Below are 115,343 nucleotides of genomic sequence, written 5' to 3'. Positions count from 1 at the left end.
GGGGGATAAGGGAACGTTATTGTTATTTTTGCGGTAAGTTATTGATAATAAATTATTTTTAAGTTTTAGTTTTGTTCTAAAGTGCGGTCAATTTTTTAATTTTTTCCTAAAATATAGATATTTCCGATCTTTCCCCCTTAAAAATTCCCTGTGTAAAACTTAGAACCATAGGCATATTTCTGCTGGTCAGATAACAGAGGACTGATGACAGAAGACAGTATTCACTTTAAATATCAATAAATTAGCGTTTTTATTATTCTGTCTTCTGATAAGCAAAGAAAGTAAGTCGTCCAACGGGAAAAAACTGTTAACCAAGGCGGAGAATTAACAGCAAAAAAATCTTAAAATAAACCGCACTTTTCTTATTTTATTTTCTCTAACTTAGCAAGTAACACCTGTTCAGGCATACTTTGTAATTTTCGCATACGATAAAATAATAAAATTGCTGCTAAAGTTAAGCTGACAATAAAACCAAACCAAAATCCTGCCGCCCCTAAATGGGGAACAAATATATCGGTCATCGCTAGCAAGTATCCTAAAGGCATACCAATTATCCAGTAACAAAATAATGTAATATAAAGAATGGCTTTAGTATCTTTATAGCCTCTTAATGCGCCGCTTACTACCACTTGAATCGTATCTGAAAATTGATATAACGCCGCTAATAACAATAAATAAGCAGAAATAGCGATAACCTCTATTTCTTTGATAAAAATTGCGGCAATTTGATAACGAAATAAGACGGTACAGCTGGCGGTAATGACGGCGATAAATAGACCGACACCTATGGCGGTATAGGTAATTTGTTTGGCACGAGCAGGTGAGCCTTCGCCAAGGCGTTGTCCGACTAAAATGGTGGTTGCCATACCTAATGACATAGGTAACATAAAAATAAAGGAGCTGGTATTTAATGCTACTTGGTGAGCGGCGACGGTTGTTGCCCCCAATGGCGATAAGAATAGTGAAGCTAACGCAAATAATGCCACTTCACCACATAGAGCGAGTGCAATGGGGAAACCTAAATTGAGTAATTTTTTTATGGTAGGTAAATGCGGTTTTTCAATAATTTTCACAAATAATTGTAAATCTCGTTGATGACTGGCGTGCTTACAATAAAGAATCATCATAATACACATTAACCAATTCACAATCGCCGTAGCAATGCCACAACCTACTGCACCAAAGGCAGGCAAGCCCAATTTGCCATAAATAAAAATATAATTAAGCGGAATATTGATTAACAAACCTAGCAAAGTAATGACCATTGCGGGTTTGGTTTTGGCTAAGCCGTCATTTAAACCACGAAAATTAATCAGTAACAAATAAGCAGGCAATCCCCATAGCATTGCTTTTAAATAACCAATGGTAATATCGGCTAAATGTGTTTCCATTTGCATAAAGTGGATTAAAATATCACTATGATAAATTAATAATCCTAAAGGAAGGCAACTGATGAGGACAATCCAAATGCCTTGCCGAATTTGATGAGCAATGCGTTGCCGTTGCCCTGAACCATTAAGATAGGATATGGTGGGCGGTAAAGCCAGTAATAAGCCTTGACCAAACAGAACCAGCGGTAACCAAATTGATGCTCCTACGGAAATTGCTGCCATATCCGCTGCACTTACTCGCCCTGCCATAATGGTATCCACTAATCCCATGGAGTTTTGGGCAATTTGTGCTAATAAAATGGGAAAGGCAATATAAATTAATTGTCTTATTTGCTGATAAGAGGAAGAAGAAAAGGTTTTTTTCATAAAATAACATTAAAAAATTTACTAAATCAGTCTATAATTGCAATATATTTTTGGTTAAATTGAGAGAACAATATGTTTACAGGAATTGTTCAAGGTGTCGCCCAAATCGTGGCGATCAGCGAAAAACAGGATTTTAAAACACACTGCATTAAAATGCCACAGGAAATGTGTGAGAATTTAACAATAGGCGCTTCTGTGGCACATAATGGGGTGTGTTTAACCGTAACCCACATTGACGGCGATCAAATTAGTTTTGATTTGATGCAAGAAACCCTAAGAATAACAAATTTAGGGGAAGTAAATGTGGGGGATTTTGTGAATATTGAACGAGCCATGAAAATGGGCGATGAAATTGGTGGGCATCTTTTATCGGGGCATATATTTTGTACGGCTGAAGTGAGCCAAATTATTCGTAGTGAACATAATTATCAACTTTGGCTCAAGTTACCACAACAAGCCATAATGAAATATATTTTAGCAAAAGGCTTTATTGCCGTTGATGGCATTAGTTTAACTATTGGTGAGGTAACTCAGCAATCATTTTGTGTTAATTTGATCCCTGAAACCTTAAATCGTACCTTAATTGGTAAAAGAAAACTTGGCGATAAAGTGAATATTGAAATTGATACACAAACCCAAGCGATTGTTGATACGGTAGAACGCTATTTGCAACAAAAGCATCAATAAAGTGCGGTCTATTTTTGCAAAATTTTTAACTCAAATTTGATTAGGTGTAGCATGAAATTAAATATTCCCACCTTTTTAACCTTATTTCGTGTGGTATTAATTCCCATTTTTATTCTTGTATTTTATTTACCTTTTACTTGGGCGCCCTTTGCCACAGCACTTATTTTTATGCTAGCTTCAATAACAGATTGGCTAGATGGTTATTTGGCTCGCAAATGGAAACAAACCACCCGTTTTGGGGCTTTTCTCGATCCCGTAGCGGATAAAGTTATGGTGGCGGCAGCCTTAGTATTAGTTGTGGAATATCATCATTCTTTTTGGATTACCATTCCAGCGATTATTATGATTTCACGGGAAATTATTATTTCTGCCTTGAGAGAATGGATGGCTGAAATAGGAAGTCGTAGCAAAGTAGCTGTATCTTGGTTAGGCAAAGTAAAAACGACGGCACAAATGCTATCTTTAATTGCCTTATTATGGCGACAAAGTCCCTTAATGGAAATTATCGGTGTAATCTTTTTATATATTGCTGCGATATTAACGGTTTGGTCAATGTTACAATATCTAAAAGCCGCTAAAGGTAGCTTATTAGATGATATTGAAACGTAAATTAAGCAGATTGAATTTTTTTTAAGCGTTTAGCAAAAGATTTCACAAAATTTATTTGACTGAACGGAATAAATCAGTAAAATGCACCTCGTTGTTTAGCACAATGGGTTAAACAAAATTAGCGGGAATAGCTCAGTTGGTAGAGCACGACCTTGCCAAGGTCGGGGTCGCGAGTTCGAGCCTCGTTTCCCGCTCCATTGCCCGAGTGGTGAAATCGGTAGACACAAGGGATTTAAAATCCCTCGGCTTTCGGGCTGTGGCGGTTCAAGTCCGCCCTCGGGCACCATTCAAAAATATCCCTTTTAATCAGGCGTGTTAGCAAAGCGGTTATGCACTGGATTGCAAATCCATGTAGCTCGGTTCGACTCCGGGACACGCCTCCATGCTCAATAAAATCAATTACTTATCTTAACTCATATTTTTACTTCCTTTGATTTAAAGTTCGTTAATTTTACTTATTAGCAAGGATTTTTTGCTTTTCAATCCCTCTTTTTTCTCTGTTTAAATTTTATTTTTTGACTGCCTAAAATTTGCATTAAATTTCACTGGTGGCTGTTCAGTGGCTGTTGTGTATTTTTGAGAGGCTTTTTATAAAAAAATCTAGTGGCTGTAACAGCCACCAAAACGAATAAAAAACAATCAAAAAGCAATCAAAGATGACGTAAAATATAAAATATTATTATTTATCAGTATGTTATGAATTTATGTTAATTTTTCAGATCATTTTTAACTGAAAACTACTGAAACTTTTTCAGTTTAGATCGCTATTCTCAAAGATCTGTATTAGGATAGAAATTAAGAGAGAATATTATTAATAGGGGAGCTTGGCTTCCTCTTTTTATTATATGTCGATGAAAAATGGTTAATGATTGTTGATGAAAATGGTAAAGTGGTTGAAATTTATCAATTAGGTAAGGATGCTAAAGTTATTGGGACTGTCCCTATAAAGTAAAAAAGAGGAGTAAAAATGAACCAATTTGAAAAAATAAAACGCGATATTTTTCTAAAAGAGAAACAAATGGAAGAATATAAAAGTTTTTTATTAGAGAGTAAAAATACAGATCTTTCCAAAATTAAAGCTCCAGACTATATTCAAAATGATGATAAAGATCCAGATCGTTTGGCTCGTTATTACCGTTTATTAAATTGGGATCAAGCTAGTGAACAATTAGAACTTTGTTTATTACTCTATTCAGCTGGAGAAAATAAAGAAGTCGTTATTAGCGAAACCCGTCAAATGTTACAACGTTTTCATCGTCATTTTGATCTAGAATTCCCAGATGATAAACTCTATTTATATGAAGCAGATAGTTATGCTTATATTTTATGGTTACTAGGGTTAGCAGTATTAGTCAATGATCAAGAAACCTTAATACGTATTCCACAATGGCTTGGCGGTAGTGATGAAAATGATCCCCTACCTTATGTCGATCCGCCAATGAAAGCCTTACTTGATTTTTTAGGTTATCAAGGGGCTTTATCAGTGGCAGATAAGCCTTTTTTTCCAAAAGCCTGCTATCGTTATTTTCCTGAATTAGTACAAAGCAAAATTGATTCTGAACGTGAAAAGCTATTAATCCAATATTTAAAAGATTGGTATAAATGTAATAAAGACACTTATTGGTATGATAGACATAAGCGAAATGACGGAAAATTCTTTTTCGGTTATTGGGCATTTGAGGCGGGGGCATTGGCGTTGCTATTAAATATTGATATAGAACGTTCAGGTATCGCAGAAAAACCTTTCTTTCCAGCAGATTATGTTCGTTGGGCGAGAGAGATTAGGGGGTAATATTATTAGAGGGAGCTTGGCTTCCTCTTTTTGTTATATGGCGATGAAAAATGGCTAATGATTGTTGATGAAAATGGTAAAGTTGTTGAGATTTATAAATTAGTCGATAAAGGTAAAGATGTTAAAATCGTAGGTACAATTCCAATTAAGGAGTAAATTAATGAGTGAATTTGAAATAAAAAAGTGGGCTATATTTTTAAAAGAGAATCATATGCAAGATTACAAAACTTATTTAATTAAAAATAAGAAAAAAGATGTATTTTCAATAATTGCCCCTGATTATATAAAAGAGGATCCTGATGATCCGAATAGATTAAATTCTTATTACCGTTCATTAAGTTGGCGTCAAATAAATAGTCAAATGGAGCTTTGTCAGTTACTCTATTCTGCGGGTGAAAATAAAGATATTGTTATTAGTGAAACTCGCCAAATGTTAAAACGTTTTCATCGTCATTTTGATCTGGAATTCCCAGATGATAAACTCTATTTATATGAAGCAGATAGTTATGCTTATATTTTATGGTTACTAGGGTTAGCGGGATTAGTCAATGATCAAGAAACCTTAATGCATATTCCACAATAGCTTGGCGGTAGTGATGAAAATGATCCCCTACCTTATGTCGATCCGCCAATGAAAGCCTTACTTGATTTTTTAGGTTATCAAGGGGCTTTAGCCGTGGCTGATAAGCCTTTTTTTCCAAAAGCCTGTTATCGTTATTTTCCTGAATTAGTACAAAGCAAAATTGATTCTGAACGTGAAAGGTTATTAATCCAATACTTAAAAGATTGGTATAAAAGTAATAAAGACACTTATTGGTATAATTACCATAAAGATTGTGAAGAATTCTTTTTTGGTTATTGGTCATTTGAAGCAGGGGTATTGGCGTTGCTATTAAATATTGATATAGAGCGTTCAGGCATAGCAGATAAACCTTTCTTTCCAGCAGATTATGTTCGTTGGGCGGAGAGAGAGTCGTTAGGAAAAATATATAGTAAACCCCATTAAAAATCACCACATAACCACATAAAATAAAAGAATAGACTGTCAATACAATTTAACTGCCACTCTTTGCGTTTTTGCTTTATCCAAGCCCAAGTACGCTCAATTGGATTAAGGTCAGGACTGTAAGGTGGGAGCCAGAGAATGGTGTGCCCCGCGGCTTCTATCAATGCTTTTGTGTCTGAACCTTTATGAAAAGCGGCATTATCCATCACAATAACACTGTTATCAGGAAGTTGCGGAAGTAATAACTGCTCGACCCAACCATGGAAAACATCGCTATTAATACTGCAATCATACAGCCCCACAGCAAACAGCTGTTGATTAAGCACAGCACCGATGGCATTGCTCTGGTTTTTAAGTTGCCAGTTGGATTGGCTAAGACAAGGCTTACCTCTTTGAGCATACCCATGCGGTCTGTTGTCATGCATTTTAAAACCGCTTTCATCTAAATAAATGATTTTTCTCCCCGCTTTTTTAAATGCTTTTAGCGCATTAAGAAAATACTTTCGTTTTTCAGTATCTGCTTGAGAATGTGCTAACGTCTTTTTTTACGTGTTATTCCGAGCCTTTTTAAAGCCGTACAAATGGCGTTTTGGCTACAACCTAAACGCTGTGCTCGCTGCCATTGATAATCATCGGGATAAGCTTCAACATCGGCTTTGAGGAGGTCATTATCAATCTTATAAGGTTTAACAATACGTTTCTTTCGCTCAGGGTTTTTCTTCCATCTCTGGATGGTGTTAGTACTGAGCTGAAACTCTTGTGCCAATTCTCGAAAGCTTGCGCCTCCTTTGAGTTTGGCTAATATCATTTGTCGGTAGTCTTTTGAGTATGCCATGTGAATATTGTAGCGTATTTAATTAGATTTTACTATAGTGATGAAGTCAAATTAATTGCTGGTCAAGATGATATTGAACAAATCATTGCTGAGCGTGTTGAAGCTGAAAAACAACGAGAGCTTGAAATCAAAACGAAAGCCGAACAAGAGGCAAGAGAAAAAGCGGAGCGTGAGGCACAACTCAAAGCAGAGATTGAGGCGAAAACTAACGCACAAGCTAACACTAACGCACAAGCTCACGCCGTTACTCCAGAACCGCAGGCAAACCAAACAGCAGTACAATCAGAGAATCAAAGCTCAGAACATCATCAGCCCGTTTTTAATTTTATGCTACAAATTCCATTTACAGGTACAGTAGAACAAGCCAGAGCTTATTTTGCCCCTGTTAAAGCATTAAATTATCAGGGGATAAGATTGACGAAGTTGAATTGATAAAAAATATAGCATTATCACTTCACGTCAAACCTTAAATTCATTCTGAAAAACTTTCCAAAAACCAACCGCACTTACACTTGATTTTAGGCAAGTGCGGTTTTTTATACCCTAAATTTAACTTAGCAGAGGAAATATTATGTCAACAACACTTCAATCCCTAACTCAAAAACTTGCCAATCGGTTTGAAATTGCTGATGGTTCAGATTTAATGCTAACCCTAAAAAATACCGCATTTAAAGGCAATGTGAATGATAGCCAAATGACAGCACTCTTAATCGTGGCTAATCAATATGGGCTTAATCCTTGGACAAAAGAAATTTACGCTTTCCCTGATAAAAATAACGGCATTGTCCCGATTGTTGGGGTGGATGGTTGGGCAAGAATTCTAAACGAAAATCCGCAGTTTGACGGCATTGAATTTGATCTTGATGATGAAAAATGCACTTGTCGCATTTACCGTAAAGACCGTTCCAAACCCATTTCAGTTACGGAATATATGAGCGAGTGCTATCGTAATATGGGACCTTGGCAAACCCACCCTAAACGAATGTTACGTCATAAAGCGATGATTCAATGTGCAAGATTAGCCTTTGGGTTTACAGGGATTTATGATCAAGATGAAGCTGATCGCATTGCAGAAAATAACAAAGAGCCGATCAATGTTACCCCTAAAGCAAATATCCTTGAAGGACAAGCGATTGAGCTTATTTCCGCCGAACAAATCGAGGAAATTAAGCAATTAGTTGAGGTAACTTCATCAAATATGGACGGCTTGCTGGCGGCTTGTGGCGTGAAAAATATTGAAAGTATTCCAAAGGCGATGACGGAGAAAGTGTTGAAAAAACTCAAAGATAAACTTAATCAACAGCAAATTCGTGATGACGGTATTGACGGTGAGGACGTGCCATTATGATTGACGGATTAATTACTTTAGATTGCGAACAAGGAACTGAGGAATGGCTTGCCGCAAGGTTAGGCATACCCACTGCTACAGGCATAAAGCATATTGTGACAGCGAGTGGTAATAAATCATCAGGTTGGACAGGCTATCTTGCGGAACTTGTAGCAGAAAGCATAGAACATACTGCCGACACGATAAAAACGCCCGCTATGGAGCGAGGTAATCAGCTTGAGCCTTTAGCTAGAAGTGCTTACGAATTTCTAACCGGCAATACCGTTGTTCAAGTAGGCGGTGTGTATTTAAACCAGGCAAGGGAATTAATGATAAGCCCTGATGGTTTAATGCCTGAGTTAAAAAAAGGGCTTGAAATTAAATGCCCTAAAATGAAAACCCACATTGTTTATTTGCTTGAGGGCGGTGTCCCTAATGAATACATCATTCAAGTGCAATCCGCATTATGGGTAACTGGTTATGAAACTTGGGATTTTGTAAGCTACTGCCCAGAATATCAACCACAACCGCTTTATTTATACACCGTTAAACGTGATGAAAAATTAATGAACGCTTTTGATACTTATATTCCTGAGTTTATTAAGGCGTTGAGGGTGTTGAAAGAAAATTAAACATATTTGAGGAGATATAATAATGTTAGCTACTGTAATTTTTAATGAAAATGATCTAAGTTCAGTAGAATTAGCTGACTTAGTAAAGTATGAGGCTAATTATATGAAAGCCTTGCATGATGTTATAAATAATGATTTTTATATAGCTGAGGATATGAAAGGGGAGTTTAATACACTACTAAATTATGTGGAAGTAATAAAACTATTTTTTCACAATTCAAGCATAGAGGATGAGAAAAAATAGAAGTTTTTATCGGAGAATTATTATCTTCTTCTAAGGATTTAATTTCTTATAAGAGCCTGTCTAATTTCTTAGATGGGAAAATAACGGGTGCGGATAGATACCGTAAGGGCATTTATTTTGTTTTAGTCAATTATTTTAATGCTCCTTATATGGGGCTTGATATGGATTGGGATTTTAAGATCGATATAGCGGAGGTTAAAAATTTGATCGCTATATGTGAGGAACAACAAAGTAATAACAATGATGCCGAAGTAAGAAAGGTATTTCTATATATGATTTATTTGTTGAAATGTGTATTAATTGATAAGTCTTAATCCCTTTGGATACAGGGAATGTATTTCTACGGATAAGGATTAAAATATTACAAATCACATAGCCACAATCGTGGCTTTTTTTATTTATTCATAAAGAGAGAGCAAATGAAATTCACTTATGGCTCAATCTGTTCAGGAATTGAGGCAGTAACCTGTGCTTGGCATGATTTCGCACAGCCTTTGTGGTTTGCTGAAATTGAGCCTTTTCCAATGGCTGTTCCTGTAATGCGGTGGATTGGATTGAGAATTCAGCAATATTTAGAAAGTGAGTATAACCTATGATTAACCTAGAAGCCTATAACACCAAAACTAATGAAGTAGAAATCACTTGTTGCCGACAGCGAAAATGTTGGAATTTCAGGCAAACCAAGAAAGCCTATAAAAAGTGTATTCAACGTAATCGATTTATATCTGATTGGAAGAATACAAAACATATCAGGCTTAAATGGCTAAACTTTAATGCGAAATATGTCAGAGCGTTTAAAAACGTTTTGCATAGGTTGATTAAGGATAAGTATTTGTAGGGGGGGGAAATTATGGAACAACAAACAATTTTATTAAGTAAGTCAAAAGTAATAGAAATAACAAGTTTGAGTTACTCAACTATTTGGCGTATGATAAAGAAAGATGAATTTCCTAAAAGCGTTAAAGTCTCAATGGGGCGAGTAGCTTGGCGTAAATCAGACATTGATAAATGGATAGCTGAGCGAACTTAAAGTACTTTTATTTTTTGACGGTAAAAATGACGGTAAAATTAAGATATTGTTGTTTTATTTCCATTTATAATCAATATCTTATGCTTCAAATAGATAATTGAGTGGGAATAAGCAAAAAAAATACTTACAAAAAACGGCTTAGGAAAACCTAAGCCGTTTTTATACTGATTAAATATTATTTCTGATAACGTCTAAACACTAACGTAGCGTTTGTCCCGCCAAAACCAAAGCTATTTGACATTACCGTATGTAAGCCTGCATTTTCTTTAGTTTCTGTGATGATATTACAACCTTGTGCTTGTTCATCTAGGGTTTCAATATTAATGCTTGGTGCAATAAAATCATTTTCTAGCATTAATAAGGTATAAATCGCCTCGTGAGCACCGGCAGCCCCTAAAGAATGACCTGTCATTGATTTTGTAGAAGAAATGGCAGGGATATTTTCGCCAAAGACCGCTTTAATTGCACCTAATTCTTTTACATCGCCCACTGGGGTTGACGTGCCATGTACATTAATATAATCAATCGGTGTATCCACCGTTTCCATGGCTTGTTGCATACAACGCTCTGCCCCTTCGCCACTTGGTGCAACCATATCATAACCATCTGAAGTTGCGCCATAGCCCACAATCTCGGCATAAATTTTCGCACCACGAGCCAGAGCGTGTTCCAATTCTTCCACAACCACCACAGCACCGCCACCAGCGATCACAAAACCATCACGATTGGCATCATAAGCTCTCGAGGCTTTTTCTGGGGTATCATTATATTTGGTGGATACTGCTCCCATGGCATCAAATTCTGTGGCACATTCCCAAGAAAGCTCTTCCGCCCCTCCTGCAAAGACAATGTCTTGCTTGCCTAATTGAATAAGCTCTAAAGCGTGTCCAATACAATGGGCTGAAGTGGCACAAGCCGAACTAATACTATAATTCACCCCACGAATTTTATAAGGCGTGGCTAAACAAGCTGAAACACTTGATGCCATGGTTTTGGTTACCGCATAAGGCCCAACCGCTTTTACCCCTCTCGGACCACGCACTGCATCGCAAGCCACTAATTGATTATGGGCTGAACCTGTTCCTGCACCAATCACTAAGCCTGTACGATCATTGGATACCTGTTCTTCCGTCAAGCCTGCATCTTCAATCGCCTCTTTCATAGAAAGGTAAGCATAGGCTGCGGCATCGCCCATAAAGCGATAAATTTTGCGATCAATATGTTCACTTGGGGTAATTTTCAATGTTCCCGCCACATGGCTACGCATTCCCATTTCCACAAACTCAGGGACAACCTCAATCCCCGATTTACCTGCTTTTAATGATGCCAATACTTCTTGTTTATTATTACCAATACTTGAAATGACACCAAAACCTGTAATCACTGCTCTTTTCATTGCTTCTCCTCAAATATAGAACGCGAAATTTGCACTAACTTACTATGAAAAAATAATTATGCAAGCATAAATTAGAATGTAAGACCAGTGCATAAAATAAAAACTCAGGGTATTATAGCGTTAAATAGTAAAAAGAGATATTTTTATGCGTAAAATTCAATTCGCCAACATTTATTTTAATCAACAAAATACTCCAGTGGCTCATCAATTTGATGACGTTTATTTTTCTAATCAAGACGGTCTTGCCGAAAGTCGCTATGTTTTTCAACAAGGTAATCAACTTTGGCAACGTTGGCTAACTAGCACACAAGCCCATTTTACTATTGCAGAAACAGGATTTGGCACAGGTTTAAACTTTCTCGCCACAATCCAATTATTTCGTCAATTTCGCCAACAATACCCTCAATCCCCATTACGCCGTTTATGCTTTATTTCCTTTGAAAAATATCCCTTATCCTTGGCTGATTTACGCCAAGCACAACAACAATACCAAGAATTTGCCCTGTTATGTGATGAATTGCAACAAAAATGGCTCTCCCCTATTGAAGGTTGCTACCGTTTTCAGTTTGACGAAACCTCGCTAGATTTATGGTTTGGCGATATTGCTGATAACCTACCGCAATTAGGCGATTATATGAATAATAAGATTGATGCTTGGTTTTTAGATGGTTTTTCGCCTGCCAAAAATCCAGAAATGTGGAATGATCAACTTTATCAACACATGTACCGTTTAACCAAACCCAACGGCACTTTTGCCACCTTTACCGCAGCCAGTCATGTGCGTAAAGGCTTATTACAAGCAGGTTTTGAAGTTGCTAAAGCCAAAGGTTTTGGCAAAAAACGGGAAATGTTGGTGGGAAAAAAATCACAAAATCACACCGCACTTCCCCTAACAACCCCTTGGCAACTTCCTCAAAGTGCGGTTAATTCTGACAAAGTTTTTGATATTGCCATTGTGGGCGGGGGCGTAGCTGCTGCTTTTACCGCATTGTCTCTTTGGCAACGTGGAGCAAAAATCACCCTTTATTGTCAAGATCCCCAACCCGCTCTCAATGCCTCAGGCAATAAACAAGGCGCATATTATCCTCAATTAAGCGATGATGATGAACGCAATATCCGCTTTTACTTACACGCCTTTGCTTATTGCCAACAACAATTAGCTTGGTTACAACAACACATTGATTTTGCTCAACAAAATTGTGGCGTAATCCTCTGTGCTTACCAGGAAAATGTGGCAAAAAAATTAGCCAAAATTGCTCAACTTGACTTACCTAAAGATATTTACCAAGCCCTCTCCGCCTCACAACTTAGCGAAATCGCAGGCTTACCCCTTCCTTGCCATGGCGGTTTTATCCCACAAGGTGGTTGGCTTGCTCCACGTCAACTAGTCCAAAATTTATGGCACTATCTACAACAACAAGGGGTTAGCATAAAAACACAACAAAATATTACCGCACTTCATCATCATGCCCATGATTGGCATTTACAAAATGAGCAAGGAGAATGCTTTCAACATCGCATTGTCATTCTCGCCAATGGACATAACATTAACCAATTTAGCCAAACTCAAGCCTTACCTACCTATCCCGTACGTGGGCAAGTGAGCCATATCGCCAGCTCGCCAAACTTGGCAAAACTAAAAAGCGTTATTTGCTATGACGGCTACCTCACACCACAAGATCCCCAAGATCAACAACATTGCCTTGGTGCAAGCCATATTAGGGATTGTGCTGATAGACAATTTAGCTTGCAAGAACAACAACAAAATCAACAAAAAATTCAACAAAATCTGGCTGATGCATCTTGGGTCAAAGATATTGATACCAGCAGCAACCAAGCGAGAATTGGGGTACGTTGTGCGGTACGAGATCGACTTCCTATGATGGGTAATGTCCCAAATTTTGCGCAACAAACAACCGATTACGCCAATCTATATAACCTACGCCGCCGCCAACAGCCCATAAAAAGTGCGGTTAATTTTGACAATCTTTTTTTACTCGGTGCATTAGGCTCACGAGGCTTAACCTCCGCCCCATTACTCGCCGAAACCCTCGCCTCGCTCATCTATGCTGAACCTCTTCCACTTAGCAATGACATTATCAATGCCTTAAACCCAAATCGTAGTTGGATAAGAAAATTGTTGAAGGGGAGTAAGGTAGAGAAATAGAAAAGTAACTATTTTTTATGAGTTTCTGATAAAGCGACAATGAAGCATTTAAACATTATCAATACAATAATAGAAATGGCAAACGTTATACATTTTCAACTGAAAAAGTTGTTGTCATTTCCTTTTTGTTGTATAAATATGCGTAAATTATCAAAAATAATATACTTATTTATAAAGAGGTTATCCGATTATAGAGGAAATTTTTTTATAAAATTTTATTATTTCATTCATTAAGTTTTAGACGTTCATAGATTGAACAATATAACTAATTTTTGGGGGACAATATGTCTTTTTCTCTAACGTGCCTAAAGTTTAAACAAGGTGGTGGTGTTGAACGTTATATTTTAGACTTGGTCGATGGATTTCATCAGCTTGGAGTAAAAACAAAATTCTATTCAACATCATTTGATAAAACATTAAAAGAGTATCAATGGATTGATCCTCAAAAAATTAATTTATCTTGGTGTCCAAAGAAACTTCGCCTACCTCTTTTTGCTCGAGCAATACAAAAACAAAAAGCAGAAAATGAAATTGTTATTTCCATTCAACAGGTAAGGAAATCTGATATTCTTATTTGTGGCGGGCAACACAAAGGTTATTTACGCGCCCTTAATAAAACACCAACATTACTAGAAAAACTAAAAATCTCTAATGAGCAAAAAGCCTATGAAGAATGCCAATTAATTATTGCCCATTCTCAATTAATGAAAAATGAATTAGTTGAGCTTTATAATATTCCTGAACAGAAAATTAAGGTCATTTATCCCCCAGCTAATACAAAAAAGTTTCATACTATTAGTAAAGAAGTGCGGTCAAATTTAAGAAAAAAATTTGGTTTTTCTCCTCAAGAAATCATTTATGTATTTCCCTCTACGGGACATTCTCGCAAAGGATTTGATTTACTCAAAAGCTATTTTGAGCAAACAAATTTACCTATTAAATTAATTGTTGCGGGCACACAAGTTACAGAAAGCAAAAACATTCGTTCCCTCGGATTTTGTAGTAATATGCCAGAGTTATATCAGGCAGCCGATTATACTATTATGGCTTCTAAATACGAGCCTTTTGGCTTAGTAGGTGTTGAATCTATTCTCTGTGGAACACCAATTATTTTTTCTGAAAATATGGCTTGTACAGAAGTCTTTCAAAATAACTTTGGTTATACTTTTAACCGAAAAAATAGATCTACTCTTGATTTGGCAATAAAATCATCAATAAAACATATTGCTCGAATAGAACAACCTCTAAAAGCATTAAATTACGATCCAAGCTTAATGACACATATTCAAGCACTACAAAATATTATTGAGAAGTTATCATAATGAAAAAGAAAATTATTCTTGCCTTGCCATATTTATACGGTCTAGAAAAATGTATTCAAAGAAACCTTGAATACTGAGGATTTGATGTCATTACATTCTGCTATAATATTAAAAAAACACATTTTATTACCCCATTTAGCCCGATAAAATTACTCTACGATAAATATATTAATAAAAGTAGTGAATATAAAAAATATTTACAGCTTTCACCATTTTTTCAGGATATTTCTGACAAAATAGCCTTACTTCAGCAACAAAAAGCAGATTATGCTTTATTTATTCGAACCAATATCTTTAATCATTTGTTCAACAAATCTCATTACTTTCACAACATTGCGTCAATTATCAATGGGATGGTATTGATGTATTCCCTGATATTCTAGAATATACAGAATTTTTCAATGACTTTTATGTTTTTGATCAATCAGATGTGAAAAAATATGCGTCTTATCATGTCAAGCCAACCACAAATTTTTTCTTTGATTTTCCTTTAGTATTCACAGAAGAAAAACAGCATTCATCAGGTATTTATTTTCTTGGTGGATATAATGCCGATAGAAACAGTGAAATCAAATATTTTGTCGATACAGCTAACCGTTGTCATTTACCCCTTGATTTCTATATAGTGTCAAAACAAGAAAACGCAAAAAAAGTGTTAGGTACTCAAGGAATAACCCACCTTTTGCCTCAAGAGTCTTTTACGTTTGAAAAAAATTTACAGAAAGTCAAACATTGCAGTGTGGTAGTGGATTTTGTTAATCCAAAACATTCAGGTTTATCTTTTAGAATATTTGATGCTATGTGTTTTGATAAAAAATTAATTACAACGAATAAATCTGTAAAAAATTATGATTTCTATCATCCAAATAATATTCTTATTTGGGAAAATAATAATGCTGAATCTTTATGCGACTTTTTAGCTAAGCCTTATCAGCCTATTGATGAAAATATCAAAAATTACTATTCATTTAGTGCTTGGATAGAACGGATTTTAAATGATTTAAATTAGTTCTATTTGCTCTTAGGCGATTTATTTTTCTTTTCATAAAGAAATTAGATCGCCAGACGGTGAAATCAGGTTGTATTTCGGAGAAAATAATCCTATAAACAATCTAAATTTCACCACACCGACAAATTTCCGCCACATTAAAAACTTGTTGGTTTTTAAACCGCACTTTTTGTGGTGTGAAAGGTATGGGGTAGGTTCGTTTTTGTGCCACGATGACGCTTAATGGCGAGAAACAGCTGGGAAGTGGTGGGGTGGTTAAACGTTGATAATCTAAAATATCAAAATGTAATAAAGCAAGCCAGTCTAAAATACGCCAATCGATAAATTGACGAAAAGGGAGGGCTTGGTGTTGTTTTGTGTTGAGATGTTGCTTAAATAAAAGGGGACTACATAGATTAAACAATGAGAGAAATAAATAGCCGTCATCGGTTAATACCCGATTGACTTCACGTAGTAATTGATGGGGATCTTGACAAAAGTTCAGACTATTGATTAATAGACAAGCATCAACCTGTTTTTCTATTAAGGGTAACTCTGTTATTTTGGCATTAATCAGTGTATGATCGGGTCTATTGGCGTAAAGTGCGGTGAGATTTGGGGGAATTTCTGGGCAAATGACCATTTGGTTACGCAGAGGTAATTCATAATGGATTTCGGCACTTAATCCACCGATATAGAGAATATGGTAGCCTAAAATTTTAGGAAACCAGTCTGCAAAGTATTGTTCAAGCAATTTACGATATTGTTCGCCTTGTTGGATTTCTTGCCAACAGGTAGGTAAGCGAAAGGTTGTGTTAGATTTAGCTTGCCATTTCATTTACTGCTCTCAATAGGAAGAATTTATGTTAGTTGCACTACCAGTTCTTAATGATAACTATATTTGGTTGTATGGGCGAGAAAATTTACCTGTTATTGTGATCGATCCCGCAGAATCTCGTCCTGTTATTGATTATTTGCAGCAACATCACCTTGCTCTGGAGGCGATTTTGCTAACCCATAATCATGATGATCATGTGGCAGGAGTAAAAGATTTGCGTCAGCAATATCCACAAGTGGAGGTGTATGGGCCGAGTGAAACGGCAGAATATGTTTCAACGGTAATTAATGAAGGTATTTTTCATACGGTACATTATCAGATTGAGGTCATTCCCAGTGGTGGGCATACGGCGAACCATGTGAGCTTTTTGCTTGATGGGCATTTATTTTGTGGCGATACGCTGTTTTCCGCTGGTTGTGGGCGAGTGTTTACTGGCGATTATGCACAAATGTTTGCCTCGTTACAACGCTTAAACCAATTACCTGTAGAAACTGTTGTTTGCCCTGCTCATGAATATACTTTGTCCAATCTTAAGTTTGCTTATCATGTGGCTCAGGATCAAATGCATAAAAGTGCGGTGCAAAATCAGAAAATTTTGGTGGAGAAATGGCGAGCTGAGGGAAAACCAAGTTTGCCTACCAGTTTAAAATTAGAGCGAGAGATTAATCCCTTTCTACAAGCTAAAAATTTGACCGAATTTATTCAATTACGCCAAGCAAAAGATAATTTTTAATTTATTGATCTTTATTTAGGAAATTAACATGAATCAGCATACTTCTGCACAACAGCAGGCAAGTTTTATGTTTATTTTGGTATTGGGAATTTTGGCAATGTTGCCCCCTTTAGCCATTGATATGTATTTGCCCTCTTTTTTAGATATAGCACAAGATTTACAGGTCAGCCCTGAGCGTGTACAAAATACGTTAGCATTATTTACCCTCGGTTTTGCCCTTGGGCAGCTTTTATGGGGACCGATTGCGGATAGTTTTGGACGTAAGCCCGCCATTTTAATTGGGACTTTTGTTTCTGCCAGTATTGCCTTAATCTTAACGCAAGTTGCCAGTATTGAGCATTTTCTCGGTTTACGCTTTGTGCAAGGTTTATTTGCCTCAGCCCCTGCAGTGATATTAGGGGCATTATTGCGGGATTTATTTAGCAAAAACTATTTTTCTAAAATGATGTCGTTAATTATGCTCATTTCAATGTTAGCCCCCTTATTAGCCCCTTTTATTGGCGGTTATATTGCTAAATTTTTTCATTGGCATACGGTATTTTATGTTTTAGCTTTTATGGGCTTTTTGTCTTGTTTATTGGTGCTGATTCGTATTCCTGAAACGTTGCCACCCGAGAAACGAGTTGTATTTAATCTTGGGGGTATTGTGCGTAACTTTCGTTCATTAGTTCAAGTCAAAGCTGTGGTAGGTTATGTGCTTTGTGGGGCGTTTTCTTTTGCGGGAATGTTTTGTTTTCTTACTTCTGGCTCAATTGTTTATATTGATATTTATGGTATTGCCTCTGAACATTTTGGTTATTTTTTCATTATGAATATGTCAATGATGATTATATTTACCTCAATTAATAGCCGTATGGTAATGAAGGTCGGGGCAGAAAAAATGTTACGCTTTGGTTTATCAGTACAATTTATCGCAGGTACTTGGTTATTTCTTGTAGCAATATTTGATCTTGGGTTTTGGGCAATGGCATTAGGGATTGCTTGCTATATTGGTATGTTATCTACCATTGGCTCCAATGCCATGGCATCAATTTTAGAGCAATTTCCGCAATATGCAGGCACAGCCAATTCCTTGGTTGGCACTATCCGTTTTGGCACAGGGGCATTGGTCGGCTTTTTACTATCTTTATTGCCAATTTATAGCGCAATGCCGATGTTATTGTTTATGTTCTTTTGTGTGTTAATTGGTGTAACGAGTTATTACTTTCTAACCTATCGCAGTATTAACAAGGCAAATAACCGAGATTTATGATTAAAGGTAGCGGTTTATTCAGGTTTGATTTGCTCAATTTAATGGGATTGATTAAAATAACGCAATTATTTGGGGGATTTTATTTGGCGTGATAGATTGCAAGAGCAAAATAATGATTAAATTGACTTGTAAGAGCAACGCAATTATCAGTGATTTATGACAATTCTAGTGCTTGGTGTGAACCATAAGACTGCCACAGTTTCGCTACGAGAAAAAGTTGCGTTTTCTGAGCAAAAACGAATTTTAGCATTGCAACAATTACAGCGTAATGGCTTAGCTGAACACGCCGTGATTTTGTCTACTTGTAATAGGACGGAAATCTATTTACATAATAAAAAAATTCCCCCAGAAGAAAGCGAAATTTGGCAACAACATTGTCTATATTGGTTTGCTTTAATCCATCAAATTGATTTTAACGCCTTAGAAAAACACAGTTATTATTACCAAAATATGCAAGCTGTACAGCATATTATGCGAGTTGCTTGTGGATTAGATTCCTTAATTTTAGGTGAACCTCAAATTTTGGGGCAGGTTAAACAAGCCTATCAATATAGTGAGGATTTTTATCAAACTCAACAGCAAAATATCTCTAGTGAACTTTCTCGCTTATTTCAAAAAACCTTTGCTACGGCGAAACGTGTGCGTACTGAAACGGAAATCGGCAGTTCAGTGGTTTCTGTTGCTTATTCAGCTTGTAATTTAGCAAGGCAAATTTTTGATTCTTTTCATCATCTTAATATTTTGTTAGTCGGGGCAGGGGAGACTATTGAGTTAGTGGCTCGTCATTTATTACAACATGGTGCAAAAAATTTAACCATAGCCAACCGCACTTTAGCGAGAGCAGAAACCCTTGTGGCAAAATTAGCTCAACCTAACATAAATCTTCTTACTCTAACAGAGTTGCAACAAGGACTTGATATTGCTGATATTGTTATTAGTTCAACGGGCAGTGAACAAATCTTGATTACACAAAATATGGTAAAACAAGCTCAACAAAGACGGAAAAATAAACCTATGTTAATTGTTGATATTGCTGTTCCTCGAGATGTTGATGAAAGGGTAAGCGATATACATACCGTTTATTATTATAGCGTTGATGATTTACAAAGTATTATTCAACGCAATTTAGATACAAGAAAAAAGGCTTCATATCAAGCAGAACAAATTATTAGCCAAGAATGTCAGGATTTTTTTGATTGGTTAAAAGTGCATCAGTTTTCAGGCTTAATTCAACATTACCGTCAAGATGCAGAACAAAGCCGACAACAATTATTAGAAAAAGCATTACAAGGATTACAGCAAGGGCAAAATCCAGAGGTGTTGCTGCAAGAATTAAGTTATAAATTAACTAATCGGTTATTGCATATTCCTACACAAGCGATGCAAAGCATGGTACGAAAAGGCAATGCTACAGGATTACAAGCCTTTTCTGGTGCTTTAGGTATAGAACAACTTGAACATTATACGAAAGCAGATTAATTTAAACACAGATTAGCTGGGAATGTTTAAATTTTTATCAATCATTTCGTCTTAATAATAAAAAAACTTGTGTTCAAGAGGAAAAACTTATATGATTAGCCCACTTTTCAAATGCGACTATAGCTCAGTTGGTTAGAGCACCACCTTGACATGGTGGGGGTCACTGGTTCGAGTCCAGCTAGTCGCACCATCAACCACTTCATATCACTTCATTAAACACCGATAAACCCTTGAAAATACTGGCTTGAGAGCATTTTATTGTGTTTTTAACTACATTATACTACACTTCAATACACCAATTTTAACTATACGAATGACTATACGGGGCAGTATAGTTAAAAAGCCGTATAGTTATTCTTAACGATATAGGCAAAAGAAAGGGACATAATGGCAAGGCGAGCAATACCACTAACTAACACTCAAGTCGCACAAGCAAAACCCAAAGAGAAAGATTATCGCCTTTTTGATGGTGGTGGGTTATCCCTTTTAGTTAAGGCTAATGGATCTAAGTTGTGGCGATTTGAATATAAAAAGCCTGTTGTGAATAAAAATGCGTTGATTGGATTAGGGGCATTCCCTGAGGTTACTCTCGCCCAAGCTCGTAGAATGCGGGAAGATTTTAGGGCTTTGATTGCTCAAGGGATAGATCCACAAGTCAAACGGCAAGAAGATAAAATCAAAAAACAACTTGAGCTAGTCAATACATTTCAAGCCGTAGCTGAAAAATGGCGAGAGAAGAAACGGCAGGAAGTCGCACAATTGACCATAGAAAAGAATTATAGACGGCTTGAAAAGCATTTATTTCCCTTTATAGGGCATTGCCCACTTACAGAAATAACCCCGCCTTTAGTGGTTAGCACGTTGCAACCTATCGCCCAGCAAGGCAAATTAGAAACCTTACACCGCCTAATAATGATGATTAACGAAATCTTAGATTTTGCGGTAAATGGTGGCTTGATTGTGGGTAATCCTTGCTCAAATATTAGAAAGATGTTTGCTAAGCACAGTAAAACCAATAACCCAGCCATTAATCATAACGAACTGCCCGAATTTCTTAACGCCCTACAAAACGCCAATATTGAGCCTAAAACTCGCTATTTAATTATGTGGCAATTATTAACAATGGTTAGACCTAATGAGGCAGTTAGTGCGGAATGGGCGGAAATTGATTTCATTCATAAGATTTGGACAATTCCAGCGGAAAAGATGAAGAAAACACGCCATAGCCTTAAACATTCGCATATTGTTCCCCTTTCACCGCAAGCAATCCGAATTTTAGAGAAGATGAAAAGCATTACGGGGCATATGCGATATGTCTTTGTGAGTAGTTTAGTGAATGATAAGCCAATGAATAAAGAAACCGCTAACCGAGTAATTAGCCGTATGGGCTATAAAGGACGGCAAACCGCCCACGGTTTACGAAGATTAGCCAGCACTTACCTAAATGAAATGGGCGAGCCTAGGGATTATGTAGACGCTTGTTTAGCTCACCATATTCAAGGCGTGAGCGGAGTTTATAACAAAGCCACTTATTTTAATCAGAGAGTGGGCATTATGAATAGATGGGGCGAGTTTATTGAGCAATGTCAAAAACGAGCCGTAGAATATTAAGAGGTTAATAATGAAAAAGTTTTGTCAACATTTACTAGATAAAATAGAAGATTTACAACCTGACTATTTTAGGTTTGATGAAGTGGTTTATTCCGCAATGGAATTATTAAAAGAAAAAGAGCATATAGATGTAATGGAAACGGTTAAATATTTAACAGTTTTTTTTATTGAATATGTTGAAAATGATTGCTTTAATGAAATTTGTAATAAATTTAGAGAAAAAATAAAAAACAATCCGAGTAAAGAAAAATATTTTTTTAATAAAGCGTATTTATCGGGAGAGCTAAAAGATGGTGATTATCCCTATGATCTTGGAAAGGTATGTAATTATTTGAATATGTTGAATCCTGATGACTGGATAGATAATTACGAATGGTTAGAAAAATTTATTACAGAAAATAATTTAATTGATAAACCAGTAACAAATATTGAATTAGGTAATGTAGTTAATATTAAGTCTTATGAATTAATGGCATTGTTAGCATTATATTATGTAAGTGAAGTTATAGAAACTAATAATATAGATATTCAATTTAGTGAGTATAATAATCGGTCTAGTTGTGGTTATGGTAGTGCTTTTGGAAGTTTTAAAGAATTTTATTTATATCGTCTATCGCTAGCTACTCGAGATGTTATTAGTGCATTCAGAGCGATACATATTGCCCAAAATTGGAAAGATTATATAGATAATTCAAAGATTAATGAGGATATTGCAAAAAAAGTCTTAACTGCCAATGCGAGAAAAGGCGGACAAAAACGACACGAGAAAAGCAATAGAATTAAAGAGAAAATCATAGCCCAGTGGCGAGAATATGAAACAAGAGAGCGAGAAAGAGGGAGAATACCAAGTAAAAATCAATTTGCTAAAAAAATGACTGAAATATTTAAAGTTTCAGAAGCCACGATCCGCAAAAATTGGCTACAAAAATTATCCCCTTGAGCGCTACTAGCAGAGATTAACCCACAGCAAGCAATGCCCTAACTTTAGCAAGTTGAGGGCATTTTTTTATCCTTAAAACATTCATACCATTCTTCACGTTGCAACGCTATAAACCGTAACAGCTTTTTAGCTTGTATTTATCAACGTAACGAGAGGAAAGATATGAAAGTTATCACGTCTAAAGAATTTCAACAACGATTAGGTATTAAACAAACCGCCTTTTACAGTTGGCAGAATCCAAATCACCCACAGTATAAACCGACATTCCCTAAGCCATTTCCCCTAGGCGGAAGACTTAACGGCTATCGGGAAGATGAAGTTAATCAGTTTATTAATGAATTATCTAGTAGCCGAAAACGCTAAATAGAAAGGAGCAACCCAATGACAACCCAAACAAAACCCCTTACCCGTAAAGGGAAAGTCATCATTGCCCTACTTAGCCACCCTAACGGGATTAGCGGGCGTGAAATTGATATGAACTATTTTATTAATAGCGGACGTAATGAAGTGGCGGAATTGGAAAGCAAGCATAACATTTCCCTGATTAAAACTCAGTCCACCACCCAAAGCGAACTAGGGCAATACACGATTTACCGCCTAGCCAACCGAAAAGAAGCCATTAAGGCGATAGCCCTATTAAACAGGGAGCGAGTAAAGCGAGATTTAGGCTTGATGACCGAGCAAGAGCAACAAGCCTATTTAGCGAATTTTAAGGCGTGATTTTAGTCGCTCAAATTGAGCCACTAAACCAAAACAAGAGGAAACAGAACAATGATGAAAGAGTGTTTTAATGGGGCGGTTTTTCCTAAATTATTTAACAAAGAAATGACCGCACTAACCGACAGCTTAAAAGTGGCGAGTTACTTTGACAAGCAACATAAAAATATTTTAAGAGCTATTAAAGAATTGAATTGCTCGCCTGAATTTTGGCGGCTCAATTTTAAGCCGTCAAATTACAAAGATGACAGAGGAAAAAGGCAACCAATATACCTAATGACCCAAGACGGTTTTACTTTGCTTGTGATGGGTTTTACTGGCAAGAAAGCAATGCAGTTTAAAGAAGCCTACATTAACGAGTTTAATCATATGAGAAAGTGGATTAGCTCAAGGGCGAATTTAAAACAAGACCAACAACGGCTAAATGATGCCATTAAGGCAAGTTTAGAACGACAAGGCAAAGACGACCCCCACGCCTATAGCCGTGAAAATAATCTTGTTTATCGTGTTACTTTGGGCGTGGGTAAAAAGAAATGGCTAACCGCAAGGGGCTATCCAAAAGACGCAGAAATACGCCAATTCTTAACCGAACCAGAACTAAAACGAGTAGATGAATTGTTATCCGAAAACGCCGTTATGATAAAGCTCGGGCTAAATTATTCCTTGCGGAAAGCATTGTTACAGAAAACGGCGTTACAGGGCTTTTCTCAACATTGAGGAGACCGGGCAAAAGGTAATAAAACCTTAATAGCTAACTCGATAGCTAACTTAATAGCTACCTGAAAAAACCTGAAGAATGGAGATGAAAAGAAATGAAATGCCGTATAGCTAAACAGCGACTACTTAGCCAAGCGATTGAGCATTATCTCAATAAACGCACGCTATTTCACTTTATGAGCCTTTATAACGATAACGAGCCTTACCCCTTAGGTGAAGTGGTTTTATTGCTTAGCGAGCGACTAGAGAGCTTTAAGCGTGATTATAAGCAATATCCTAATAATGAAAGTTATCGAACGGCAACATTACAAGCTGAAAAGCAATTAAAGCAACTGATTAAATTTCATCAGTTAGCCACTAAATAACCCTAAGGGCAGAAAAGCGGCAAATGTTGAAACTGATTGAAATTTGTTGAAACGATAACGGCAAAATAATGAATTTTGTTACCAGTACGCGCGCGCGAGGAAAAACAGAGATTAAAGCGAGGAAAGACAATGCAACATCAAATTATTGCACTACTAAAACAACAACCCTATACCAACCAACAACAAGAGAGCATTCACGGCATAGACGCAAGAAATTTACATCAAGCCTTAGGCGTGGGGCGTGATTTTTCTAACTGGATAAAAGCCCGTATTAAGCAGGCTGATTTTATTAATGGTTTAGATTTTATTGTTGTTGAAAATTTGAGCTCACCAAAACGGGCGAGCGCAAATAATGAGCAATACACTAAAGCCAGACCACAAAAGCAAATTGATTACATCATTAGCTTAGATATGGCGAAACATTTATGCTTAATGGAAAAAAGCCCCGTAGGTAAAGCAATCCGCCAGCACTTTATCGAGTCAGAAAAACAATTAGCCACCATAGCCCCTAAAGTTTACCGTAAGCAGATAGCCCAAACACAAATCAGACTCGCCACCATTGACAATAATCAGCGATTAACTGATGAGCTAAAAGCCTATTTAATCCGCCAAGGTAAGCCCATTAAAGCCCATTACTTTATGAATGAAAACAGTATGCTAGATAGCCTTGTATTAGGGCAAAGCCTTAACCAATGGCGAAAAGAGCAAGGTATTCAAGGAAATATAAGGGAATGTTTTACGCCACAGCAATTAGCCACGCTTAGCCAACTACAAGAAACGGATATCGCCTTAATTCGCCTTGATATGAATTATCAGAAACGGAAAGGCTGGCTATTGACATTAGCAAAGCGAGAAACGCCCCACCATTAAGCCAATAAACAAAGGGCATTGAACTTGTCAAAACTTGTCATCTAAATGTTGATATTTATTGACAAGATAATAGAAAAATAGCGGATTTTGTTAGCAAAATATCAAGATTTTGCAGATTTTGCAGTCCTTAAAAAAGGGAGTAAAAATTTTTCACGACTGGATTTTCTCCACGTATGAACTTTTTTCATAAGTGAATGTTTAACGACGGCTAAAAATAACCGTCCATTTGCTCAATTTGAGCAGACGGCAAGCCAAAAAAAAAGAGTATCTCAAAACGAGATACCCGCTTATCTAACATATAGGAATGAATTATGAAACCTAGCAATAATACCACAATTTACACAAAAAAGGCTTTACAACAAAACGGTTTTAAGGCTATATTACTCACGCAATCGCAAAAAACGATTGCCGAGCCTGAGAACTCGAACGATAAACTTGTGGCGAACAGCACGCCAAAAGAAAAACGTGCTTTTTTTGTTCGTGATTTTCGCACACCTAAAGAAAACAACCGATCCAATTTTGGATTGGTAGCATATCATTCTATGATGGCGTATAGTGGGCAATCCTTAGCGATTGGCTGTTTTCCTGTAAAGGCAGTTTCTCACCCTGCTATACGCTATCGCCAAACCGTGAGAAGTTTAGCGATAGCCTTTGATAATTTATTTACAGGACTATTAGCAATGAAAACTTTCACAAAACTAACCGCACTTTTTACCCCTATTGCCTTAACTCAAACCGTAAAAGGGGGGATTTATGCGTAATTTAAACCAAAACACACAAACCACCACATTAACCGCTGAAGAAGTCAAAACCTTAAAAGACGCACGCCAAGCCCTATGGCAAGCCTATGCCATTATTAACATAATGAGCCAATCTAATTATGATGAGCCAATGGATTACGCCATAGCCCTTGAGGGCGTAAGCAAACTTATGCGTGATAATCTATGCCATTTAAGCGATATGAATATTTAAGGGGGCAATAATGGATAAAGATAGATTACTTGCCCTACTAGACCGCATTGCCTTTGAAGAACAATGCTTACGCAATCAAATTATCGTCATTGCGGGCAAACCTGAAACTATTCAAGATGACATATTAAAGCATCAAATTACGGTAGCTTTATGGCATAGTGGCGAAGTAAAAGGCTTGATTAATTTGGCTAAAAAGGTGGTGGAATATGGCGAATAAATTAACCAATGCCCCTAATTTGAGCGAAGTGGCGAAACGTAATGAACCCCTAACCGAGCTTTATATTTTGGTGGGAGCGAATGCGTGGGCGTTTTACCGCCAAAATGCCAAAGACAAAGCCACCAACGGGCAAGGCTTAGACTGGCAAATCTTTTTAGATAGCGTGGACGGACAAAACCCAAACCGCTATGACAGCTTGCCGATTGTGTTAGGGCAACACCAAATCAATCAATTAGAGGGCGTGAAAATCGCCCCTAAAGGCTATCAAATCGCCACGCTAGTTTACACCGAGCCTAACCCCTTAACCCAAAGCCAAATCGCCACATTATGCGTAAATTTAGCCCAAAATAGCGATATTCAACGGCTGGCCATCGTGAATAATATCGGTGAACGGTTAGAAGATTTAACGGATTATTTGGCAAGGATTAGACAAGGCGACAGCGTGGCGGAAGTGGTGGCTAAAAACGCCATAGAGCCGACAAAAACACAAAACAGGGATAATCTATTACCTTACATAGAAAAACGCACAGAGGGCGGGAAAAGTGGCTTATATCGCATTATTCCAAAACACGACAGGGAAACAGGGGAAATCACTGAACAAATAAAATGGCTTTCCGATGTGGTGGAAGTTATAGGCATAGGACGCAGTGAAAGCGAAAGCTATATTGTAATGCAATGGCAATTAGAGGGAAGTCAAGACAAAGTGATCGAGGCGTTACCGTTAGGCGATATTGGCGAGCGTGAGGGCTGGCGAACTTTAAAAAACAGAGGGTTAAAGGTTACCACAAATACCGCCTTAAAAAACGAGCTAGCGGATTATTTACAGAATGCGGGCGATCGTAGTTTATGGACAATTACCAACGCTACAGGCTGGCAAAATGGGGCTTATTTATTGCCTAATGGTGAAGTTGTGGGCGAACCGTCCACCCCCGTATTATTTCGCTCACAATCCGCAGGCTTTCAAGGCTATCACATTAAAGGCACAGTAGAGAGCTGGCAACAAGAAATAGCCCAATATATTAAGGGGAATTCTTCAATGATGTTAGGTGTAGCGGTGGCATTATCTGCCCCTTTAATTCATTTTTTAGATGCCGAAAGTTTTGGCGTCCATTTATTTGGCGGATCGACTTCTGGGAAAACCACCACCGCTAATATAGCGAGTAGCCTTTATGGACACCCTGAAATGACCCGAGTAAGCTGGAACGCCACAGCGTTAGGACTAACAAATGAAGCTGCCGCACGTAATGACGGCTTTTTAGTGATGGACGAAATAGGGCAAGGCATTAATAAAAAATACATTGAACAAACGGCTTACGCTTTATTTAATGGTATAGGCAAAGTACAAGGGGCAAAAGAGGGCGGAAACCGAGAGCTACAACGCTGGCGAATTATGGCATTTTCTACTGGTGAAATTGATTTAGAGGGCTATTTATCACAAGCAGGCATAAAAACTAACGCAGGGCAGTTAGTGCGGTTATTGAATGTGCCTATTACCCCAGCAACACAATTTTATCAATTTAACGAGGGGAAAGCCCATGCGGATCATCTCAACCAAGCCAGCAAGTCCCATTATGGTGCAGTTGGCAGGGCGTGGATTAAATGGATAATTGAGCATAAAGACGATATTGCAACCGCTTATCAAGGGATAAAAGAAAAATGGTTAGCAAGATTACCACAAGGGGCAAGCTCGCAAGTAATGCGAGTGGCTGGACGTTTTGCCGTATTAGAAACCGCATTACAATTAGCCCAACACCTTACACAGTGGACAGAAACCGAAAACGCAGAAGCCTTATTACATTGCTTTAATGAATGGATCAACGTATTTGGCTTACATAGCAGGGAAGAAAAGCAAGTTATTGACCAAGTCAATGGCTGGCTATTAGCCAATGCGGAAAGCCGTTTTATTTCATACCCTTTTCAAGATGAAAGGGCTATCCATAACATAGCAGGCTATAGAATGTTAATTACAGGCGATAACAAGAAAGAGCATTATTATGTTTACCCACTCGCCTTTGAAGAGGTGATTAAGGGCAACCCAAAAGAACAAGCCTGCCGAATATTATCAGATAAAGGAATGCTAATGAAAGGAAAGGAAAACGGCTATAAATACATGGTAAAACTACCGCACAGAATAGATAGTAAGCGGACAAGGTGCTATATGCTATTCCCAATTATTGAAGATGAAGAAGAATAGTTTTTGATAGGTTACAGCGATTAATAAAAATAGCCAACGGAGTAAAATCGGTTGGCTTTTTTGTTGGTATTAACTAACTAAAAATCTTTCCGTGTAGAGAGTATTTTTTTATAGGACAATTAGGACAATAAAAAATACGATTATAATAATATCAATAATTTATATAAAAAATAGGTTAATAGATAACCAAAAATTGTCCTATTTTAGGGTCATTTTGTCCTATTTTAAGCCCTTTTTGTCCTATTTTTAGGGGTTTTTGTCCTACTCAAAAAATAACCAATTTGGATTTTGTCCTAAAAAATTGTCCTATTGTCCTATTTTGTCCTAAGCGAATAGGACAATTTTAGGGGGCTTGAACCCTTGATATTACTGAAATTGTCCTATTGTCCTAATTGTCCTATGATTTTTTGCTAATTTATATAAAAAAGTTTTTTTGTATTTTTTCGTGGTGGATTTTGTAATAGGTAAAACCTTTTTAAAAAGATTGTTTTTCCTTATTTCTAGTTAAACACTAAAAGCACCATAATGATTTTTGTTTTTAGCCAATACGCAAAAAGGTACTCCCAAGGGGGTACCCTTATTCCACGGGGTTGGGGCTCGCGGTTTTTGGCAGTTTTTTGCTTTTCTAGCCATCATCATCATTGGCTTGTTTAAGCGTATTTTGGGGCTGAATATGCTTATTTTATTGGCTTTTGCTTGTTTGAAGTGGTGGAAAAAGATGATGGTAGATGTTGATGAAATAGAAAACCAGACGCAACGCCGTGAATAAGTTTTTAATCCTTGAATATTTCTTAAAGCAGAATTTTTAGAACAAGAAATCACATTAGTGGATAACAATGGCGTAGCTTAAAAAGACGGGGAAGATATACCGCAACCGACATCCATTGAGAACCATATTCATAATGAAGATTATGCGGGGCTAACTTGGGGGATTGTTGATGTTGATTTAAGCCATTTAATGGGAAAAGCTGAAAAAATTAATATCACTTTGCCGTCATTATTATTGCAACATATTGATAAGTTTGTGGCGACTCACCCTGAATATAAAAACCGCAGTAATTTTCTTGCGAAATTAGCGACAGATAAGGTGTTTCAGCAAACCGCACAATAAAATATTAATGCCTTGAGTTTTCAAGGCTTTTTTATGGTAACTACCGCAGAATAAGGTATTCAAGAACTTAGTAAAACTTAAGGTTTATATTGAGAGAAAGCCAATAAAGATAGATAAAGAGCTGAAAAGGGTCCGATTAGGGTCCGTATTGATGAGTTAGCTTATAATTTATAGCAATACCTATTCAACTTCTGCCAATGGTGGAAGTTAGAAAAATATAGGCAGTTTAACCCTGATCCAATAAAGCTATTTTTAAGCCTAAAGCCTGATATATCAATGGTTAAGGCGTTGATCCAATATAGCAACTTTCCCCAAGTGGACAATCCCTATTTGGGGAAATAAATTCAGTTGTGGTGATATGACCACGAAAGCCAAGAATACACCAATGACATACCCCTATTCTATTAGCTAGGGTTGGCAACTGTGTACTTATGTACACGGTTAGCAGTTATGTACATATGTACACAACTAAATCAACTATTTCCATTTTGGAAATAACCACTTTTCAACATTAAGCCTTAAAAGCTAACTGTTTTGATACCGAAACGGTTAAATCCATTGTTGAATAAATCCATTTATGGTTTATTATTCTAGGAAATATTACTAGCCATACCATTCAAAAAAGCCACCATTAACAAGATGACTTTTAATTTTAACTATACGAATGACTATACGAATGACTATACGAATGACTATACGGTGCTAAGTTGGTAAATATAAAATTGTTATAAATCAATATGTTAAATCTAAAGATCGAGTCCAGCTAGTCCCTTGAAAATACTAGATTGAACGCTTTTTAACTACGTTATTATTACATTTTAATACACCATTAACTATAAATTTTCTTATAGGTGCCATGTGTTGCAATATTTATTTAAGGAAATTTGAGAGAATATTTTTGACAAAATATTCATTGTCTGTTACAACCAAGGGTATGTATGGCTAACAGGAGGATAAAATGGAAATATTATTTATTCTTGGTATATTATTTGCCTTACCTATTATATTGGTTGTTGCATTTTCATTTATTCTTATTCATTGGTTTAGCAGTCTATTACCAACGCTTATTTTAGCGGGCGTATTGACGTTTATTACCTTAGCTTTATTAGGAGGCTTATTGGTTTTACCCTTTAAACCTGTTATCGCTAAATATAAACGCCCTATTGAACTCTTTTTTAATGGCATAACACTTTTATTATTTGGTCCATTAATTTTGTTTTTAGTGATTAGCTTAGTTGCTTTTCCCTTTGTGATGTTATTTAGTTTATCTGATACGCCGATACTCTGGCTTGTCGTCATATTGGCATATATTTTGATTAATGTGATTTATCATAATCGTCATAAATTATGGCAATAGTGATTTAGCCAAACAGTGAAAAAAGGTAAAAATGTGATGCTTGGTTTTTTGTTAGTACTCATTGCGTTACCATTTCTATTGGTTATTATTTTTGCAATGTTTTATGTGGCGTCTGTTTTAGTTTTGTTGGTATTGGCATTAGCATTTCGTTTTTGGTATATCACACTAGCCATTATGGGCATACTTTTAGCACCTTTGGTTTATTTGAATAATTGGTTAGGCTATTTGATAATTATTCTTTGCATTATTTTGGTGATTTTTTGGTTTATTCCATTAACTGAGGAGCAAAAGGCAGAGATAGAAAAAGCCAAATTAATTCATAACCAATATTTTTCAAAGCTCAAGAAGTGAAGTGCAGTGGTTTATTTTGAGTTGTGAATAAAAAAGGGAAAATTATAGATTTTCCCTTTATTTTGTGAATGATCTTGGTTAATGTGTTTGCCAATGCCCGTTGACCGCTGTTCCTATAATATCAAATTTATGATTGAATACCGTCAAGTTTGCGATCTTACCTGCTTCTATGGAACCTAAGCGATCGTCAACACCAATGGCTTTCGCGGGGTAAAGGTTGCACATTCTTAAGGTTTCATCTAATGGAACGCCAACCTGTTCTACCATATTTTTAACTGATTCAATCATTGTTACAGAAGAGCCACCTAATGTGCCGTTATCATCATAGCATTTGCCATTACGTACATGGACAGTTTTCCCTTCAAAAATAAAAGAATCAATATTTGCTCCAGCGGCAGCAGTGGCGTCAGTTACTAAGCACAATTTATCGCCTTTTATTTTCTTGGCAATACGCACATTGCCATAGTCAACATGTAATCCATCAACAATAATGCCAGTGTAAATATCAGAGTCAAGCACTGCACCGACCACGCCCATTGCTCGTCCTGAACTGATTGGCGACATTGCATTATGTAAATGTGTGGCAAAGCTCGCTCCTTTGGCAATAGCTTGTTGAGCAACTTCATAGCTTGCATTAGAATGCCCTAATGAAACAATAATGCCAGCATTGATAAAATCTTCAATATAATTGGCTGTTGGATTTTCCGCAGCAAGGGTAATTTTGCTAATCACATCGCCATTTTGACAAAGGAAATCTTTCATCTCTGGGGAGATGGCACGAATATATTCTTCTCGATGCACCCCTTTTTTCTCGACACTTAAATAAGGTCCTTCTAAATGTAAGCCTAATGCCTGATTTTCGTACTTCGCTAAATATTCTCGCATAATTTGCACCGCACTTTTTATGCCTTCATCTGGTGCGGTAATAAAGGTTGGTAAATAACTGGTTGTACCTGAACGCAAATTGGTTTGTTGCATAATCTCTAAGGTTTTTACTGAAATATCATCATTAAACATTACGCCTCCGCAACCATTTAACTGTAAATCAATAAATCCAGCTGTGATATTATTTCCTTGTAAATCTATGCGTTCAATATCATTGGACAGCTCAGCTTCAGGGATAACCGCTTGAATAATTTTATTATTGACGACCACAGCATAACCATAAAGCACCGCTTTTCCACTATAAACGACACCATTAACAAATGCGTACATTATTTTTCTCCTTCTAAAACACTATGAATAGCACGAGCTTCTAATTCAGTGAAATATTTCACTGTTTTCACTTTTAGCTCTTGCATTGCGGGTTCATCAGCCACAAAAATAGCATGACGATGTAATTGTAAGGCACTAATTGTCCATAAATGATTAATACAACCCTCAACGCCCGCTTGTAACGCTAAAGCCTTGTTATGCCCTGTTACTAATAACATCACTTCTTGCGCATCTAATAATGTCCCCACACCCACCGTTAATGCATACTTAGGCACTTTGTTCACATCATTATCAAAAAAGCGAGAGTTTGCAATTAATGTATCTTGAGTTAAGGTTTTAATTCTTGTGCGTGAACTTAATGAAGAACCGGGTTCATTAAAGGCAATATGCCCATCAATGCCCACACCGCCCATAAATAAATGGATTTTGCCGTAGGATTTAATTTTTTCTTCATAACGGCGACATTCTTCATCATGATCAGGTGTATTGCCATCAAGTATATTGACATTTTCTGCTTGAATATCAATATGGTTAAAAAAGTTATTCCACATGAAGGAATGATAGCTTTCAGGGTGTTCTTTAGGCAACCCTACATATTCGTCCATATTAAAGGTAACCACATGCTTAAAACTTACCTCACCTTTCTGATACAGCGCAATGAGTTCTTTGTAAGTTTGTAATGGTGTTCCGCCTGTAGGTAAGCCTAAGACAAAAGGCTTTTCTGCACTGGGGGCAAATTGATTAATGCGATCGGCAATATAACGAGCAGCCCATTTACTCACCTGTTCTGCATTTTGTAATGGAATAAGACGCATAATTTTTTTTCCTCCATAAATTAAATATCATTTTTTAAAATTATACTTCAATATTATTATTATAAATAAAATTTCACTCCATTAACAATAAAATATTGTTATTCACTTAAGAAAAGTGATGTACATCACAAAACAAACAGAAGATATTTGCCAAGAAAGAAGTTAAATGATTATAATCAAGCTGAAATTGGAGTTTAATTTCATAATTTATAAAAAATATCACAAGGAGCAATTTATGCGTATTCTCACTTATTTACAACGCATAGGTACCGCACTTATGGTACCTGTTGCAGCATTACCAGCTGCGGCGATACTTATGGGTATAGGTTATTGGATCGATCCTGATGGTTGGGGAGCGAATAGCCAAGTTGCCGCGTTATTAATTCAATCCGGTGCGGCAATCATTGATAATATGGCATTACTCTTTGCTGTGGGTGTTGCCTTTGGTATGTCAAAAGATAAACATGGCTCGGCAGCACTTTCAGGCTTAGTTGGCTGGCTCGTAGTTACCACATTATTATCGCCGAATGTTATCGCACAACTTGAGGCGATCCCCGTAGATCAAGTTCCTGCCGCCTTTGGTAAAGTAAAGAACCAATTTGTTGGTATCTTAATTGGGGTAATTTCGGCAGAAATCTATAATCGTTTCTATCAAGTTGAATTACCAAAAGCCTTATCTTTCTTTAATGGTAAACGCCTTGTCCCTATTGTTGTGTCAGTAGTGATGATTTTTGTTTCCTTTGTATTAATTTACATTTGGCCTGTGATTTTCAACGCATTAGTGAGTTTCGGTGAGTCTATTACAGGTTTAGGTGCAGTGGGAGCAGGGATTTATGGTTTCCTTAACCGTTTATTGATTCCAGTTGGATTGCATCATGCCCTCAATTCCGTATTCTGGTTTGATGTAGCAGGTATCAATGATATTCCAAATTTCCTTGGTGGTGCAAAATCCTTAGCGGAAGGTACGGCAGTATTAGGTAAAACGGGTATGTATCAAGCAGGTTTCTTCCCAATTATGATGTTTGGTTTACCTGCCGCTGCGTTAGCCATTTACCACAGTGCCAAACCGGCGAAAAAAGCCGCCATTGGCTCAATTATGTTAGCTGCCGCTGTGTCTTCTTTCTTTACTGGCGTTACTGAACCTCTTGAGTTTGCCTTTATGTTTGTTGCCCCTGTTCTTTATGTAATTCACGCTTTACTCACAGGGATTTCATTATTTATCGCGGCAACGATGCATTGGATTGCTGGCTTTGGCTTTAGTGCGGGTCTCGTTGACTTAGTGCTTTCCGCTCAAAATCCATTGGCAACAAAATGGTATATGCTATTAGTGCAAGGTCTTGTATTTGCGGTAATTTACTACTTTATCTTCCGTTTCTGTATTAAAGCCTTTAATCTAAAAACCCCGGGTAGAGAAGATGAAGAAGATAATACTCAAGCGGTTTCTCATTCAGCACAACCTACTTCTCGTGAACAACGTGTTAATGAAATTATTGCGGCATTAGGTGGTAAACAAAATTTAAAAACTGTGGACGCTTGTATCACACGTTTACGTTTAACTTTGGTAGATCGCAGTAAAATTGATGAAAATTATCTTCGTCAATTAGGCTCAAAAGGCAATGTGAAAATTGGTGAAGATGGATTACAGGTTATTTTAGGGGCAGAGGCTGAATTAATTTCAGATCGTATTAAACAATTATTATAGGTCATCTCTCCCTTGATAACGCTATAAAATAGTGCGGTGGATTAGAAAATAATTTTAAAATTCACCGCACTTTGTTTTTGTCTTAAACTTTATCTCGCCTATAAATACTCCATTACATTGCTGTTTTTATCGCTCAATACCCATAGTATCCATTTATAACTAGACAACCTAGATTAATATTTCATCATATTCAGCCAAATAGTATTAACTGGATCACAAATATTCATTTTCCTTTTTGAATATTAAGGGTGTAAAGATTAGTATACACGCCGAAATAATAAAAACCTTATAAAAAATAGGAGTATGTATGTCTGTGTCAAAATCTTCCACTGGTTGGAATAAATTCGATGTTATTTGGATGTTAAACTTATTTGGTACTGCCGTTGGAGCAGGGGTGTTATTTTTGCCGATTAACGCAGGTATGGGCGGTTTTTGGCCATTGGTTATTATGGTTATTTTAGTAGGACCAATGACATATCTTGCTCATCGTGGGTTAGCTCGTTTTGTATTATCTTCAAGTAAACCGGGTAGCGATATAACAGAAGTCGTTGAAGAGCATTTTGGTAAAACAGCTGGTAAAGTGATTACTTTGCTTTATTTTTTTGCTATTTTTCCTATTTTACTTATTTATGGTAATGGTATTACTAATACGGTAGATTCTTTTATTACGCATCAATTAGCCTTACCCTCACCAAATCGAGCAATATTATCATTTATTTTAATTGCAGGGCTTATTTCAGTAATGTTGATGAATGAAAACGTTATGCTCAAGATTACTGAATTTTTAGTTTATCCGTTAGTGCTTATTTTGTTAGGGTTATCTCTTTATTTAATTCCGCATTGGAATAGCACAATGTTGAGTGAACTTCCTACGGCAGAAGCTTTTATAACTACATTATGGCTGACGATTCCCGTATTAGTTTTTTCGTTTAATCATTCGCCTGCTATTTCAGCGTTTTCACAATCTCAGTTACGGCAATATCAAGATCCTAAATTAACAGAACAATATGCTAGCCGAACCTTAAAAGGCACAGCGAGTATATTGCTGGCTTTTGTTATGTTTTTTGTTTTTAGTTGTGTATTAACTTTAACACCACAAGAATTGGCGTTAGCGAGAGAACAAAATATCAGCATATTATCTTTTTTAGCCAATAAATTTGATAATCCCTATATTTCTTATTTTGGACCATTAGTGGCATTTCTTGCGATTACAAGTTCATTTTTTGGACATTATCTTGGAGCAAAGGAAGGATTAGAAGGTTTGTTGTTAAAAATGCGACAATCTCAACAGCCGATAAATCGTAAAAAATTGCAATATATTACCGCACTTTTCTTTTTATTCTCACTATGGGGCGTTGCGATTATTAATCCAAGTATTTTAGGTTTGATTGAATCTCTCGGTGGACCGATTATTGCGATGATTTTATTTATTATGCCTATGTATGCTATTCGCAAAATTCCTGCTATGCAAGCTTATCAAGGAAAGCTAAGTAATGTTTTTGTTAGCATTATGGGAGTTATAGCGATTTCAGCAGTTGTTTATAACTTATTTTAATTTAATAAAAAATCGGTAAAATAGCCGCTCCAATAATCTGTGTAGCTTAATTGGCGTGGCAGATTTTATATAACAATAATGTGAGTATGTATGATTAGTGTGTTTGATATGTTTAAAGTGGGGATCGGTCCTTCCAGTTCACATACGGTTGGACCAATGAAAGCCGGAAAACAATTTATTGATGATTTAATTCATCAGCAACAGCTTGAACAAATTACTGAAATACAGGTTGATGTCTATGGTTCTTTGTCTATGACTGGACGAGGGCATAACACAGATATTGCCATTATTATGGGGTTAGCAGGCTATTTACCGCATAATGTGGATATTGAATTTATTCCGCATTTTATTGCCCAACTTAAACAAACTCGCCAATTACCTATTGCTGAAGGTAAAGCAACGGTAAAATTTGATTATGAACATAATCTGCAATTTCATCATCATTTTTTGCCATTGCATGAAAATGGTATGCGTATTAAGGCATTAATCCATAATGAAGTGATATATCAACAAACCTATTATTCTATCGGCGGAGGGTTTATTGTTGATGAAGCACATTTTGGTGAGCAACAAACGACACAAATTGACGTGCCTTATCCTTATCACAATGCACAAGAGGTCTTGAATTATTGTAATGATACAGCATTGTCTATTTCAAGTTTAATGCGACAAAATGAAATAGCTTTACATGGTAAATCAGCGTTGCAACAACATTTAAATTTAGTCTGGCAAACAATGAATGCTTGTATTGAGCATGGTCTAAATACTGAAGGCTTATTACCCGGTCCTTTAAAAGTTCCTCGTCGTGCAGCAGCGTTATATAGAATGCTTGAGGCTAATAATAATTTATCTAATGATCCTATGAAAGTAATTGATTGGGTGAATATGTATGCGTTAGCGGTCAATGAAGAAAATGCGGCGGGTGGACGGGTGGTAACAGCCCCTACTAATGGTGCTTGTGGTATTGTGCCAGCGGTTTTGGCTTATTATGGCAAGTTTATTGCCCCAATTACAGAAAATGTGATTGAACGCTATTTACTGACTTGTAGCTTTATTGGCTCTTTATACAAAATGAATGCCTCAATTTCAGGGGCGGAAGTGGGGTGCCAAGGTGAAGTAGGGGTTGCTTGTTCAATGGCAGCCGCTGGACTTACTGAAATTTTAGGCGGAAAACCCGAACAAGTTTGCATAGCGGCAGAAATTGCGATGGAACATAATCTTGGTTTAACCTGTGATCCTGTGGGTGGGCAAGTACAAGTGCCTTGTATAGAACGTAATGCTATTGCGGCGGTAAAAGCCATTAATGCTAGTCGTATGGCATTACGCCGTACAACCAGTCCAAGAGTAAGTTTAGACAAAGTGATTGAAACCATGTATGAAACCGGCAAAGATATGAACGCAAAATATCGTGAAACTTCACAAGGAGGATTAGCGATTAAAGTGATTTGCAATTAGTATAGTTGCGTCAATACCGCATTATTTTAAAGTGGAACGACTATATAATAGAAAAACAGACAGGCGAATAAAATTCGCCTATTGTCTTATTGTTTTGAATATAAGTTATTCTATGATTGGGATAATTTTAGTTGCTTGTGAGCCTTTATCGCCATGGGCAACTTCAAAATTAACTTTTTGTCCTGCTTTCAATGAGCGATAACCTTCCATTTCAATAACTGAATAGTGAGCAAAAATATCGGTATCCTTTCCCTCAGCAGAAATAAAACCAAATCCTTTGGCATTATTAAACCATTTTACTGTACCAACTTCCATAATGACCTCAATAATATTATTAAATCCGTTTGTAAAAAACACGATATAACAACATAACCGCTTTATAAAATATATTGTTTTATTATGTTAAATTTACAAAAGAATACTCAACTAATTTAATCTATAAAGCAAGGATTAAAAGTTAAAAATTTAACCTTGATCACAAAATTTTTAACATTTCGTTTAAAGTTAATACGAGTGACGGTCTGCGAGGGGGGTATGTTAGAGAAGGTGAGGTTAAAGATAATTTTATATTTAAGTATAGGAATTATGCTGGTTTCATTTTAAAATAGTCAAATTATAAGGGATTTTTAGGAAGTGGGAATGAAAGAAAATCATCAAATAGCGAATGTTGATTTGGTTAAGCAAATGAATAGTGCGGTGGTTTATCGTTTAATTGATCAACAAGGACCAATCTCGCGTATTCAGATTTCAGAACAAAGTCAATTAGCCCCCGCCAGTGTTACAAAAATTACACGTCATTTATTAGCACGCGGCTTAATTAAGGAAGTTGAGCAGCAACAATCTACGGGGGGGCGGCGCGCTACCTCTATTATTGCGGAACGAAAACATTTTCATACGTTATTAATTCAGTTGGGACGGGATACGATTACCTTTGCGGTTATGGATTTGGCGGCGATTAAGCATAAAAAATGGTCGCAAAAATTACCGCACTTGGAAGAGAATGCGGCGGCTCAAATTGTGCAGTTGGAGGCGATATTGTTTGAGCAAATAGAAAAATTTTTGCAAAATCAACCGCACTTTGCTGCAGAATTGATTGCTATTGGGATAACTCTATCGGGATTAGTGGATAGTCGTACTCAGCAGATTCAGGCGTTAATGAATATGCAGTTAGATGAACCTTGGGATTTAGTCCAACGTTTAGAGCAACGTTTTCATATTGCCTGTTTTATTGGACATGACGTGCGTAGTTTAGCATTAGCCGAACATTATTTTGGCGCAACTCAGGATTGTGATGATTCATTATTATTGCGTATTCATCGTGGTGTAGGGGCGGGTATTGTGATTAATCACGAAGTTTTTTCTGGGCATAAAAATAATGTGGGGGAGATTGGTCATATTCAAGTAGATCCTTTGGGCAGACGCTGTTTATGTGGCAATGTAGGTTGTCTAGAAACGGTGGTAAGTAATGTGGCGATTGAAGATAAAATGCAACAAATTCTTGAAGATGGTTATCAAAGCAAATGGTTGTCTTTGGAAAGCCATGATATTGAAACCATTTGTAAGGCAAGTAATCAGCAAGATAGTATTGCAACGGATTTAATTGAGTATGTTGGTGTGCAAATTGGGCGGGTTTTAGCCATGAGTGTGAATATGTTTAATCCTGAAAAAATTGTGCTTTCAGGGGAGATAACGCAAGCTAAAAATGTACTTTTTCCTGCGATTATCAAAACATTAGAGAGCCATGCTTTGCCGCAATTTGTGAAAGATATTCCTTTGGTTGCCTCAGAATTGGTTGATGAAGAGATTATTGGGGCATTTGCCTTAATTAAACAAGCATTATTAGATGGGCGGTTATTACGCCGTTTAATTGATCTTTAATGAAAAGATTAAAATAAAAATAATAACAGACGATGGAGATTTTATGCAAAAAACACAATATTATATTATTTTAAGCGTGGCTGGGTTGTTACGTTTACTGGGACATAGCGTTAAAATGTTAGGCTATATTTTTCATTTTTTCTTTCCGAAAAAACGCTTTTCCATTCCTGAGTTTAGCCCCGCTAAATTTTCCACTTCTCGCCCAAGTAAAATTAGCCGAATTGTTTGGCAAACCAATTATACGAATCAAGTTACTTTGCCTGTATATTGTAATTATTTATTAAATCGCTTATTAAGTTTAAGTTACGATTATCGTTATATGGGGACAGAACAACGGCAACAATATTTAAAACAATATGCCGATGAACGGACTTATCAGGCATATTGCAAGCTCACTGATGGGGCGGCTCAGGCGGATTTTTGGCGAGTTTTTACCCTATATCATCAAGGCGGTGTTTATCTTGATATGGACGCACATTTAGTATGGCGATTAGCGAAAATTGTTGGAGCTGACGATAATGAAGTCTTAATAACAAGGCGAGGATTATACACCAATTTTTTTCTTGCTTGTGCAAAGGGAAACCCTATTTTGCAGCAAACTTTGGATATTATTATTGATAATATAGAATGTAAACGTGTTGAGGGCGGCGTATTTTTTCTTACAGGTCCCGTAACCCTAAATCAAGCTGTAGAAGGAAAAAGCGTAAAGCAACGTCTTGATAAAATCACTTGTGTGCAAGGCACATTTACCAATGAATATTTTCAATATATGGATAAGAAACAAGGCAAATGGACACATGCTAAAAATGAAGACTTATTGAAGGATAATCATTTAGAATAATCTTTTGGTGAGAAAATAAAAAAGAAATCAAGATTGTTGTATAGTTTTAAAGCGGTGAGCTATAAAATCAACATGAATTGTTTATTCTCTAGTCTAATAGATAAAAAAAAGAATTTTCCATAAAAAAACAGTTGACGAAAGGTAGGAATATCAGCATAATTAGCCCCGCAAAGCCGATGAGGTGTCGCAACAGAGAAAATGGCTATGTAGCTCAGTTGGTTAGAGCACAACACTCATAATGTTGGGGTCACAGGTTCGAATCCCGTCATAGCCACCATTGCGGAACTGGCGAAATTGGTAGACGCACCAGATTTAGGTTCTGGCGCCGAAAGGTGTGTGGGTTCAAGTCCCTCGTTCCGCACCATTCATCAGCTTGCAGTCTTAGTAGTAGGTGGGGTATCGCCAAGCGGTAAGGCACCGGGTTTTGATCTCGGCATTCCTAGGTTCGAATCCTAGTACCCCAGCCATACTATCATTAACAATCTATTTTTAATAAAGTTCCCATTGGGGTATCGCCAAGCGGTAAGGCACCGGGTTTTGATCTCGGCATTCCTAGGTTCGAATCCTAGTACCCCAGCCATTACAATAGCAATATAGCTTAGTCCTTTATTTCAGTAATACAATAAACAAATTTTTACGCTTTGATCGCCGTAAAATCCCTTTGTTTTCTTACCTTATTCAAATAGAGAACAGAGAAGTGCGGCCTATTTTGGCATTTATTTTGTTGCAAGTATAGTTGTTTCTACAACAGCGTTGGGGGAGCTTGGGGTTATTTTAAATGGAAACGACTATACGCAAACAATGAAATCCATTTTGTTTTATGCTAGAATTCGTTGCGAATTTTGTTTAACTTATGATGATTAGGAAAAAATATGAAAATATTAGAAGGGGCTGTTGCTGCACCGAATGCACGCATTGCGATTGTGATTGCACGTTTCAATAGTTTTATTAATGAAAGTTTATTAGAAGGTGCGGTTGACGCATTAAAGCGTATTGGTCAAGTAAAAGATGAAAATATTACGTTAGTGCGTGTTCCAGGAGCTTATGAATTGCCGTTGGTTGCTCGGCGTTTAGCTGAAAGTAAGCAATATGACGCCATTGTGGCACTTGGTACGGTTATTCGTGGCGGTACGGCACATTTTGAATATGTGGCAGGCGAGGCAAGCAGTGGTTTGGGGCAAGTAGCCATGCAAGCGGATATTCCAGTGGCATTTGGTGTATTGACCACTGAAAATATTGAACAAGCCATTGAGCGTGCAGGAACAAAAGCCGGTAATAAAGGGGCTGAAGCGGCATTAGTTGCTTTAGAAGTGGTGAACTTACTTGAGCAAATTAAGTCTGCATAATATGAATGTAAAACAGAAAAAAATTTCGCCACGCCATAGGGCGCGTGAATGTGCTTTGCAAGCCTTATATTCTTGGCAAATTTCGCAAAATCCAGCGGAAGATATTGAGTTAGCTTTTTTTAGCGATGATGAAGTGTTAAAAGGGACTGATAAGCCTTATTTTCGTCAGCTATTTCGTCAAACGGTACAGTTTATTGAGCCTATTGATGAGCAAATTAAACCTTATTTAGATAAGCGTGATTTTGATGAATTAGATCCTATTGAAAAATCAATTTTACGTTTAGCGGTTTATGAATTGAAATATGCCTTAGATGTGCCTTATAAAGTAGTCATTAATGAGGCTATTGAGTTGGCGAAATCCTTTGGGGCGGAGGAAAGCCATAAATATGTTAATGCGGTATTAGATAAAATTGCCCCCGTATTAGCACGCAAATAATAGGTTGAGGTAGGTAAATGACAGGGGAATTTGATCTTATTCAGCGTTATTTTACTGCCTCTACACATCCTCAGCGTAAAGATGTGTTGCTTTCTGTTGGTGATGATTGTGCCATTACCAACATTCCTGCTCATCAATCTTTAGTGATTACTACCGATACGTTAGTTGAGAATATTCATTTCTTTTCTGATATTGCACCGCAAGATTTAGCTTATAAAGCCTTAGCGGTAAACCTCAGTGATTTAGCTGCTATGGGGGCTGAGCCTGCTTGGGTTTCTTTAGCATTAACCTTGCCAAAATTAGATGAACAATGGTTAGCTCAATTTAGTCAAAGTTTTTTTCAAGTGTTAGATCATTATAATGTTGATTTAATTGGCGGCGATACCACTAAAGGACCTTTATCTCTGACAATAACAGCACATGGTTTAGTAGCAAAGGGGCGAGCATTATGCCGACATGGGGCAAAGGCAGGGGATTGGATTTATGTTTCAGGCAGTTTAGGCGATAGTGCCGCAGGTTTGGCATTATTACAGCAATGCCAACAGCAAGGAAAAAGTGCGGTCAATTTTGAGCAAGAATTTTTAATTCAACGTCATTTGCGTCCAACCCCAAGAGTTTTGCTAGGATTAGAGTTAGCATTATCACAATTAGCCAGTTCAGCTATTGACCTTTCAGATGGCTTAGCAGGGGATTTAATGCATATTTTGCGGCGTAGTCAATGCTGTGCCAAGGTAGAATTGACAAATTTACCCTTATCGCCATCTTTGTTAAATCAAGTGGCAATAGAAAAAGCACAACAATATGCACTCACTGGGGGAGAAGATTATGAGCTTTGTTTTACCGTAGCTGACCATAATCGGGCAAAATTAACTAAATTGCTAAATCATATTGGTGTGCCTTTAACTTGTATTGGGCAAATTCATCATGGCGAGCCAACAATTCATTATGTGAAAGACGGAAAACCGATAGATTTGGTTTTAACAACAGGTTTTGATCATTTTAAATAAGAGAGAATAATGAGAAAAAAATTAATAGGACTTAACTTGACCAATCCCATTCATTTTTGTGCCGTAGGTTTTGGTTCTGGTTTGCTTTCACCTGCCCCCGGCACTTGGGGAAGTTTAGCTGGATTATTTATTGGTGGGGGATTATTGTCTGTTTTATCAGCTCAAGGATTTTTATTATTTACTCTGCTTAGTTTTGTGTTGGGCTGTTATTTTTGCGGTAAAACGGCTAAAGATATGGGCGTACATGATCATGGTTCTATTGTTTGGGACGAATTTGTAGGGATTTTTTTGGTATTACTTGCCATTCCAAGTTTGACTTGGGGGTGGTGCATTATTGCTTTTCTACTCTTTCGTTTCTTTGATATTCTCAAGCCTTATCCCATTCGTTATTTTGATCAAAAATTACATAATGGTTTTGGCATAATGATCGATGACGTATTGGCAGCAGGTTATAGTATTTTATTGATTGTTTTATACCGAATACTGGGATAATGGCATATTATGCGGAATTTTCTTTTAATCGAATATTCTATCGCCGGGTAAAAGGCGAGCATAAACTATTTAGGACGATTAAGTAAATCCGCAAGCCCTGCTTTCATCATTGACATTTGCGATTCATATAGGGCTTTGCTTTCTTGTTCGTCAATCATAAAGTTAATGGTTTCGGATAACGTCATCTTATTTTTTTTAGAGTATTTTGAAAGCCGTAACCAAACAGCATATTCTAAATCAATGGATTTTTTCTTAGTCGCTTGTTTCTCGGCATTAAAAAAGCGTTTTCGCTTAGCACGAATAGCTTGATCCAGTTTCACCACTAAATGCGGAGCAAGATGCTGATCAATCCAGTTTTCAATAAGTGCTGGATTATTTTGTGCTTGAATTAATTGTTGTGCAATATCTTGTTCAAGGCTTTTTTCAGTATAAGCAGTAATGGGTTCTCCATTGCGTTGTTTTTTGACTAAATAAAGCCATTTCCAATGGGCTTCTTGATTTTCAAGTTTCTGATATTTCATGCGCATTCCTAGCGAGTAAACGAGAGGAAGAAGTATTTCATCAATAATATTCTGTTATGTTACCTGTTCAGGGTTTTTTTGGCTAGTGTTTTTATAGCCGTTCCACTTTAAAATAATACGGTGCAGGCATACCTTGCCTTATTTTAAATTGAAACAACTATAAGAAAAAGAAATAAAAAACGGTGGTAAAAACCACCGCACTTTATAGACGTTATAAATGATTTTATTCATTTTCATCAATGGTAACGTCGTCTTCTTCATCAACCTCAGCAACACGCTCTAGGCTGACTAATTGTTCGTTATCCACTGTACGGATTAAGCGTACCCCTTGAGTATTACGACCGACAATGCTCACTTCACTTACACGAGTACGGACTAAAGTACCAGCATCAGTGATTAACATAATTTGATCGCTTTCTTCCACTTGAGTAGCGGCGACCACTTTACCATTACGTTCACTCACTTTAATGGAAATAACCCCTTTGGTGTTACGCGATTTGGTTGGGTATTCAGCCAATTTTGTACGTTTACCATAACCGTTTTGGGTTGCTGTAAGGATTTCGCCATCATTTTTTGGTACAACTAAAGAAACCACTTTATCAATATTGAGATCGAGAATATCTTCATTGTTATTATCCTCAATATTGTCCTCGCTTTCTGAACTATTTTCATCATCACTGAGGTCATTGGTTAAGGCAAGTTTAATACCTCTTACCCCTGTTGCAATACGCCCCATTGCTCGCACCGCACTTTCACAGAAGCGTACTACACGCCCTTGTGCGGAGAATAACATAATTTCATTGTTACCATCGGTAATATCCACCCCGATTAACTCGTCTTCATCACGCAAGTTCAAGGCAATAATGCCATTGGCTCTTGGGCGACTAAATTCGGTTAAGGCAGTTTTCTTCACGATACCACCTGCTGTTGCCATAACAACAAATTTATCTTCTTCATAATCAGAAACAGGCAAGATAGCGGTAATACGCTCATTCTGTTCTAAAGGTAAAATATTGACGATTGGACGACCTCTTGCCCCTCGGCTTGCTTGTGGTAATTGATAGACTTTCAACCAATATAAACGCCCACGACTTGAGAAACAAAGAATCGTGTCGTGGGTATTAGCCACCAACAATTTCTCAATAAAGTCTTCCTCTTTCATTTTAGTGGCAGATTTTCCTTTACCACCGCGACGTTGAGCTTCATAGTCCGTTAAGGGTTGATATTTCACATAGCCTTGGTGAGAAAGGGTAACCACCACATCTTCTCGTGCGATTAAATCTTCTAAATCAATATCGCCCGAACTAGTGGTAATTTCAGTACGGCGTGGATCATTGAATTGTTCACGAATTTGCTCTAATTCTTCACGAATAACTTCCATTAAGCGTTCTGGGCTGCGTAAAATATGCAACAACTCGCCGATAACATCGATCAATTTTTGATATTCTTCTAGAATTTCATCTTTACCCAGGTTAGTAAGTTTTTGTAAGCGTAAGTCCAAAATTGCTTGAGCTTGTACTTCAGTTAAATAATATTTGTTATCACGAATACCATATTCCGCCGATAATTCTTCCGGGCGAGCGGCATCAACCCCAGTGGCGGCTAACATTTGTGCCACATGACCGAGTTGCCAACCTTGGCTTAATAAGGCTTGACGCGCGGCTTCAGGATTAGGTGCTTGACGAATTAACTCAATAATAGGATCAACATTGGCTAAGGCAATGGCAAGCCCCTCTAAGATATGTGCTCGTTCACGAGCTTTGCGTAATTCAAACACAGTACGGCGTGTTACTACTTCGCGGCGGTGCAACACAAAGGCTTCAATTAATTGTTTGAGGTTAAGCACTTTTGGCTGCCCATGGTCAAGGGCAACAATATTAATCCCAAAGGTGATTTGTAATTGAGTCAGGGCGTAAAGTTGGTTAAGTAACACTTCCCCAACGGCATCACGTTTTACTTCAATCACAATCCGCATACCTTCTTTATCGGATTCATCACGCAATGCACTAATTCCCTCGACTTTTTTCTCTTTTACTAAGTCAGAAATTTTTTCAATTAATTTCGCTTTATTGACCTGATAAGGGATTTCATTAACGATAATGGTTTCACGCCCTTTTTCATCGGTTTCAATATGGGCTTTGGCACGCACATAAATTTTACCACGACCTGTTTTATAGGCTTCTTCAATGCCTTTTCGACCGTTGATTAATGCCGCGGTAGGAAAGTCTGGGCCCGGGATATATTGCATTAATTCATCAATACTAATGTGATTGTTATCAATATACGCTAAACAACCATCTAGCACTTCGCCTAAATTATGGGGCGGAATATTGGTTGCCATACCTACGGCAATCCCTGATGAACCATTGATTAATAAGGCAGGGACTTTAGTTGGCAACACCTCTGGGATCATTTCTGAGCCGTCATAGTTCGGTACAAAATCAACAGTTTCTTTGTCTAAATCCGCTAATAACTCGTGAGCAATTTTGGTCATTCTCGCTTCGGTATAACGCATTGCTGCTGGGGAATCGCCGTCCACTGAACCGAAATTACCTTGCCCGTCAACTAACATATAGCGTAGTGAGAAAGGTTGAGCCATACGCACAATAGTATCATACACTGCACTATCGCCATGTGGGTGGTATTTACCGATGACGTCCCCCACGATACGGGCGGATTTACGATAAGGTTTATTATAGGCATTGCCACCCTCGTGCATAGCAAATAATACGCGACGATGAACAGGTTTTAAACCATCACGCACATCGGGTAATGCACGACCAACAATCACAGACATGGCATAATCAAGATAAGAGGATTTTAATTCTTCCTCAACGCTAACAGGGGTAATATCTTGGGCTAAATCGCTCATTGAGAATTTCCTAAGCTATAAAATTTATCAATAAAAATTGGCGAGATTGTACCATAAATTGTATTATTACCCTAATTTTTCCAAGTAATTTGTGAGATTTATGTAAGTGAGTAACTTCTTGAGAAGAAAATGGTAAATACATCGGATAAGTTCGCCCAACAGGCGCAGCATTGGTGGGATCCCAATGGTATATCTAAGCCCCTACATCGGCTAACTCCTTGGCGTTTAGCCTATATTATGCAACAAAATCAAGGCATTGTAGATAAGCAAATCCTTGATTTAGGTTGTGGTGGTGGCATTTTGACGCAGGCTTTAGCACAACAAGGGGCAAAGGTAACGGGCATTGATATTGCTTGCCCCTTATTACACATTGCCAAGCAACAAGCTCGCCAACAAGGCTTACAAATTGATTATCATTGCATTGATATTGCACAATATTCGCCAGATAAACGTTTTGATTGTATTTTGTGTTTAGACGTTTTACAACATATTCACAAACCTGAATCTTTACTGCATCATTGCCAACGTTTATTGAAACCCAATGGTAAACTGATTATTACCACCATTAACCGCAGTGTAATGGCGTGGATAGTGATGATTTTGCTAGCGGAAAAAATGTTAAAGCTATTACCCCAAGGCACACATCATTATGCACAATTTATTAAACCAACGACTTTAATTAAATTCGCCAAGAATATGGGATTTACATTGGCAGATTTGCAAGGTTATCGCTATAATCCTTGTACAGAAAAGGCGTATTTTATTTCACATTGCCAAGTCAATTATGTAGCTACGTTTATGGCTCAAGATTTATAGCGGTTCTACTCGTTTAAATTAAAACCTCTATATTATCCAGTACATAAAAGTGCGGTGTAAATTTAAAAAATTTTTGCAGGGCAAACAACTATAACAAGGATTATTATGCAAAATGTTGATCAACAAGAGCTTGATAAATTTGAAAAAATGGCGGATAGCTGGTGGGATCCGAATGGTGATTTTAAGCCTATTCATTTACTCAATCCTTATCGGTTAGATTTTATTTTGCAACAAAGTGGCGGGTTACAGGATAAATTAGTGCTTGATGTAGGCTGTGGTGGCGGTATTTTAGCAGAAAGTATGGCAAAACAAGGAGCAAGTGTTACAGGCATCGATCTTTCTACCGCCCCTTTAGCCGTAGCTAAACAACATGCACAAAGTCAACAACTCAATATAGATTATCAACAAATTGCCATTGAAGAGTTAGCCAGCCAAGTTGCATATCAAAACAAATTTGATGTGATTACTTGTATGGAAATGTTAGAACACGTCCCCGATCCTGCAGCAATTATTGCTCATTGCCAACAATTATTAAAACCCCATGGCAAACTTTTTATTTCCACCATTAATCGCACCCTTAAAGCGTGGGCATTGGTGATTATTGGAGCGGAATATATATTGAAAATGTTGCCTAAAGGCACACATCAATACGAGAAATTTATTAAGCCAGCAGAATTGCTTGCTTATACTGATCAAGTGCATTTACGTTGTCAGAAAATGGTAGGGTATCATTATAACCCCTTAAGTGAAAAATTTTGTTTAAATCACAATGTCAGTGCAAATTATATGGCGGTGTTTGGTCAGGAATAATCTCTAAGGAAAAGTAAGATTTTATATTGATGTTCGGCTAACAAAATCATTGCATTTTACTGCCACTAATCATACACTTATTTTCGTTCTCAATGGGGTGCTAAAAGTTTAGCTGAGAAATACCCATAGAACCTGAACTGATTAATATCTGCGTAGGGATTTGAGAAAGTTAAAAAATTTTTCTATTTTTGACCGCACTTAAATTCCTTTAATCTCAATTTAAAGGATTATCTTATGAAAAAATTAAAGACCTTGTTGTTTTCTACCGCATTAGCGGTTTCACCAAATCTCTTGGCAAAAACAACTCCAGTTACCATTTACGCCGAAGAATTTTTTTCTGCAGATTGGGGACCAGCACCTGTTGTTAAAGCCCAATTTGAACAAAAATACCCACAATGCCAAGCCAATATTGTGCCTTTTGATAGCCGTACCACCTTATTAAATCGGGTGCGTTTAGAGGGCAAAAATACCCAAGCGGATATTGTGATTGGCTTGGATAATTTTCAGCTAGAGCCTGCGGAAAAATCAGGCTTATTTGTGCCAAATCAAGTGGCTCTTAATCAATTATCCTTGCCGATTACTTGGCAAAATCACACTTTTTTACCCTATGATTTTGGACAATATGCCTTTATTTATGACAAAACCAAATTGACTAACCCACCGCAAAGTTTAGCGGAATTAATTGAGCGACAAGATCTCAACGTGATTTATCAAGATCCACGTACCAGTAGTATTGGACGTGGCTTATTGGTGTGGTTAAACTTGCTTTATCCTGAGGAACAAATTCCACAACGTTGGCAACAATTAGCGAGCCATACGGTTACTGTAGGAAAAGGTTGGACAGAAACCTATGGGGCATTTCTAAAAGGCGAGGCGGATTTAGTGATGAGTCATAATACTTCGCCGATTTATCATTTATTGCAAGAAAATAAAGATCAATATGTTGCCACAGAATTTAGCGATCCCGTATTATTACAAATTGAAATGGCAGCCAAAACGGTTAAGGGCAAAGATAACCTTTGTGCCGAGCATTTTTTAGGCTTTTTATTAAGCCCTGAGGCACAGCAAGAGATTAGCCGTAAAAATGTTATGTTATCTGTGACAGACGCACAGGTTGATCCTCTTTTTGATCAGCTTAAAGCCAAACAATTAAATACCAAAACCCTTGATAGCAGTGCAGTGAGTGCCGAGCAAATCAAACAATGGATCAATGTGTGGCAAACGGCATTAATTAAATAATGAAACTGCTCACCTTTATTCACAATCCGCAATTTCGCCCAAGGCATTATTTGGGCGGAATTGCGGTTTTATTGCTTTTGATCTTGGTATATAGTAACGCACTGCAAGCCATTTTTCGCTTAGAAAGCCCTAAGGCTTGGCTTTCTTTATGGGATCCTTATTTACGCCACGTCCTGTTTTTTAGCTTTGCACAAGCCTTATTATCGGCAGTTTTAGCGGTAATTGGGGGCTTACTCTTAGCCAGAGCCTTGTTTTATCAAGACGTTATAGGAAAAAAATGGCTACTTAAATTGTTTTCCCTAACCTTTGTTTTGCCCTCATTAGTGGTGATTTTTGGGGTTTTAGGCGTGTATGGCACAAAAGGTTGGCTGGCACAATTTCTCAGCTCTATGGGCATAGCTTGGCAACCCAATATTTATGGTTTAACAGGGATTTTATTAACTCACCTCTTTTTTAATATCCCCTTTGCTTGCCGTTTATTTTTGCCTTGTTTTCAAGCTATCCCAAGTCAACAACATCAGCTTGCGGCACAATTAAATCTACGAGGTTGGCAATTTATCCGCTTGGTGGAATGGGCATATTTACGTTCGCAAATTTTGCCTGCCCTCAGCCTGATTTTTATGCTGTGTTTTACCAGCTTTACCATTGTACTTACCTTAGGTGGCGGACCACAATATACCACCTTAGAAGTGGCAATTTATCAAGCGATTGTGTTTGATTTTGATTTAGCAAGAGCTTCTTTTTATGCCTTATTGCAATTTCTCTTTTGCTTTATGTTATTTGCCTTAACCAGTTGGCTTGGCAAACCAACCAACAACCCTTTGCAACAAACTAGCATTTGGCGGGCAAAACAAAAAAGTGCGGTGCGATTTTGGCAAATTTTTTTGATTATCAGTGTTTGCCTTTTTATTTTATTTCCCCTCTTAAATTTATTTATCACCGCATTAAGTTCCAAAGCATTGTGGTCTATTTGGCAATCGTCTCAATTATGGCGAGCCATAGGCTATTCGTTAGCAATGGCATTAAGTTCCGCCTGTTTTGCCCTCTTATTAGCCACTGGATTATTGTTATTATCACGCCGTTTACTATGGCTTTATTGGCGAACAACGGCAAACTTTTTGCTTAATTTTGGTATGTTAATTTTATCCATACCCACCTTATTATTGGCAATCGGATTATTTATTTGGCTACAACATCTTCGTTTTGATGAAATCTATTTATTTTTTATTGTGGTGTTATGTAATGGTTTAACCGCCATGCCCTTTGTTATCCGTATTTTATCCGCCCCAATGAACCAAAATATGCACTATTACGAAAAATTATGCCAGTCTTTAGGCATCAGTGGCTGGCAACGTTTACGCTTAATTGAATGGAACACCTTAGCTCAACCAATCAAATATGCTTTCGCTTTGGCTATGGCATTGTCCTTAGGGGATTTTACCGCTATCGCTTTATTTGGTAATCAGCATTTTACTTCATTACCTTATTTACTTTATCAACAATTAGGCAGCTATCGTGGCGATGAAGCCGCCGTAACGGCAATGATCTTATTAGTATTTTGTTTAGCCATTTTTGCTTTAATTGAGCGTAATAGCAAAACAGCGAGTGATAACAATGATTAAATTAACTCAGGTAGAATTTCATTATCAAACTATGCCCATGTATTTTGATTTGCATATTCCCGCAGGGCAACGAGTCGCCATTATTGGCTCAAGTGGGGCAGGCAAAAGTACCTTATTAAATCTTATCGCAGGATTTGAAATGGTAGAAAAGGGAGAAATTTGTTTGGCAGGAAAAAATTGTAACCAAATTGCACCGCACTTACGCCCTGTATCTATGTTATTTCAAGAAAATAATGTGTTTAATCATTTAACCGTTTGGCAAAATATTGCTTTAGGAGTACAACCTCATTTAAGACTGAATAAAACGGAACAGCAACAAGTGGCACAAGCCTTAGACGCAGTGGGATTAACCCCCTTTGCCACACGTTTACCTAGCCAATTATCAGGCGGACAAAAACAACGAGTCGCCTTAGCACGTTGCTTATTACGCGATAAGCCGATTTTATTACTTGATGAACCTTTTTCTGCGCTAGATCCGTTGCTACGCACAGAAATGGCAGACTTATTAGACAAATTATGCCAAGAAAAAGCATTAACAATGTTGATTGTTACCCATCAACCCAATGAACTCACAGGCAAAATAGATCGGATAATACGTATTGAGCAGGGAAGAATAATGAATTAATGCCTATAAAGCAAAATCCCCTCAGCGAGGGGATTTACTGTTATCTACTTATCACATTTCTCAATATCGTTACATTTTCCGTATAAATATAAACTGTGGGTTTCTAATTGAATACCGTGTTCTTTACTGATTTCACGTTGACGTTTCTCAATAATATCGTCATTAAATTCAAAGACCTTACCACAATCCACACAAATAATATGATCGTGATGTTCGCTTGGGGCTAATTCAAAAACGGATTTATTGCCCTCAAAATTATGACGAATTAAGATTTTCGCTTCATCAAATTGGTTTAATACACGATAAACCGTTGCTAAACCAATTTCTTCGCCTTGTTCTAGTAGCATTTTGTAAATATCTTCAGCAGAAAAATGCTGAATTTTATTTTTTTGCATTAATGCCAAAATCGTTAAACGTGGCTCAGTGATTTTTAGCCCCGCTTTTTTCAGTAATTTAATATTTTCTTCAGACATGGCAACCTCTTTATTTTGCTTTGACCCTACTTATATTAAGGGTAATAGTTCTCAATTTCAACTCTTGATGTTAAAAAATAACCTAATTTGCTAACTCAGCTAAACACATTTCATCATAAACTTGTTTAACCCAAGTTTGTACACGTTCAGCGGTTAATTCTGGTTGACGATCTTCATCAATGCATAGACCAACAAAAGTATTATCGTCCACTAAGGCTTGGGAAACCTCAAAATTATAGCCTTCAGTCGGCCAATGCCCCACAATAATTGCCCCATGAGGTTCAATAATGTTACGCACTGTTCCCATGGCATCACAGAAATATTCGGCATAATCTTCTTGATCGCCACAGCCAAAAATAGCCACTAATTTATCAGTGAAATCAATTTGTTCTAACGTTGGGAAAAAATCGTCCCAATCGCATTGTGCCTCACCATAATACCAAGTAGGGATACCAATCATAATAAAATCATAGGCTTCAATATCTTCTTTACTGCTTTTGGCAATATCACGAATATCTACTAATTCGCTACCAAGCTGTTTTTGAATCATTTTGGCAATATTTTCTGTATTACCTGTATCACTACCGTAAAATAAACCAACAATAGCCATATTAATTCCTTGCTTTTTGACTTTTCAAATAATCTTGTAAAATTGTTTCAATTAGTTCTGCCCGACTAACATCAAGTATGGCGGCTAATTGTTCTAAATCCTGTACCATATTGGTATGCAGTTTTAACTCAATTCGTCTTAATCCGCTTGATTTATCTCGTCTTAGCTGATTGCGTTTATTAATTCGCAACTGTTGCTCACGAGGCAACGGATTCGTTTTCGGCCGTCCAACTTTCGGTACATTAGCGAAGAGATCCAAAGTGATACAATCTGCATCTTGTTTTGCCATCGCTTAAACCATTGAATGTACTATAAGGCTCAAAATGAGAATGATAAGCCCCATTGAGAATGGGGCGAACTATAGCATAAATTTTGTTGAAATGAAATATTGGATAAGATGAAAATGGGGAAAGCTCAGTTTAAATGATAAATTTTTGTTAATAAATAAAGGTCAATCTATTCATTAATTATTATTTTTTACAATGATTAATTATTTCTTGTAAATTTACTTTAAATAAAGTAATCTTCGCAAGCTGTTATTGATAATAATTATTATTACTGAAATTTGCGAGGTTTTATGAAATTTAAAAAATGTTATTTGTCTTATTGTTGCTCAATGTTAATGGTAGGTTGTGCTTTCGGTGGTGGCAGCACTGAACCAGAGGTTGTGCCTGAGGCAACTTATACGACAACGGAAGAAGTTGAGAATAAAACGGTTTATAAAACGCCAGTTATTACTGTTCAGGAAGATAATCCTGAAGTGGGATATAGCATAAATGCCCCTATTCCTAGAAATTTATTGATAGAATATTCCGATCTTTTTGGCAAAATTCATACTCTTAACCCTGCAACTGAGTATGAAGAAAAAAGTGAGAATAAAGCCAGTTTAAAAATACGTTTTGCAACTGTACAAGAAGTAAATGGAACGAAACAATATGTGATAGAAGAGCGTGAAATTCCGTTGTCTTTTGAGGGGGATAAATGGAATTATTTATCTTCTTCAGCTAAGTTTGAAGGTGGCAGAGCAGTTTATTATTATGATGAATCTGATTTTAATGTCATTATTAAGTTATTTAGTAATGATAATACTTTGTTAGGTTTAGTTAGAATTAAAGATAATCAATTTCAAAATGCCAGTTTAATACAGCAAGATCCTTACTATATAACCTCCATTTTTTATAAAGGCTTTGATAAGACCCCTGTTGATAATATTCCTGATAATGGCACCTTTACCTATGAAGGACATTGGTTGTTTGCACATCAATTAAATGGTAGTGATGATTTAAATCCTTATGGGGGAACAGGTGAGGGATTAACAGAAGAAGATAAAGTAACCTTTATTGTTGATTTTAGCCAAAAAACTTTATCAGGGAAGCTCAAATCCAATTCAGGTGTGAAGATTGATTATGATGTTACCGCCAATATTAAAGGTAATAGTTTTTATGGTACTGCTAAGGGAAGTTATAGCGATAAAGAAAATAATCTAGGGCAATTTCTCAACGGTAAGAGTGATTCTGATGCGGTGGTTTTTGGTTCATTTTATGGTAATCAAGCTGAAGAACTTGCTGGACGCGCACTAGCTGAAGATAACTCTTGGGCAGGTGTTTTTAATGCCAAAAGGGATAATAGGGATATTAGCGAATTATATTCAGCAGGGATCTTGAGTTTTGAACAAGAAAAATTACAGGAGATGAAGAAAGTTGATTTTAATGGCGATATTCATCAATTAGTGGTTGACGGTACTGTAATTGATTTGAATACACAAGAGGGCAGTTGTTGTAATGAAATGCAATTTGCTCAATATGGTTTATATAGCCAACAAATTAATGATGAAACATCAGGTGGTTATTTTGTGCAGGGCAAACCTACCCCTAATTATCAAATTCCAACAACAGGAACAGCGGAATATGCCGGTTATTGGTATGGTAGTGGTACAGGTGTGGGTAATGTAACCGCCAATAAATTTGATGCACGTTTTGTGGCAGATTGGGAAAATAAAAAGCTAGCAGGTAATTTATATACGAAAGACCAATTAGTTTCTTCTGAAAATCCAGCGGTTAAATTTGATGCCAATATTCAAAATAATCATTTTTCTGGCACAGCGAGCATAAATTGGCAAATTGATAGTTCTAAGGAGGGATTAGGTAACGATCAAGCGATTACTGGTCAGGCTGCGGTACAAGGTATGTTTTATGGCCCTTCAGCGAATGAGTTAGGCGGACATTTCCTCAGTGAGGATAACAATGTTGGTGGCGTATTTGGTGGAAAACAGGTTGAAAATTAAGGGACAAAAACATGCAAAAAAATAACCGCACTTTTAAATTAACAGCAGTATCTTTCTTTGTTATTAGCTATATGGGATATGCTATTGCTGATACAGAGACGGCATTAGATGATGAAATTTTAGAATTAGATACGATTCACGTGCAAGAATATCATGCTAATCCTAAGAAATATGATGTAACTGGTTTAGGGGCAATAAAAAAGACAAAGGAAAGTTTACAACGTGATCAAGTGGAAAATATTCGAGATTTAACTCGTTATGATCCTGATGTAGGTGTGAATGAAGCTGGTGGACGAGGCACATCAAGAGGGTTTTCAATGCGTGGTGTGGAACGTGAACGAGTAGCTATTGATGTTGACGGCTTTGGTTCAGCCCCTATTTTGAAAAAAGATAGTCCAACTTCGGGTTATCATAGGGTACAACAAACAAGTTCTTCCATTAATGAAATTGAATATGAAAACTTGAAAGAGGTGGATTTACGTAAAGGATCAGCTTCTGCTGAATCGGGCAATGGGGCACTTGGTGGTGCGGTAAGTATGACGACTAAAGATACCCAAGATTTCTTTAGTGACGATGAACGTCAAGTCGCTGGACGTTTTAAGATCGGTCATACTACAAAAGATCGTAGAACGCTTTATTCTGGGGCATTAGCTGGGCGTCATAATGGCTTTGAGGGGTTTGTACAATATACCAAGCGACAAGGACATGAAGTCAGAGCCCATGATGATCTTTATAATGATGGTTATATTATTTCCCATTATGCAGTTGACGATAATTTAACGACTCAGCGTACGGTGGATACTTATTTTGATGCAGAAGATGTGAGTGGTCCTCAGCGTAGAATTCCTAATCCGTTGGATTACCATAGCGAATCTTTCTTATCTAAATTTGGCTATCATTTCTCGAATCAACACTATTTAGGTGCGGTGGTTGAAAATACCATTCAAAAATATGATTTGCGAGAAATGTTTTTACCTAATTATTATGCAGGTTCTAATGCAAATGTTCAGAGTTATGAACCGCTTTTTCCGTCTATTGGGACAATTAGCCAGTATCAATTTACTCCAACACGTTTTTATTTTGATAAACATAAAAATAAACGTGTAGGCTTAGAATATAAGTATCATAATGAACAACAAGATTTTATTATTGATCAGGCTATTTTGCGTTTAGATCGGCGAGATTTAAAATTGCAAAGTACGGCATTAACGCTAAGTTGTTCCTATTGGCCTAGTGTAGATAAAAATTGTTTTCCAAATGATGCAAATTATATTCGTGGACAATTAGGGGATAAGCACTTTAGTGAGTTAAAGGAAAAAGATATTAAGTTTGATGTCAACCTTGTTAAAAATATAGAAATTGTGGGAAGTCAGCATCAGTTACAATTAAAAACAGGCGTAATAAAATCTGATTATGAGGTAACTAACTATTGGTTAAGACAAAAAAATACCGAAAGAACGGTTGAGGAAAATCGCCGTTATTCTGAAAACTATTATTTAGATGGACCGCATTCCACAGGGAAAATGAAAGGGCAAAATATTTTTATTTCATTGAGTGATCGTATTCATTTTAATGACAAGTTTAATACTAGCTTGGCATTACGTTATGATCGACAAACCTTTAGAGCGAATCCGACCGAAGAAAGTAGAAAGTATGGTCTAACTTTTGAAAAAGCAAAATATGGCGAATTTTCTTGGGATATTGGGCTAGCTTATCGTCCTATTGAGCCAATTGAATTTACTTATCGTGCGAGTACGGGGTTTAGAACACCAAGTATTATTGAACTTATTGGACCGGGTTTTAACAATGAGCGTTTTAATCCACAACAGGATACGCAAGGGAGTTTAAAAGCAGAAAAATCCTTTAACCAAGAGGTGGGTATTGAGTTAATTGGATCATTTATGAAAGTCTCGGCAAGTTATTTTATTACCGAATATCGTGATGTAATAGGACGAGCGGTAAAATATCATGATGATCGTAGTTTACCAGGTTATGCGACTTCGGATATTTATTTCAATTTGTATAATTTCACTACTCATGGTTTTGATATTAAATCTTATGTAGATGCGAATTCCTTGTGGAGTAAATTACCTGCGGGATTAGAATTTAGAGCCAATGTGGGGGTAACCAAGATTAAAAAACAAAAACCAATTTCTGATGATTTTGGTATCGTTTCCAGTTATTCCTTTGATGCAATTCAACCCTTAAAATTGGTTTATGGTGTGGAATATCATGCACCGAGTGAAAAATGGGGTATGAGTTTAATGAATACCTATTCTAAAGCGAAGAATTTAGATGAGTTAATCTCTACTTCTAGACAAAACACTTTAACTTCACAAGGGGCTAGAGTAGCGAATATTAAAACCAAAAGTTGGCTTACCACAGATTTGACAGGATATTATCATTTTTCGCCTTATATTACTTTAAGGGGGGGGGTGTATAATGTATTTAATTATCGTTATGTTACTTGGGAAGCGGCGAGACAAACGGCATTTGGTTCGGAGGCTCGTCAAACAACTGAAAATTATTCTGCTTTAGCTGCACCGGGGCGAAATTTCTTACTTAATTTAGAAATGAAATTTTAATTTTATTAATTTATTAGAATAGAGATAAGTGTTTCTGCTTATCTCTCTTTTTGATCTTTAGCTATGAAACCGTTATTTTTTTCTTTATCTTTATTATGTACTTCTTTAGCTTTAGTGGCTCAAGAGCCTATTAATCATCAAATAAATCGCGATGAATTTTCTACCGGCTATCCAAAACCCATTATTTTAGATAGTCTTCAACAACAAATTTACCAAGAAAATCAATATATTCCGCAGTTATCTGCAGAAAATAAGGAATTGATGATAAGTAGCCAACAATTATTAGATAACCCTGAGCTGTTAAGAACAGTTATGTTGACGCTTATTCGTCAACATAATATTGTTGGTATTGAAAAAATACTCCCTATTTATCGACAATCAGCCTTTGCGAATCCTTATTTAGTATCTTATGCAGAAGGGGTATTGCTATTATATCAAGGTAAATCTGCGGAAAGTGCGGTAGCTTTTCATAAAATTTTACAAGATTACCCTTATGCAGAAGTAGTGGGATATTATTATGCCTTAGCAAATTTTTACAATAAAAATTATGCGTTAGCACGTTATAATTTTAATCAATTAGAAAAATTGTCTCATTTACCGCCAGATATTAAGCAACAAGTTGAGCAATATCATCAATTAATTAACCATATTACTGAATGGAAATTTAATGTTAATTTAAGTGTTTTTTATGATAGAAATATCAATAATGCTCCAGATCATCAAAAATGGGGTAATTTTAAGTTTTCAGATAAAAAATCTGATTTTGGTATAACATATCAAGCCGCATTATCTAAGAAGTTTATTTTGCCTCAAGGATTTTATTTACAGCCTCATTTTTACCTTTATGGAAAACAATATCATCGCTATCGCCATTATAATGATTTTAATAGCCGTATAGCCTTAACTTTTGCTAAGGCAGATCAATATAATGATTTTACGTTACAACCTTATGCAGCGAGAAGATTATATGGCGAAAAGGCTTATTCTTATACTTTGGGCAGTCAAGCGAGTTGGTTGCATCATTGGCATCATCGATTTTCAACATTATTTTCGTTAGCCTACGAACATCAATATTTTGATCGCCAGAAATTTTTTAATAATCATCGCCAGATTTTTAATTTAACCAGTTTATATGCCTTGACGGAAAAACATACTTTATTATTAAATCAAGAAGTTGTACATCAATATGCGACTCGTGATGCGGAAGATCGTTATTGGGGTTGGAGCGTTAAAACGGATTGGCGTACAGCTTGGGATAATGGTTTAGGTACGAATATTTCTGTTTTGTATGGGCAAAATAAATACAAAGGGGCTACTTTATTAACCCAACAACATAAACGAAAAGATCGTAAATATGCAGTTATGTTGCAATTAAAACATCAAAAGTTACAATATGCAGGTTTTCAACCAGAAATTTCTTTGCAATATTATGCCCATAGAAGTAATAGTGCATTACATTCTTATACAAGAAAAGAAATCTTTTTCAATATAAATAAAATATTCTAGCCATTCTATGAAAGCGGTATTCGTTAAATGGATAAAAATCTTTCAATAGATTTTATGACTTGAGTAGGCTTTTCCGCATGTACCCAATGATCTGCCCCATTAATGGTAAAGGATTGGGCTTGGGGAAATTGGGCTAAGATGGTTTCACGATCTTTGAGTTGGATATAATCGGATTTACCGCCTTTAATAAACAAGGTAGGTTGTTGGACAAGACAAGGTTGCCAGTCCATAAGGGCGGAATAATGTTGATAAAGTGCGGTCAAATTAAAGCGAAATTTTTCACTACTGCTGGGATCAAAGGATTTAAGCATAAATTGGATTATGCTTTCGTCCTTGATATGTTGAGCAAGTAGGGGACGAGCTTGCTGGCGAGTGCTGACTTGGGCTTGTTTGACGGCAAATAACCCCGCAAATACATCTTGATGACGTTGTTGTTGGTATTTAATGGGGGCAATATCAATGACCACCAGTTTTTCTACTTGTTCAGGGTATTGGGCGGTAAATTGCATAGCGGTTTTGCCCCCCATAGAATGTCCAATAAGACTGACTTTTTTTAGTTGAAGTTTCTCTAATAGTTGATAAATATCCTGTGCCATAAGTGGATAATTCATTTGTTCACTATGAAAACTTTGTCCATGATTGCGGAGATCAAGGCGGAGAATGTTGTATTGCTCACTAAATCCTTTGGCGATAATGCCGAGATTATTCATATCGCCAAATAAGCCATGTAAAAAAACTAAGGTTGGTTGGTGAGGTGAACCTTGCTGGTATTGATAATGTAATGCTTGTTCGTTCATTATTTTGCCGTTATTTTCTGTGATTTGCATAGTGTATTGAGAAAGAAATCAGTATAATGCACATTATATCGTCTTGCCACTTTAAAATAATACAGCGTTGGCACGCTTTGCCGTATTCTTTGTACTGTTTTCGGCGTGCTAGTTTGTCTTATTTTAAATTGAAGGACTATAACGAGCAAGCTAGATAACATAAAGAGGAAAGGGAAATGAAAATTATTGAGGTAGATGAAGAACTTTATCAATATATTGCGAGTAAAACTCAATCTATTGGCGAAAGTGCATCTGATATATTACGCCGTTTGTTAGATCTTGATCCTCTTTCTAACACGCAAACTCTTGTTGAAACAAGTGAAACGGAACCTTTAGAAACGCCACAAAAGGTATCGCAATCTTTAGAATTATCCGTAGTGAATAAAGGGAATCGTCAAACTGCCAAGGTGGTAAAAGAAGAAAAGGCGAGTGCGAGTGTAAAAACACAATCGGAACAAGATATTCAGCAAGTGGTAACTAAGTTGCGAGCTTTATTGCAGTCGGCGGATTTTGTGGAAGAAAATAAAGCGGTAGTGCGTTTTTTGGCGGTGCTTAACCTGTTGTATCGTACTAATCCAGAACGTTTTGCTCAAGCAACGGAGTCATTGCAAGGGCGTACTCGGGTTTATTTTGCACGAGATGAATCCACATTGTTGGCAGCGGGGAATCATACTAAGCCGAAGCAAATTCCAGACACCCCTTATTGGGTTATTACCAACACCAATAGTGGGCGGAAAATGTTAATGTTAGAGGGGGTTATGCAATCCATGCAGTTGCCTGAGGATTTAATTGAGCAAGTGCGGTCATTTTTTGTTGTAAATTAAATGAATAGGCAATTTTTATGGCGACAATATGCCGATAATCCCGATTATGCTCAGCGTATTGCCTTGCAATTTGAGCAGCAATCCTTAACCTGGCAAGTTTTTTCTGAGCGAATTGAGCAATTCGCTTTTTGTTTTGTTCAGCAAGGGGTGAAAGCTGGGCATACCGTAGCCCTATGTGGCAAAAATAGTCTGGATTTATTGTTAGCTTATTGTGCAGTGTTGCAACTGGGAGGGCGTGTATTGTTGCTTAATCCTGCGTTTAGTGTCAGTAAAATTCAGCAACTTTGCCGAGATCACCAAGCGGTCTTGCTTTGGTCTGAACAACAATGCCAGCCATTGGCACAAGTCAAAGCACAAGAGCAATTTGTTTCTTTGACCTTAACCTTAACCTCAGGATCTTCTGGACAACCTAAGGCGGTTGCGCATCGTATGGCGGATCATCTGGCTAATGCTCAGGGGGTCTGCCAGTTAATGAGGTTTCAAGCGGAGCATTGTTGGTTACTTTCTTTGCCTTTATTTCACGTTTCAGGGCAAGGCATTGTTTGGCGTTGGTTATTGACAGGGGCAAGATTGCAGTTAGTGGGCGATAATCTTTATGTTGCTATGACACAAGCCACGCATCTTTCTTTAGTCCCTACTCAATTACAACGTTGGTTGGCCTATTTAGCGGATAATCCCATTCAATCTCAACAAAAACAACATATTTTACTGGGCGGTAGCCATATTCCGCTTAATTTGGTAGAACAAGCGGAACAGCAAGGCTTTTCTTGCTATTGTGGTTATGGTATGACAGAAATGGCGTCCACGGTATTTGCGAAACCTTATGATAGCAAAGCTGGAGTAGGGCAAGCCTTAGCTGGGCGAGAATATTGTTTGGTAAATGGCGAAATTTGGTTGCGTGGTGCAGGCTTAGGCTTGGGCTATTGGCAGAATGGGCAGCTTACGCCGTTATGTAATCAACAAGGTTGGTTACAAACCAAAGATCGAGGATATTGGCAAGACAATGAATTAGTGATTGCAGGGCGATTGGATAATATGTTTATTTCAGGGGGAGAGAATATTCAACCTGAAGAAGTTGAAAAGATTTTATTGCAATATGAACATTTAAAGCAAGCGGTAGTGCTTGCTGTGAATGATCCTGAGTTTGGGCAACGCCCTGTGGCGATGGTGGAATTTTCTCAGGGATTTACCCAAAAGGACGTGAATAAATTGACCCATTGGTTGTCCAATAAACTGGAAAAATTTAAACAACCTATTGGGTATTTTCCTTTGCCAGAGCAAGCACAATCAGGGATTAAGGTTTCGCGTTATGAATTACAACAACAATTAGCTAAGATATGGGATAAAGAATAATTTATGAAATTACGGCGTATTGGCGTTTATATTATGTTGTTATTGGGTATTGTTACCTGTGTACAGGCAGCCGTACCGAGTTTAGAAGATCTCCGCACTCAATTAGAGGGCGCCAAAGCGGATAATAGCAGTTCGGCAGAGCATAAGCTAATGGTGCAAAATTTAGAAGAAGCGGTATCATTAGTCAGCAAAATTAATCAACAAAAACAGGCGAATGAACGTTTAGAAAACGAGATTGCCAATGCAGGTAAATTATTAGCGGAAAGCCAAAATAAATTACGCCAGCTACGGCAACAAAGTGCGGTGCAATCTGTTGAAGAATTGGAAAGCCAGTCTTTAACCAATTTACAAAGCCAATTAGAAAACACTTTTCAAAAAGTGCAAGAGGCACAAAGTGATTTAGCGGAAGTCAATGCTACGGTGGTGTCGCAAAGCACTGTACCAGAGCGTTCGCAAATGGCATTAAAAGATAACCTTGTGCGAAGTCAAGAGATTAATAGTAAGCTATTAAATCTTTCTCCGTCTGATAGCAGCCCGCAAACGGAAGCCTTACGTAATCGCTTAGAACTTGAGCAAGAATTGATCGAGTTAAGCAACCGTTATCATCAAATGTTATTACGTGGACACGATAGTTTAACGGTATTATATGAATCTCAAAGCGAAGAAGATACCCTAGCTTTACAACAGCTACAAGCACAATTAGCCAATTTACAACAAGCCATTAATGCCAAACATTTGCAAGAATCCCGTAAACAGGTGCAACAAGCTACTGAATTAGAGCAAAATACTAATGCTGATAATCCTGTGATTGTGCAAGAGCTTGCGTTAAATACCCGTTTTTCCCAGATTTTGTTACAAAATACTGCACAAATGAATGCCTTATCGCAAGACGATTTACGCATTACCAATGTGTTGGATAATTTACGCCAAATGCAACGCAATATTGAAGAACAAATTAGTGCCTTGCAAGGGACATTAGTGCTATCAAGAATTATTAATAAACAAAAACAAGCCTTACCCCAAGATCAAATGATTAAAGGTTTGTCTAAAACCATTGGTGAGTTACGGGTGCAGATTTTTGATACCACCGAAATTCGTGAGCATATTTATAATACCAATAGTTATATTGCCGAGTTAGAACAAACGTACAAAACGCAATTTGATGAAAAAGTGCGGTCAGAATTGGAAAAAATTTTACAAGAACGTTATAAAATTCTGAATGATTTAATTAAGTTATTGAATAACCAACTAAATTTAGCCATTACTATTGAATTAAACCAACAAGAAGTTTTATCTATTAGCGATACTTTACAGAGTAAATTACGCCAACAAAGTTTTTGGGTTGCTAGTAACAATCGTATTGATCTTGATTGGTTAGAATCTTTTCCACGCCTTGCGATTGCGGAGATTGGCGAGCTGGCAAGGCATATTAATCTTGCCAGCTTAACGCAGAATATTATTCCCCTTGGTTTGTTTATTTTGATTGCTTTAGCAGGTTATAGCCTGATTATTTATAAAAAACCAAGCATTAAAAAACGCCTTACCAGTTTAGCGGAACAAGTAAATACCTTAAAGCGAGATAGCCATTGGCATACCCCAGAAGCTTTGTTTTGGACGGTTATTCTAGCCTTGCCGAGTACCCTTATTTTTGTTTCGCTGGCGAGCTTAGCTACTTATGTGATTTTTCAGAATTTATATGAAGGTTGGAAATGGGCATGTTTTTTGGCGGGGTATTGGTTGTTTTTTGCTACAATTCTCTCCTTATTGCGTCCAAACGGTTTAGCCTATCGCCATTTTGGTATGCCACAAGGCAGTAATGAAATTTTCCGTATTGTCATTAAAAAATCCATTTTAGTGATTTCATTAATTTTCGGATCTTTTATTTTCTCTTATTTACAACAAATTGATTTTAGCCGCGATGTGATCGGGCAGGTTATGCTAATTGTGGCATTAATTCTCTGCCAATTTGTGATTTTACCACTTCTAACAAAAGCCATTAATCGTTATGAAAATACCGTAACAGAAACAGGCGAAATTCGTAGCACCAAGTTATTACGCTTAGTTAAAATCGTGCTATTTTTAACGCCAAGTAGCTTAATTGTTTTGGTGGTGTTGGGGTATTATTATACGGCGGTTGAGCTGATTAAATATTTATTTGAAAGCTATATGGTGGTGGTCATTTGGATTTTTGGGCGACAAATTGTTTACCGCTTTTTATCAGTGTCTTCAAGACGTATGGCATATCGGCGTTTACAAAAACGGCGTGAGGATATTCGTCAGCAATTAGAAGTGGGCGAAGACAAAGCCATTACAGAAGCAGATGTGGCGGAAAAAAGCATTAAAATTGCCACCGTCAATCAACAAATTTTCCGTATGGCAGATTTAATTGCTTGGGTGGTATTAATTTTAGCCTTTTATGCCGTATGGTCGGATCTATTCAGTGTGGCTTATTATTTAGACGGCGTGATTTTATGGGAAAGCATTGAAACCACCGCCAAAGGGACGGTTGCCAATTCCATAACCTTATTAAATTTAATGCGTGCGATGCTTGTGTTGCTAGCAATGTATATGTTAGTACGCAATTTAAAAGGGATCTTGGAAGTGTTAATTTTCTCTCGTAGTCGTTTTTCGCAGGGAACACCGCATACGATCACGTCATTATTAAGCTATTGTATTATTGTGATCGGCTTAATTTGGTCGTTTACTAACCTTGGTTTATCTTGGAATAAATTACAATGGTTATTTACCGCACTTTCTGTGGGGCTGGGTTTTGGTGTAAGGGAAATTTTCGGCAGTTTTGTGTCTGGGATTATTCTGTTATTTGAACGCCCTATTCGGGTTGGCGATAAAGTTACCGTAGGGCAATTTACGGGCGTAGTCACCAAAATTCGTTTGCGTTCAACCACCTTGCTTGATTCTGATGATAAAGACGTGGTATTACCTAACCAATCTTTTGTTACAGAACGTTTTATTAACTGGACATTATCAAACAGTATGACAAGATTGGTAGTGCATTTAAGTGTGGCTTATGGGTCAGATTTGGATCTTGTACATAAACTCTTGTTACAATCCGCTAAAGAAGCACCGAAAGTATTAGAAACGCCAGAGCCACAAGTGAATTTCTTAAATTTTGGCGAACATGGTTTAGAATATGAATTATTGGTACATGTACCAACTATTGATGATCGCGTACCAATGACGAATTTCTTGAATTACCGCATTAATCAATTATTTAACCTTAATCATATTGAGATTGCATTTAATCAGCTCAATGTTAATATTCGTAATCAAGAATTATCAGAGGATAGCCAACCGCATCAATTATTTAAACAATAAGGAACAATTATGGCAGGAAATAGTATAGGACAACTTTTTAGAGTAACCACTTTTGGCGAATCTCATGGGATTGCGTTAGGTTGTATTGTGGACGGTGTACCGCCCAATATGGCATTGTCAGAGCAAGATATTCAGCCTGATCTGGATCGCCGTAAACCGGGGACATCACGCTATACCACGGCACGCCGAGAAGAGGATCAAGTACAAATTTTATCAGGCGTGTTTGAGGGGAAAACGACTGGCACCAGTATCGGTTTATTAATTAAAAATGGCGATCAACGTTCGCAAGATTATAACGAGATTAAGGATCGTTTTCGCCCGGGGCATGCGGATTTTACCTATCAACAAAAATACGGTATTCGTGATTATCGTGGTGGTGGACGTTCTTCGGCGAGAGAAACCGCCATGCGTGTGGCAGCAGGTGCTATTGCTAAAAAATATCTACGCGAACAATTTGGTATTGAAGTGCGAGGTTTTTTAGCACAAATAGGTAATATTGAAATTGCACCACAGAAAATAGAGGAAATAGACTGGCAACAGGTTAATAGCAATCCTTTCTTCTGTCCTGATCAAAGTGCGGTGGAAAAATTTGATGAATTAATCCGCCAGCTTAAAAAAGAGGGAAATTCTGTAGGGGCAAAATTAACCGTTATCGCAGAAAATGTACCAGCAGGATTAGGTGAACCAGTCTTTGATCGTTTAGATGCGGATCTTGCTCATGCCTTAATGGGCATTAATGCTGTTAAAGGCGTGGAAATTGGCGATGGCTTTGCGGTAGTGAGTCAAAAAGGTACGGAGCATCGTGATGAAATGAATAAACAGGGCTTTTGCTCTAATCATGCAGGCGGTATTTTAGGGGGCATTAGTTCAGGGCAACCTATTATCGCGACTATTGCATTAAAACCCACTTCCAGTATTACTATTGCAGGTAAAACCTTAAATTTACAAGGGGAAGAAGTGGAAGTAATTACTAAAGGACGGCATGATCCTTGTGTTGGAATTCGTGCCGTACCTATCGCTGAAGCAATGGTTGCGATCGTACTATTGGATCATTTATTGCGTTTTAAAGCACAGTGCAAATAATGGCGGATTAAAGATAAAGGAACAAGTATGACAAAGAATCTGTGGGTAAGCCTTTGGGCAATATTGGGCTTATCGCTGTTTTTTATGCCATTAAATTCGCAAGCCTCGCCACAGGATTGGCAAAAAGTAAAACGTCCGATTCCGGGTGATCCTCAACCGATTGGTGGTTATTCTAATGGCTGTTTAATCGGTGCAGAGGCACTTCCTTCTGAGGGCGAGGGCTATCAAGTGATTCGCCTCAATCGTAACCGTTATTATGGACACCCAGATATGATTGCGTATTTGCAACGTTTAGGTAAAAAAGTTAAACAAGCAGGTTTACCCGAAATGTTGGTTGGCGATATTGCTATGCCGGGTGGTGGACGCTTTTTAACAGGGCATGCGAGCCACCAAATGGGGCTTGATGCGGATATTTGGTTGCGTATGGGAAAAATGTCGGCGAAAGATGCGTTAAATTCTGATGGAAAAGGCTTATTAGTGGTTAATCGCAAGGCACAACGGGTTGATGATAGGGTTTGGAATGACAATCATCGTAAACTGATCCAACTTGCCGCTCAAGATCCGCAGGTGAGCCGTATTTTTGTTAATCCAGCCATTAAAGTGAAGCTGTGCCAAACCGCACAAGGCGATCGGCGTTGGTTACAAAAAATTCGTCCTTGGTTTGGGCATGATTCCCATTTTCATGTACGTTTAACTTGTCCTAAAGGAGCGACTTATTGTGAAAATCAAGCTCCTGTCCCAGTGGGAGAAGGTTGTGGAGCTGAATTGTACTCTTGGTTTGAGCCTGCAAAACCCTCAGCCACACCTGCCAAGCCGAAAACCATACCGCCAGAGCCTATTTTATGTCAACAGATTAGATCAGCTCCTAATCGTAGTGAATGGTTAGAATAAGCAATGGAAATAAGTATTGAAATACTGTTATTACTGTTTGCCGTTGCAATGCTAGCAGGCTTTATTGATGCTATTGCAGGCGGTGGAGGCTTAATTACAATCCCTGTGTTAATGTCTATTGGGCTTTCGCCTGCGTTAGCTTTAGGGACAAATAAATTACAAGCCTGTGGCGGTTCATTTTCGGCAAGTTTATATTTTATTCGTCAGCGTGCGGTCAAATTGCGTGAAGTGGGAATACTGATTGCTTTTACCTTTATAGGTGCAGTGATTGGCACAATCTTAATTCAAAACCTTGATGCCTCGCTGTTAAAAAATATTCTTCCGATACTGATCATCATTATTGGCTTATATTTTTTATTTAGCCCCCAATTAGGCGAACTAGATCGCCAACAACGGGTATCTTATTTAGGCTTTGCCTTAACAGCGGGTTTAGGGATTGGATTTTATGACGGTTTTTTTGGACCGGGAACAGGATCTTTCTTTAGCCTTGCCTTTGTGGGCTTACTTGGTTTTAATTTAACCAAAGCTACTGCTCACGCTAAAGTGCTGAATTTTACCTCTAATTTTGCCTCATTATTATTCTTTATCCTTGGCGGACATATTGTTTGGTCATTGGGATTGATTATGATGCTAGGACAGTTTATTGGGGCGAATATGGGGGCAAAAATGGTATTAAGCAAAGGCAAAAAATTAATTCGCCCTATGGTTGTCGTAATGTCCTTGATTATGGCAAGTAAAATGATTTATGAACAAGGTTGGTTTAGTTAATAAATGAAGAATGAACAACATATCCGTTTAACCGCCAGAGTAGGCTACGATCCAAAATTTTTATGGTCATTTCTATTACCCAAATATTGGGGTATTTGGCTCGGCATTTTTTTCTTGTTTATTCTCGCCTTTATCCCTTTTCGTTGGCGTGATAAATTTGCCAGAAAAATCGGCTTAATTATTGCTCATAAAGCCAAAAAACAGCGTCATCGTGCCAGAGTAAATTTGCAATATTGTTTTCCGCAATGGACAGCACAACAGCGTGAACAAGTGATTGATGAAATGTTTGTGATTACTAGCCAAGTTATGCTAGGCATAGGTGAAATTGCTTTACGTTCTCAACAGCATCTTAATCAACGTAGCGAGTTTATTGGTTTAGAGCATATTCATCAAGCCAAAGCAGAGGGAAAAAATATCATTCTTTTAGTACCGCATGGCTGGGCGATTGATGCCTCAGGGATTATATTGCATACCCATGGTATGCCAATGACCGCCATGTATAATCCGCATCGCAATCCATTGGTGGATTGGCTATGGACAATTACTCGAGAGCGTTTTGGTGGCAAAATGCACGCCAGACAAAACGGCATAAAACCTTTTTTACTTTCAGTAAAACAAGGCAATATGGGCTATTACCTACCTGATGAAGATTATGGCTCAGAACTCAGCGTTTATGCGGATTTTTTTGCCACCTATAAAGCCACCTTGCCGGGTTTAAATAAAATGGCAAAATTAGCCAAAGCAGTGGTAATCCCTATGTTCCCACGCTATAAAGCACATCGTGGCAAATATGAAATAGAAATTCACCCCGCTATGGCATTAAGCGATGATCCCGAACAATCCGCCCGCGCGATGAACCAAGAAATTGAATCTTTTGTTACCCCAACCCCAGAACAATATGTTTGGATCTTACGTTTATTAAAAACCCGCAAGGATAATGAGGATATTTATCGTTAAGGAAGGTGTTTGATAAGAAGTGCGGTGTGTTTTGAAATTTTTTTGCTTATGATTAAAGGCTTTTATTTTTTGGTAATTTATTTTTACACTGGTAAAGAAAATGGCTATTTGGGGAAAGAGTGTGTTGGCAATTTATTGAAATAATTTTAGATTTCTCTGCGCTTTCAAAATGCATTTACCATTTTAAAGCATTGTTTGATCCAGTTTTTATTGTCTAATTAAGCTGATTTTAACGGGATAATTTGTTAGTTTTTTACTTTATATTATGTATTAAGCTAGCAAATTTGCAAATAGTGATCTCGATCTAATTTTGATTTAAGCGTATAATAGCCGAACTTTTTTCTAGCTTAGCGATAATGTTTTGTGCAATTCGTGGGCTATAACGATTTTTTTATAAGATTAATGTGTCAGATTTGATTAAATATTTACGGAGTATTTCATGTCTAGAAGACTAAGAAGAACGAAAATTGTATGTACAATGGGACCTGCTACCGATCGTGGTAATAATTTAGAAAAAATTATTGCCGCAGGGGCAAATGTGGTTCGTATGAATTTTTCTCATGGTTCGCCAGAAGATCATATTGAGCGTGCAGAGAAAGTGCGTGAAATTGCCAAAAAATTAGGTCGCCATGTGGCGATTTTAGGCGATTTGCAAGGACCTAAAATTCGTGTATCTACTTTTAAAGATGGTAAAATCTTCTTAAATATTGGTGATAAATTTGTATTAGATGCAGATTTACCGAAAGGTGAGGGAACACAAGAGGCAGTAGGTTTAGATTATAAAACCTTGCCACAAGATGTTGTGCCGGGCGATATTCTTTTATTAGATGACGGTCGTGTACAATTAAAAGTGTTATCTACTGAGGGGAGCAAAGTCTTTACCGAAGTGACTGTGGGTGGCCCTTTATCAAATAATAAAGGTATCAATAAATTAGGCGGTGGTTTATCTGCTGATGCTTTGACTGAAAAAGATAAAGAAGATATTAAAACTGCCGCAAGAATTGGGGTAGATTATCTTGCTGTTTCTTTCCCTCGTTCAAGTGCTGATTTAAATTATGCTCGTGAATTAGCTGAAGCGGCGGGTTTGAAAGCGAAAATTGTGGCGAAAGTAGAGCGTGCAGAAGCGGTGGCAACGGACGAAGCCATGGACGATATTATTCTTGCTTCTGATGTGATTATGGTCGCTCGTGGTGATTTAGGTGTTGAGATTGGCGATCCTGAATTAGTGGGTGTACAGAAAAAATTAATTCGCCGTTCACGCAAATTAAATCGTGTGGTTATTACGGCAACACAAATGATGGAAAGTATGATTAGCAATCCTATGCCAACTCGTGCGGAAGTGATGGATGTTGCTAATGCAGTATTAGACGGTACAGATGCGGTAATGTTATCGGCAGAAACTGCGGCAGGACAATATCCAGCGGAAACCGTAGCAGCAATGGCTCGTGTTTGTTTAGGGGCAGAGAAAATGCCTAGTATTAATATTTCTCGCCACCGTATGGACGTTAAATTTACCTCTATTGAAGAATCTGTGGCAATGTCTGCAATGTATGCAGCAAACCATATGGAAGGGGTGGCTGCCATTATTGCCATGACCAGTTCAGGACAAACCGCTCGTTTAATGTCAAGAATTAGCTCAGGATTACCGATTTTTGCTTTATCTCGTAATCAAGAGGCTTTAAATCAATGTGCATTGTATCGTGGGGTAACGCCAGTATATTGCGATGAAATCAGCCGTACCGTTGAAGGGGCTAAAGCCGCTGTACAAATCTTAAAAGATAAAGGTTTCCTTGTGGCGGGCGATCTTGTGTTATTAACCCAAGGTGATGAATTAGCGGTTGGTGGTACTAATACTTGCCGTACATTAGTGGTTGAATAATTCTCTTTTGTGATGAATAAGAAAAACGGTGAATTTTCACCGTTTTTTTATATCTATTGTGTCAGAAAAGGAGTAAGCTACCAAAGAAACTTGTAACAAGGAGCTAATATGAACGAACAAGAATTAGTGCAGGAATTAAACTCAACCGTAACGGATTTAGTGCGATTAACTCAATATAGCCATGGTGCAGGTTGTGGTTGTAAAATATCGCCGAAAGTATTGGAAACCATTTTGCATAGCCATTTGGATAAGTTTGTTGATCCTAATTTATTGGTGGGAAATGAAACCAAAGATGATGCGGCGGTGTATGATCTAGGTAATGGTACGGCGATTATTAGTACCACCGATTTTTTTATGCCCATTGTTGATGATGCATTTAATTTTGGACGAATAGCCGCCACCAATGCCATTAGCGATATATTTGCTATGGGGGGCAAACCAATTATGGCGATTGCTATTTTGGGTTTTCCTATCAAATTATTACCTGCTGAGGTTGCTCAACGTATAGTGGAGGGCGGGCGTTTTGCTTGCCAACAAGCAGGAATTGCCCTTGCAGGTGGTCATTCCATTGATGCCCCTGAACCTATTTTTGGCTTAGCGGTTACGGGTGTGATTGATAGTCATAAAGTGAAAAAAAATAGTTCAGCACAAGCAGGTTGTCAGCTGTACTTAACCAAACCTTTGGGAATTGGCATTTTAACCACCGCAGAGAAAAAAGGAAAGTTAAAAGCCGAGCATAAAAATCTTGCCACAGAAACCATGTGCCAAATTAACAGTATTGGGGCAAAATTTGCTGACATTGAAGGGGTTACTGCCATGACCGACGTAACGGGTTTTGGCTTATTGGGACATTTAGTGGAAATGTGCGAGGGATCGCATTTACAAGCAGAAGTACAATTCCAGCAGATTAAAACCTTAGCAGGTGTGCCTTATTATATTGAGAAAGGTTGTATTCCTGGGGGAACAGAGCGTAATTTTGCCAGTTATGGGCATAAAGTTAGTGCGTTGTCGCCACAGCAAAAAGCTATTTTATGCGATCCGCAGACATCAGGTGGCTTACTTATTGCGGTAACGCCACAAGCTGAACGTGAAGTATCTCAGCTTGCTCAACAAGCGGGGATTGAATTGATTGCCGTAGGAAAATTAATCCCGCAAAAACTTGGCGAGGAGATCTTGGTAAAAGTCATTTAGTGAGATAAATTTAATCTGATAGTACCTTGTGACATAAAAACTAGGGTGGCTGTCAGATTAATCTATGCCAAATGCTTATTAAAACTTGTTACAGTCGCCCCATTTTAAAATAATACAGCATTGGTATATTTTGCTGTACTGCCTTGTCTTATTTTAAATTGAAACGACTATATAAAATTGCCTAATAAATTATCGCATTTCCATTAATAAACGCTGTATAATTTGAGCATTAGCAGGCGGAAATTGGCTTGCGTCTAATTCATTTTGTGCCACCCATAATCCCTCTTGCCCTTCTCGTCCAAAGGGTTCATTTACCCATTCTTCTACCAAATAGAAGTAAAACTCAATGAATTTGGTTGGGTATTCAAAACAAAATTTTTCATAAGGATAAGCGGATAGCACATGAATTCCCACTTCTTCCTCTAATTCTCGCTTTAAGGCTTGTTCGGGGGTTTCTCCGGGATCCACTTTGCCACCTGGAAATTCTAATGCTTGAGCAAAATCTTGCCCTTCTAAACGTTGGGTTAAATAAATTTGTTTAAATTCATTACGAATAATCCCTACCGCTACCTTAATTAAGGGTTTTTTCATTATTTGGGTTTCTCCAAAGGGTTATAACAACTGATAAAAAAGTGCGGTGAGATTTTAAAAAATTTTTTAAAAATCTACCGCACTTTAGGGTACTAGCCTTTTACTCGGCTACCATGACAATGCTTATATTTCTTGCCCGAGCCACATGGACAAGGTTCATTGCGTCCGATTTTACGATTCGCTTGCTGTCGTTCTGTGTCATTGCGTTGCTCTCCATTAGCATGTAGTTGAATATTATCCGCCTCTCGTTGTGCGGCAGCAATTCTGGCACGCTCGGCAGCCTCAATTTCCTCTTGGCTACGCACTTGAACCTTGCTTAAGGTACTAATAACCCCTAATTTTAAGGCATCAAGCATTTCAGTAAACATTTGGAAAGATTCTTTTTTATATTCTTGTTTTGGATCTTTTTGGGCATAACCACGCAAATGAATACCTTTGCGTAAATGATCCATTGCGGACAAGTGATCTTTCCAGAGTTCATCTAGCAGTTGTAACATCACGCCTTTTTCAAAATTACGCATGGTGTCCGCACCAACAAGCTCTTCCTTACGTTTATATTCTTCTACGGCATATTGTAAAATACGTTCACGCAAGGTTTCCTCGTGCAAATGGTTATCTTCTTCTAGCCATTGTTGAATAGGTAAATCCAAGGCAAAATCTGTTTTTAAACGTTGTTCTAATGCAGGAATATCCCACATTTCTTCCAAGGATTGTGGCGGAATATATTGATCGATAACCGCATTGAAGACATCACTTCGTATAACATCAATGGTTTCGGAAATATCTTCATTATCCAATAAATAATTACGTTGGTTATAAATGGCATGACGTTGATCATTAGCGACATCGTCAAATTGTAATAAGTTTTTTCGTCCATCAAAGTTATGGGCTTCTACTTTTGCTTGTGCCGAGGCGATTACCTTGGCTAATAGCTTAGACTCCATTGCCTCACCCGGCTCGGTAAAGGCTTTTTTCATCATATTTAATTTACCTTCATTGAGATAAATCCGCATTAATGCGTCTTCCAAAGAAAGGTAAAAACGTGATGAACCGGGGTCGCCTTGACGTCCTGAACGTCCTCGCAACTGGTTATCAATACGGCGTGATTCGTGGCGTTCGGTGCCGATAATATGTAGCCCGCCTGCAGCCATTACAATATCATGACGTTTTTGCCAAGCGGCTTTAATTTCATCAATTTGTGCTTGAGTTGGATTGTCTAATTTTTCCACTTCCGCTTTCCAACTTCCGCCCAACACAATATCCGTTCCGCGTCCTGCCATATTGGTGGCAATGGTTACTGCACCAGGGTAACCGGCATTCGCCACAATTTCTGCTTCTTGTGCATGGAATTTCGCATTTAATACGCTATGTTTAATGCCTGCTTTGGTTAAGGCTAAAGACAATAATTCAGATTTTTCAATGGAAATCGTTCCCACTAATACAGGTTGATTGCGTGCCACGCAATCCTTAATGTCTTTAATAATGGCCTCAAATTTATAGGCTTCATTTTCAAACATTAAATCAGTGCGGTCATCACGAATCATAGGACGATTGGTTGGAATAACAACGGTTTCTAAACCATAAATTTGTTGAAATTCAAAGGCTTCGGTATCCGCTGTTCCTGTCATACCTGCTAATTTTTCATATAAACGGAAATAATTTTGATAAGTGATAGAGGCGACAGTTTGGTTCTCGCTTTGGATTTTCACGCCCTCTTTTGCCTCAATGGCTTGGTGTAAACCATCAGACCAACGGCGTCCTGCCATAGTACGCCCTGTATGTTCATCAACAATGACCACTTCGCCATCTTTCACAATATAATCCACATTGCGTTCAAATAAGGCGTGAGCGCGCAATGCTGCATAAACGTGGTGCAATAAAGAAATTTTTGAAGGCGAATATAAAGATTCGTCTTCGTTCATTAAACCTAATTCAGCCAATAATTTTTCAATTTTTATTTGTCCTCGTTCGGTTAAATAGGCTTGTTTATTTTTTAAATCAACGGTGTAATCGCCATCGCCTTGATATTCATCGCTATCTTCTTTTTCTTGTAAAATCAATTTAGGAATTAATTTATCAATGGCGACATAAAGCTCCGAACTGTCTTCTGCTTGCCCTGAAATAATCAAAGGGGTACGCGCTTCATCAATTAAAATGGAATCCACTTCGTCCACTAAAGCATAATGCAAGGGACGCTGGAAACGCTCTTGTGCTGAATGAGCCAGATTATCTCTTAAATAATCAAAGCCTAATTCGCTATTGGTGGCATAAGTAATATCTGCGGCATAAGCAGCACGCTTTTCTTGTGGCAACATTCCCGGCACATTGACAGCAACCGTCATACCTAAAAATTCAAATAACGGGCGATTGGTTTCCGCATCTCGGCGTGCCAAATAATCATTAACGGTAACCACATGCACCCCTTTGCCACTCAAGGCATTTAAATAACAAGGTAGGGTTGCGGTTAAGGTTTTGCCCTCACCAGTACGCATTTCCGCAATACAACGATCATTAAGCACCATTCCCCCGATAAGTTGTACATCAAAGGGACGCATGCCTAACACACGCTTACTTGCTTCACGCACCGTAGCAAAGGCTTCAGGAATTAAATCTTCAAGTTTTTCCCCTTGAGTTAAACGCTGACGAAACTCTGCGGTTTTGCCTTGTAGCTGTTCATCAGTCATCGCCTCATATTCAGGCTCTAATTTATTAATTTGTGCAACCCGTTTATTTAAACGGCGTAAAATACGGTCATTACGACTACCAAAAACTTTAGTTACAATAGTTGAAAACATAATATCTCTTTATTTTTCTTAAAAATTAAAAAAGACTTATTTAGCAAATAAATAAGCACAGACAAATATATAACGTAATAGACTTAAACCGCAGGACCTGCTCGGATAGGACGTTGACGCACAACAATTTGAGTATAAAAGTGCGGTAGGTTTGACGAAAATTTTGGGAAATCCAGTAAAGCAACAAAATCAATGGTAAAACAACAGGGTTGAATAACCGTTATATCAATTTTATTTTGTTCTATTTGCTGTAAAGATTGATAATTTGTTTCTAAATTCTCTTTAACTTGCTCAAAATCTTGACTTGCAGGCAATAAAAAAAGTGCCAACATACCTAACAGTAAATGTGGCCAAAATGTATTTTTTTTCTTATTCCCTGTAATGTTCACAATATTCTTCCCAAAAATTTTGCCCATTATAACGGAAATTCATTATAATGCCTACCTTAACATAGGGTTTAGCGAAGGAAAATCAAGTAATGCGTAATAAAAAAATGATGAATATCAAAGGCGTTCTGGCAAATTCAAGCCTAAGCCAAATTATGCAACGAGGACTTTTTCTATCACAACTTAACCAACAGTTGCAAAGTCTGCTTCCTGTGCAATTCCGTTATCAATTTCGTATTGCCAATATCCAAAGCAATCAACTTTGCTTAGAGGCGAAAAATGCCAGTGTCCGCCAAGCCTTATTATTTAAACAACCTGCATTATTAGCATTAATACAACAGCAATCGCCACACATAAATCAATTAGTTATTCGGATTAATCCTGAACTATAAATCGCTTTACTAACCTTTTCTAACTTCGTAAAATACGGACTTAAAATTTGAATTGGTACTAATATGTTAAAAATTATCCCAAGTTTAAAACGTCTTGTTATTATTAGCTTGAGTATATTAATCGTGGCTTGCTCAGTAACTGATGAACGTCCATCAGAGGTTCGTTATATTGATCCACAAGACCCAACTTGGCTTGCTCATTTACAAAAAATCCAACAAATTCGCTCTTATGCAGCGAATGGGCAGTTAGGCTATATAAGTGCTAATGATCGTTTTTCTAGTCGTTTTGATTGGCGTTACCAAAACCCACAATCCTATCAATTACAACTTTCATCAATGCTAACCAGCACAACCTTATCAATCGTTATGACCCCACAGGGTATGAGCATTTCAGATAACCGAGGTAATCAGCATAATGCTCAAGATGCCCAACAATTATTGCGGGAAATAATAGGTATGGATTTTCCGCTAGCCCAATTTAGCGATTGGTTAAAAGGGCAACCTGATTTAGCTCAACCTTATTATGTGGGCGAAAATCATTTATTGACACATTTTGATTATGTTCAGCCAACTGACTCTTGGACAGTGGACTATTTAAGCTATCACAGCCAAGAAACCCCAGCTTTACCAAAAGATATTGTAATTAAAAACCAAGATAAAACCTTGAAAATTCGTGTAGATAATTGGATTTATTAATGAAAACTTACCGATTTTCCACCGCACTTTTATCAGGAAATCCGAGCAATCGGTTTCCTTCCCCCGCTAAACTCAATTTATTTTTATATATCAATGGTAAACGTCCTGATGGTTATCATGAATTGCAAACTCTCTTTCAATTCCTTGATTATGGTGATTGGCTAACCATTGATTGTTTAGCACAGAGCAACCAAATAGTGCTTTCCCCTTCTTTGGCAAATCTTCCCATTCAAGATAATTTAATTTATCGAGCGGCTAAACTATTACAAAAATTCAGTGGCTGTCAAAAAGGTGCTAAAATTCACTTAGATAAAATTTTACCTATGGGCGGTGGGATTGGTGGTGGCTCATCAAATGCAGCGACAACATTATTGGTATTAAATAAATTATGGGGAATTAATTTTAAACCCAGTGAATTGGCTAGCATAGGTTTACAATTAGGCGCTGATATACCGATTTTTATTCATGGGCATGCCGCCTTTGCTGAAGGTGTTGGGGAACAACTTACCGATTGCTTACCGCAAGAAAAATGGTATTTGGTGTTAAAACCCCATGTGACGATTTCTACCGCAAAAATATTTTCTGATGCAAATTTGCCAAGAAATACCCCAAAACTTACATTGCCCCAATTACTTAAAGAACCATTTCATAATGATTGTGAAAAAATTGTGCTAAATCATTATCCTGAGGTTGAAGAACTGCTAAACTGGTTGTTACAATATGCACCCGCACGTTTAACAGGTACAGGGGCTTGTGTTTTTGCTGAGTTTGAGCAAGAACAACAGGCACAAGCGATTTTTAATATAAAACCAAAACAATATCAAGGTTTTATCGCAAAAGGGGTTAATCGTTCCCCTTTACAATATAAATTAAATGATATTTAACGTTACTTTCTCGGATTGCTCGCAATCCTAAACTTACTCACATTTGAGGTCAAACAATGCCCGACATAAAACTTTTTGCAGGTAATGCAACGCCAGAACTTGCCAAACGAATTTCTGAACGCCTTTATATTTCTATTGGTGATGCCACAGTAGGTCGCTTTAGCGATGGCGAAATTCAAGTACAAATTAATGAAAACGTGCGTGGTGCTGATGTTTTTATTATTCAATCTACTTGTGCCCCTACTAATGATAACCTGATGGAATTAATCGTAATGGTTGATGCCTTACGCCGAGCTTCCGCAGGGCGTATTACTGCAGTTATTCCTTATTTTGGTTATGCACGTCAAGATCGGCGTGTGCGTTCTGCTCGTGTACCTATTACCGCCAAAGTGGTAGCAGATTTTCTCTCTAGCGTAGGGGTAGATCGTGTGCTTACTTGTGATTTACACGCAGAACAAATTCAAGGTTTCTTTGACGTACCTGTGGATAATGTTTTTGGTTCACCAGTATTAATTCACGATATGCTGAAAAAAACAGATTTAGAAAACCCGATTGTGGTATCGCCAGATATTGGTGGAGTAGTACGAGCAAGGGCTATTGCGAAATTACTCAATGATACCGATATGGCAATTATTGATAAACGCCGTCCTCGTGCCAACGTATCGCAAGTTATGCACATTATTGGTGATGTCGCAGGCAGAGATTGTATCTTAGTTGATGATATGATTGATACAGGGGGAACACTGGTTAAAGCTGCAGAGGCATTAAAAGAACGTGGTGCGAAACGTGTATTTGCCTATGCAACCCACGCGGTATTCTCTGGTTCAGCGGCGAAAAATATTGCCAGCGAAGCCTTAGATGAAATCGTGGTTACCGATACAATCCCACTTTCCGCTGAAATTAAGGCGTTAAATAAAGTGAGAGTCTTAACCCTATCAGGTATGTTGGCAGAGGCAATCCGCAGAATCAGCAACGAAGAGTCTATTTCTGCAATGTTTAGTTAAAATAGATGAAATAAATCAATCAATTAATTAATGGCTGCAATTTTGTGGCCGTTTTTTTTATCCTTATTCGTTGTTGGCATAAAACCCTTATCAACAAACAAATAAAGCTGTGCGAGCAATTTTATCCTGTATAATAAAAATACCTATTGACCAACAATGGTTCTTTGCTGGACAATGTTGTGTTGTGGTCGTAAGCAAGGCGTATCAACATAGTCTATTTTAAATTGAAACGGCTATAACAATTAAGTTTGGAGAACAGTAAATAGCGTTAAAAATCAAGATATAAAAAATTTACAGTATAATATATGATATAAATTTAAATAGAGTTGGAGCTAAATCTATGTTTTCATATAGAATTACAAAATATTTTCTCATCAGAAAAATCATGAATGGACGAGTTTCTATGATTTCTCAGAAGAAAATATTAATAACTATCTCAATGTTGAAAACAAATATATATTTATAATAATAAATACCTGTAAATATTTAAATATAGATAATTTCTATCTTAACGAGATAGAAATATATGATAAAAATATAATGAATATAAATAGACAAGTAAAAGTTAAGAACATTATTCCTATCTTACGAAATATTCTTAGAGAAAAAATATGGTGTAAATTGAAAAGTTCAAAAATAGAAATACATTTTGGCTATGATTACTATATGTATTTTATTACTTATATTAATATTTATGATTTTCTACTATATAATTCAGACGATTTAAATGTAGAAGAGTTTGTATCCCCATATTTATAAAATAATGATGAAATTAATTAATTACCCATATAACTTAAAACATGGGAATATATTAAAAGTCCCTAATTTGGTCAAGGGCGAAAGCTTTACAGAAATGATGTTAAGTCAAACATATCATGAAAAAGGAAAGTTTAGTTTTATTGTTATATCAGGCAAGAAATCAGGAAAAATTTTATTTGAAATTCCTAATGAAGCAGAAATTGAAAAAAGTACAGCTATAAAAACCAAGTGGGTTATTGATTATTTAGAAAATTCATATCCTGAAAAAGATATAAAATTAATCTATATTAGAAAAGGTATTTTTCTTAGAAAGATGAAAAATAAAAGTGATTATAAAAAGCTAAGTAATTATAAAAAATCCCATATATCATATGGGAGCATTATAAGATTTTCAGCAAGTTACCCCTATGAACAAAATATTGAAGTAATATTATCAGAGTTTGATAAAAAGGAAAAAGAATTATGTTTTTTAATTTTATCTGGTCGTAGAGCTGGTCTTATTTTAGTTATTCCGCCTGAAGATTCTTTAGTTTATCATGAAGGTATACTAGGTATATCTATAAAATGGTTATCATATAACTGGAACTATTGGGTTTATCAAGACTGTGATTTTCATAAAATAATAATTAAACAGACAAGATATATAAAAAAATAAATTTGATAATAAAGGTATTTATGAAAACTCTAGGCATACAAAGTATTATTTTTGAAAACCCTTTTATAAACAAACTCTATGGAAGTGAACCTATAACGGAAGTTGCAATTCCCCAAATATATTTAGATGAATACGATCATGGGTTATCTCATATTTATATTCATATTAAAAAGAAACCTCTTTATTTTATTCCTAAATACGGTACTTGGGGAGTAGACTATAATGTTATTATATTACATTTAATTGGGAAAATTGATGATATAGAAATAAAAAATTTAGGTATAGGCACCGACTTTTCCACAGTAAATATACAACATATTAAAGATGATAAATATTTTTTATCAAAGGAAACTGAATTAGCTAGTCTAAAAATGGTATTATCACCTTGTATTTTGCAAAAAACGGAACGTTATAAACTATAATAATAGACTTTTATGAAGAAAATATAATGTAATAACTATTCTATATTAGAATAGGTTTTAATTAATCAATAAATTAGTTCTTTAAAAATTTTTAAATAATAAATAGGGTAATTCACCAGCTTTGCAGTTACCCAGCCCAATGGTAAAGTACTAGGCTTACTTGATCCCACAGTAATGGTAAGTAGAAGCTCAATCTTTATGGGGATTTGGGGATTAACTACAATCGCTTCCGCTACTACGATCCTGAAACCGCTTACTATTTATGTTCTGATCCCATTGGTTTATTGGGTGGGGAAACACCTTATAGTTATGTGGCTAATCCGTTGGATTGTGGGATCCTTTAGGATTAGTAAATGAATTAACTCAAGGCTATTCTGTTTACGGTTTATTTGAAAATAATAAAACTAAACCACACTATATAGGCATTACCAATAATATTCCTATCAGAGAAAATCAACATATAAAAAGTGGTCGTTTACCTAAAAACTCTAAATTGATACCTTTAGATTCAAATATTAACTATGGAAATGCTCGAGGTTATGAACAAGCATATATAGAGTACTATGGAACTAAAACAGTACGTAGAGGAGAAAATATATCTGGAGCAAATAAAGGAAATAAAAATAATTCCTTTTCTACTGAAAATAAAACAAGAAATATTAAAAGACAAAATCATTTTATGAATGTATATAATGAGAAATTACAAACACTTTCAAGTCAAAATATAAATGGGAGAAAATGTTAAATGACTAATATACAACTATGGGGATGGAATAAAAAACCTAGAACAATGAGACGTTTTCTGAATTCTGGTGATATTTTTTGTTTTAAATATCATAATCAATATGGATTTGGTAAATTATTATGTAAAAGCTTATTGGGACATTATGCTGAAATTTTTAACTATTTTTCTGAACAACCTGATATCAAAGAAAAAGATATATTAAAATCAAAAAGGTTACTTCCGCCCTTAATTATTAATACATATGTATTATTTGACAGAAAGTTAGAAGGTGATTGGAGAATTATTGGCAAGCAGCTTAATTTTAAACTAACTCAAGAAGATAAGGAACTATATTATAGATGGGGAATTTATCCATTTTTAAAAATTTCTAATATGACAGAAGAAATAACTAAGGATATTCCAGTTTCTGATATTATGAATTATCCTTTACAATCTCCGTATGTAGATTCATCTTTAAAAGAGCTAATTGATTACTTCATAAAAAATAAAAAATTACCAAAGAGTTTTTTTATGCCATAAAGTTTATACTAATCACTTCTGTTATTAAAAGTATAAAACAAACACTTATTATTTATACTCTGATCCAATAGGTTTATTAGGAGGGGATACGCCTTATCGTTATGTGGCTAATCCGTTGGATTGGGTGGATTGGTTTGGGTTGGCAGGGTGTAAAGGAAAAAAATGGGATGTTGGCTCATATCAACAACTTAGAAGTTCTGTAAAAAATCATGGGTTAGAATTAGATGCTCATCATATCGGTCAAAAAGCACTAATGAAAAAACTGGTTAAAAATTATGACCCTAATACGGGACCTGCTATTCTTGTACCTAAAGTGGGTCATACCATTTCTAAACCTAATACTGGAGTAGTATCTAGAAGCAATATTAATCCTAAAACTGGGCAAAAAATTAAATCCGCTAGAGAGTTGCTTGCTAGAGATATAAAAAAATTAAAAAGAGTATATCCAGAAATTCCAAAATCGAAAATTAGAGAAATAATAAAATTAAACAAATCTATGTATCCAGAAATGAATAAATAAGGAGTTACTATGTTGGATAAAAATATTATTGAACCTTAATAATGAACAAAAAGAAGTTTTTTTTAATTTTTTAAAGACCGTTATCATTGATACCGCTTCTACTATATTAGGAGCTATAGATGGTACAACATTTATAAAGGATGCTGATGGTGAATATATATTAAAATATAATAATGAAGATATTCAGGGATGTTTACAAGACTATTTTTTAGCTAAAGCAGAAGAAGACGGATACAAATAAACTCATTAAATATAGTAATTAGAAAATAAGTATTAATGAATTTGTTCTTTAAAAATAAAATAACCTAAATATAAACGGCGACTGAAAAGCCTCGCCGTTTTTTTGATAGCCTTCAAACTACAATGGCAAGCCGAAACTCAATCGTTATGGGGTTTAACCTTTAGCCAATATGGCAAAACACAACCTCTTGACCCACAACTGCTTTTTGCAGGACAATATTATGATGTAGAAAGTGGCTTAGCCTACAACCGCTTCCGCTACTACGATCCTGAAACTGCATGCTATTTATGTTCTGACCCGATTGGTTTATTGGGTGGCGAAACGCCTTATAGTTATGTGGCTAATCCGTTGGATTGGGTGGATTGGTTTGGATTGGCAGGATGTAAAAATCCTGTGCAAAAATATGAAGTTGGCACATATAATGATTTAAAAAAACGTTCTATTTCTGGAGATCAATTAGATATTCACCATGTAGTTCAAGCTCACCCAGGCAATCAAGTTATTCCTAATTATAATAGAAATACTGCTCCAGCAATAGCTATTCCTGTAGAAGAACATAAATTAATTCCTACTGTAAAAGGCAAGTATTCAGGCTCGCCAAGAGAATTATTAGCTAAAGATATTAAAGATCTAAGAAAATATACAAAAGCCCCTAATTCTAAAATTAAAGAATTAATTAACTTAAATAAAAGAATGTATCCACATAGTTTTAAAAAATAGGAGTATTAAATGACACAATTAGAATTCGTTAATATATTAAATGAATTAATCGTGAAAGGATCATGTGATAGTGTTTTGAAACTATTAAATGATCCCCCTGGAAGAAGACCACCACAATATCTGGTAGAAATGTCTAATTTTTTCAAGTCTCAAGATGAAAATAGCAAAGAAATGATAAAAAAAATTATATCTTTCACTGCTGATACAGCTCTGTTTGGTTTGTTTTGTATCATAGATGATGTAAGAACTTTTGATAATGAGCATGGGCATCTTGAACTATTTTATATTAAAGAAAAAACAAAAGTTCTATTGAATGATCCAGAACAAGAATATTTACATGATATTTTTAATTCATTAGAAAATAAATATTAATAAATTTGTTCTTTAAAAATAGAATAGGCTAAGTATAAACGGCGACTGAAAAGCCTCGCCGTTTTCCGAAATACTCTTTATTTATAAAACCTACCTATTTTCTAAGTTACTCTCTAACACCTGTATTAATTGTTCGCCAAAAGGCTGTCGCCAGCCTTTTAATAGTTCGGGTAATTTATCTTGCGGAGTTTTATGCCAATGCCATTTCATCAGTTTTTCTAAACTTCGGCGACTTGCAATTACTTCAGGTTTTAGATCTGTTGGGGTAATTTGCTTTAGCTTTTGTTGTAGCCGTTTTAATCCAGCTTTATAGCGTGGATCTTCGGCTAATCGTACTATTTTGTCTGGATAATCCTGTGCGGGAATATGTTTGACTTGGTCTAATAACTTTAACATTGTTTTGCCATGCAAACGCACTTCTTGATGTGTCAATCCTAATTCTAACAAAGCGGAAATGTTTTTGGGATTGTATTTCGCCAGTAACCAGAGATGTTCGCCCTTTACCACGAAATTTACCGCGAGATCTCGTTTTATCGCTTCTTGCTGTCGCCATTTGGCTAATAATTTTAATCGCATTAGCTCAAGAGGGGAAAGTTTCCAGCTATTTGATATGGCAATATAGGCGGTGTCAGGATCATCAAATTTTTGGCATTTTTCAAGTAATTGTTCACAATCATTGGTTAATGCGGATTGCCAAGGCGTTTGTTGTAAATCTTGCCACATTCTTTGATATAAGGGCAATAGATACCATACGTCAGCCGCCGCATAACTTAGCTGGGTCTCCGTCAATGGTCTAGCTAACCAATCTGTGCGAGCGGGGGATTTGTCTAATACAAGAGAAAAATAATGTTGCACTAAATTAGCAAAGCCCGTAGATTGCGGAAAATCTAAGAATTTTGCCATGACTTGGGTATCACATAAGGGCTGTGGTAATACCTTAAAATAATGATAAAACACTGCCAAATCCTCTGAACAAGCGTGCAGTACCTTGAGGATATTTGGGTGATTAAATAATGCCAATAATGGCGAGAAATCGCTGATTTTGCTTGGATCAATCAGGCTTAATCGTTCTCCGTCATAGAGTTGGATAAGTCCTAATTTAGGGTAATAGCTTCGCACACGAATAAACTCTGTATCCAATGCAAGTAAGGTTTTGGTTTGAGCTAAGGCACAAATTTCCGCTAATTGTTGGTCATTATCAATAAGTTTAAAGTGCGGTGGGTTTTGTAATTCTTTTATGCACATAATGTAAATACGATGATTTTAAAAGAAAAAACGGTGGCGAGTTACCTCGCCATCTTGGTTTAGTCTGTTTGGCGATGTTTAGCTAATTCTTCATCACGCAATACGCGACGTAAAATTTTTCCTACATTTGATTTTGGTAATTCACTACGAAATTCAATTTCTTTCGGAATTTTATAGCCTGTTAAATGTTGGCGACAATGTTTACGCAACTCATCTCGTGTGAGGCTTTCATCATTTTTCACTACAAAGATTTTAACGACTTCGCCTGACACTTCGTGAGGTACACCAATCGCCACGACTTCAGCCACTTTATAATTAAGCATTACCACGTCTTCAATTTCATTCGGATAAACATTAAAGCCCGACACCAAGATCATATCTTTTTTGCGGTCCACAATGCGTAAATGATAATGTTCGTCCATTAGCACAATATCGCCAGTGGCAATCCAACCCTCTTTAAGCACTTCTTCTGTTGCTTTAGGACGCTGCCAATACCCTAGCATTACTTGTTCGCCTTTAACCCAAAGTTCCCCGGCTTCCCCTAATTCGGCTTCTGTGCCATCGTCTTTTAAAATTTTAATATCCGTATTCGGTACAGGCACGCCAATACTGCCATTATGTTTGGTCATATTAATAGGACAAGCGGCAATTAATGGCGAACATTCGGTCATACCATAGCCCTCCATAATATTGCACCCCGTTACTTGTTGCCAACGGGTTGCAACCGCTTGTTGCACCGACATACCGCCGCCAACCGTTAATTTAAGGGCGGAAAAATCTAGTTCACGAAAACTTTCATTATTCAGTAAGGCATTAAACAGGGTATTTACGCCCGTAATCGCCACTATAGGATATTTACGCAATTCTTTGACAAAGCTATCAATATCACGTGGATTGGTAATTAGCACCCCAGTAATACCAAGCTCTAAAAATAATAGGCAGTTGGTAGTTAAAGCAAAAATATGATAAAGGGGTAAAGCAATAACCGCTTTACGGCTCAATTTATTGTCGCCCACAAAAGGCTCTGCAAACCATTTGGATTGAAATACATTGGTAATAATATTACCATGGGATAACATTGCCCCTTTCGCTACCCCTGTTGTTCCCCCTGTATATTGTAAAAATGCCAAATCGTTGCGTTCAAGATCAGGTCTAACATATTGACGGTGTTTACCAATGCTTAACACTTCTCTAAAGGTTGCAGCGTGAGGCAGTTTATATTTAGGCACTAGTTTTTTTACATACTTCACCACAAAATTCACTAAGGTTCGCTTACCAAAGGAAAGTTGATCGCCCATTCGGGTTAAAATAACATGCTTAACTTGGGTATTAAACACCACTTGCTCTAACGTTGAGGCAAAGTTAGAAACAATCACAATCGCCGTTGCACCGCTATCTTGTAATTGGTGTTCTAATTCTCTCGGGGTATATAAGGGATTAACATTAACCACTGTCATACCCGCTCGCAAAATCCCAAATAACGCAATGGGATATTGCAATAAATTCGGCATCATTAACGCCACTCTATCGCCTTTATTAAGTTTTAATTCATTTTGTAAATAAGCGGCAAAAGCTCGGCTACGTTCTTCTAATTTACGGAAAGTTAGCACTTGCCCCATATTAATATAAGCGGCACGATCAGGGTGGCTACGCACTGCATTTTCAAACATATCAAGCAAGGAAGTATAGTTTTTCGTATCAATTTCCTGTGCCACATTTTGCGGATAATTTTTTAGCCAACGTTTTTCCATAATCAATCCTTTTTGTTTTTATTATCGGCGAGAGTTTACCTTGTTCTTTTCATGAATACAAATTAATGCTTGTAGAGAAAAAAGAAGATAGACCATATAAACCTTAACTTTCTCGCCCCGGTAATTTTTGCCAAGTTACTTCATTGCGTAAATAAACTGGTTCAATTTGCTCAGCACGAATAAAGGCTTGTTGTTGCCATAAAGGCAAAGCTAATGGCAACATATAACGTGCTGAAGGCAGTAAAATCTCTGTGGTTATAGCTGAGATTTCTGCCAGTTGTGGATAAGCCTGCCAGCCCGTCCCCACCTTATAAGCTGACGAAAGATCATCAGCCAGATTCATAACTAATTGTTCAGGTTTAATGACTACTTCTGCAATATCCGCTTGCCAAACAGAAAATCCTTTTTCAGACTGGACTTGAGTTAATTGCGAAAAATACACTTCATTCATTCTGGCATCAATCGCCGCTAGCACATTGGTGGCTTGATATTGTTCATAAGCCGCCTGTGCCATTGCGGTTAAATTAGAAATAGGGATAACGGGTAAGTCTGCCCCAAAAGCCAATCCCTGTGCAATACCTGCCCCAACTCTTACCCCAGTAAAACTACCCGGTCCTCGCCCAAATACAAGAGCATCAACTTGATTAAGCTGAATAGCAGATTGTGCCAATAACTGATCAATTAAGGGTAAAATTCGTTGGGTATGGGTACGTTGAGCCAGTTCATCAAAATGGGTAATTTCATTGTTATAAAGTAACGCTACTGAACAAGCCTCAGTAGAAGTATCAAGTGCAAGTAATGTTGTCATAAGGTTCTCTGTTGTTTATTTTTGTTGTAAAAAATCAATTAACTGTTCCAAATCTCTGGTGCGTTTCGCATTGGGCAAACTGCGTAAAAAAATACCGCCATAGTTTCGCATAACTAAGCGACTATCACAAATAATCACTGCTCCTCGATCGGTAATATCACGAATTAAACGTCCTACCCCCTGTTTTAGAGTAATTACCGCCTCAGGAATTTGAATATCATAAAAAGGCTCGCCACCTTGCAAACGGCAATCTTCCATACGAGCTTTTAACAAAGGTTCATCAGGGGCAGTAAAAGGCAATTTATCAATAATCACTAAGGACAAACTATCGCCTCGCACATCAACCCCTTCCCAAAAACTTGAAGTCGCCACTAAAACAGAATGGGGTTGTTGCACAAATTGAGCTAATAATTTAGGTTTAACCATTTCGCCCTGTAACAAAATATCCAATGAACTATGCTGACGAAAATAATCCGCTAACGCACGCATCATCGCGTAAGAGGTACATAAAACAAAACAACGCCCCTGATTTGCCTCAATCACAGGCAACAGCATTTTGCCCAGTTGAAGTGCGGTGTGTTTTTGATTTAAATTTGGTAAAAACCGAGGAACACATAGCATTGCCTGTTCAGGATAATTAAAAGGGCTAGGCAAAATTTGTTTAGTTGCTTGCTCAATGCCCATACGCTGACAAAAATGTTCAAAATCGCCGCCCACTTCTAAAGTAGCAGAAGTAAAGATCCAACTGGCTTTTTGGGCAGTCATTTGCTGACTAAATTTATCCGCTACTGTTAAGGGCGTTATATGCAAGGCAAAATAACGTCCCATAGTTTCATACCAATAACAATAGCCTGTGATTTCCGTTTGGGCTAAACGTTGTAACAGCGTACCAATATTATTAATCCGCTCAAAAATATTATCTAAGGTCTGCGAACGCCCCAACGCCTGTTTAATCACTTCCGTTAAAAAATCTAAACGTTGTTGCAACCAAGCTAGCCCTTTTTGTATTGCCCCTTGTTGCAAAAGCTGTCGCCAATTTCCTCGCTGATTGCCCTCACCCAATAATAAACGAAAATCTTGTATTGCCTTGAGTAATTGATCTGCCCCCGCTCCCAGTTGGGCTAAATCTTTAAGCTCGGTACGATGCACCACCGTAATATCTTTACATAAATCATTGAGTTGGCGTGCGGTTAATGATTGCCCAAAATATTGGCTAGCAATATCCGGTAACTGGTGTGCTTCATCAAAAATAATCACTTCCGCATTGGGAATAAGCTCGCCAAATCCACTTTCTTTCACGGCCATATCGGCAAAAAACAAATGATGATTTACCACCACCAAATCCGCATTCATTGCCTTTTTGCGTGCTAATGCCACATAACAATCAGCATAATTAGGGCAATCACTACCTAAACAGCTTTCCGTTGTGCTAGTAAGTTGAGGTAATAACGGACTATCTTCAGCAAGCTCCACACATTCAATTAAATCCCCTGTTTTGGTTGCTGTACTCCATTTAGTTACCTTTGCCAAATCCGCCAACACCGAACGATCTCCCACAACCCCTTGACTGGTTAATTGTGCTAGCCGTTCTAAACATAAATAGTTGGCTCGTCCTTTTAATAACGCAATTTTTCCTTGGTAATTTAACGCTTTTTTTATGGTAGGCAGATCACGATTAAACAACTGATCCTGTAAATTTTTAGATCCTGTGGAAACAATGGTTTTTTTCTTTGCCAATAAGGCAGGGGCAAGATAAGCAAAGGTTTTGCCTGTACCTGTACCTGCCTCTACCACTAACGTCCCATGCTGTTTAATGGTTTTTTCCACTGCCAACGCCATTTCCAACTGTTCCGCTCGTGGACGAAATGCGCTGATATTACGGCTTAACACCCCTTGCGGTGCAAAAACAGACTGGACATTATCAATATTAACCATAGGTATTTCAAATTGCTTTCCCAAAAAATTAGAGTATTATACCTAAATACACTGAATAAAAGAACAGTATAAGGATAAATCATGCTAAATAACCATTTTTCAATCATTGCAAACCTCAGCCCTGAATTGCAACTAATTCAAATTAACCAATTACAATGCCTTAAACTTTCTCATTCCGTTGGTACAGCCTTAATTGCCTTGCAGGGGGCTCAATTATTGCAATGGCAACCTACTCACGCTAAACAGCCCGTACTTTGGTTAAGCGATATTGAACCTTATCAACAAGGCAAAGCGATTCGAGGTGGTATCCCTCTTTGTTTTCCTTGGTTTAATAATAATGGCACACCTGCCCATGGCTTTGCTCGCATTAGTTTATGGCAACTTAAACAATACGACATTAGTAAAGACAAAGTGCGGTTAGTTTTTCAATTATTTTTAGAACAACAATTACAAGCGGAAATTTGTTTTACTTTTAGTGACAAATGTGAACTTGAATTTATTAACCATGCCCAAGCTAACGCACAACTTGCCCTGCATAGCTATTTTCAAGTCAGCCATATTCAACAAACTTACATTCAAGGATTAGGCGAAACTTGTTTTAATAGCCTTACTCAGAAACAAGAAAACGTGGCAACTCCGCGACAAATTGAGCAAAATGTAGATTGCATCTATCCTGCTCAAGACATTTGTCATAATGCAATCCACGATCAAGGCTGGCAACGCACCATTCAACTTGAACATCATCACGCTAGCGATATGGTATTATGGAATCCTTGGCATAAACCTACCAGTGCCATGAACGAGCAGGCATATCAATCTATGCTTTGCCTAGAAACCGCCAGAATTCATCAGCCACTCGCCATAGGGGAATGTGTGAAATTAAGTATCAGTGTGGAAAATCATTAATATTTCATTTAAAGTGCGGTGGATTGTGAGATTTTTTAATCTTTTCCAATTTGCTAATAGTTATAGCTCCTTTATCAAAGGGGACAACTTATTTTATTTATAATAATAAAGAAGTCGCTTACCCAATGGAGAAAAAACACTAGTAAAAATACTTAAAAAACTAACCGCACTTTAATTTAAAATCAATAGCGTACTAATCTTTAATACCTTGTTGAATACGATCGGCAAACATACCAATACTTAAGGCAAAATAATTTGAACGGTTCCAATCTAATAATGTTCTAAAATTATTGGAAACCAAAAAGGCTCGTCCTTTTTCTTTATCAGGGCGAATTAACCATAAATCTGCTTTGGCTAAGGTATTCCACTTTTGTAATTCCTGTAAACTATGGGTTTTTAACCTAATACCTTGTGCTTGCCAAGCCTGTAAAGAGAGGGATTTATGGGGTTCAGTGCCAGCTAAATCCAATGGTAAATCTCCATTAATTTCTACTTCTACACCCCAAGGTAAATTGGCATTCCAGCCCACAGTGGATAAATAATTCGCAATGGAAGCAAATACATCGGCAGGATCTTGCCAAATATTTTTTACACCATCATTATTGCCATCAACGGCATAATTTAAATAAGAAGTGGGCATAAATTGCGTTTGTCCCATTGCTCCAGCCCAAGAACCTAACATATTCTCGCGGGTAATATCTCCTTGTTCTAGCATTTTCATGGCATTAATAAACTCTTGGCTAAATAAGGTTTCTCGCCGTCCTTCAAATGCCAAAGTGGCTAATACTGATAACACATCATAATTACCTTGATAATAACCAAAACTGCTCTCCATTCCCCATAACGCCATTAAATATTCAGGTTGTACGCCATATTTTTGGCTCGCACGCTTTAAATGGGATTGCACGCCTGCATAACGGCGGTTTGCTACTTCCACTTTATTATTGGTTAAAACTCGTTTAAGGTAATTAGTTGCCCCATTCGGATTGGCAACTCTTGGTTGGCTAGGATCTCGGCGGGGGCGTGCCGCTTGTTTGCGATCAAGATCCACCGCTTGTTGAATATAGCGAATATCTTGGTTAGTTTGCAATGTTTGGCTAGATACGCCTTGTCCTGCGGCTTTGCGTTTTAGAAAGTCTACATAATCGGCAAAGTAATGTAATTCTCGTGAATTTGGATAAACCGCTTGTGGATCAAGAGGTTGAACTTTAGGTTGGCTACTGCAAGCCCATAATAATGTGCTTAAAACACAAGGGATAAAGGTTTTGGCTAAACGCATAGTTTCCTCAATAAAATTTTGATAAATGATAAATATAGTCGTTTCAATTCATTAAAGGATACAATAATTCATACAATAATTTTTGTGCGACTTGTTCTGACAGAGGTTCGCCATTGAGTTTCATTTCGTCATCCTCTAAAATCAAGCTTACTTTTACTTCATTATCTTTATTAACAATCAAATTATCTGCTTGTAAATTATCAAGTACCTCTGAGATTAATTGAGTTTCTCGTTGAGCTTGTTGCTCCGATAAATTATAAATATTTTGATGCAAAATGGTGGAATATTGTTCTAATGCTCCTTTATCTAAATCAAGCAAAATCTCAAATTGTTTAAATAAATCTAACAATTTGGAGCGTCTCTGCTGAAATTTGGATAATTCTATATTAACTTTTGCCTTTAGTTTGCCCGCTGTATTTTCAAAGGAAGATTTTAATATCAAGTGCGGTTGATTTCGCCAAATTTTTCTCTTTGCTTGTTTATAGATAGAAAGCTCTTTTTCGGTAAATTGCTTGCTATTCGGTAATTGTGCAAGATCAACAAAGGCTTGTTTTTCTAAGTGTTTCAAACTCACCAAAAATGTTATTTCACCTAATGGTTTGTTTTGCCAATAATTTTCTTTGGTTACTAATGATAAGTCAGCATTAATAAAGCCTTCTTCTTCCTCTGTACTTTGTTCCATTTTTCCGTCTTTCAATAAAAAATGTTGTTCTTTGGCTTGTAAGGCAAGTTGAGCAAATTGAAGTTTGCTATCCCCTAAATAAAGATTACCGCCCAATAATTTTTGGATATTCAAATTAATGTCTAGTTTATCCAAAGAAAAACTTTCCCCTAGTGGCGTTTTGGATTGAAATGATCCCAAATACACATTACCTTTACCTACCCCATCAAAATTCATTCCATCAAGGTTTAAGGTAAAATCTTGCCAAGCAAGACTGTTCTGATCAGAAACATAATTTGTATCAGCAATTTTCACTTGCCCTGTTATTTTTTGATTATAACTAATCACTAAATCAGAAATAATTGGCGAAACCCCTTGAGTTACTTTAAACCACCCAGCAATACTGTCGTGAGGAGTAACTTCTGATACCCAACTCAGCATATTTGGCATAAAATTAAAGGCTTTTACTTGATTAAGAGGGAATGGACCATGATAAAGTGTATCGCTAAAAGGCACAATCCATTGTACTTTTTCCCCTTTTATCACTGCATTAATAACCAATTGATCTTTAATTTGAGAAGAAAAAATGCCCCGTTGAAAATCGAGGGTATTGATATGTAAGGTTAATGCTTGATTTGAGCTTTCTGCGATTTGTTGTAATTGAGCGTTGGTATCAGCCACAGCTTGCCGATAATACTCTTCAGCCTTACTGCCCGTAAACCAAGCGGCGCCTGTCCAAACAGCCCCTAATAGGGCGATAATCCCAATGGCAATGGTGGATTTTTTCATATTGTTTTCCTTTAATTTTTTAATAGATGAATCAGAATGTACTAACTTAACACAGATTATTGTTTATACAAACATATCTTTACATATAGTCGTCCCACTTTAAAATAATACAGCATTAGTATGCCTCGCCGTACTATTCGTACTGTCTTTGGCGACTCGCCTTGTCTTATTTTAAATTGAAACGACGATAATAAACAAAGGATATGCCATGCACCCATAAAGTGCGGTTAAAATTTAAATAATTTTTTCTTTGCCCTTGAACTCTGATTTTTTAGCCTTATTTATAGCAACAAGCCAAAATCAAGTGATTTTTTATTAAATAAATTTTTAAAAAAATGTCCTTGAAAAACAAAATTCAAACCTTATTTAAGGTAACGTGAATGATTTTACAAATTTAATTAGGAGAAACAAAATGGGAAAAATTATTGGTATTGACTTAGGTACAACAAACTCTTGTGTGGCAGTAATGGACGGTGATAAACCGCGTGTGATTGAAAATGCAGAAGGCGATCGCACCACGCCATCAATTATTGCTTACACCGCAGATAACGAAACCTTAGTGGGGCAACCTGCAAAACGTCAAGCGGTAACCAATCCAAAAAATACATTATTTGCAATCAAACGTTTAATCGGTCGCCGTTTTGAAGATAATGAAGTGCAACGTGATGTGAGCATTATGCCATTTGAAATTATCAAAGCAGACAATGGCGATGCTTGGGTATCAGCAAAAGGCGAAAAATTAGCACCACCACAAATTTCTGCTGAAGTGTTGAAAAAAATGAAAAAAACAGCGGAAGATTATTTAGGTGAGCCTGTTACTGAGGCCGTAATTACTGTACCTGCTTACTTTAACGATGCTCAACGTCAAGCTACTAAAGATGCAGGACGTATCGCAGGTTTAGATGTTAAACGTATCATCAACGAACCAACTGCGGCGGCGTTAGCTTATGGTTTAGACAAAGATAAAGGCAATCATACTATCGCTGTTTATGACTTAGGGGGTGGTACATTTGACTTATCTATCATTGAAATTGATGAAGTAGATGGCGAAAAAACCTTTGAAGTATTAGCTACTAACGGCGACACCCACTTAGGTGGTGAAGACTTTGATAATCGTGTAATTAACTACTTAGTTGATGAATTCAAAAAAGAGCAAGGTGTTGATTTACGCAATGATCCGTTAGCAATGCAACGTTTGAAAGAAGCCGCTGAAAAAGCCAAAATTGAGCTTTCATCAGCCCAACAAACCGATGTAAATTTACCTTACATTACCGCAGACGCAACAGGGCCAAAACACTTAAACATTAAATTAACACGTGCGAAATTAGAATCTTTAGTAGAAGATTTGGTTACACGTTCCTTAGAACCTGTGCGTGTGGCTTTAAAAGATGCAGGCTTAACGGTAAGTGAGATTAATGAAGTCATCTTAGTGGGCGGTCAAACTCGTATGCCATTGGTACAACAAAAAGTATCTGAATTCTTTGGCAAAGATCCTCGTAAAGATGTGAACCCAGATGAAGCTGTGGCGATTGGTGCGGCAATTCAAGGTGGGGTACTTGCTGGCGATGTGCATGATGTATTGTTATTAGACGTTACACCATTGTCATTAGGTATTGAAACTATGGGTGGCGTAATGACGACGTTAATTGAGAAAAATACTACGATTCCAACGAAGAAATCGCAAGTATTCTCAACAGCGGAAGATAACCAAAGTGCGGTAACTATCCATGTGTTACAAGGTGAACGTAAACAAGCGTCAGCCAATAAATCACTTGGTCAATTCAATTTAGAAGGTATTAACCCAGCACCACGTGGTATGCCACAAATTGAAGTTACCTTTGATATTGACGCTGACGGTATTATCCATGTTTCAGCTAAAGACAAAGGCACAGGTAAAGAACAACAAATTACCATTAAGGCTTCTTCAGGGTTGACTGATGATGAAATTCAACAAATGGTTCGTGATGCGGAAGCCAATGCCGAAGCGGATCGTAAATTTGAAGAATTAGTACAGGCTCGTAACCAAGCGGATCATCTTGTACACTCAACCCGCAAACAATTAGCGGAAGTGGGCGATAAATTATCTGCTGAAGATAAAGCCCCAATTGAAAAAGCTGTAGAAGAATTAGAAACGGCAGCAAAAGGGGAAGATAAAGCAGAAATTGATGCGAAAGTACAAGCATTAATTCAAGCCTCTGAAAAATTGATCCAAGCAGGTCAAGCACAAGCTGAAACTAACGCTCAACAAGCACAAAGCGGTAAAAACAACGATGACGGTGTTGTTGATGCTGAGTTTGAAGAAGTGAAAGATAAGTAATTTCTGTACCTATTAGGACAAGTTCGTCTTGTCCTAGTTTCCATAAGGGCGTTGTCGCCCTTTTGGTGTATTTATTTCAAATAAAAACAACCTAACACAGTAAATATTATGGCAAAAAAAGATTATTACGAACTGCTCGGCGTAAATAAAGGGGCTGATGAAAAAGAGATCAAAAAAGCCTACAAACGCCTTGCAATGAAATATCACCCTGACCGTAATCAGGGCGATAAAGAGGCTGCCGAAAAATTTAAAGAAATTCAAGAGGCCTATGAAGTATTAAGCGATAGCCAAAAACGTGCGGCTTATGATCAATATGGACATGCTGCCTTTGAACAAGGCGGTGGTGCTGGCGGTTTTGGAGGCTTTGGCGGCGGTGCTGATTTTGGCGATATTTTCGGCGATATATTTAGTGATATGTTTGGTGGACGAGGTGGTCGCCAACGTGTCGTTCGTGGCGATGATTTACGCTATGATTTAGAAATTAGCCTTGAAGAAGCGGTAAAAGGAACAACCAAAGATATTCAAATTACTACTTTAGCGGAATGTGAGCATTGTCATGGTAGTGGTGCTGAAAAAGATAGCAAAGTGGAAACTTGCCCAACTTGCCATGGTTCTGGTCGTTTACGCCGTCAATCAGGCTTTTTTGTTCAAGAAACCCCTTGCCCAACTTGTCATGGTACAGGTAAAAAAATTGATAAACCTTGTAAAAAATGCCATGGCGATGGACGAGTACAAAAACCGAAAAACCTTTCTGTAAAAATCCCAGCGGGGGTGGATACAGGTAACCAACTACGCTTATCGGGCGAAGGGGCTGCGGGCGAACAAGGTGCACCTGCTGGCGATTTATATGTGGTTATCCATGTTAGACCTCATCATATTTTTGAGCGTGATGGCAATAACTTATATTGTGAAGTGCCAATTAGTTTTACCATGGCAGCATTAGGTGGCGAAGTGGAAGTGCCGACCTTAGACGGCAGAGTGAAACTCAAAATTCCTGCGGAAACCCAAACAGGTAAGCTGTTCCGTATGCGTGGTAAAGGAGTGGCAAGTGTACGCAGTGGTTATGCTGGCGATTTAATCGTTAAGATTATTGTAGAAACCCCAGTTCATCTTAATGAAGAACAAAAAGAATTGTTACGCAAACTTGAAGAAAGCTTAGAAGGACAACCTAAACAACGTCCTAAATCCTCAGGTTTCTTCGATGGAGTAAAAAAATTCTTTGATGATTTGACTAAATAATTATTTATAAACCCCAATTTAAAATATACAAATTGGGGTTTACTATTTCTTAGTTTATCCTCCCCTGTAAATAGTTTATACTTTTAATTCTTTCATTCAGCAAAAAGAGAAAAAAATGACCGCACTTTTAAAAATTGGTTTGGTGTCTGTTTCTGATCGAGCCTCACAAGGGATTTATCAAGATCAAGGTATTCCTGAGTTAGAGGCTTGGCTAGCTTCAGCGTTGACGACTGCTTTTGAAGTAGAAACACGTTTAATTGCCGATGAACAACAACAAATTGAACAAACATTATGTGAATTGGTAGATGTTCATCATTGCCATTTAGTCTTGACGACAGGGGGAACAGGTCCAGCTAAACGTGATGTTACCCCTGACGCCACATTGGCTGTAGCGGATCGTGAAATGCCAGGATTTGGTGAACAAATGCGACAAATTAGTTTGCATTTTGTACCTACGGCAATACTTTCACGACAAGTGGGGGTAATCCGTCAACAAAGCCTGATTTTAAATCTACCAGGGCAACCAAAAGCCATTAAAGAAACTTTAGAAGGTTTAAAAGATGAACAAGGTAAAACCCTTGTTAAAGGTATTTTCGCCGCTATTCCTTATTGTTTACAATTATTAAGTGGTATTTATATTGAAACCGATCCTGCGGTTGTTACCGCTTTTAGACCAAAATCTGCGAGGAAATAATATGAAAAAAATTGAAGCCATCATTAAACCCTTTAAACTTGATGATGTACGAGAAGCCTTATCTGATATTGGCATAACAGGTATGACTGTTAGCGAAGTCAAAGGCTTTGGTAGACAAAAAGGACATACTGAGCTTTATCGTGGAGCGGAATATATGATCGATTTTCTACCTAAAGTTAAACTTGAAATCGTTGTTGCTGATGATATTGTGGAGCAATGTTTAGAAGCGATTATAGATACTGCACAAACTGGCAAAATTGGCGATGGAAAAATCTTTATTTATGATGTGGAACGTGTTATCCGCATTCGTACAGGAGAACAAGACGAAGAAGCCCTATGAAACAATCTAACTCTTTAATTCGTGCCTTTATTATTGCAGCCTGCTTAGTGATTATTTTAGCTGGGGTAAAATCTGCAGTACAAATTGTTGTTCCTTTCTTATTGTCATTATTTATTGCGATTATTTGTTCGCCATTAATTACCATGATGACAATGCGAAAAATCCCTCGTTGGCTCGCAATCAGTTTATTATTTGTACTAATATTATTGATTTTTTTCTTCTTAGTCGGACTAATTAATAGCACGATCAAAGAATTTACCAGTTCTATTCCACAATATCGTGCGTTACTCACTCGCCGAGTTGATGAAATATCAGCTTTTGCCCAATCCATTAATTATCCATTAAGTATTTCACAAGAAGCCATATTAGAAAACTTCGATCCAAGTGTGATTATGGATTTTGTGAGTAAAGTATTATTGAGTTTTTCTGGTGCGGTAAGTAATGTGTTTATTTTGCTGTTAGTGGTTATTTTTATGCTAATTGAAGCCCCTACGGCGAAACACAAAATGGCATTGGCTTTTAGCCAAGTTGATGGCGATATTAATGAACACGAACGCAATATTGATCGTATCCTTAATGGTGTTATTCGTTATTTAGGGGTAAAAACGCTAATTAGTTTAGCCACAGGGATCTGTGTGTGGATATTATTAGAGATTTTAGGTGTGCAATATGCCGTATTATGGGCAACATTAAGTTTCTTGTTAAATTATATCCCTAATATTGGCTCTATTATTGCCGCTATTCCTATCGTAGTACAAGTATTATTACTCAATGGTTTCTCTACTGGTATTATTGTCGCCTCTGGTTTAGTAGGAATTAATATGGTTATCGGTAATGTGATTGAACCTCGTTTAATGGGTAAAACCTTAGGTTTATCCACACTTATCGTATTTTTATCCTTACTATTCTGGGGCTGGTTACTAGGTTCTGTGGGTATGCTACTTTCTGTTCCCTTAACAATGGCATTAAAAATTGCATTAGAATCAAGCCCTCAAACTAAAAAATATGCGGCTCTATTAGGGGAAATTGAGGAAAATAATCAAAACAAAGAAACTAAATCCGTATGATATAGTCGTTTCAATTTAAAAGATTAACGCAATATCATTGTAAAATGGAACTATAAACAAGGGCTGAATAATCAGCCCTTATTATTTAATCAATAATTTTCTTAACCGTTTTACCTATATCCGCAAGGCTTTCTACCACTGTTACACCTGCCGCTCTTAATGCGGCAAATTTTTCTTGGGCTGTGCCTTTACCACCACTAATAATAGCACCTGCATGCCCCATTCGTTTCCCTTTTGGCGCAGTAACGCCGGCGATATATCCTATCACTGGTTTGGTAATATGTTGCTTAATAAAAGCAGCCGCTTCTTCTTCAGCTGTTCCTCCGATTTCGCCAATCATCACAATCGCTTCAGTTTGTGGATCTTGCTCAAATAAACGCAGAATATCAATAAAATTACTGCCTGGAATCGGATCACCACCAATCCCCACACAAGTTGATTGTCCTAATCCTTCGTCAGTAGTTTGTTTGACAGCCTCGTAAGTTAATGTACCTGAACGTGAAACAATGCCAATGCGTCCTTTTTGATGAATATGCCCCGGCATAATACCGATTTTACATTCCTCAGGAGTAATAATTCCTGGGCAGTTTGGGCCGATCATACGTACGCCTGTTTGATTTAGCCGTTGTTTGACTTGTAACATATCTAAGGTTGGTATGCCTTCGGTAATACAAACGATTAATTCAATCCCGGCATCAATGGCTTCTAAAATCGCATCTTTACAACCTATTGCTGGCACATAGATAACTGTTGCAGTTGCCCCCGTTGCTTCAACAGCTTGTTTTACCGTATTAAATACTGGCAGCCCTAAGTGGGTTGTTCCGCCTTTACCTGGCGATACACCACCTACTAATTGTGTACCATAAGCAAGCGCTTGTTCAGAATGAAAAGTACCTTGTCCACCAGTAAAACCTTGGCAAATCACTTTGGTATGTTTATCAATAAGAATAGCCATTATTTTCCCTCCACTGCTGCAACCACTTGTTGTGCGGCTTCGGCTAAACCTTGAGCAGCAATAATGTTCAAGTTGCTTGTAGCAAGAATTTCTCGCCCTAATTGTGCATTGGTTCCCTCTAAACGCACGACAACAGGCACATTCACCCCTACTTCGTCTACCGCCGCAATAATGCCTTCAGCGATTAAATCACAACGTACAATACCACCGAAAATGTTTACCAGTACCGCTTTTACTGCATTATCAGATAAAATAATTTTAAATGCTTCGGCAACCCGCTGTTTGGTTGCACCGCCTCCTACATCAAGAAAATTAGCTGGCTCACCACCATATAATTTAATAATGTCCATGGTTGCCATAGCAAGCCCTGCTCCATTAACCATACAGCCAATATTGCCTGTTAATGCCACATAATTAAGCTGAAAAGACTCTGCAAGCGACTCTCTTGGATCTTCTTGGCTAATATCCTGCATTTTAGCTAATTCAGGTTGGCGATATAACGCATTGTTATCCACCACCATTTTCGCATCTAAACATAATAACTGCCCTGTCGGCGTGATACCAAGAGGATTAATCTCCAATAACGCTAAATCTTTTTCCACAAAAAGTTTCGCCAGTTGGCAAAAGATCTGCACAAATTGTTTTAACTGCTCAGCTTGTAAACCTAGTTTAAAACCTAGCTCACGCCCTTGATAAGGCATTGCCCCCAACAAGGGATCAATAACGACTTTATGCAATAAGTGCGGTGTTTTTTCTGCCACTTCTTCAATATCCATACCGCCCTGTTCGGACACGATAAATACCAATTTTTGCAAGGATCGATCAATAACAGCACTTAAATATAATTCTTTATGAATATCTGAACATTGTTCTACATAAATACAATTCACTGGCTGTCCTTGCGAATCGGTTTGAAAAGTCACTAAAGGTTGCCCTAGCCATTTCTGTACAAAATTTGCCATTTCACTTTTATTATGAACAAGTTGTACGCCACCTGCTTTACCTCGTCCCCCCGCATGAATTTGGCATTTTGCAACCCATTTATCGCTATCAAGCTGTTCCATCGCATTAATTGCCTGTTGTTCCGAATAGCAAGCAATGCCCTTTGGAATAGGTAAACCATAGTCTGCTAATAATTGTTTACTTTGATATTCATGTAAGTTCATTTGATCTCCTCACATTAAAAGCCTTGTTGTGTTTATTGCATTTATTTTTATTCGCATTTAAAAATAATTCAAAAATGCACCGCACTTTTATGCTGAATAATTAAATTTCTAATAATAAACGTGTTGGATCTTCTAATAATTCTTTAACCGTCAATAAAAATCCTACTGATTCTCTGCCGTCAATTAAACGATGATCATAAGATAATGCCAAATACATCATTGGACGAATCTCTACTTGTCCATTGATTGCGACAGGTCTATCCTTAATGGCGTGCATACCTAAAATGGCACTTTGTGGTGGATTAATAATCGGCGTTGACATTAATGAGCCAAAAACGCCACCATTAGTAATGGTAAAGTTTCCGCCCGTTAAGTCTTCTACGGTTAATTTACCCTCACGCCCTTTCTCTGCTAAGGCTTTAATATGTTTTTCAATATCCGCCATACTGAGCTTATCACAATCACGCAATACAGGCGTAACCAATCCTCTTGGGGTAGATACTGCGATACTAATATCAAAATAATTATGATACACAATATCATCGCCATCAATAGAAGCGTTCACTTCAGGATAGCGTTTTAATGCTTCCACTACGGCTTTGATATAAAAAGACATAAAGCCTAAACGTGTATCATGTTGTTGTTCAAATTTATCACCATAACGTTTACGTAAGGTCATAATCGGTTGCATATCCACTTCATTAAAGGTAGTGAGCATTGCTGTATTATTTTTCGCTTCTAACAAACGTTCGGCAATACGTTTACGCAAGCGGGTCATCGCTACACGTTTTTCACTGCGTTGAGTAATAATCGGCTCAGCCTCTTTAATTGGCGAAACAGCGGACGGTTGTTGAGCTAAATATTGTTCAATATCTTCCCGAGTTATACGCCCACCTACGCCTGTACCTTTAATCGCATTAGCATCTAAATCATGCTCTGCCAATAAACGGCGAATAGCAGGGCTTTGATGATCCCCTTGGCTTTCCTCAATAGTTAATGTGGCTTGATGACGATCCGCCGGCGTTGCTTCATTAGCTTGTGGAGCTGGTGCTTTGGTAATTTGCCCATCACCAGCTTGTTGTTCTAACTTGCCCAGTAATTGCTTACTGACTACGGTCGCCCCCTCTTGTTGGTGAATCTCCGTTAAAATGCCGTCCACACTGGCAGGTACTTCAAGTACTACTTTGTCTGTTTCAATTTCCACCAACACTTCATCACGACTAATCTTATCGCCGACTTTTTTATGCCAAGTGGCGACAGTGGCGTCAGCAACGGATTCAGGTAAATCTGGCACTAAAATTTCAATGGTCATATTACTTTCCTTATGGGTTATTACGTTGGTAATGCTCAAAACAACGAAAAAATAATCGCAAAAACCACCGCACTTTTTCTATAATACAGGTTAAAAATTCTACATTTATGCTATTAAGGCATCTTCAATCAGTTGCTGTTGTTGTTTTATATGTAAAGACATATAACCTACCGCAGGCGAAGCAGAGGCTGGTCGCCCTGCATAACGCAATTTCGCTTGTGCAGGAATTGATGCCTCAAAGTTATGTTTAGAGCAATACCAAGCCCCTTGATTTTGCGGTTCTTCTTGACACCAAACAAAATCGGTAACTTGTGGATATTGTGCCAAAATAGCTTTCACTTCTTCGTGTGGGTAAGGGTAAAGTTGTTCAATACGAATAATTGCCACTTGCTCAAGCTGTTGTTGACGGCGATATTCCAATAAATCGTAATAAACCTTACCTGAACAAAGCACAATTCGCTTAATTTGACTTGCCTCTAAAGGCTCAATTTCGCCGATAACCGTTTGAAAACACCCCTCTGTTAATTCAGTAATGGAAGACACCGCCAATGGGTGGCGTAACAAGGATTTTGGCGAAATTGCAATTAATGGACGGCGAACTTTACGCAAGGCTTGACGGCGTAACATATGATAAACCTGAGCAGGCGTAGAAGGCACGCAAACTTGCATATTTTGCTCAGCACAAAGTTGCAAATAACGTTCTAAACGTGCGGAAGAATGTTCTGGTCCTTGTCCTTCATAACCGTGAGGTAATAGCATTGTTAAGCCACACATTCTCCCCCATTTTTGTTCGCCTGAACTAATAAATTGGTCAATTACCACCTGTGCCACATTGGCAAAATCGCCAAATTGTGCTTCCCAAATGGTTAAGGTTTTTGGATCGGTGGTGGCAAAACCATATTCAAAAGCCAATACTGCCTCCTCGGATAATACCGAATCCCAGACTTCAAAACGCCCTTGCTTGCTATGTAAATTTGCTAAGGGAATATAACCCGTACCATCATTTTGATTATGAATGACTGCATGACGATGAAAAAACGTACCTCGCCCTGCATCTTCACCCGATAAACGCACAGGTATGCCTTCATCTAACAAGGTTGCATAAGCCATTGTTTCTGCCATACCCCAATCTAACGGTTTTTCTCCCTCTGCCATTAATTGACGATCTTGATAAATTTTCGCCACTCGGCTATGCAATTTATGATTTTCTGGGTATTCGCAAACTCGCCGAGCCAAGGCTTGAAAACGTGCTTGCTCAAATTGATAAGGATAAGGGGCTGTCCAATCCTGATTAAGATACTGCAACCAATCCACCTTAGTCATATCCATTGGGCGAAATTCAGGCACAACACATTCCCCATTATCCAACGCATCACGATAGGTATTAATCATCTCAATTTCTTGTTCTGAGCTAATGACCTGTTCTGCAATCAAACGATCCGCATAAACCTTACGAGGCGTTGGGTGTTTTTTAATAATGCTATACATCATAGGCTGAGTGACTAAAGGTTCATCAGCTTCATTATGTCCATGGCGGCGATAAGAAATTAAATCAATAAAAATATCTTGTTTAAACAAATTGCGATACTCTACTGCCATTCTCGCCGCAAAGGCTACCGCTTCAGGATCATCACCATTAACATGAATAATCGGTGCTTGGATCATTTTGGCAATATCCGTACAATATTCGGTTGAACGTGTATCATTTGGGTTAGAAGTGGTAAAACCAATTTGGTTATTAATCACAATGCGAATTGTCCCCCCCACATTATAGCCTCTTGCCGCCGACATATTGAGGGTTTCTTGCACTACCCCTTGTCCCGTTACCGCTGAATCGCCATGTACAGTAACCGCTAACACTTTATCATGATTTTTATCATTCGCTCGGGTTTGTCTTGCACGCACCGAACCAATTACCACCGGATTAACAATTTCTAAATGGGAAGGATTAAAGGCGAGGGTAAGATGCACTTTACCCCAATCGGTTTCAAAATCAGAAGAAAAGCCCTGATGATATTTTACATCGCCCGTACGATCGCCCACATGCTTACCCGCAAACTCGTCAAATAATTCCGCTGGTTTCTTACCCAAAACATTTACTAGCAAATTTAATCGTCCACGGTGTGCCATACCCATCACAATATCCGTTACCCCTTGCTTACCGGCATGACGAATAATCTCTTTCATCATCGGAATAAACGCATCTGATCCTTCTAATGAAAAACGTTTCGCCCCCGGAAATTTCGCCCCTAAATAACGTTCTAAGCCATCAGCTGCGGTCAACTCCTGCAAAAAAGTCTTTTTTTCTTGAGTGGTAAATAAAGGTTTATTTAACAAGGTTTCAATTTTGGCTTGCAACCACTGTTTCTGAGCCATATCTGACACATGCATAAACTCTAACCCAATACTACCACAATAGGTTTCTTTGAGTGCCACCGCCAAATCCGCCATTTTAATATTGTCTTTATCAAAAACATAACGCCCAATATTAAAGGTTTCATTTAAATCTTGTTCAGTAAAACCATGATAACGATAATCTAATTCAGGCACCGTTGAACGTTTCCAACGATAATAATGTAATGGATCTAAATTTGCCTCCAAATGCCCCCTAAAACGATAAGCATTAATCCATTGCAATAAACGCACCTGTCTTGCTCCAGCATCAGGATCAATCACTGTTACTGTATTCTGATTAGATTCTCGTGCTAATTTACGAAAATATTGACGGACGTGAGAATGTTGCTGTTCAAGTGTCTCTGATTGAGGGAAAGATTTAAATAACTGTTGCCAGCTTTCATCAACACTTTCAGGATCATCAAGATATTGCTCATAAATATCTTCAATATAAGATTGATTCACCCCACCTAATGCTGTGGAAGATAACCAATCTTTTAGTGCTTTGTTTTTTTGCATACCGCTTCCTTTAGAGCCTTAAATTTTGCGAGCCATTATATAATAGATTGCCTTGTTTTCGCATAGAAATTATTATGCCTGAAAAAATCATAAAATACTGTGATCTAAGCTCAAATTTTACAAAAAAGCAACATTATTTATAACAATTAAAAAACACCCCACAACGATATGCTCTACCTAGGTAAAATTGAAATGACTATATTTTTACTAGAACTAAAATTGTCGTTGAGTATGCTATACTCAAAATCTAATCAATTAGAGAATAAACAGTATTGGAAAGAAATTGCCCATACGGTTTTGTCCTTATTTTTCTTCATTACTTAGAATATTTATTGTACAATAATTTATCATATTTTAACTATTTAAAAACTAAGGAGTTTATATGAATAAAGATGAATATATAGCTAAATTTAGTGAAAATGATGCGGTTGGCTGGGAAGCAATAGATGAAATATTAGATGAAATTTATAAAGGTAAAGAACCTCGCCATTATGCTACAACATTAAAATATATGCTAGGTGGAGAAGATCCTCTTGATGGAGTAAGTATTTATGACACTAATCAGCAACAATTTCATAGACATATTATTAGCTATGGAATGAGTGAACTTTATTATAACCCTGAAAGTGTTGAGAATGAATTTAGTGGTTGGGGCTTTGAGTTTAATATGCGTGTTACACCTTTTAGTGAAGATGAAAATTCAGGTGATGCTAAAAATGAGCCTATATGGGTTATAAATTTAATGCAAAATTTAGCTCGTTATGTTTTTGATAGTAAAAACTTTTTTCAAGCATACCATTTTATTCCTACAGATGGCCCGATTAGATTTGATACAGATACTAAACTAAGTGCAATTATATTTGTACCAGATCCAATTATCGATCGCATAAATACTCCAAATGGTATGGTAGAAATGCTTTGTATGTTTGGTATAACCGATGATGAATATAACTGGCTATTACTTGAACCAACCGCACAAAGAGTTAAAGAATTAGCAGACATTATAGCAAAGGATAACCCTATGTTTATAACTGATCTAACACGTAAATTCTCATACGTTTAAAATACTTTGAATTCTGTAAAACTGATAGGAATTTCAGATATAATGGGCAAAAGAGTAGGATTTAGCGATTTAATATTAATCTTACCTACTCTTTTACTCAAAAAATTCTTTATAAACATGGTCTTACGTTTTCTACTTAATCCATTATAATTAATTTCCGCTTAAGTTTACTAAATAAACCTTCTAACCGATTTATTGTTTTTTCGATATTTAGTAGTAGTCTGAAAAGTATGTTGATATAGAAACAAAAAAGACAACTTAGGCAAAAGACGATAATTTGAGGTTATGAAAAAAGAAATTACCATCAAATGCCCAAGTTACCTAAGTTTGAGAATCAAGGAAAATGGAATAAAAATCTACGGTAAACAAAACTATCGATATAAAGATTGTCATCGGCAATTTGTTCACGAAACTGACCTCACTTATCAAGGTTGTCAACGTAGTATCAATAATAAAATACGTTTAATGCTGGTTCGAGGTTGCAGCATTGCTGACGTTATTGTGATTGAAAAGATAAGCAAATACAAAGTGCTAGAAGTACTGGTTCAATCTAAACATCAGATAAAGCCAAAACAGAAGTATTATCGAAAATGGCAAGTTGATGAATTTTGGACGTATGTAGGGCACAAGAAAAACAAAGGGTGGTTGATGTATGCCTATGACCTAGATACGCGTGAAATCGTTGCTTTTGTGTGGGATAAACGCAATTTAAACACAGTAAAACAGCTTCGTACGAAACTTGATAGCTATGCAAGATGAGTTTGTCAGCCAAGTGCAACGGTAAATCCGTTTTGAGCAAGATGCATTGGGATGGTTAGTGTATTATACGAAATTTATGGGGTTGTTTTATGTTTTAGCTGTTTCTGATATGTTAGATATAAATCATGATTATGATCAAGTTTACTTTATTTCTAGATTATTAGATCCTGATAACTATATAAATCAATATTATTCTAGTTGGGATAATGTTGAAATTAATGAATTAATTAGTAGGTTTAATAATGCACAATTATATTTAATTAGCGAGTTAATTGTATATTTAGATAAAAATAATATTTGTTATGTGAGTGATATTGCAAAAGAGTTTTGTGGATATGTAAATAAAAATGTGTTATAAAATTACTTAATGCTATTTTAAGTAAAAAGTGCGGTAAGAAATACAAGTTTTTTGTATTTATAATTAAAGTTAATAGGAATAACAATGAATTTATTTTTTCATCATTTTGATATATATAAATCTATATATAAAAAAGAAGATCAGTTTATATTATCTCCATATTTATGTGAGAGTATAGATGATAATTTATTTATAAATGATATTAAAAATAAGGTTAAGTTAGGTTATGGAAATGATTTCTGTTATACTAATGATTTAATTTTGTATGATAAGTCTTTGTTAGAAGATTTAAAAGATAAAAATTGTTTTGTAATATTTTTTCTTTGCAATGAAGCTTATCAGGATAAACATAGTTATTATTATAATGATGAGTGGGATAATAATTTAAAAAAAGAAGATTTAATTTTTCTTGGTTGGAATATATATAGTTATACAGATAGTGCTATGACAGATGGTATATATCCAATTATGATCAAGTCTCCTTTTTTTGGAGAAGATATATCTAAAAATTTAATTTTAAATGATAAAGGTGATATAAATCATTGGGGGCTTCTACCAGATATATTCACTTTAGAAAAATATTTGAAATTAAATAAAGAAGAAGTTATACAATATATTAATAATAAAGAGGTTAAAATGGATTGGGAGCCAATAGGCGTATTTTGTGATAAATATACTTTCAATAAATTAAATTCATTATTAATATAAAATATATGTTGTTAATTTAATTAAGATAACATGAGACATAGTTTTACATTATAACTTCTATTATTATTCTGATATTAGTTTGACATTCAAATCTAGATTGAGCCTCTGGGATTAAATTCTATGATTATTATACAAGAGAGTTAGAGATTATTCATATTATCGACTTGGTACATAGGGTATCAAATACTTCGGATGTATAAAATTACATTGGATTAATTTGAATAATAGTTCTATTATCCCACTAAACTATCCGCATTAAGGAAGGAGAAATATGAAATTTTTATCTACTAGAATTTGTAGTCAATGTAAAGTGTTTCCTTTTACCTATGATTCTGGAATAACGCCGTCTAGTAATAATATTGAATTGATCTCTTTATATTATTATGATCAATATAATATGCCAATAAATATATTAGATGAATATATAGAACACTTTCAACCTAAAAATATTCACTCTTTTGAATTTATTAGCACAAATTTTTATCCTTGTATATTAGCGGTGGAGGATATAGACTATGAATATTGGATAAAAACTAAAAATTTTTATCCAAATCAAGATATTTATAATAGATCTAATCTGATTTTTCTAGGGTATGATATAATTGATACTTGCTTTATTAGTATTAAAAGCCATGTAATATCAGTTGAATATAAAAGAAAATCATATTTATTAAATAAATTTGGGTTATTTGATAACTATCAATTGAGTTTAGATTATTTACATAAGAATAGAAAATATATACCTGAACATAATTGGAAAATTGTTTATATTTATACTAATTTATCAACTTATTTATTAATAGACTGAAATATGAATTATAATAACAATCAAAAAATTAATATTTGTGATCTTGTTTTATGGGAAAAACCATATCCAATAGAAAAAGGTATTGTTGTTTGTTTAATTGATGAAGGAAAATTTATAGATAATTATGACTTCACCTATTTAACAAATAGCGGTGGCGGAGTAATGATATTTTTTGAGAAAATGGGATTAGTTCAAATAATGCGAGATGATATGAATATTAATATTGAATTAATTAAACGTTTATCTATGAGAGATAGTAAAGATCTCTTAGAAAGTTTTATAAGTAATAGAGATTATATTTTGTAATAACAATATTATTATTGGGTGCCTAAAGATAATTTTATGAAAATAACTCAATTTTTTAATACTTATTTTGGAAATAAAATAAAAATTATTTTATTTCTGTTATTGGTATTGTTATGTTATAAATGTAATTTTTCAACTAATGTTTATTTAGTTTCATTAGGGGAAACTATTGCATATCCTTCTATAGATGCTGTACTAGAAAGGGATAAAAATAGTGAAATAACTTATTTAAACAAAGGAGAATATGTTAAAGTAAACAAATTAGTTGATGTAAAAACATATTTTATTTATCAAGTAGATATTAACGGAAGTAAAAAATATATTATTTCTGGTGATTATGTAGTGATAAATAAAGATAAATTATGGTTATAATATCTAATAATTATAACCATTATATTAAACTCTGTTGGTATGGGGATTATCAAGGCTGGGGAGCGGTTAAAAACGAGTATGCTTTAACACCGCATATTCATCAACCATTCCGTCTACAAAACCAATATTACGATCAAGAAACAGGATTGCACTATAATTTCTACCGTTACTACGATCCGCATATGGGACGCTTTACTCAGCGTGATCCGATAGGGTTATTGGGTGGGGAGAATTTGTATCAGTTTGCTCCAAATACGGTTAGCTGGGTTGATCCGTCTGGGTTGGCGGTTATATGTACTAGACCTTTAGATTTCAATCAAGGAAACAAAATTTATAGTGATTTCGATCCTTCATCTAGAGATGGTTTTGATTTAGGATTTTTCCATGAGCAAATTATGTTTAAAAATGGTTCTAATATTGGTTATTCAGGAACCAAAGATGATAAAGGGAAGATTTTAGGAATTTATGAAGAAAAAGATCCACGTTTATTATCACAATATAAATGTTCAAACGTTCAATATGATGATGAGATTATGTTAAAAGCAGTAAAAAACGTAAAAGAAAAGCTGCTTCCTGTATATTCTTCCGTAGGACAATATGGAGATAAAAATATCTGGATTTAAACCTAAATATTCCCCTGAACAATATAATATTCTCTTTAATAACTGCCAAGATTTTGTGACTGATGTGTTAAAAGAGTATGAAAAAATTAAAATGCAAATAAAATAATTAAGGATATAGATATGAAAAAAAAGTTAATTTATCAAGATACAATAGTAGTTATATATGTTTTTATTATGATACATATATTATTTTTTTGTGAAGATGAGATAATTGGAGAATATATATCTTATCTTCTTTTTTCTAGATATAATGGAGTTACATTCTTTATCTATACACCTATTATTTTATTAATTTTTCAACTATATTGTAAATATATTAATAGAGCTATGAAAGATGTTAATTTATTAGTCATTATAGTGAATTTCTTAATAATGATGTTCCTTTGTTGTTCAATTATATATATTTTGCTTGCTATATATTATCCTTATCTTTAATTTGGTTATAATCTTAATTTTTAGGCAGCAGGCAAAAGTATCGCCAAAGTGCGGTCAGAAAATGGAAAATTTTTGGAAGAAAGTCGGATTGAATTTATTTGGGACGGCAGCCATTTATTGCAAGAAAAACATCACAAAACCGACTGCACTTATCAGTATATTTACAGTCACCCAGCGAGCTACGAGCCTTTGGCACAAGTAGGAAAATGATGGTGAAAACCAAACCATTTATTACTTCCATTGCGATCAAATCGGCATGCCAAGAGAGCTAACCGATGAACAAGGAAAACTCTGTTGGTATGGTGATTATCAAGGCTGGGGTGCGGTTAAACATCAAACTTCATTGATTGAAAATATACATCAACCTTTCCGCCTACAAAACCAATATTATGATCAAGAAACAGGCTTGCACTATAATTTTTATCGTTACTATGATCCGCATATGGGGCGTTTTATTCAGCGTGATCCGATAAAATTATTAGGTGGTAATAATTTATATCGGTTTGAAGGTACGATACAAAATGCTTTTGATCCTATGGGGTTAATTGCTGTGGCTATATCGGGATATCAGTCAGCAGTTATAGGTGCAGGTGCAATACTTAGTTCTACTGATAATTCAAATTCTATTTCAATGCAACGAAGAAGCAAGAGAAGTTCTGCATCAATAGAGCCTAAAGTTAGCGATAAAGCGATACAATTATCAGAAGCACATCATAGTGGAACAAATCTTGGAGGGAATTGTACCCCTGGTGAATTAGAGGCTTTACAAGGAGATAAAAATTATTTTTGTAATCAAAAAAGGAATTGTGATGATCAAAAATTATCTGATGCAGAGATTTTTTATAGAGTTGCATTAAATAGAAATTGCGCAATGACAAGAGATAAAATCAATAAGAAATGTTTTGCTGGTGGAGATCTTAAGCATCAGAAAGAAGCTGAAAATGCTTGGGTTACTTATGCTAAATGTCAGGAAAAACTTTCAAAATATTTAAAATAAGGAATAATTTAATAAATATTAATTTTCAAGATATAAATTTAGTTAAGAATATAGCGCTTAAAAATTTTGAATCAGACTATATTTTATATGATATACCTAATAAATATATTTCCAGGTATGAAGGTTTGTATGATACTGAGATTATGTATATTTTTAACAAAAAAAGCGCGAGAGATATTATAAATAAATTAAATTTAAGAGAGATTAGTCATTTTATAGATAGTAGCCCTTTTCTATTATATGGACTCATATGTGACTATTATAAATATTTTGAACAAGAAAGAGAAGACTTTTATTATTTGTATTATACGAAATTTATGGGGTTGTTTTATGTTTTAGCTGTTTCTGATATGTTAGATATAAATCATGATTATGATCAAATTTACTTTATTTCTAGATTATTAGATCCTGATAACTATATAAATCAATATTATTCTAGTTGGGATAATGTTGAAATTAATGAATTAATTAGTAGATTTAATAATACACAATTATATTTAATTAGTGAGTTAATTGTATATTTAGATAAAAATAATATTTGTTATATGAGTGATATTGCGAAAGAATTTTGGGGATATGTAAATAAAAATGTGTTATAAAATTACTTAATATTATTTTGAGTAAAAAATGAGGTAAGAAATAGAAAGTTTTTGGTGGAAAGTCGGATTGATTTTTTGTCGATATGGTGATTATCAAGGCTGGGGCGCGATTAAACATCAAACTTCATTGGTTGAAAATATACATCAACCATTCCGCTTACAAAATCAATATTACGATTAAGAAACAGGCTTGCACTATAATTTTTATCGTTACTATGATCCGCATACGGGGCGCTTTACTCAGCGTGATCCGATAGGGTTATTGGGTGGGGAGAATTTGTATAACTATTCTGAAAATATTTTTGTAAGAGAGGTCGAATTAGGATTAGAGCCCATAGATGTAAATAAATCGATAAGATATAATTCTCCATTTTTTGAAGGAAGTGCTTATAAAATATTATAAACAACTTTTGAATATATGAAAAGAATGAGTATATTTGAAACAGATAGATATAAAAATATCTAAATCCTAATCATTTAAAAACTAGGGAAATATTAAGAATAGAGGAATATTTAAAATGAAAAACAAAGTGATTTTATTTTTTCTTATTTTACTTGGTTTAGGGATAACCTTGATTATTCTTTCAAAAATATTGACCAGTGTAAAGAGTCAAATCTCTCAGATATATGTAATAATATATTACCATCAGATTCTGAAAATATAGAAATATATTTTTTTGTAGAAAGTAATATTTTGTCTTTACATTTCTTATCTTCTTATAAGAATTATTTTAATAAGAATAAGGTTGGTAAGGCAAGTAATGTAGGGATTGATTTCTTTATTAGAAATAATGCAGTAGTTAATTTATTTAAAGAGAAGGGTCGTTATATTCTTGACAATAATTTATATATTGGTGAAAATAAAGAAACTTTAAACAAAACAGAGTTTACATTAGTTTTTGTTGATAATAGGTATGGAAATATAGAAAGTATGTGTGATATATATTAATTAAATTTTATAAACATATTTATTATATGTTATATTTTTATTATAGTTTATAAATTTTAGAGATTTTAATTTCGTTTCTTAAAATATACACCATCTATTCCGCTTATAAAACCAATATTATGAGTAAGAAAATGGCTTGCATTATAAATTTTATCTTTACTACGCTCCGAATATGGGATGTTTTTATCCAATGTGATTTGATATGAGAATATGTTATGATAGGGTTATAATGATGGCTCAATAAATAGCTTCTAATTTAGAATATATGGAAATCGTTATGTTGGGTATACTAATAAGTGTAGCGATGAAAGATATTGATATAAAAATGGAGTAATAAATGTCAAAAAGTTATGGGATAAGATATGTTTACTCTATTAAGTATTAAATCATTTCCAGAAAAATTTTTACGTTATGAGCGCGAGTATGTGCTTTTAACAAGGCTAGAAGATATTAATGAGTATGATTATTTATTAACATTAAAAGAAGGTATTCCTTTGGACTTCTCGAAATTTAGGGGAGCATCCAGTGATATTTCATGGAATGGTTGGGCTTATATTATTCCTCTTGCACAAAGAGAGTGGTTATATAATTTTAATGAAGTTATTGATAACTTTTTAGATGATATGTTTTTTAATTTAAATTATGATAATGGGTTACTGAAATTAATTTCTTTTATGAGTAAGAAAGATATTTTTAATTTATATTCATGGTTTGTTTTTCTAATAAAATATAGAAATAATCAATATTGTGTATCTGTAAATCGTGATGAGTTAGAGAGTTTTACTAAGACTATAGCAATATTTATATAGTATAAGTTATTATGGTAACGTTAATTAATTTTGTGATTTATATAGTATGTTAAAGAAATTTTTAATTCTATTATTTGTTATTTTTCCTTTAGGAATGTTCGTTATATCAAAAAATAACGAAGTGAATACATATGATATATTTTTCAATA

116 protein-coding genes, 8 tRNA genes, 2 pseudogenes and 1 riboswitch (1 of these 127 only partly in view) are annotated in these 115,343 nt (G+C 36.5%); of the genes and pseudogenes, 99 read left to right on the top strand and 27 right to left on the bottom strand.

What is annotated here, in order from left to right:
- Positions 1-362: 362 nt before the first annotated feature.
- The gene (locus A6A20_RS02020; protein ID WP_279571902.1) at positions 363-1,757 is read right to left on the bottom strand and encodes an MATE family efflux transporter; all 1,395 of its coding nucleotides are present in this window, start codon (positions 1,755-1,757) and stop codon (positions 363-365) included.
- Between the two features lie 72 nt (positions 1,758-1,829).
- Between A6A20_RS02020 and A6A20_RS02015 the strand changes: the two genes are divergently transcribed.
- The 8 genes from A6A20_RS02015 to A6A20_RS01980 all read left to right on the top strand — a co-directional run bounded on the left by A6A20_RS02015 (position 1,830) and on the right by A6A20_RS01980 (position 5,851).
- Complete coding sequence (locus tag A6A20_RS02015) at positions 1,830-2,444, top strand: riboflavin synthase subunit alpha (RefSeq protein ID WP_279571901.1); 615 nt, start codon at positions 1,830-1,832, stop codon at positions 2,442-2,444.
- Between the two features lie 51 nt (positions 2,445-2,495).
- Positions 2,496-3,053, top strand: a complete 558-nt coding sequence (gene pgsA, locus A6A20_RS02010) for a CDP-diacylglycerol--glycerol-3-phosphate 3-phosphatidyltransferase (RefSeq protein WP_279571900.1) — start codon at positions 2,496-2,498, stop codon at positions 3,051-3,053.
- A 121-nt stretch (positions 3,054-3,174) separates the two neighbouring features.
- A tRNA-Gly gene (locus A6A20_RS02005) sits at positions 3,175-3,250 on the top strand.
- Between the two features lie 2 nt (positions 3,251-3,252).
- A tRNA-Leu gene (locus tag A6A20_RS02000) sits at positions 3,253-3,339 on the top strand.
- A 23-nt stretch (positions 3,340-3,362) separates the two neighbouring features.
- A tRNA-Cys gene (locus A6A20_RS01995) sits at positions 3,363-3,436 on the top strand.
- 584 nt (positions 3,437-4,020) lie between these two features.
- On the top strand, positions 4,021-4,845 hold the full coding sequence (locus A6A20_RS01990; protein WP_279571899.1) for a PoNe immunity protein domain-containing protein: 825 nt from the start codon (positions 4,021-4,023) through the stop codon (positions 4,843-4,845).
- A gap of 160 nt (positions 4,846-5,005) precedes the next feature.
- Positions 5,006-5,428 carry a PoNe immunity protein domain-containing protein gene (locus A6A20_RS01985; protein WP_279571898.1) on the top strand — a complete coding sequence of 141 codons (423 nt, stop codon included), beginning with the start codon at positions 5,006-5,008 and terminating at the stop codon, positions 5,426-5,428.
- Between the two features lie 48 nt (positions 5,429-5,476).
- Positions 5,477-5,851 (top strand): PoNe immunity protein domain-containing protein, encoded by a 375-nt coding sequence (locus tag A6A20_RS01980; protein WP_279571897.1) that lies wholly within the window; start codon positions 5,477-5,479, stop codon positions 5,849-5,851.
- Here the strand turns inward: A6A20_RS01980 and A6A20_RS01975 are convergent.
- Positions 5,848-6,372: pseudogene (locus A6A20_RS01975) on the bottom strand (IS630 family transposase); the annotation flags it as partial. The gene A6A20_RS01980 and the pseudogene A6A20_RS01975 sit on opposite strands and share 4 nt — an antisense overlap.
- Before the next feature lie 11 nt (positions 6,373-6,383).
- Positions 6,384-6,686, bottom strand: a complete 303-nt coding sequence (locus A6A20_RS01970; protein ID WP_279571896.1) for an IS630 transposase-related protein — start codon at positions 6,684-6,686, stop codon at positions 6,384-6,386.
- Between A6A20_RS01970 and A6A20_RS01965 the strand changes: the two genes are divergently transcribed.
- From A6A20_RS01965 to A6A20_RS01940, 6 genes and pseudogenes are all read left to right on the top strand, one after another.
- Positions 6,687-7,118: a hypothetical protein gene (locus tag A6A20_RS01965; protein ID WP_279571895.1), complete on the top strand. Its 432-nt coding sequence runs from the start codon at positions 6,687-6,689 to the stop codon at positions 7,116-7,118. It begins immediately after the preceding gene.
- 139 nt (positions 7,119-7,257) lie between these two features.
- A complete protein-coding gene (bet, locus tag A6A20_RS01960; RefSeq protein ID WP_279571894.1) occupies positions 7,258-8,034 on the top strand; it encodes a phage recombination protein Bet in 777 nt (258 codons plus the stop codon).
- The gene (locus A6A20_RS01955) at positions 8,031-8,645 is read left to right on the top strand and encodes a YqaJ viral recombinase family protein (protein WP_279571893.1); all 615 of its coding nucleotides are present in this window, start codon (positions 8,031-8,033) and stop codon (positions 8,643-8,645) included. The genes bet and A6A20_RS01955 overlap by 4 nt, the downstream gene beginning before the upstream one ends.
- 22 nt (positions 8,646-8,667) lie before the next feature.
- Positions 8,668-8,889 carry a hypothetical protein gene (locus tag A6A20_RS01950; RefSeq protein ID WP_279571892.1) on the top strand — a complete coding sequence of 74 codons (222 nt, stop codon included), beginning with the start codon at positions 8,668-8,670 and terminating at the stop codon, positions 8,887-8,889.
- Positions 8,890-9,308: 419 nt separating this feature from the next.
- Positions 9,309-9,422: pseudogene (locus tag A6A20_RS01945) on the top strand (DNA cytosine methyltransferase); the annotation flags it as partial.
- Between the two features lie 317 nt (positions 9,423-9,739).
- The gene (locus tag A6A20_RS01940; protein WP_279571891.1) at positions 9,740-9,919 is read left to right on the top strand and encodes a helix-turn-helix transcriptional regulator; all 180 of its coding nucleotides are present in this window, start codon (positions 9,740-9,742) and stop codon (positions 9,917-9,919) included.
- A 175-nt stretch (positions 9,920-10,094) separates the two neighbouring features.
- Here the strand turns inward: A6A20_RS01940 and fabB are convergent, their stop codons facing one another.
- Entirely contained in the window at positions 10,095-11,315 is a 1,221-nt protein-coding gene (gene fabB, locus A6A20_RS01935) for a beta-ketoacyl-ACP synthase I (RefSeq protein WP_279571890.1), read from the bottom strand.
- A 145-nt stretch (positions 11,316-11,460) separates the two neighbouring features.
- Between fabB and mnmC the strand changes: the two genes are divergently transcribed.
- The 3 genes from mnmC to A6A20_RS01920 all read left to right on the top strand — a co-directional run bounded on the left by mnmC (position 11,461) and on the right by A6A20_RS01920 (position 15,813).
- The gene (gene mnmC / locus A6A20_RS01930) at positions 11,461-13,482 is read left to right on the top strand and encodes a bifunctional tRNA (5-methylaminomethyl-2-thiouridine)(34)-methyltransferase MnmC2/FAD-dependent 5-carboxymethylaminomethyl-2-thiouridine(34) oxidoreductase MnmC1 (RefSeq protein WP_279571889.1); all 2,022 of its coding nucleotides are present in this window, start codon (positions 11,461-11,463) and stop codon (positions 13,480-13,482) included.
- A gap of 284 nt (positions 13,483-13,766) precedes the next feature.
- A complete protein-coding gene (locus tag A6A20_RS01925) occupies positions 13,767-14,804 on the top strand; it encodes a glycosyltransferase family 4 protein (RefSeq protein WP_279571888.1) in 1,038 nt (345 codons plus the stop codon).
- 313 nt (positions 14,805-15,117) lie between these two features.
- Entirely contained in the window at positions 15,118-15,813 is a 696-nt protein-coding gene (locus A6A20_RS01920; RefSeq protein WP_481584977.1) for a WaaS/CpsH family glycosyltransferase, read from the top strand.
- A gap of 103 nt (positions 15,814-15,916) precedes the next feature.
- Here the strand turns inward: A6A20_RS01920 and A6A20_RS01915 are convergent, their stop codons facing one another.
- Positions 15,917-16,630 (bottom strand): class I SAM-dependent methyltransferase, encoded by a 714-nt coding sequence (locus tag A6A20_RS01915; protein ID WP_279571886.1) that lies wholly within the window; start codon positions 16,628-16,630, stop codon positions 15,917-15,919.
- 25 nt (positions 16,631-16,655) lie between these two features.
- Between A6A20_RS01915 and gloB the strand changes: the two genes are divergently transcribed.
- The 19 genes from gloB to A6A20_RS01820 all read left to right on the top strand — a co-directional run bounded on the left by gloB (position 16,656) and on the right by A6A20_RS01820 (position 31,516).
- Positions 16,656-17,363, top strand: coding sequence for a hydroxyacylglutathione hydrolase (gene gloB / locus A6A20_RS01910; protein ID WP_279571885.1), 708 nt, complete (start codon positions 16,656-16,658; stop codon positions 17,361-17,363).
- Between the two features lie 28 nt (positions 17,364-17,391).
- Positions 17,392-18,615: a Bcr/CflA family multidrug efflux MFS transporter gene (locus tag A6A20_RS01905; protein ID WP_279571884.1), complete on the top strand. Its 1,224-nt coding sequence runs from the start codon at positions 17,392-17,394 to the stop codon at positions 18,613-18,615.
- 156 nt (positions 18,616-18,771) lie between these two features.
- Positions 18,772-20,094, top strand: coding sequence for a glutamyl-tRNA reductase (hemA, locus tag A6A20_RS01900; RefSeq protein ID WP_279571883.1), 1,323 nt, complete (start codon positions 18,772-18,774; stop codon positions 20,092-20,094).
- A 113-nt stretch (positions 20,095-20,207) separates the two neighbouring features.
- Positions 20,208-20,284: transfer RNA gene (locus tag A6A20_RS01895), tRNA-Val, on the top strand.
- Between the two features lie 197 nt (positions 20,285-20,481).
- A complete protein-coding gene (locus A6A20_RS01890; RefSeq protein WP_279571882.1) occupies positions 20,482-21,705 on the top strand; it encodes a tyrosine-type recombinase/integrase in 1,224 nt (407 codons plus the stop codon).
- 10 nt (positions 21,706-21,715) lie between these two features.
- A complete protein-coding gene (locus tag A6A20_RS01885) occupies positions 21,716-22,645 on the top strand; it encodes a hypothetical protein (RefSeq protein WP_279571881.1) in 930 nt (309 codons plus the stop codon).
- Between the two features lie 162 nt (positions 22,646-22,807).
- The gene (locus A6A20_RS01880) at positions 22,808-23,008 is read left to right on the top strand and encodes a helix-turn-helix transcriptional regulator (protein ID WP_279571880.1); all 201 of its coding nucleotides are present in this window, start codon (positions 22,808-22,810) and stop codon (positions 23,006-23,008) included.
- Between the two features lie 18 nt (positions 23,009-23,026).
- On the top strand, positions 23,027-23,365 hold the full coding sequence (locus A6A20_RS01875; RefSeq protein ID WP_279571879.1) for a hypothetical protein: 339 nt from the start codon (positions 23,027-23,029) through the stop codon (positions 23,363-23,365).
- Positions 23,366-23,416: 51 nt separating this feature from the next.
- Entirely contained in the window at positions 23,417-24,079 is a 663-nt protein-coding gene (locus tag A6A20_RS01870; RefSeq protein WP_279571635.1) for a Rha family transcriptional regulator, read from the top strand.
- Between the two features lie 95 nt (positions 24,080-24,174).
- The gene (locus tag A6A20_RS01865; RefSeq protein WP_279571634.1) at positions 24,175-24,444 is read left to right on the top strand and encodes a hypothetical protein; all 270 of its coding nucleotides are present in this window, start codon (positions 24,175-24,177) and stop codon (positions 24,442-24,444) included.
- A gap of 129 nt (positions 24,445-24,573) precedes the next feature.
- The gene (locus A6A20_RS01860; protein ID WP_279571878.1) at positions 24,574-25,314 is read left to right on the top strand and encodes an antA/AntB antirepressor family protein; all 741 of its coding nucleotides are present in this window, start codon (positions 24,574-24,576) and stop codon (positions 25,312-25,314) included.
- A gap of 311 nt (positions 25,315-25,625) precedes the next feature.
- Entirely contained in the window at positions 25,626-26,075 is a 450-nt protein-coding gene (locus A6A20_RS01855; protein ID WP_279571877.1) for an ash family protein, read from the top strand.
- Positions 26,068-26,286, top strand: coding sequence for a hypothetical protein (locus A6A20_RS01850; RefSeq protein WP_279571876.1), 219 nt, complete (start codon positions 26,068-26,070; stop codon positions 26,284-26,286). The genes A6A20_RS01855 and A6A20_RS01850 overlap by 8 nt, the downstream gene beginning before the upstream one ends.
- A 10-nt stretch (positions 26,287-26,296) precedes the next feature.
- Positions 26,297-26,503 carry a hypothetical protein gene (locus A6A20_RS01845; RefSeq protein WP_279571875.1) on the top strand — a complete coding sequence of 69 codons (207 nt, stop codon included), beginning with the start codon at positions 26,297-26,299 and terminating at the stop codon, positions 26,501-26,503.
- Complete coding sequence (locus A6A20_RS01840; RefSeq protein ID WP_279571874.1) at positions 26,493-28,697, top strand: DUF927 domain-containing protein; 2,205 nt, start codon at positions 26,493-26,495, stop codon at positions 28,695-28,697. Before A6A20_RS01845 ends, A6A20_RS01840 begins: the two co-directional genes overlap by 11 nt.
- 532 nt (positions 28,698-29,229) lie before the next feature.
- Positions 29,230-29,466 carry a hypothetical protein gene (locus A6A20_RS01835; protein WP_279571873.1) on the top strand — a complete coding sequence of 79 codons (237 nt, stop codon included), beginning with the start codon at positions 29,230-29,232 and terminating at the stop codon, positions 29,464-29,466.
- Between the two features lie 96 nt (positions 29,467-29,562).
- Positions 29,563-29,808: a type II toxin-antitoxin system HicB family antitoxin gene (locus A6A20_RS01830; protein ID WP_279573720.1), complete on the top strand. Its 246-nt coding sequence runs from the start codon at positions 29,563-29,565 to the stop codon at positions 29,806-29,808.
- Between the two features lie 958 nt (positions 29,809-30,766).
- Positions 30,767-31,165 (top strand): hypothetical protein, encoded by a 399-nt coding sequence (locus A6A20_RS01825; RefSeq protein ID WP_279571872.1) that lies wholly within the window; start codon positions 30,767-30,769, stop codon positions 31,163-31,165.
- A 33-nt stretch (positions 31,166-31,198) separates the two neighbouring features.
- Positions 31,199-31,516 (top strand): hypothetical protein, encoded by a 318-nt coding sequence (locus tag A6A20_RS01820; protein ID WP_279571871.1) that lies wholly within the window; start codon positions 31,199-31,201, stop codon positions 31,514-31,516.
- A gap of 78 nt (positions 31,517-31,594) precedes the next feature.
- Here A6A20_RS01820 and nagA read toward each other — a convergent pair whose 3' ends face one another.
- Together nagA and nagB are read right to left on the bottom strand one after the other, a co-directional pair.
- Entirely contained in the window at positions 31,595-32,734 is a 1,140-nt protein-coding gene (nagA, locus tag A6A20_RS01815) for an N-acetylglucosamine-6-phosphate deacetylase (protein WP_279573719.1), read from the bottom strand.
- On the bottom strand, positions 32,731-33,546 hold the full coding sequence (gene nagB / locus A6A20_RS01810; protein WP_279571870.1) for a glucosamine-6-phosphate deaminase: 816 nt from the start codon (positions 33,544-33,546) through the stop codon (positions 32,731-32,733). The genes nagA and nagB overlap by 4 nt, the downstream gene beginning before the upstream one ends.
- A gap of 235 nt (positions 33,547-33,781) precedes the next feature.
- Here nagB and nagE point away from each other — a divergent pair, with 235 nt between their 5' ends.
- The 3 genes from nagE (at position 33,782) to A6A20_RS01795 (ending at position 38,258) form a co-directional block, all read left to right on the top strand.
- Positions 33,782-35,248 carry an N-acetylglucosamine-specific PTS transporter subunit IIBC gene (nagE, locus tag A6A20_RS01805; protein ID WP_279571869.1) on the top strand — a complete coding sequence of 489 codons (1,467 nt, stop codon included), beginning with the start codon at positions 33,782-33,784 and terminating at the stop codon, positions 35,246-35,248.
- A gap of 307 nt (positions 35,249-35,555) precedes the next feature.
- A complete protein-coding gene (locus tag A6A20_RS01800) occupies positions 35,556-36,803 on the top strand; it encodes a serine/threonine transporter (RefSeq protein WP_279571868.1) in 1,248 nt (415 codons plus the stop codon).
- A gap of 90 nt (positions 36,804-36,893) precedes the next feature.
- Entirely contained in the window at positions 36,894-38,258 is a 1,365-nt protein-coding gene (locus tag A6A20_RS01795) for an L-serine ammonia-lyase (protein WP_279571867.1), read from the top strand.
- Positions 38,259-38,363: 105 nt separating this feature from the next.
- On the opposite strand, the gene cspD is transcribed toward A6A20_RS01795, so the two are convergent.
- Complete coding sequence (cspD, locus tag A6A20_RS01790) at positions 38,364-38,573, bottom strand: cold shock domain-containing protein CspD (RefSeq protein WP_279571866.1); 210 nt, start codon at positions 38,571-38,573, stop codon at positions 38,364-38,366.
- Positions 38,574-38,897: 324 nt separating this feature from the next.
- On the opposite strand from cspD, the gene A6A20_RS01785 reads away from it, so the two are divergent.
- The 10 genes from A6A20_RS01785 to A6A20_RS01740 all read left to right on the top strand — a co-directional run bounded on the left by A6A20_RS01785 (position 38,898) and on the right by A6A20_RS01740 (position 44,258).
- Positions 38,898-40,136 (top strand): ROK family transcriptional regulator, encoded by a 1,239-nt coding sequence (locus A6A20_RS01785; RefSeq protein WP_279571865.1) that lies wholly within the window; start codon positions 38,898-38,900, stop codon positions 40,134-40,136.
- 43 nt (positions 40,137-40,179) lie between these two features.
- Entirely contained in the window at positions 40,180-40,977 is a 798-nt protein-coding gene (locus A6A20_RS01780) for a glycosyltransferase family 32 protein (RefSeq protein ID WP_279571864.1), read from the top strand.
- A gap of 200 nt (positions 40,978-41,177) precedes the next feature.
- Positions 41,178-41,254: transfer RNA gene (locus A6A20_RS01775), tRNA-Met, on the top strand.
- A 2-nt stretch (positions 41,255-41,256) separates the two neighbouring features.
- A tRNA-Leu gene (locus tag A6A20_RS01770) sits at positions 41,257-41,341 on the top strand.
- Positions 41,342-41,369: 28 nt separating this feature from the next.
- Positions 41,370-41,444: transfer RNA gene (locus tag A6A20_RS01765), tRNA-Gln, on the top strand.
- Positions 41,445-41,482: 38 nt separating this feature from the next.
- Positions 41,483-41,557, top strand: a tRNA-Gln gene (locus tag A6A20_RS01760).
- 292 nt (positions 41,558-41,849) lie between these two features.
- Positions 41,850-42,323 (top strand): 6,7-dimethyl-8-ribityllumazine synthase, encoded by a 474-nt coding sequence (gene ribH, locus A6A20_RS01755; protein ID WP_279571863.1) that lies wholly within the window; start codon positions 41,850-41,852, stop codon positions 42,321-42,323.
- 1 nt (position 42,324) lies between these two features.
- Positions 42,325-42,759, top strand: a complete 435-nt coding sequence (gene nusB, locus A6A20_RS01750) for a transcription antitermination factor NusB (protein WP_279573718.1) — start codon at positions 42,325-42,327, stop codon at positions 42,757-42,759.
- A 17-nt stretch (positions 42,760-42,776) separates the two neighbouring features.
- The gene (gene thiL / locus A6A20_RS01745) at positions 42,777-43,766 is read left to right on the top strand and encodes a thiamine-phosphate kinase (protein ID WP_279571862.1); all 990 of its coding nucleotides are present in this window, start codon (positions 42,777-42,779) and stop codon (positions 43,764-43,766) included.
- Between the two features lie 9 nt (positions 43,767-43,775).
- Positions 43,776-44,258, top strand: coding sequence for a phosphatidylglycerophosphatase A family protein (locus tag A6A20_RS01740; RefSeq protein WP_279571861.1), 483 nt, complete (start codon positions 43,776-43,778; stop codon positions 44,256-44,258).
- Between the two features lie 65 nt (positions 44,259-44,323).
- On the opposite strand, the gene matP is transcribed toward A6A20_RS01740, so the two are convergent.
- Positions 44,324-44,779, bottom strand: a complete 456-nt coding sequence (gene matP, locus A6A20_RS01735; protein WP_279571860.1) for a macrodomain Ter protein MatP — start codon at positions 44,777-44,779, stop codon at positions 44,324-44,326.
- Positions 44,780-45,002: 223 nt separating this feature from the next.
- Complete coding sequence (gyrA, locus tag A6A20_RS01730) at positions 45,003-47,651, bottom strand: DNA topoisomerase (ATP-hydrolyzing) subunit A (RefSeq protein ID WP_279571859.1); 2,649 nt, start codon at positions 47,649-47,651, stop codon at positions 45,003-45,005.
- 129 nt (positions 47,652-47,780) lie between these two features.
- Here gyrA and ubiG (A6A20_RS01725) point away from each other — a divergent pair, with 129 nt between their 5' ends.
- From ubiG (A6A20_RS01725) to thiQ, 5 genes are all read left to right on the top strand, one after another.
- Positions 47,781-48,467, top strand: a complete 687-nt coding sequence (gene ubiG, locus A6A20_RS01725; RefSeq protein ID WP_279571858.1) for a bifunctional 2-polyprenyl-6-hydroxyphenol methylase/3-demethylubiquinol 3-O-methyltransferase UbiG — start codon at positions 47,781-47,783, stop codon at positions 48,465-48,467.
- 105 nt (positions 48,468-48,572) lie between these two features.
- On the top strand, positions 48,573-49,277 hold the full coding sequence (ubiG, locus tag A6A20_RS01720) for a bifunctional 2-polyprenyl-6-hydroxyphenol methylase/3-demethylubiquinol 3-O-methyltransferase UbiG (RefSeq protein WP_279571857.1): 705 nt from the start codon (positions 48,573-48,575) through the stop codon (positions 49,275-49,277).
- An 83-nt stretch (positions 49,278-49,360) separates the two neighbouring features.
- Positions 49,361-49,454, top strand: a riboswitch (TPP riboswitch).
- Positions 49,455-49,511: 57 nt separating this feature from the next.
- Entirely contained in the window at positions 49,512-50,516 is a 1,005-nt protein-coding gene (gene thiB / locus A6A20_RS01715; RefSeq protein WP_279571856.1) for a thiamine ABC transporter substrate binding subunit, read from the top strand.
- Entirely contained in the window at positions 50,516-52,138 is a 1,623-nt protein-coding gene (thiP, locus tag A6A20_RS01710; RefSeq protein WP_279571855.1) for a thiamine/thiamine pyrophosphate ABC transporter permease ThiP, read from the top strand. The genes thiB and thiP overlap by 1 nt, the downstream gene beginning before the upstream one ends.
- Entirely contained in the window at positions 52,131-52,763 is a 633-nt protein-coding gene (thiQ, locus tag A6A20_RS01705; protein WP_279571854.1) for a thiamine ABC transporter ATP-binding protein, read from the top strand. Before thiP ends, thiQ begins: the two co-directional genes overlap by 8 nt.
- Positions 52,764-52,807: 44 nt before the next feature.
- Here thiQ and fur read toward each other — a convergent pair whose 3' ends face one another.
- The 3 genes from fur to ybfE all read right to left on the bottom strand — a co-directional run bounded on the left by fur (position 52,808) and on the right by ybfE (position 54,135).
- Positions 52,808-53,236: a ferric iron uptake transcriptional regulator gene (gene fur, locus A6A20_RS01700; RefSeq protein ID WP_132691341.1), complete on the bottom strand. Its 429-nt coding sequence runs from the start codon at positions 53,234-53,236 to the stop codon at positions 52,808-52,810.
- A gap of 82 nt (positions 53,237-53,318) precedes the next feature.
- On the bottom strand, positions 53,319-53,846 hold the full coding sequence (gene fldA / locus A6A20_RS01695) for a flavodoxin FldA (RefSeq protein ID WP_279571853.1): 528 nt from the start codon (positions 53,844-53,846) through the stop codon (positions 53,319-53,321).
- Between the two features lies 1 nt (position 53,847).
- Positions 53,848-54,135 carry a LexA regulated protein gene (gene ybfE, locus A6A20_RS01690; protein WP_279571852.1) on the bottom strand — a complete coding sequence of 96 codons (288 nt, stop codon included), beginning with the start codon at positions 54,133-54,135 and terminating at the stop codon, positions 53,848-53,850.
- 288 nt (positions 54,136-54,423) lie between these two features.
- Between ybfE and A6A20_RS01685 the strand changes: the two genes are divergently transcribed.
- The 3 genes from A6A20_RS01685 (at position 54,424) to A6A20_RS01675 (ending at position 60,221) form a co-directional block, all read left to right on the top strand.
- Positions 54,424-56,130 (top strand): transferrin-binding protein-like solute binding protein, encoded by a 1,707-nt coding sequence (locus tag A6A20_RS01685; protein ID WP_279571851.1) that lies wholly within the window; start codon positions 54,424-54,426, stop codon positions 56,128-56,130.
- Positions 56,131-56,141: 11 nt separating this feature from the next.
- Positions 56,142-58,715 (top strand): TonB-dependent hemoglobin/transferrin/lactoferrin family receptor, encoded by a 2,574-nt coding sequence (locus A6A20_RS01680; protein WP_279571850.1) that lies wholly within the window; start codon positions 56,142-56,144, stop codon positions 58,713-58,715.
- A gap of 63 nt (positions 58,716-58,778) precedes the next feature.
- Entirely contained in the window at positions 58,779-60,221 is a 1,443-nt protein-coding gene (locus A6A20_RS01675) for a surface lipoprotein assembly modifier (protein ID WP_279571849.1), read from the top strand.
- Between the two features lie 23 nt (positions 60,222-60,244).
- On the opposite strand, the gene A6A20_RS01670 is transcribed toward A6A20_RS01675, so the two are convergent.
- Positions 60,245-61,018 (bottom strand): alpha/beta fold hydrolase, encoded by a 774-nt coding sequence (locus tag A6A20_RS01670; protein ID WP_279571848.1) that lies wholly within the window; start codon positions 61,016-61,018, stop codon positions 60,245-60,247.
- A 206-nt stretch (positions 61,019-61,224) separates the two neighbouring features.
- Between A6A20_RS01670 and seqA the strand changes: the two genes are divergently transcribed.
- From seqA to selD, 9 genes are all read left to right on the top strand, one after another.
- Complete coding sequence (gene seqA / locus A6A20_RS01665) at positions 61,225-61,872, top strand: replication initiation negative regulator SeqA (protein ID WP_279571847.1); 648 nt, start codon at positions 61,225-61,227, stop codon at positions 61,870-61,872.
- Positions 61,873-63,225, top strand: a complete 1,353-nt coding sequence (gene menE, locus A6A20_RS01660) for an o-succinylbenzoate--CoA ligase (protein WP_279571846.1) — start codon at positions 61,873-61,875, stop codon at positions 63,223-63,225. It abuts the gene before it with no gap.
- Between the two features lie 3 nt (positions 63,226-63,228).
- A complete protein-coding gene (gene mscK, locus A6A20_RS01655; protein WP_279571845.1) occupies positions 63,229-66,561 on the top strand; it encodes a mechanosensitive channel MscK in 3,333 nt (1,110 codons plus the stop codon).
- Between the two features lie 9 nt (positions 66,562-66,570).
- Entirely contained in the window at positions 66,571-67,644 is a 1,074-nt protein-coding gene (gene aroC / locus A6A20_RS01650; protein WP_279571844.1) for a chorismate synthase, read from the top strand.
- A gap of 84 nt (positions 67,645-67,728) precedes the next feature.
- Positions 67,729-68,535, top strand: coding sequence for a penicillin-insensitive murein endopeptidase (mepA, locus tag A6A20_RS01645; RefSeq protein ID WP_279573717.1), 807 nt, complete (start codon positions 67,729-67,731; stop codon positions 68,533-68,535).
- Positions 68,536-68,538: 3 nt separating this feature from the next.
- Positions 68,539-69,303 carry a TSUP family transporter gene (locus A6A20_RS01640; protein WP_279571843.1) on the top strand — a complete coding sequence of 255 codons (765 nt, stop codon included), beginning with the start codon at positions 68,539-68,541 and terminating at the stop codon, positions 69,301-69,303.
- A gap of 3 nt (positions 69,304-69,306) precedes the next feature.
- The gene (lpxM, locus tag A6A20_RS01635) at positions 69,307-70,260 is read left to right on the top strand and encodes a lauroyl-Kdo(2)-lipid IV(A) myristoyltransferase (protein ID WP_279571842.1); all 954 of its coding nucleotides are present in this window, start codon (positions 69,307-69,309) and stop codon (positions 70,258-70,260) included.
- 439 nt (positions 70,261-70,699) lie between these two features.
- Positions 70,700-72,139, top strand: a complete 1,440-nt coding sequence (gene pyk / locus A6A20_RS01630; RefSeq protein ID WP_279571841.1) for a pyruvate kinase — start codon at positions 70,700-70,702, stop codon at positions 72,137-72,139.
- A 108-nt stretch (positions 72,140-72,247) separates the two neighbouring features.
- Entirely contained in the window at positions 72,248-73,330 is a 1,083-nt protein-coding gene (selD, locus tag A6A20_RS01625; RefSeq protein ID WP_279571840.1) for a selenide, water dikinase SelD, read from the top strand.
- 189 nt (positions 73,331-73,519) lie between these two features.
- Here the strand turns inward: selD and mutT are convergent, their stop codons facing one another.
- The 3 genes from mutT to secM all read right to left on the bottom strand — a co-directional run bounded on the left by mutT (position 73,520) and on the right by secM (position 77,132).
- The gene (mutT, locus tag A6A20_RS01620; protein ID WP_279571839.1) at positions 73,520-73,921 is read right to left on the bottom strand and encodes an 8-oxo-dGTP diphosphatase MutT; all 402 of its coding nucleotides are present in this window, start codon (positions 73,919-73,921) and stop codon (positions 73,520-73,522) included.
- A gap of 92 nt (positions 73,922-74,013) precedes the next feature.
- Positions 74,014-76,716: a preprotein translocase subunit SecA gene (gene secA / locus A6A20_RS01615; RefSeq protein WP_279571838.1), complete on the bottom strand. Its 2,703-nt coding sequence runs from the start codon at positions 76,714-76,716 to the stop codon at positions 74,014-74,016.
- 83 nt (positions 76,717-76,799) lie between these two features.
- On the bottom strand, positions 76,800-77,132 hold the full coding sequence (gene secM / locus A6A20_RS01610) for a secA translation cis-regulator SecM (protein WP_279571837.1): 333 nt from the start codon (positions 77,130-77,132) through the stop codon (positions 76,800-76,802).
- Between the two features lie 62 nt (positions 77,133-77,194).
- Between secM and A6A20_RS01605 the strand changes: the two genes are divergently transcribed.
- From A6A20_RS01605 to A6A20_RS01550, 13 genes are all read left to right on the top strand, one after another.
- The gene (locus A6A20_RS01605) at positions 77,195-77,494 is read left to right on the top strand and encodes a DciA family protein (RefSeq protein WP_279571836.1); all 300 of its coding nucleotides are present in this window, start codon (positions 77,195-77,197) and stop codon (positions 77,492-77,494) included.
- Between the two features lie 63 nt (positions 77,495-77,557).
- The gene (lolB, locus tag A6A20_RS01600; RefSeq protein ID WP_279571835.1) at positions 77,558-78,190 is read left to right on the top strand and encodes a lipoprotein insertase outer membrane protein LolB; all 633 of its coding nucleotides are present in this window, start codon (positions 77,558-77,560) and stop codon (positions 78,188-78,190) included.
- Positions 78,190-79,074, top strand: a complete 885-nt coding sequence (ispE, locus tag A6A20_RS01595) for a 4-(cytidine 5'-diphospho)-2-C-methyl-D-erythritol kinase (RefSeq protein ID WP_279571834.1) — start codon at positions 78,190-78,192, stop codon at positions 79,072-79,074. Before lolB ends, ispE begins: the two co-directional genes overlap by 1 nt.
- Positions 79,075-79,130: 56 nt before the next feature.
- On the top strand, positions 79,131-80,078 hold the full coding sequence (locus A6A20_RS01590; protein ID WP_279571833.1) for a ribose-phosphate pyrophosphokinase: 948 nt from the start codon (positions 79,131-79,133) through the stop codon (positions 80,076-80,078).
- A gap of 766 nt (positions 80,079-80,844) precedes the next feature.
- On the top strand, positions 80,845-81,492 hold the full coding sequence (gene imm45, locus A6A20_RS01585; RefSeq protein ID WP_279571832.1) for an Imm45 family immunity protein: 648 nt from the start codon (positions 80,845-80,847) through the stop codon (positions 81,490-81,492).
- Between the two features lie 20 nt (positions 81,493-81,512).
- A complete protein-coding gene (locus A6A20_RS01580) occupies positions 81,513-81,914 on the top strand; it encodes a hypothetical protein (protein ID WP_279571831.1) in 402 nt (133 codons plus the stop codon).
- A gap of 206 nt (positions 81,915-82,120) precedes the next feature.
- Entirely contained in the window at positions 82,121-82,258 is a 138-nt protein-coding gene (locus tag A6A20_RS12720; RefSeq protein WP_424585401.1) for an RHS repeat-associated core domain-containing protein, read from the top strand.
- Positions 82,243-82,659 (top strand): hypothetical protein, encoded by a 417-nt coding sequence (locus A6A20_RS01575; protein WP_279571830.1) that lies wholly within the window; start codon positions 82,243-82,245, stop codon positions 82,657-82,659. Before A6A20_RS12720 ends, A6A20_RS01575 begins: the two co-directional genes overlap by 16 nt.
- A complete protein-coding gene (locus A6A20_RS01570) occupies positions 82,660-83,178 on the top strand; it encodes an Imm26 family immunity protein (protein ID WP_279571829.1) in 519 nt (172 codons plus the stop codon).
- A 115-nt stretch (positions 83,179-83,293) separates the two neighbouring features.
- A complete protein-coding gene (locus A6A20_RS01565) occupies positions 83,294-83,698 on the top strand; it encodes a hypothetical protein (RefSeq protein WP_279571828.1) in 405 nt (134 codons plus the stop codon).
- 28 nt (positions 83,699-83,726) lie between these two features.
- The gene (locus tag A6A20_RS01560; protein ID WP_279571827.1) at positions 83,727-83,939 is read left to right on the top strand and encodes a hypothetical protein; all 213 of its coding nucleotides are present in this window, start codon (positions 83,727-83,729) and stop codon (positions 83,937-83,939) included.
- Between the two features lie 102 nt (positions 83,940-84,041).
- Positions 84,042-84,659, top strand: coding sequence for an RHS repeat domain-containing protein (locus A6A20_RS01555; RefSeq protein WP_279571826.1), 618 nt, complete (start codon positions 84,042-84,044; stop codon positions 84,657-84,659).
- A gap of 9 nt (positions 84,660-84,668) precedes the next feature.
- Positions 84,669-85,031 carry a hypothetical protein gene (locus tag A6A20_RS01550; protein WP_279571825.1) on the top strand — a complete coding sequence of 121 codons (363 nt, stop codon included), beginning with the start codon at positions 84,669-84,671 and terminating at the stop codon, positions 85,029-85,031.
- Positions 85,032-85,121: 90 nt separating this feature from the next.
- On the opposite strand, the gene rnd is transcribed toward A6A20_RS01550, so the two are convergent.
- The 4 genes from rnd to yoaA form a co-directional block, all read right to left on the bottom strand.
- Complete coding sequence (rnd, locus tag A6A20_RS01545; RefSeq protein WP_279571824.1) at positions 85,122-86,276, bottom strand: ribonuclease D; 1,155 nt, start codon at positions 86,274-86,276, stop codon at positions 85,122-85,124.
- Between the two features lie 59 nt (positions 86,277-86,335).
- A complete protein-coding gene (gene fadD, locus A6A20_RS01540; protein ID WP_279571823.1) occupies positions 86,336-88,027 on the bottom strand; it encodes a long-chain-fatty-acid--CoA ligase FadD in 1,692 nt (563 codons plus the stop codon).
- Positions 88,028-88,130: 103 nt separating this feature from the next.
- Positions 88,131-88,835 carry a tRNA (adenosine(37)-N6)-threonylcarbamoyltransferase complex dimerization subunit type 1 TsaB gene (tsaB, locus tag A6A20_RS01535; RefSeq protein WP_279571822.1) on the bottom strand — a complete coding sequence of 235 codons (705 nt, stop codon included), beginning with the start codon at positions 88,833-88,835 and terminating at the stop codon, positions 88,131-88,133.
- A gap of 15 nt (positions 88,836-88,850) precedes the next feature.
- Positions 88,851-90,770, bottom strand: coding sequence for a DNA repair helicase YoaA (yoaA, locus tag A6A20_RS01530; RefSeq protein WP_279571821.1), 1,920 nt, complete (start codon positions 90,768-90,770; stop codon positions 88,851-88,853).
- 81 nt (positions 90,771-90,851) lie between these two features.
- Here yoaA and A6A20_RS01525 point away from each other — a divergent pair, with 81 nt between their 5' ends.
- Positions 90,852-91,676, top strand: a complete 825-nt coding sequence (locus A6A20_RS01525) for a D-hexose-6-phosphate mutarotase (RefSeq protein ID WP_279571820.1) — start codon at positions 90,852-90,854, stop codon at positions 91,674-91,676.
- 193 nt (positions 91,677-91,869) lie between these two features.
- Here A6A20_RS01525 and A6A20_RS01520 read toward each other — a convergent pair whose 3' ends face one another.
- On the bottom strand, positions 91,870-92,955 hold the full coding sequence (locus A6A20_RS01520) for a lytic murein transglycosylase (protein WP_279571819.1): 1,086 nt from the start codon (positions 92,953-92,955) through the stop codon (positions 91,870-91,872).
- A gap of 43 nt (positions 92,956-92,998) precedes the next feature.
- The gene (locus A6A20_RS01515) at positions 92,999-94,405 is read right to left on the bottom strand and encodes a YdgA family protein (RefSeq protein WP_279571818.1); all 1,407 of its coding nucleotides are present in this window, start codon (positions 94,403-94,405) and stop codon (positions 92,999-93,001) included.
- 412 nt (positions 94,406-94,817) lie between these two features.
- Here A6A20_RS01515 and dnaK point away from each other — a divergent pair, with 412 nt between their 5' ends.
- The 5 genes from dnaK (at position 94,818) to A6A20_RS01490 (ending at position 100,062) form a co-directional block, all read left to right on the top strand.
- A complete protein-coding gene (gene dnaK, locus A6A20_RS01510; RefSeq protein ID WP_279571817.1) occupies positions 94,818-96,722 on the top strand; it encodes a molecular chaperone DnaK in 1,905 nt (634 codons plus the stop codon).
- Between the two features lie 108 nt (positions 96,723-96,830).
- Complete coding sequence (dnaJ, locus tag A6A20_RS01505; protein WP_279571816.1) at positions 96,831-97,961, top strand: molecular chaperone DnaJ; 1,131 nt, start codon at positions 96,831-96,833, stop codon at positions 97,959-97,961.
- Positions 97,962-98,076: 115 nt separating this feature from the next.
- Complete coding sequence (gene mog, locus A6A20_RS01500; RefSeq protein WP_279571815.1) at positions 98,077-98,655, top strand: molybdopterin adenylyltransferase; 579 nt, start codon at positions 98,077-98,079, stop codon at positions 98,653-98,655.
- A gap of 1 nt (position 98,656) precedes the next feature.
- The gene (glnB, locus tag A6A20_RS01495) at positions 98,657-98,995 is read left to right on the top strand and encodes a nitrogen regulatory protein P-II (RefSeq protein WP_279571814.1); all 339 of its coding nucleotides are present in this window, start codon (positions 98,657-98,659) and stop codon (positions 98,993-98,995) included.
- A complete protein-coding gene (locus A6A20_RS01490; protein ID WP_279571813.1) occupies positions 98,992-100,062 on the top strand; it encodes an AI-2E family transporter in 1,071 nt (356 codons plus the stop codon). The genes glnB and A6A20_RS01490 overlap by 4 nt, the downstream gene beginning before the upstream one ends.
- An 85-nt stretch (positions 100,063-100,147) precedes the next feature.
- Here the strand turns inward: A6A20_RS01490 and sucD are convergent, their stop codons facing one another.
- From sucD to sucA, 4 genes are all read right to left on the bottom strand, one after another.
- Positions 100,148-101,017 carry a succinate--CoA ligase subunit alpha gene (gene sucD / locus A6A20_RS01485; RefSeq protein WP_279571812.1) on the bottom strand — a complete coding sequence of 290 codons (870 nt, stop codon included), beginning with the start codon at positions 101,015-101,017 and terminating at the stop codon, positions 100,148-100,150.
- Positions 101,017-102,183, bottom strand: a complete 1,167-nt coding sequence (gene sucC, locus A6A20_RS01480) for an ADP-forming succinate--CoA ligase subunit beta (protein ID WP_279571811.1) — start codon at positions 102,181-102,183, stop codon at positions 101,017-101,019. The genes sucD and sucC overlap by 1 nt, the downstream gene beginning before the upstream one ends.
- A 100-nt stretch (positions 102,184-102,283) precedes the next feature.
- On the bottom strand, positions 102,284-103,495 hold the full coding sequence (gene odhB, locus A6A20_RS01475; RefSeq protein ID WP_279571810.1) for a 2-oxoglutarate dehydrogenase complex dihydrolipoyllysine-residue succinyltransferase: 1,212 nt from the start codon (positions 103,493-103,495) through the stop codon (positions 102,284-102,286).
- Positions 103,496-103,600: 105 nt separating this feature from the next.
- A complete protein-coding gene (gene sucA, locus A6A20_RS01470; RefSeq protein ID WP_279571809.1) occupies positions 103,601-106,408 on the bottom strand; it encodes a 2-oxoglutarate dehydrogenase E1 component in 2,808 nt (935 codons plus the stop codon).
- A gap of 382 nt (positions 106,409-106,790) precedes the next feature.
- Here sucA and A6A20_RS01465 point away from each other — a divergent pair, with 382 nt between their 5' ends.
- From A6A20_RS01465 to A6A20_RS01400, 14 genes are all read left to right on the top strand, one after another.
- Entirely contained in the window at positions 106,791-107,471 is a 681-nt protein-coding gene (locus tag A6A20_RS01465) for a suppressor of fused domain protein (protein WP_279571808.1), read from the top strand.
- A 285-nt stretch (positions 107,472-107,756) separates the two neighbouring features.
- Positions 107,757-108,230: an IS1 family transposase gene (locus A6A20_RS01460; RefSeq protein ID WP_279571807.1), complete on the top strand. Its 474-nt coding sequence runs from the start codon at positions 107,757-107,759 to the stop codon at positions 108,228-108,230.
- Between the two features lie 46 nt (positions 108,231-108,276).
- Positions 108,277-108,588: a hypothetical protein gene (locus A6A20_RS01455; protein WP_279571806.1), complete on the top strand. Its 312-nt coding sequence runs from the start codon at positions 108,277-108,279 to the stop codon at positions 108,586-108,588.
- An 84-nt stretch (positions 108,589-108,672) separates the two neighbouring features.
- Positions 108,673-109,296, top strand: a complete 624-nt coding sequence (locus A6A20_RS01450) for a hypothetical protein (RefSeq protein WP_279571805.1) — start codon at positions 108,673-108,675, stop codon at positions 109,294-109,296.
- 271 nt (positions 109,297-109,567) lie between these two features.
- A complete protein-coding gene (locus tag A6A20_RS01445; RefSeq protein ID WP_279571804.1) occupies positions 109,568-110,104 on the top strand; it encodes a hypothetical protein in 537 nt (178 codons plus the stop codon).
- A gap of 3 nt (positions 110,105-110,107) precedes the next feature.
- Positions 110,108-110,410, top strand: coding sequence for a hypothetical protein (locus A6A20_RS01440; protein ID WP_279571803.1), 303 nt, complete (start codon positions 110,108-110,110; stop codon positions 110,408-110,410).
- Positions 110,411-110,446: 36 nt separating this feature from the next.
- On the top strand, positions 110,447-110,782 hold the full coding sequence (locus A6A20_RS01435; protein WP_279571802.1) for a hypothetical protein: 336 nt from the start codon (positions 110,447-110,449) through the stop codon (positions 110,780-110,782).
- Positions 110,773-111,405 (top strand): RHS repeat-associated core domain-containing protein, encoded by a 633-nt coding sequence (locus A6A20_RS01430; protein ID WP_279571801.1) that lies wholly within the window; start codon positions 110,773-110,775, stop codon positions 111,403-111,405. Before A6A20_RS01435 ends, A6A20_RS01430 begins: the two co-directional genes overlap by 10 nt.
- 507 nt (positions 111,406-111,912) lie before the next feature.
- Positions 111,913-112,050 (top strand): hypothetical protein, encoded by a 138-nt coding sequence (locus A6A20_RS01425; protein WP_279571800.1) that lies wholly within the window; start codon positions 111,913-111,915, stop codon positions 112,048-112,050.
- Between the two features lie 46 nt (positions 112,051-112,096).
- Entirely contained in the window at positions 112,097-112,837 is a 741-nt protein-coding gene (locus A6A20_RS01420) for an RHS repeat-associated core domain-containing protein (RefSeq protein ID WP_279571799.1), read from the top strand.
- Positions 112,804-113,436: a hypothetical protein gene (locus A6A20_RS01415; RefSeq protein ID WP_279571798.1), complete on the top strand. Its 633-nt coding sequence runs from the start codon at positions 112,804-112,806 to the stop codon at positions 113,434-113,436. Before A6A20_RS01420 ends, A6A20_RS01415 begins: the two co-directional genes overlap by 34 nt.
- A 190-nt stretch (positions 113,437-113,626) precedes the next feature.
- Positions 113,627-113,839 carry an RHS repeat-associated core domain-containing protein gene (locus tag A6A20_RS01410; RefSeq protein ID WP_279571797.1) on the top strand — a complete coding sequence of 71 codons (213 nt, stop codon included), beginning with the start codon at positions 113,627-113,629 and terminating at the stop codon, positions 113,837-113,839.
- Positions 113,840-114,747: 908 nt separating this feature from the next.
- The gene (locus A6A20_RS01405) at positions 114,748-115,194 is read left to right on the top strand and encodes a hypothetical protein (RefSeq protein WP_279571796.1); all 447 of its coding nucleotides are present in this window, start codon (positions 114,748-114,750) and stop codon (positions 115,192-115,194) included.
- Positions 115,195-115,240: 46 nt separating this feature from the next.
- Positions 115,241-115,343, top strand: partial view of a hypothetical protein gene (locus A6A20_RS01400; protein WP_279571795.1) — the start only. The gene runs 434 nt beyond the window's last position; only the first 103 of its 537 coding nucleotides appear in the window; its start codon is at positions 115,241-115,243; its stop codon lies beyond the right edge, outside the window.

Source organism: Volucribacter amazonae (assembly GCF_029783845.1).
Taxonomy (GTDB): Bacteria; Pseudomonadota; Gammaproteobacteria; order Enterobacterales; family Pasteurellaceae; genus Volucribacter; species Volucribacter amazonae.
Note: the sequence above shows the minus strand (reverse complement) of the source record. Positions and strands in the feature narration are given on the sequence as shown.

Coding starts and splice junctions, on each gene's coding strand:
- A6A20_RS02020 (WP_279571902.1), bottom strand. CDS start 1,757: ATGAAAAAAACCTTTTCTTCTTCCTCTTATCAGCAAATAAGACAATTA.
- A6A20_RS02015 (WP_279571901.1), top strand. CDS start 1,830: ATGTTTACAGGAATTGTTCAAGGTGTCGCCCAAATCGTGGCGATCAGC.
- pgsA (WP_279571900.1), top strand. CDS start 2,496: ATGAAATTAAATATTCCCACCTTTTTAACCTTATTTCGTGTGGTATTA.
- A6A20_RS01990 (WP_279571899.1), top strand. CDS start 4,021: ATGAACCAATTTGAAAAAATAAAACGCGATATTTTTCTAAAAGAGAAA.
- A6A20_RS01985 (WP_279571898.1), top strand. CDS start 5,006: ATGAGTGAATTTGAAATAAAAAAGTGGGCTATATTTTTAAAAGAGAAT.
- A6A20_RS01980 (WP_279571897.1), top strand. CDS start 5,477: ATGAAAGCCTTACTTGATTTTTTAGGTTATCAAGGGGCTTTAGCCGTG.
- A6A20_RS01970 (WP_279571896.1), bottom strand. CDS start 6,686: ATGGCATACTCAAAAGACTACCGACAAATGATATTAGCCAAACTCAAA.
- bet (WP_279571894.1), top strand. CDS start 7,258: ATGTCAACAACACTTCAATCCCTAACTCAAAAACTTGCCAATCGGTTT.
- A6A20_RS01955 (WP_279571893.1), top strand. CDS start 8,031: ATGATTGACGGATTAATTACTTTAGATTGCGAACAAGGAACTGAGGAA.
- A6A20_RS01950 (WP_279571892.1), top strand. CDS start 8,668: ATGTTAGCTACTGTAATTTTTAATGAAAATGATCTAAGTTCAGTAGAA.
- A6A20_RS01940 (WP_279571891.1), top strand. CDS start 9,740: ATGGAACAACAAACAATTTTATTAAGTAAGTCAAAAGTAATAGAAATA.
- fabB (WP_279571890.1), bottom strand. CDS start 11,315: ATGAAAAGAGCAGTGATTACAGGTTTTGGTGTCATTTCAAGTATTGGT.
- mnmC (WP_279571889.1), top strand. CDS start 11,461: ATGCGTAAAATTCAATTCGCCAACATTTATTTTAATCAACAAAATACT.
- A6A20_RS01925 (WP_279571888.1), top strand. CDS start 13,767: ATGTCTTTTTCTCTAACGTGCCTAAAGTTTAAACAAGGTGGTGGTGTT.
- A6A20_RS01915 (WP_279571886.1), bottom strand. CDS start 16,630: ATGAAATGGCAAGCTAAATCTAACACAACCTTTCGCTTACCTACCTGT.
- gloB (WP_279571885.1), top strand. CDS start 16,656: ATGTTAGTTGCACTACCAGTTCTTAATGATAACTATATTTGGTTGTAT.
- A6A20_RS01905 (WP_279571884.1), top strand. CDS start 17,392: ATGAATCAGCATACTTCTGCACAACAGCAGGCAAGTTTTATGTTTATT.
- hemA (WP_279571883.1), top strand. CDS start 18,772: ATGACAATTCTAGTGCTTGGTGTGAACCATAAGACTGCCACAGTTTCG.
- A6A20_RS01890 (WP_279571882.1), top strand. CDS start 20,482: ATGGCAAGGCGAGCAATACCACTAACTAACACTCAAGTCGCACAAGCA.
- A6A20_RS01885 (WP_279571881.1), top strand. CDS start 21,716: ATGAAAAAGTTTTGTCAACATTTACTAGATAAAATAGAAGATTTACAA.
- A6A20_RS01880 (WP_279571880.1), top strand. CDS start 22,808: ATGAAAGTTATCACGTCTAAAGAATTTCAACAACGATTAGGTATTAAA.
- A6A20_RS01875 (WP_279571879.1), top strand. CDS start 23,027: ATGACAACCCAAACAAAACCCCTTACCCGTAAAGGGAAAGTCATCATT.
- A6A20_RS01870 (WP_279571635.1), top strand. CDS start 23,417: ATGATGAAAGAGTGTTTTAATGGGGCGGTTTTTCCTAAATTATTTAAC.
- A6A20_RS01865 (WP_279571634.1), top strand. CDS start 24,175: ATGAAATGCCGTATAGCTAAACAGCGACTACTTAGCCAAGCGATTGAG.
- A6A20_RS01860 (WP_279571878.1), top strand. CDS start 24,574: ATGCAACATCAAATTATTGCACTACTAAAACAACAACCCTATACCAAC.
- A6A20_RS01855 (WP_279571877.1), top strand. CDS start 25,626: ATGAAACCTAGCAATAATACCACAATTTACACAAAAAAGGCTTTACAA.
- A6A20_RS01850 (WP_279571876.1), top strand. CDS start 26,068: ATGCGTAATTTAAACCAAAACACACAAACCACCACATTAACCGCTGAA.
- A6A20_RS01845 (WP_279571875.1), top strand. CDS start 26,297: ATGGATAAAGATAGATTACTTGCCCTACTAGACCGCATTGCCTTTGAA.
- A6A20_RS01840 (WP_279571874.1), top strand. CDS start 26,493: ATGGCGAATAAATTAACCAATGCCCCTAATTTGAGCGAAGTGGCGAAA.
- A6A20_RS01825 (WP_279571872.1), top strand. CDS start 30,767: ATGGAAATATTATTTATTCTTGGTATATTATTTGCCTTACCTATTATA.
- nagB (WP_279571870.1), bottom strand. CDS start 33,546: ATGCGTCTTATTCCATTACAAAATGCAGAACAGGTGAGTAAATGGGCT.
- nagE (WP_279571869.1), top strand. CDS start 33,782: ATGCGTATTCTCACTTATTTACAACGCATAGGTACCGCACTTATGGTA.
- A6A20_RS01800 (WP_279571868.1), top strand. CDS start 35,556: ATGTCTGTGTCAAAATCTTCCACTGGTTGGAATAAATTCGATGTTATT.
- A6A20_RS01795 (WP_279571867.1), top strand. CDS start 36,894: ATGATTAGTGTGTTTGATATGTTTAAAGTGGGGATCGGTCCTTCCAGT.
- cspD (WP_279571866.1), bottom strand. CDS start 38,573: ATGGAAGTTGGTACAGTAAAATGGTTTAATAATGCCAAAGGATTTGGT.
- A6A20_RS01785 (WP_279571865.1), top strand. CDS start 38,898: ATGAAAGAAAATCATCAAATAGCGAATGTTGATTTGGTTAAGCAAATG.
- A6A20_RS01780 (WP_279571864.1), top strand. CDS start 40,180: ATGCAAAAAACACAATATTATATTATTTTAAGCGTGGCTGGGTTGTTA.
- ribH (WP_279571863.1), top strand. CDS start 41,850: ATGAAAATATTAGAAGGGGCTGTTGCTGCACCGAATGCACGCATTGCG.
- nusB (WP_279573718.1), top strand. CDS start 42,325: ATGAATGTAAAACAGAAAAAAATTTCGCCACGCCATAGGGCGCGTGAA.
- thiL (WP_279571862.1), top strand. CDS start 42,777: ATGACAGGGGAATTTGATCTTATTCAGCGTTATTTTACTGCCTCTACA.
- A6A20_RS01740 (WP_279571861.1), top strand. CDS start 43,776: ATGAGAAAAAAATTAATAGGACTTAACTTGACCAATCCCATTCATTTT.
- matP (WP_279571860.1), bottom strand. CDS start 44,779: ATGAAATATCAGAAACTTGAAAATCAAGAAGCCCATTGGAAATGGCTT.
- gyrA (WP_279571859.1), bottom strand. CDS start 47,651: ATGAGCGATTTAGCCCAAGATATTACCCCTGTTAGCGTTGAGGAAGAA.
- ubiG (WP_279571858.1), top strand. CDS start 47,781: ATGGTAAATACATCGGATAAGTTCGCCCAACAGGCGCAGCATTGGTGG.
- ubiG (WP_279571857.1), top strand. CDS start 48,573: ATGCAAAATGTTGATCAACAAGAGCTTGATAAATTTGAAAAAATGGCG.
- thiB (WP_279571856.1), top strand. CDS start 49,512: ATGAAAAAATTAAAGACCTTGTTGTTTTCTACCGCATTAGCGGTTTCA.
- thiP (WP_279571855.1), top strand. CDS start 50,516: ATGAAACTGCTCACCTTTATTCACAATCCGCAATTTCGCCCAAGGCAT.
- thiQ (WP_279571854.1), top strand. CDS start 52,131: ATGATTAAATTAACTCAGGTAGAATTTCATTATCAAACTATGCCCATG.
- fur (WP_132691341.1), bottom strand. CDS start 53,236: ATGTCTGAAGAAAATATTAAATTACTGAAAAAAGCGGGGCTAAAAATC.
- fldA (WP_279571853.1), bottom strand. CDS start 53,846: ATGGCTATTGTTGGTTTATTTTACGGTAGTGATACAGGTAATACAGAA.
- ybfE (WP_279571852.1), bottom strand. CDS start 54,135: ATGGCAAAACAAGATGCAGATTGTATCACTTTGGATCTCTTCGCTAAT.
- A6A20_RS01685 (WP_279571851.1), top strand. CDS start 54,424: ATGAAATTTAAAAAATGTTATTTGTCTTATTGTTGCTCAATGTTAATG.
- A6A20_RS01680 (WP_279571850.1), top strand. CDS start 56,142: ATGCAAAAAAATAACCGCACTTTTAAATTAACAGCAGTATCTTTCTTT.
- A6A20_RS01675 (WP_279571849.1), top strand. CDS start 58,779: ATGAAACCGTTATTTTTTTCTTTATCTTTATTATGTACTTCTTTAGCT.
- A6A20_RS01670 (WP_279571848.1), bottom strand. CDS start 61,018: ATGAACGAACAAGCATTACATTATCAATACCAGCAAGGTTCACCTCAC.
- seqA (WP_279571847.1), top strand. CDS start 61,225: ATGAAAATTATTGAGGTAGATGAAGAACTTTATCAATATATTGCGAGT.
- menE (WP_279571846.1), top strand. CDS start 61,873: ATGAATAGGCAATTTTTATGGCGACAATATGCCGATAATCCCGATTAT.
- mscK (WP_279571845.1), top strand. CDS start 63,229: ATGAAATTACGGCGTATTGGCGTTTATATTATGTTGTTATTGGGTATT.
- aroC (WP_279571844.1), top strand. CDS start 66,571: ATGGCAGGAAATAGTATAGGACAACTTTTTAGAGTAACCACTTTTGGC.
- mepA (WP_279573717.1), top strand. CDS start 67,729: ATGCCATTAAATTCGCAAGCCTCGCCACAGGATTGGCAAAAAGTAAAA.
- A6A20_RS01640 (WP_279571843.1), top strand. CDS start 68,539: ATGGAAATAAGTATTGAAATACTGTTATTACTGTTTGCCGTTGCAATG.
- lpxM (WP_279571842.1), top strand. CDS start 69,307: ATGAAGAATGAACAACATATCCGTTTAACCGCCAGAGTAGGCTACGAT.
- pyk (WP_279571841.1), top strand. CDS start 70,700: ATGTCTAGAAGACTAAGAAGAACGAAAATTGTATGTACAATGGGACCT.
- selD (WP_279571840.1), top strand. CDS start 72,248: ATGAACGAACAAGAATTAGTGCAGGAATTAAACTCAACCGTAACGGAT.
- mutT (WP_279571839.1), bottom strand. CDS start 73,921: ATGAAAAAACCCTTAATTAAGGTAGCGGTAGGGATTATTCGTAATGAA.
- secA (WP_279571838.1), bottom strand. CDS start 76,716: ATGTTTTCAACTATTGTAACTAAAGTTTTTGGTAGTCGTAATGACCGT.
- secM (WP_279571837.1), bottom strand. CDS start 77,132: ATGGGCAAAATTTTTGGGAAGAATATTGTGAACATTACAGGGAATAAG.
- A6A20_RS01605 (WP_279571836.1), top strand. CDS start 77,195: ATGCGTAATAAAAAAATGATGAATATCAAAGGCGTTCTGGCAAATTCA.
- lolB (WP_279571835.1), top strand. CDS start 77,558: ATGTTAAAAATTATCCCAAGTTTAAAACGTCTTGTTATTATTAGCTTG.
- ispE (WP_279571834.1), top strand. CDS start 78,190: ATGAAAACTTACCGATTTTCCACCGCACTTTTATCAGGAAATCCGAGC.
- A6A20_RS01590 (WP_279571833.1), top strand. CDS start 79,131: ATGCCCGACATAAAACTTTTTGCAGGTAATGCAACGCCAGAACTTGCC.
- imm45 (WP_279571832.1), top strand. CDS start 80,845: ATGAAATTAATTAATTACCCATATAACTTAAAACATGGGAATATATTA.
- A6A20_RS01580 (WP_279571831.1), top strand. CDS start 81,513: ATGAAAACTCTAGGCATACAAAGTATTATTTTTGAAAACCCTTTTATA.
- A6A20_RS01570 (WP_279571829.1), top strand. CDS start 82,660: ATGACTAATATACAACTATGGGGATGGAATAAAAAACCTAGAACAATG.
- A6A20_RS01550 (WP_279571825.1), top strand. CDS start 84,669: ATGACACAATTAGAATTCGTTAATATATTAAATGAATTAATCGTGAAA.
- rnd (WP_279571824.1), bottom strand. CDS start 86,276: ATGTGCATAAAAGAATTACAAAACCCACCGCACTTTAAACTTATTGAT.
- fadD (WP_279571823.1), bottom strand. CDS start 88,027: ATGGAAAAACGTTGGCTAAAAAATTATCCGCAAAATGTGGCACAGGAA.
- tsaB (WP_279571822.1), bottom strand. CDS start 88,835: ATGACAACATTACTTGCACTTGATACTTCTACTGAGGCTTGTTCAGTA.
- yoaA (WP_279571821.1), bottom strand. CDS start 90,770: ATGGTTAATATTGATAATGTCCAGTCTGTTTTTGCACCGCAAGGGGTG.
- A6A20_RS01525 (WP_279571820.1), top strand. CDS start 90,852: ATGCTAAATAACCATTTTTCAATCATTGCAAACCTCAGCCCTGAATTG.
- A6A20_RS01520 (WP_279571819.1), bottom strand. CDS start 92,955: ATGCGTTTAGCCAAAACCTTTATCCCTTGTGTTTTAAGCACATTATTA.
- A6A20_RS01515 (WP_279571818.1), bottom strand. CDS start 94,405: ATGAAAAAATCCACCATTGCCATTGGGATTATCGCCCTATTAGGGGCT.
- dnaK (WP_279571817.1), top strand. CDS start 94,818: ATGGGAAAAATTATTGGTATTGACTTAGGTACAACAAACTCTTGTGTG.
- dnaJ (WP_279571816.1), top strand. CDS start 96,831: ATGGCAAAAAAAGATTATTACGAACTGCTCGGCGTAAATAAAGGGGCT.
- mog (WP_279571815.1), top strand. CDS start 98,077: ATGACCGCACTTTTAAAAATTGGTTTGGTGTCTGTTTCTGATCGAGCC.
- glnB (WP_279571814.1), top strand. CDS start 98,657: ATGAAAAAAATTGAAGCCATCATTAAACCCTTTAAACTTGATGATGTA.
- A6A20_RS01490 (WP_279571813.1), top strand. CDS start 98,992: ATGAAACAATCTAACTCTTTAATTCGTGCCTTTATTATTGCAGCCTGC.
- sucD (WP_279571812.1), bottom strand. CDS start 101,017: ATGGCTATTCTTATTGATAAACATACCAAAGTGATTTGCCAAGGTTTT.
- sucC (WP_279571811.1), bottom strand. CDS start 102,183: ATGAACTTACATGAATATCAAAGTAAACAATTATTAGCAGACTATGGT.
- odhB (WP_279571810.1), bottom strand. CDS start 103,495: ATGACCATTGAAATTTTAGTGCCAGATTTACCTGAATCCGTTGCTGAC.
- sucA (WP_279571809.1), bottom strand. CDS start 106,408: ATGCAAAAAAACAAAGCACTAAAAGATTGGTTATCTTCCACAGCATTA.
- A6A20_RS01465 (WP_279571808.1), top strand. CDS start 106,791: ATGAATAAAGATGAATATATAGCTAAATTTAGTGAAAATGATGCGGTT.
- A6A20_RS01460 (WP_279571807.1), top strand. CDS start 107,757: ATGAAAAAAGAAATTACCATCAAATGCCCAAGTTACCTAAGTTTGAGA.
- A6A20_RS01450 (WP_279571805.1), top strand. CDS start 108,673: ATGAATTTATTTTTTCATCATTTTGATATATATAAATCTATATATAAA.
- A6A20_RS01445 (WP_279571804.1), top strand. CDS start 109,568: ATGAAATTTTTATCTACTAGAATTTGTAGTCAATGTAAAGTGTTTCCT.
- A6A20_RS01440 (WP_279571803.1), top strand. CDS start 110,108: ATGAATTATAATAACAATCAAAAAATTAATATTTGTGATCTTGTTTTA.
- A6A20_RS01435 (WP_279571802.1), top strand. CDS start 110,447: ATGAAAATAACTCAATTTTTTAATACTTATTTTGGAAATAAAATAAAA.
- A6A20_RS01430 (WP_279571801.1), top strand. CDS start 110,773: ATGGTTATAATATCTAATAATTATAACCATTATATTAAACTCTGTTGG.
- A6A20_RS01420 (WP_279571799.1), top strand. CDS start 112,097: ATGCCAAGAGAGCTAACCGATGAACAAGGAAAACTCTGTTGGTATGGT.
- A6A20_RS01415 (WP_279571798.1), top strand. CDS start 112,804: ATGTCAGGAAAAACTTTCAAAATATTTAAAATAAGGAATAATTTAATA.
- A6A20_RS01405 (WP_279571796.1), top strand. CDS start 114,748: ATGTTTACTCTATTAAGTATTAAATCATTTCCAGAAAAATTTTTACGT.